This window comes from Micromonospora sp. KLBMP9576 (assembly GCF_050941805.1).
In the GTDB taxonomy this organism is placed as follows: Bacteria; Actinomycetota; Actinomycetes; order Mycobacteriales; family Micromonosporaceae; genus Micromonospora.
This window is the reverse complement of record NZ_CP194567.1, coordinates 1-111,514: the sequence shown is the minus strand read 5'-3', so window position 1 is coordinate 111,514 and position 111,514 is coordinate 1. Positions and strand designations below refer to the sequence as shown.

Genomic DNA, 111,514 nt, shown 5'->3' with positions numbered 1-111,514 from the left:
CCGGATGGCGGGGCCCCGACGCGCGCAGGTGCCGGGTCAGGCGTGTCGACCGTCGAGCGCTGCGGCGTAGTTCAGGTGTCGGTGGTGCGGTCTCGGGTCAGACGGTACGGCCCGGCCGGCGCACCTCGCGGTACTCCTCCACCACCCGGTCGTCCTGCACCGGCACGACCTGCTCGGCGACCACGCGCTGTCCGCGCGCCGGTGCCGCGACCACGGTGCGGCGGCGCGAGTTCCAGAAGTGCAGGGTTATCAGCAGCGCGGCAACGCCGGCGAGCATCAGCACCCAGCCGACGACGGCCAGGTTGAGCCAGCCGAGATCCGCTTCCACCGCGAACGCGAAGATCGCACCCAACGCGATCAGGAAAATGCTGCCACCAAAGCCCATTTCGTCGCCTCCTCGGCTGTCCACTGGCGTTTCCGTCCGCCGCGGCCATCGGTGAGGTTGCGGCATCCATCGACTTACCCAGGCGGTGTGATCGCCAATCGGGCAAGCTGTGGACATGACGGACGCTGACACCCAGGGACGGACGTTGGTGCTGCTGAGGCACGCCAGGGCCGAACTGCCCGGGGAGACGCCGGACGTACGCCGTCCGCTGTCCGCCCGGGGCCGGGCCGACGCGGCTGCGGCGGGCGGGTGGCTGGCCCGCCACGACCTGCTGCCGGACGTGGTCGTCTGCTCGGCCGCCCGGCGCACGCGCGAAACCTGGCACGACGTGGCGATGGGCATGACCGGGTCGCCGACGGAGGGCGGTTCGGCCGGTCCCGCCCCCGTCGTGCGCTACGAGGCGGACGCGTACGAGGCGGACCCGGAGGACCTGCTCACGCTGCTCCGCAGCGTGGACCCGGCCGCCCGCACGGTGCTGCTGATCGCGCACAATCCGGGCATCTCGCTGCTCTCGGCCCTGCTCGATCCGGAGCGGGCTGACCAGAACGGGATGCGCACGAGCGACGTGGTGGTGCACCGCCTCAGCGTCGACTGGCCGGAAATCGGCCCCCGAAAGGCGCCGATCAGCGACCGCCACACCGCCCGCGGCTGACCTGCCCCGCTGACCACCCGCATTCGGCCACCCTCCCGACCAAAGCGGCCAGCACCGCCGGGGACGGCTCAGCGGCGGGGCACGGGCGGAGCCGGGCCGCCCTGCGGTGACGAGCCCGGGCCACCCGCCGGCTCGACGGTGGCCCGGGCTCGAATGGTCTCGCTTCGAATGGTCTCACTTCGAATGGCCTAGCTCGGATGATGCCGGCTCGCGGATGATGCCGGCTCGCGGATGATGCCGGCTCGCGCTGCGTCCGCCGGAGTGCGGGTCGCTCAGGACGGCGGCGCCGTCGGCGGCGGTGGGTCGGGCGGCGGTGGCATCATCGCGGTCGGATGCGAGAGCCGGTTCTCCTCGACGATCAGCGTCCGCGCCCGCTTGCGACGGTCCTGCCAGAACCAGAGCGTGGTGAGCAGGACGCCCAGGCCGGCCAGGATGAAGACCCAGCCGACGGCACGTAGGTCGATCCACCAGACGTTGGCTCTGATGGCGAAGGTGAGGATCGCGCCGATCGCGATCAGGAAGATTCCGCTACCAATGCCCATGTGCGCTGCACTCCCCCGTGCGGTGGCTCTGGGCGTTCTCTGACGTGGCCTCGCGACGGTTACCCGTCACGCCGCCGGGCTACCCGGATGATGTCCCCGAATAGCCAGCGCGGCTCACGTCGGCGAATCCCCAACGGCGCTTCGCACACCGCAGAGGGCGCAGCCACCACTGTCAGTAACCGCCCCCTCCTTCCGCATGGCGTAACCCTGCGTAGCTGCCGCCACAAGGCACCCAGGGCGCACCTGCACACCAAGATTCGGAGAATCATCATCAATTCGGGCATTACGCCGCGCTACGAGGCCTCGCCGCCCCACCCCCCTCAGGCCCTTTGCTCTGCACCCACGGACGCACCGGTTACTTCTGGTAGCTGTTGCGTCCGTGGGTGCAGAGCAAAGGGGGAGAGTGGTGGGTCGGCTGGGCGGAAGGCACACCACGTGGCGTGACCGCCGTATCGCCCGCGTGTATGGGGCGGGCAGACGGGAGGCCGGGCCGCGGGCGGACGACGACGGCCGGCGGGCTGCTGCGCCCACCGGCCGTCGTGCCGATCACTGCCGGGTCGTACCCGACTCCGCCGCGCCGTGGCGCGATGCGGCCTGCCTCAGAAGGCCTCCTCCGGGAGGTCCATGATGTCCAGCTCGGTGCCCTCGATGATCCGCCGATCGGAGCCGATGCGGGGCAGCACCTCGCGGGCGAAGAACCGGGCCGCGGCCACCTTGCCGGTGTAGAACGCCTTGTCGCTGGCGGAAACCTCGCCGGCGAGGGCCTTCAGCGCCACGTCGGCCTGCTTCTGGAGCAGCCAGCCGACGACGAGGTCGCCGATCGCCAGCAGGAAACGACGGCTGCTCAGGCCGACCTTGTAGAGCGCCCGGGTGTCGCCGGCCTGCGCCTCGCCCAGCCAGCCGGTCAGCACGCCGACCATGTTCTGGATCTCGGCGAGCGCCTTGCCCAGCGCCTGCCGCTCCTCCTTGAGCTGACCGTTGCCGGCCTCGGTCGTGATGAACTCCTGGATCTCGCCGGCGACCGCCATCAGGGCCTTGCCGTTGTCCCGGACGATCTTGCGGAAGATGAGGTCCAGGCTCTGGATCGCGGTCGTGCCCTCGTAGAGGGTGTCGATCTTCGCGTCCCGGACGTACTGCTCCAGCGGGTAGTCCTGCAGGAAGCCGGAGCCGCCGAAGGTCTGCAGCGACTCGTGGCCGAGCAGCTCGTACGCCCGCTCCGAACCGACGCCCTTGACCAGCGGAAGGAGCAGGTCGTTGACCCGCTTGGCAAGCTTGGTCGCCTTCTCGTCGCCCGCCGCCTCGGCGATGGCGACCTTGTCCTGCCAGGTGGCGGTGTAGCAGACCAGGGCGCGCAGACCCTCGGCGTACGACTTCTGCAGCATCAGCGAGCGGCGTACGTCCGGGTGGTGGGTGATCGTGACGCGCGGCGCGGTCTTGTCGGCCTGCATGGTCAGGTCGGCACCCTGCACCCGGCTCTTGGCGTACTCCAAGGCGTTGAGGTAGCCGGTCGAGAGCGTGGCGATGGCCTTCGTGCCGACCATCATCCGAGCGCTCTCGATGATCATGAACATCTGCCGGATGCCCTCGTGCTTCTCGCCCAGCAGCCAGCCCTTGGCCGGTACGCCGTGCTCACCGAAGGTCACCTCGCAGGTGTTGGAGACCTTCAGGCCCATCTTGTGCTCGACGTTGGTGGCGAAGACGCCGTTGCGCTCGCCCAGCTCGCCGGTGTTCTCGTCGAAGTGGTACTTCGGCACCACGAACAGGGACAGGCCCTTGGTGCCCGGGCCGCCGACGCCCTCGACGCCGACCGGGCGGGCCAGCACGTAGTGGATGATGTTGTCGCTCAGGTCGTGCTCAGCGGACGTGATGAAGCGCTTCACGCCCTCGATGTGCCAGGAGCCGTCGGGCTGCTGGACCGCCCGGGCGCGACCGGCGCCCACATCCGAGCCGGCGTCCGGCTCGGTGAGCACCATCGTGGAGCCCCACTGCTTGTCGACGAAGAGCTTCGCCCACTTCTTCTGCTGCTCGGTGCCCTCGACCTGCAGCACGTGCGCGAAGGACGGGCCGGAGGCGTACATCCAGACGGCGGCGTTGGCACCGACGATCAGCTCGGCGAGGGACCACACGAGCGCCCGGGGGGCGTTGCTGCCGTCCAGTTCGGCCGGGAGCTCCAGCCGCCAGAACTCGGAGTTCATGTACGCCCGGTAGGACTTCTTGAAAGATTCCGGCAGTGGCGCGGTGTGCGTGGCCGGGTCGAAGACCGGCGGGTTGCGGTCGCTGTCCGTGTAGCTGGCGGCCAGATCCTCCCGGGCCAGGCGGTCGACCTCGGCGAGGATGTCGCGTGCGGTGTCGACGTCCAGGTCCGAGTAGGGAGCCTGGCTGAACGTCTGGTCCGCCCCGAAGACCTCGAAGAGGTTGAACTCGAGGTCCCGAAGGTTGCTCTTGTAGTGGGTCATGCTCGCTGGCCCCGCTTCCGGACAGGTGTTACCGATCAGTAACCCCGACTCTATTACCAGTGGGTAGGCAGCGACAAGCCGCCGGTCGGAAGTGACGGCGATTACACACTTCCGGCTCAGCTCTCGGCCGCGCCGACCTCCCAGCTCGGTACGGCCACAGTCGTGGCGCCACGCGTGCCCGTGTACTCCATCAGGACCAGGGCGATGTCGTCGTCGAGGCGACCGTGCACCCACTCGACCAGGGCGGTCTCCAGGGAGGCGAGCCCGTCGCCGACGGTGCCGTGGCCGAGCAGCCGCCAGGCCCGGTCGGCCGTCGGGAAGAACTCGCCGTCCCGACGCGCCTCGCCGAGCCCGTCGGTGAAAAGCAGCAGCCGGTCGCCGGGCTCCAGCCGCTCGACCCGGGGGCGGACCACGGGCATGAAGCCCAACGGCGGGGCGGGGGCCGGCGGTTCGAGCGGGATGACGGCGCCCCGGCGCAGCAGCAACGGCGCGGGATGGCCACAGTTGACGATGGTGAGCGTCCCGCCCCGCTCCTCGACGAGCGCGGCGGTGACGAAGTCCTCGTCGCCCACGCTCCGCGCCACCGCCCGGTCCAGGTCGGTCACGACGGCCCGCAGGTCCGCCCGCTCGTACGCCACGTGCCGGTACGAGCCCAGCACGATGCTGGCGAGCCGGACCGCGTCGAGGCCCTTGCCCCGCACGTCACCGATGATCATCCGTACCCCGTACGGGGTGTCGACCGCCTCGTACAGGTCACCGCCGATCTCGGCCGTGGCGGTGGACGAGATGTAGCGGGCCGCCACCGACAGCGTGCCGACCTGCGGACCGAGCGGGCGCAGCACGGCCTGCTGGGCGACCGAGGCCAGCCGGGACAGCTCGGCGATCCGCTCGGCCTGGCGCTGCCGTACGGCTGCGGTGGCCACCGCGACCGCGCTGCCGAGCACGATGCACCCGACGGCCACCGCGGCGGGGAGCGCCGTGCTGGCCGTGGCCCGCATCGCGAAGCCGGCCCCGAGGGCCGTGGCCGCCAGTCCCACGCCGAGCGTGTTGCGCCACGACGCCAGCGCCGCGGTCAGGAACGGGGCGACCACCATCAGCGCGATGTAGTTGGCCGGCCGGCCGTCGGCCGACTCCACGGCCGAGACGATCGCGAGCAGCGCGAAGGCCGCGCCGAGGCCGGCGCGGGATCCTGGGCTCAGCGGGCCGAGGCCCGACTGGAAGGGTCGCGTGCGTACGAGGGACAGCATGCCTGATGGACCCCGATCGGGTGAATGAGCCGGGCCCGTCGGTCCGAGGATGTTTGCCCCCGGGGATGCCCGCGCCGGGTCGATCGTGTTCCCCGGCCGGGCGCCGCCGGGCGCGGTCAGCCGAGCACCTCGTACCGGACGTCGACGTGGCCGGCGCCGAGCGAGGCGATCTCGGCGAACGCGGCGCGGGACAGGTCCAGGCAGCGGCCCTCGATGAACGGGCCGCGGTCGTTGACACGTACCGTCACGGACCTGCCGTTCGCCGGGTTGGTGACCCGCACCCTCGTGTCGAAGGGCAGGGTCTTGTGGGCGGCGGTCAGCGCGGACGGGTCGAAGTTCTCGCCGTTGGCGGTGAGCTGCCCCTCGGCGTAGAACGACGCGCCGCACGAGCCGCTGTCGACCACCGGAGCGCTGCTCTTCTTCGGCGCGGTGGGCTTCGGCGCGGTGGTCTTCGGCGCGGTGGTGCGCGGCTTGCTCCGCGACGGGGCCTGGGTGGCGCGGGTGACCGTCGGGCTGGCGGTCGCGCTCGGCGACGCGCTGGCGCTCGGCGGGCCGGCCGGCGAGCTGGCAGCGGCGCTGCTCGGCGCGTCGGTGGGCGCGAGGTCGACGGCGGCCGGCCGGGTGGTCTGCGCGCCGGAGGTGAGTTGGACGGCGCCGAAGGTGCCGCCGACGGCGAGGGCGACCCCGACCGCCGCGGTCGCCGCGATGCCGGTGGGAGAGGAGAACATGCGGGTACGGGAGTGCCTGCCAGCCACCGGCCCGGTCCTTTCGTCGTCTGAACAAACCGGGTCGGACCGTAACGAGAGAAGCACATCCGAAGTCAACGTGATCATGGTGGTATGACCGTAATTGCAGTGATACGTGTAGCCGATCATCCGACCCTGGGTGGGCCGGGTGGGCACCGGCAGCGGGCGGCTGCCGGGCGGCTCGCCCGGGCCGGGCCACGTGGCGCAGGATGGGGCGCATGCCCGCCGAGCTGAGCGCACGTCTCGCGGCGCTGGTCCGGTGGATCGATCCCGGCCCCGGCGCCACCCACCTGATCAGCGACGTCTCCGGCTGGTGGCGGGACCCGGAGGTCCTTGCCCGGCTGGGGCCGGCCCTCGTGGAGCCGTTCCGGGCGGCCCGGCCGACGGTGGTCGTCTCGCCAGCGGTCACCGGATACCTGCTCGGTCCGCTCGCCGCGACGGCGCTCGGGGTGGGTTTCGTGCCGGCCCACAAGCCGGGCGACGGCCGGCTGCCCGCCGGGCCACTCACCTGGGCGCGGAGCCCGCCGGACTTCCGGGGCCGACGGGTCGACCTGGCCGTCCGGGACCACGGCCTCGGCCCGGGCGACCGGGTGCTGGTGGTGGACGACTGGGTCGCGACCGGAGCGCAGGTCCGCGCGCTCTACGAGATCTGCGTCGCGCGGGGTGCGGAGCCGGTCGGCACGGCCACGGTCGTACTCGACTGCCCCCCGCCGGTCGCCGCCGAGTTGCGCGTCCGGGGGCTCGTGGCCGGCGGGGACCTGCGGGCTTGACCCGGGGTGGAATTGCCGCGACGGGTGGTCGGCACCGGCGGTACCGTCGGCAGGATGTGGCCTCGGATCGGTGGACTGCGCACCCTCGCCCTCGGCACCCCCGGTGAGCTGCGGGCACGGCTCAACGCCCTGGTGCTCGCCGGGGTGAAGACGGCGACCGCCGGGCTGAGCACCGAGTACGCCGCGGAGGGCGAGGAACTGGAGCACGCCGGCGAGCGGCTGGCCCTCGTCGACGACGGGGACGTGTTGGTCGGCGTCGTGCAGGTCACCGGCGTCGAGGTGGTCCGCTTCGCGGACGTGCCGTGGGACTTCGCCCGCGCGGAAGGCGAGGGCGACCGCAGCATCGAGGAGTGGCGCGAGGGTCACGCCGCCTACTGGGCGCGGGTCGGCAGCCCCGTCACCGCCGACAGCGAGGTTGTCTGCATCCGGTTCCGGTTGGTCTCCGGCGCCTACGGCGGGATCACCACCGGCGACCTCGGCACCTGAACCCCTCGGCGCGACGCGCCCGTCCGCACGCTCGGCGCGACGCGCCCGCCGAGGCCGTCAGGCGCGACGCAGCTCGGGCAGCAGGCGGGTGGCGACGTCCGCCAGGACGGCCTCGTCGCCGGCGTACCAGCTGCTGACCCGGGGCCAGTGGGTGACCACGTCGGTGAAGCCGAGGGTGGCGGCCCGACCGACCTGGTCGGCGAAGAAGTCGGCGCTGCGCAGTGAGAAGACCGGCGCGGAGTCGAGCGAGAGATAGCGGTCCAGGGTGCCCGGGTCGCGTCCGGCCGCGGCGAGCGTCTTGTCCATCAGGGTGGCGGCCTGGGCCACCCCGTCCCACCATGCCCCCAGGTCGTCCACGCTGGGGCCGGTGGTGACCCAGCCCTGGCCGAACCGGGCCGCCAGCCGCATCGACCGGGGGCCGTTGGCGGCCATCACGAACGGCACCCGGGGCGTCTGTACGCAGCCCGGGTTGTTCCGCGCGTCCACGGCGCTGAACCACTCCCCGCGCCAGGTCGTGCCGTCCTCGCGCAGGACGAGATCGAGCAGCTCGGTGAACTCGGCGAAGCGGTCCACCCGCTGGCGTGGCGGCAAGGTCTCCCCGCCCAGCACGGCCGAGTCGAAGCCGATCCCGCCGGCGCCGAGGCCGAGCAGCAACCGCCCGCCGGAGACGTCGTCGAGCGCGGTGACCTGCCGGGCGAACGCCGCCGGGTGCCGGAAGTTCGGCGAGGCGACGAGCGTGCCGAGCCGGATGCGGGAGGTCACCGTCGCGGCGGCGGTCAGCGTGGTCACGGAGTCGAACCACGGCCCGTCGACCAGGTCCCGCCAGCCCAGATGGTCGTACGTCCAGGCGTGGTCGAAGCCCCAGTCGTCCGCCTGTTGCCAGCGGCGCCGGGAGTCGGACCAGCGCTGGTCGGGGAGGATCACGATGCCAATCCGCATGCCCGCCAGCCTAGGGACGCGGGCCGGCCCCACCCGCGCAGGGCCTTGACCTGGATGCTCGCGTCAGCCGACCCGGTCGAGGAACTCCAGCGTGCGCCGCATGAGCAGACCGGCAGCCTGCTCGTCGTGGTCGACGCTGCTGCTGTCGGTGAAGAGGTGCCCGGCCCCGGGGTAGCGGAAGAGCTCCGCTCCCTCGACCTCGCGGGCCACCTGCGCCATCACCGGTACGTCCGCCCAGTCGTCGTCGGCCATCGCGTGCATCTGCAGCGGGACGCCCGGCGGCCACGGGCCGTCGAAGTTCGCGATCGGCACGACGCCGTGCAGCAGGAGCGCACCGAGGGCACCGGGACGCGTCTGGGCGAGCGACTGCGCGGGCAGGGCACCGAGGGAGAGGCCGGCGTGGACGACGCGGGCCGGCAGGGCCTCGGCGGCGGTGGTGCCGCGCCGGACGATCTCGTCGAAGCCGATCGACTCGGCGTGCGCCACGCCCTCGTCGAGGGTCGGGAAGGTCGCGCCGTCGTAGAGGTCGGGGGTGTGCACCGTGTGCCCGGCCGCCCGCCACTGCTCGGCGAACTCCAGGAAGCCCGGCGTCTGTCCCTGACAGTGGTGGAACAACAGGATCTCCGTCATCGGGTCACCGTAAGGGCGGGGTCCGACGAGAAGGCGGCCGGCCCGCCACCAGGACAGTGCGACGGCCGCCCGACGGACCGTCCGGCCGGTACGACCGCCGGGCACGACCACGCTCGCCCGCGGCGGGGCATCGGATCGGCGTGACCGGTTTCCGCAGGAGGCGGTACGCGTCCACCGGAAACGGCGCAGGAACTACCGGAGGTATGGCGATGGGCTGGCAGGATCCAGGCCGTGTCCCCGCTGCCTCTACCCGCCGACCTCACGTCCCTCGTGTTCCGCACGGACTTCACCGACCACAGCGCCTGGAAGGCCATCAGGGATGAGTTCCGCAGGTGGGGTTGCTACTACAGCGCCACCTACATCGACGATCCCACCTACAGCGGGGCGACTGTCGAGCAGTTGATCAACGCAAACGCGCCCAGAGATGCTCCGGGCTGGCGACCCCACCTGTTCGTCGCCGACGCGACCACGATGACCGACGCCGAGCGTCCCCTCCTCGCCGTCGATCTGTCGCGGGAGCCTGGACGCACCTTCCGGGTCTCCCCCCGCTGGTACGCCAGCGTCTCGGACAACCTCACAATCGCGAACCTGGACTTCGCCAACTTCGCAGATTCCGTCGACGCTTCCGGCGCGTTCCGTGGCTTCGAGCGCTCGTAGAAACTTGCCGACCCCGCTGTATCGCCGGGGTAATTCCGATGACGGCCCCTGGGCGGCCGGCAAGGATGGCGCATCGAAGGGGGTGCGACCACGGATGGCGCGCATGGATGGCACGGATCAACAGCATCGACCTGTCGCCCTGGTGACCGGTGCCGGCCGCAGTGCTGGCATCGCGGCATCAGTGGTGCTGACGCTGGCACGGACCGGCTGGGATGTCGGCTTCACCTACTGGACCCCGTACGACGAGCGGATGCCCTGGGGAGCCGATCCCGACGCCGTGGCGCAGCTCAGCAGTCAAGCCGCCGAGCACGGGGCGAGAACTGCCGCCATCGAGGTGGACCTCGGTGATTCGCGGGCGGTGGCCGGCATCTTCGATGCCGTGGAGCGAGAGTTGGGCGCGGTCGGCGCGCTCGTTCTAGCGCACTGCGAGAGCGTCAGCTCGGGCCTGCTCGATACCAGCATCGAGAGCTTCGACCGTCACTTCGCGGTCAACACCCGGGCGAACTGGCTCTTGATCCGCGAGTACGCCCAACGGTTCCAAGGGCCACACGGCACGGGACGTATCGTCAGCCTGACCAGTGACGCGACCGTTGGCAACCTTCCGTACGGGGCCAGCAAGGGCGCTCTCGACCGGATCACCCGGGCGGCTGCTCAAGAGCTGGCCCACCTCGGCGTGACCGCCAACGCCATCGATCCGGGCCCAACCGATACCGGCTGGATGACCGCAGAGATCAAGGCTGCCGTCCTGCGGTCCACGCCGCTCGGTCGCCTCGGGCGCCCACAGGACTGCGCAAACCTCGTCGCGTTCCTGTGCTCACCTGACGGGGGCTGGATCAACGGCCAACTCTTACGCAGCGACGGCGGCATCGCCTGACCAACGCTGTGCCTTGAAGACGGCCAGGCGTCGAGGGTCCTCCGAGGCCATTTATTCGGCGCAATGAGTGAGGCCCAGGTCGGGAACGTGTCCTGACCTGGGCCTCAATCGTGGAGCGGGTGACGGGAATCGAACCCGCACTGTCAGCTTGGGAAGCTGATGTTCTGCCATTGAACTACACCCGCAGGCGCCACCACTGTACCTGAGTCGTCCCGCCTCCCGCACCCACGTACCCCTCCGCCGCCAAGCAGCGCCCCGACCTTGGCACGAAACGGCCCCCGAGGGGCCGCACCTCACCAAGATCCCACCCCGCGACGAGTTGGCGCATGAGCCGCCGAACGGACCTTCCATAGCCGTTCTCAAATGCGTCGATCGGTTGTAACGTCTGCCTCACGTTTCAGCCACGGCGTGACACACCCCCTGTCGCGCCGCCAGAAAGAGGTGGGCCCATGGGACCGCGTCCCAACCTGCTGACCCGGCGTACGGCCGGTGTCGCGTCGACGACCCTCGCGCTGCTGCTCAGCACCGCCGCGGTGGGTGTCGTGCCGGCCGCGTCGGCTTTCTCCGCCGCCCCGGCCGAGGTCTGCGCCGAGCCGGCCGACGTCCACTCGGACGCCCGCGTCCGGCCGGGCGGCGGAGCCAAGCACGAGCCGAACGAGCTGACCCTCGCGGAGACCCGCGAGCGTGAGGCCGACATGGCTGCGGCGCTGCGCGAGCGGGCCCGGTTCCGCACCGGCGCCGGCGCCACCGTGACGGCCACCGCCGTCACCATCCCAGTGGTGGTGCACGTGATCCAGGAGAACAGCACCCGGACCGGCGGCAACATACCCGACTCGATGATCAACTCGCAGATCAACGTGTTGAACCAGTCCTTCGGCGGGGCGACGGGCGGCGCTGCCACCGGGTTCAGCTTCCAGCTCCAGAGCATCAACCGGGTGACGAACCCGTCCTGGTACCCCATCGTGCAGGGCTCCTCGGCGGAGCGGTCGATGAAGTCCTCGCTGCGTACGGGCGGCAAGAACACCCTGAACATCTACCTGGGCGAGCTGAGCGACGACCTGCTCGGCTGGGCGACCTTCCCGACCCGGCGCCTCAGCAGCACGGACGGCGTCGTCGTGTTGAACGAGTCGCTGCCGGGCGGCACGGCCACCAACTACAACCAGGGCGACACGGGCACCCACGAGGTCGGTCACTGGCTGAACCTCTACCACACCTTCCAGGGTGGCTGCTCCGGCTCGGGCGACAGTGTCAGCGACACCGCCGCCGAGGCATCCCCGGCCTTCGAGTGCCCGACCGGGCGGGACACCTGCACCGCCTCGGGCGTCGACCCGATCACCAACTTCATGGACTACAGCTACGACTCCTGCATGTACCAGTTCACCCCAGGGCAGGCCAGCCGCATGCTGACCGCCTGGAACGCGTACCGCGCGGCGTAGGGCCGCCGTACGACCCGACCCGGTGCCGGCCTCGTTCGACGGGGCCGGCACCGGCGTCCACGCGGTCGGGTGGCACGCGGACGGGGCCCATTCGTGGTCACGGTGCGACGCCCCGGGACGGGGACGGCCCCGGGGCGTCGCACGGCGTCAGGCGGCCGGACGGGCGACGTGGCCGCCCGCGCTTCCCGACCGGGCCTCGGACATAGCGGCAGAGCCGGCGGCGACCGAACGGGGATCCGGCACCATCACGGAGCCGGCGGCGACCGACCGGGGATCCGGCACCGCGGTGGTGTCGACGGTGGCCGCGCGGGGATCGAGCCACACCTGGACCGCGGGCCGGACGTGCCCCTCGCCGGCGCCGCGCGCGCCGCCGGGCTCGCGGCGGGCCAGCATCGCCACGTCGACGGTGAACTCGAAGACCCGCCAGTCGACCTGCGGCGCGGCCCGCTGGGTGCGGGCCAGCCGGGCAACCCGGGCCGGGTCGGTCACCGGCCGGGCGTGCCCGGCGACGTATGCCTCGTCGTCGCTCTCCTCCGGCGGGAAGGAGTGCAGCGCGTAGCGGCCGTCGCGCTCCAGGTCGCGCCGCTTGGGCGAGTCGACGACGAAGCAGAAGAGCCCCTCTTCCGTGATCACCGGGGAGACCGGGTGCACCCGGGGACCGCCGTCGGCGCGGACGGTGGCCAGGTAGCCGAAGCCAGGCCCGTACTGCTGCATGAGGAGGCGGATCCCGTCGGCGAGGCGGGGCTCGTCGACGGCGAACTCGGACCAGGAAGCCATGCGGACATTCTATCGAACAGATGTACTAAGCCGCACTCCGACACGCAGGTCACGCGCGTACCTCGCTAAGGTGTTCGGATGCTGCTCTCCGACCGCGACCTGGCCTGCGAGATCGAGGCGGGCACGCTCGCGCTGGAGCCGTTCGAGCCCACACTGGTCCAGCCGTCCAGCATCGACGTACGCCTGGACAAGCTCTTCCGGGTCTTCAACAACCACCTCTACACCCACATCGACCCCGCACAGCAGCAGGACGATCTCACGTCGATGGTCGAGGTGCCCGACGGGGAGCCGTACGTGCTGCATCCCGGCGAGTTCGTGCTGGCCTCGACGCTGGAGGTGATCTCGCTCGGCGATCAGCTCGCCGGCCGCCTCGAGGGAAAGAGCTCGCTGGGCCGGCTCGGGCTGCTCACCCACTCCACGGCGGGCTTCATCGATCCGGGCTTCTCCGGTCACGTGACCCTCGAGCTGTCCAACGTGGCCAACCTGCCGATCACCCTCTGGCCGGGCATGAAGATCGGCCAGCTCTGCATCTTCCGGCTCTCCTCGCCGGCCGAGCACCCGTACGGATCGGCCGTCTACGGCTCGCGCTACCAGGGGCAGCGCGGCCCGACCCCGAGCCGCTCCTGGCAGCACTGGCGCACCTGGCCGACGAGCTGACCCGCTCGCCCTGAGGCAGTACGGGCCCCTTGCGCGGCCGACGGCGGCGCAAGGGGCCCTCCCGACTGCTCAGCCTGGGCGGCCGTAGCTGTGGATGGGGCCGTCGTCGACCTTCTTCATCTTGATCGGCACCCCGGCGCGCGAGGCGTGCACCACCCAGCCGCCGCCGACGTACATGCCGACGTGATGCAGGTCGCTGTAGTAGAAGACCAGGTCACCCGGGCGTAGCTCGCCCCGGCTCACGGACGCGGTGGCCCGGCGCTGCTGCGCCGCGTTGTGCGGCAGGGAGACCCCGGCCTTCGCCCAGGCGGCGAGCATCAGGCCGGAGCAGTCGTACGAGTTCGGCCCCTCGGCGCCCCAGACGTAGGGCTTGCCGATCTGGGCGCAGGCGAACTTCACCGCGGTGCCGGCCGCACCGCCGGGGTAGCTGGCCGGGCAGGGGGCGGGGCGCAGCGGCCCACCACCGCCGTTGCCGTAGACCCGCAGCCGCAGCTTCTGCAACCGGTCGATCTCGGCGTTGATCTGCTTCTTCCTGGCCGCGAGCTGGGCCTCCGTGCGGGCGAGCTGGACGACCATCTCGTCCAGGGGCGCCTTCTTGCCGGCCAGCCGGTCGCGCAGCACGGTCACCTGCCGCACGTCCTGCTGCTGATGCTGGGCGAACTGGTCGAGCAGTTCGAGCTGCCCCATCACCTCGCTCGGCGAGTGGCTGCCCAGCACGGCGTTCAGCGCGGACAACCGCTCGCCCTTGTAGGCGCGCACGGCGAGCACGCCGACCTTCTCCATCGCCTGGTCGACCTGCGCCTGCAACGGCGTGATCTGGGCGGCGAGCGCGTCGGCCTGCCGCCGCCTGGCGGCCAGGTCCTGCCGGGTGGCGTTGTGCCGTTCGATGATCGGTTCGAGCTTGTTCCAGTCCTCGTCGATCTGCCGCTCGATCTCGGCGACGGTCGGTTCGGCGTGGGCCGCCGTGGCGCCGCCGGTCAGGACGACGGCGAACGCGGTGAGGGCGGCGAGGGCGGTGGTGCGGCGGTGCCAGCGTTGGCGCGGCGCAGCCGTCGTCGGGTCGGCGAGGGCCGACCGGGCGGACGGTGGCCGCGGGGCATGGTGTGCCACCGGGGTCCGTACTCCTTCTTCCGTACCGCCTACCGGGTTAGCTGACGGGTTCGGGCGGGAAGGGACGCCCTACCGCAGGGACTGCGGATTCACCCCGGGGAACCTGGGTCCCCGGCTCGCTCGGGAGCGACTCGGCGGTGTCGGCCGTCATCGCCCTGGTTGGACGGATGGTCACCGGCCCACGGAGGACCAGAGTAGAGACGACAGTCGTCGATCCACAAGCCTCCGGGCCATGACACTCCGTGCCGGTCCCGGTGCGGCGGCGCGCCGCAACCCGGGCGACGAAGATTTCCTTCCTTTTGAAGTGTGCGGTGGAAAGGTATTGACCAAAGCTGGTGAGCGGGGTGAAGGTGACCCCAACTTCGCCCGTCCGAACTGGGGGTTCGATGCACCTGTCAGCGACAACGAGGAGCAGACGCGTCCTGCTGGCCGCCGCCGTGGCTGCCGCCATGGTGACGACGCCGTTCGCGGCCACCGGCCCCGCCGCCGCCGCGCCCGCCACCGACCGGCAGCAGCAGTACGCCGCCGCGGCGGCCGAGTACGGCGTACCGGAGAGCGTCCTGCTCGGGGTCTCCTACCTGCAGTCCCGCTGGGACACCAACGCCGGCACGCCGAGCACCAGCGCCGGCTACGGCCCGATGCACCTCACCGACGCCGAGCACGTCGCCACCCTGCCCGGCGGCACCCACCACGACGAGGGCACCGAGGACCCGCGCGGCGACGACTCCCGGCCCTCCCTGGCCGGCGCGGAACAGCCGCCAGCCGACCCGCCGCCCGCCGAGGCGGCTCTGCGCACCCTCGACGCCGCCGCCGACCTCACCGGCGTCGGCGAGGAGGCACTGCGGACGGACGTCGCCGCCAACATCCGCGGCGGCGCGGCGCTGCTGGCCGCGTACCAGAAGGAGATCGGCGCCCCGGTCGGCGCCGGCACCGACCCGGCGGCCTGGTACGGCGCGGTGGCCCGGTACTCCGGCGCGGACAGCGCCGACGCCGCGGCGGCCTTCGCCAACGAGGTGTACGCCACCATCGCCACGGGCGACAGCCGGCTCACCGACGACGGGCAGCGGGTCACGCTGGCCGGCAGCGCGGTCCAGCCGCAGCGCTCCTGGCTGGACCGGCTGCGCCTGCGCAAGCTCACCCGGCCCGACGGGCTGGAGTGCCCCAGCGACATCTCCTGCGAGTGGATCCCGGCGCCGTACGAGAACTACGGCCCCACCCTGGGCGACTACGGCAACCACGACCTGGCCGACCGGCCCGCGCAGCAGAAGATCGAATACATCGTCATCCACGACACCGAGGGCTACTTCGGCCCCAGCGTCAACCTGGTCAAGGACCCCAAGCGGGTGGGCTGGCACTACACCCTGCGTTCTGTCGACGGCCACATCGCCCAGCACATCAAGACCAAGAACGTCGGCTGGCACGCCGGCAACTGGTACGTGAACTCCAAGTCGATCGGCCTCGAACACGAGGGCTTCGCGGGGCACGGCACCTGGTACACGGAGGCGATGTACCGCACCTCCGCCAAACTGGTCCGCCACCTGGCGCGGCAGTACAACATCCCGCTGGACCGCAACCACATCATCGGGCACGACAACGTCCCCGGCACCGTCGCCGCGAACGTGCGCGGCATGCACTGGGACCCGGGACCGTACTGGAACTGGTCGCACTACTTCGACCTGCTCAAGGCGCCGTTGAGGTCGACCGGCACGCACCGCACGGGGCTGGTCACCATCGACCCGGACTTCGCCACCAACCAGCCGCAGTTCACCGGCTGCAACCGGCAGCCCCCGGGCGTGCCGAACCCGCCCCCGGAGACGGCCCCCTGCCCGCTGCGCGGCTCGTCCGCGCTGGCCCTGCACAACGCGCCCAGCCAGGACGCGCCGCTGGTCAACGACATCGCGCTGCGGCCCGACGGCACCCCCAACACCATGTACGTCTCCGACCACGGCGCCCGGGTGTCGGCCGGGCAGACGTACGCGCTGGCCGAGGTGCGGGGCGACTGGACGGCCATCTGGTACCTCGGGCAGAAGGCGTGGTTCCACAACCCCGCCGGCGCCCGGACCGCCAACTGGGCCGTCGGCCTGGTCGCCACCCCGAAGGCCGGCAAGACCACGGTCCCGGTGTACGGGCGGGCGTACCCGGAGGAGGCGGCGTACCCGGCCGGCGTGCCGTACCAGCCGATCTCCCCCCTGCAGTACACCCTGTCGGCCGGCCAGCGGTACGCCGTCGGCGACGTGCTCCCCGGCGAGTACTACCGGGCCACCACGTTCGACGGCTCCGCCCCGGGTGACCGGACGGTCGTCCGCGGCGACAACCGGTACGTGCAGATCCAGTTCGGCCACCGCATCATGTACGTCAACCGCGACGACGTGAACCTGGTGCCGTCCCCGCTGGGCGCGCCCCGCTGATCCCACCGCACGACGAGGGCCCCCGGTCGATCCGACCGGGGGCCCTCTCGTTGCGCGCTGCGGGTCAGCCGGGCCTGCGGAACCCGGCCACCGGCATGGTGTTGATGCTGGAGACGTTGACCGGCTTGCTGGCCCGGGGCGCGTGCACCATCTTGTCGTTGCCGAGGTAGAGGCCGACGTGACTCAGGTCGGCGAAGAAGAAGACCAGGTCACCGGGGCGCGCCTCGGAGCGCGGGATGGCCTTGCCCTCCTTCCACTGCGCGCCCGTGAAGTGCGTCAGATGGATTCCCGCCGCCTTGTAGGCGTACTGGGTCAGGCCGGAGCAGTCGAACGAGTTCGGGCCGGTGGCACCCCAGACGTACGGGTCGCCGACCTGCGCGCAGGCGGTCCGGATCGCGGTGCGGGCCGCCTCGCTGACCACCCCGTTGATGGTCGGGCACTTCTCCGTCTTGACGGTCGTCACAGGCATCGACGCCTCGAGCTTCTTGATGTCGACGTCGATCTGCTTCTTCTTCGCCGCCAACTCGGTCTGCTGCTTCGTCTGGGTGGCGATCAGCGTGTCGAGCTTCCGCTTCTCCGCGTCGTACTTCTCGCGGACCCTGGTCACGCCCTGGAGCTGCCTGCGCTCGTTGGCGGCCAACCGGTCGAGCAGGGTCAGCTGCTCGGTGAGCGTGTCGGGCTTGGCGGTGAGCAGCAGCGCCCCGATGTCCTGGGACGGGCCGGAGATGTAGTAGCGGGCCGCGAGGTCGCCGACCCGGTCCATCGCCAGCTCGGTCTCCAGCGCCAACGGCTGGATCTTCTTCTCCAGGTCCGCCGCCTTCTTGGTGTTGGACTTCAGCTGCGCCCGCACCTTGTTGTACTGCTCGATGGTGGGCTCGAGCTGCCTCCACTTCTGGTCGATCGCGGCCTCGATCTCGTCGACCGAGGGCTCGGCGTACGCGGGCGCGGCCAGCATGCCGGCGCCCACCGCTGCCGCGGCGACCAGGGTGAGCAGACGGTGGGCGGCCCTACGCAGGCCACCCGGACGAGCAGACCGTCCCCGTGCGTGACGATGAGGGGGCGTGGTTGCCACCGGCACCGACTCCTTTTGCAACCCGGCCGCCGGGCGCCTCGCGTGAGGGAAGAGGGGCGAGACAGACGACCCACAGCGACCGGTGCCCAACATTAGGGAAGGCCAGCAGCGGAAGCAAGGCGACCAACGTCCACATCACACCTGTGCAATTCCGTCGGGCATCGGCAATTGTTGGTGGACGGCTCAGATCAATGGTTGCTGATAGCGGCGGGACAGTGACAGAAGGTCCGGCTCGCCGAACTTCTCCGCCAGCGCCGCGAACCGGGCCACCTTGTCCGCACCGAATTTCCGCACGCCGGCGGCGTACGACGCCGCGGTCAGGAACGTGGCCGGCGTCGTCTTGCTGTGGAACTTGTCGGCATACATGACCAGCTGTTCTTCCTCGGTCTCGGCCGTGTAGTCGGCCACCGGCAGCGGCAGGCGCTGCCGCAGCACATCTGCGCGGGTGAGCCCGACACCGGTGTGGTGGGAACAGAACCTGGCGAGGGACTCGGGAAGACCGAGTTCGCGTACCAACGCATGCCCCAGCACCCCGTGACGGATGTAGTTCTCCTGATCGAGTTGCCCCGCCGAGCCGTACAGGCGGTAGACGCCAATGTCGTGCAAAAGACTTCCCGCCCGCACCAGAGCCACGTCGAGAGCCGAGCGGCGCCGGTCGAGCAGTTGCTCCGCGAGGGCGCAGACGATCTGGCAGTGGCTGTGCACGAGTTCGAAGGCTTCCCCGGTCGGCGCGTACCGCTCGTGCAGCGCCCGGATCTGCTCGTCGGTCGGGATCATCACGCGATGATGATGGCCGTCGTGTCTCGCCGCCGCCATGGTCGGTCTGCTGAACGACGACGGCGGCGGCACCGGAGGGTGCCACCGCCGTCGAACGGCACAGGGGTACGCGTCAGTCGGCGACCGGCAACCGCTCGGTGTCGGTGCCGCCCGGCGTCTGCTCGGGCCGGACCGACCGGAGCAGCACGCTGGCCACGTCGACGACCTCGACCTGCTCGCCGGCGCCCTTGCCGTTCACCCCGTCGTTGAGCATCGTCGAGCAGAACGGGCAGCCGACGGCGACCGTCCTCGCCCCGGTGGCCATGGCCTCCTCGACCCGGTCCACGTTGATCCGCTTGCCGATCTTCTCCTCCATCCACATCCGGGCGCCGCCGGCGCCGCAGCAGAAGGAGCGCTCGCTGTTGCGGGGCATCTCGGTGAGCTCGCCGGCGATGGCCGTGCCCAGCACCTCGCGCGGCGGGGCGAAGACCCGGTTGTGTCGGCCCAGGTAGCAGGGGTCGTGGTAGGTGACGCCGCCGTCGACCGGCTGCACCGGGGTGAGCTTGCCGGTGGCGACCAGGTGGGCCAGGAGCTGGGTGTGGTGGACCACCTCGAACTCGCCGCCGAGCTGGCCGTACTCGTTGCCCAGGGTGTTGAAGCAGTGCGGGCAGGTGGCGACGATCTTCCGCTTGCTCTTCTCCCGGCCCTCGAACGCCTCGTTGAGGGTCTCGACGTTCTGCTGGGCGAGCATCTGGAAGACGAACTCGTTGCCGATGCGGCGGGCCGGGTCGCCGGAGCAGGTCTCGCCCTCGCCGAGGATCGCGAACTTCACGCCCGCCTCGTTGAGCAGCGTGGCGACCGCCCGGGTGGTCTTCTTGGCCCGGTCCTCGAACGCGCCGGCGCAGCCGACCCAGAAGAGGTATTCGAAGTCGTCGACCTCGCCGACCCGCGGCACCTCGAAGTCCAGGCCCTTGGTCCAGTCCTCGCGGGTGTTCTGCGGGGCGCCCCACGGGTTGCCCTTGTTCTCCAGGTTGCGCAGCATCACGCCGGCCTCCGACGGGAAGCTCGACTCGATGAGCACCTGGTAGCGGCGCATGTCGACGATGTGGTCGACGTGCTCGATGTCGACGGGGCACTGCTCGACGCAGGCACCGCAGGTGGTGCAGGACCAGAGCACGTCCGGGTCGATGATGCCGCCTTCCTCGGCGGTGCCGATCAAGGGCTTCTCGGCCTCGGCCAGCGCCAGCACGTCCAGGTGGGCGAGCTGGGCGGCGGTGGCCTTCTCCTCGCCGGTCAGGTCCTTGCCGCCGCCGGCCAGCAGGTACGGCGCCTTCGCGTACGCGTGGTCACGCAGGCTCAGCACCAACAGCTTCGGCGACAGCGGCTTGCCGGTGTTCCAGGCCGGGCACTGCGACTGGCAGCGGCCACACTCGGTGCAGGTGCTGAAGTCCAGCAGGCCCTTCCAGGTGAACTGCTCGACCTGGGCGACACCGAACTGGTCGGACTCGGGGTCGGCCTCCTCGAAGTCCAGCGGCTTGCCCTGGCTCGTCATCGGGCGCAGGGCGCCGAGGCCGGAGACGTTGGCGCCCGGGTCGCGCTTGAAGAAGATGTTGAAGAACGCCAGGAAGCGGTGCCAGGCGACGCCCATCGTGACGTTCAGGGCGATCACGATGAGCCAGGTCATCGAGATGACGATCTTGATTAGGGCGGCGACGCTGACGCCGGCGTCCCAGTCGGGCAGCAGCCCGCCGACGGCGTGGCTGAGCGGAGCGGCCCAGACGGGGTACTCGAAGTGGTCGGTGGCGACCTTGAAGCCCCGGATGACGAAGCCCATGATCAGCACCGCGAGGATGATGCCCTCGACGAAGTAGCCCTGCCACATGGTCGAGCCGGTGAACCGGGACTTGCCGCCCGGCCGGGTGGGCCGGTTGCGGAGCCGGATCGCGATCAGCACCAGGATGCTGACGATGCCGAGGATGGCGAGCCACTCGGTGACCAGGCCGTAGAGGGCCCATCCGCCCACCAGCGGCAGCCCGCCGGTCGGGGAGACGACCTCGAAGTACGCCTCCAGCACCAGCAGCGACAGCACGATGAAGCCGACCATCACGAACCAGTGCGCGGCGCCCACCACCCCCCAGCGGAGCATGCGGGTGTGCCCGGCGATCTCGGCGAGCATGGTCTTGGTGCGGGTGCCCTTGTCACCGAAGCGGGTCGGATCCGGCTGTCCCTGCCGGATGACGGCCACCATCTTCATGACCGCGCGTACCGCAAGCCACACCGCCACGGCGGTGATGGCGAACGCGAGGATCGTGGTGACGATCTGGACGCTGCCCATCGAGTTGGCCTCCCGGTCTGCTGCCTGTCGAGCGGCTCGGCGACCGGGAGCCGGATCAGGGCGCGACCGGCGAGCCGCCGCTGTCGCACCCTCGACCGGACCGGTCGATGACCTCGCTCCGCTCGGTCATGCAGTGCAGCTTACGCGCAAGGTTACTCAGCAGTAACGTGAAACATCTCGCACTCCGGCCGCGCCGCCCTGCGGACACCATAGGACGCGACCACCACGCGCGCCGGGTAGGGGCCGCGCCGAGTGACCTGGACTGCCGCCGGCCGGGCCCCACCGGCGGCGAGGCGGACGACGCCCGGGCGTCCCCGCCGCCGGGCCGGCGGCGGGGACGGCGGGACTCAGCGCCAGCGCGAGAGCAGGATCAGCGAGCCGACCATCGCGCCGAAGCCCACCGCGAGGTTCCAGTACCCCCACGCCATGACCGGGTATTCCTGCTCGGAGAGGTAGTAGACCACCAGCCACCCGATACCGAAGACGATGAGGGCGACCGCCGAGACCGGAAGCCATACCGGGCTAGGCTTGCGCGTCGCCGCCGTCGCCGTCGGACGGACGTCCGTCGGCGGGGTGTACACCTTCTTCTTGCGAACCTGAGACTTGGGCACGACGCTCTCCAGAGGGGGTTACGACCTCGTCCGGCCTGACAACCGGGCGCGGGGGCGACGGTCCATGGCCAATAATGTCCGACAGCTAGCGTAGTCCCGAAGGCCCGTTCAATCCACGAATGGGGTGAGGCCGATGCGCGCAGTGACCGAAAAAGGCGGGACTGTTCGGGTCGTCGCGGCGGCCCACGCCCCTGCGGGCTGAACCAGACACGGGAAGGAACGCGCGGTGGAGTACACGAGGGGCGCGACCTCCTGGCAGAAGGTGCTCCGGCGGGCGGTCGCCGGGCTGCTGCCGCGGCGATCCCGACAGCGACGATCGGGCTGGTCGATCGGGGTACCGCTGATCGCCGCCGCCGCCGGGCTGCTCTTCACCACCACCGCCACCACCGCTGGCGGCACCGCACTGCGTGAGGACCGCCGTCCCCAGCTCAACCAGTTGATCGAGGAACGCCGCGCCGAGGTGGCGACCAGCGAGCGACGGGCCGCCGCCCTGCGCGACGAGGTCGAGGGCCGCACCACCGCCCTGGCCAGGTCCGACGGCCCGATCAAGGAGCAGCAGGACCGGGCCGGCGCCAGCCGGGGCGACGCCGGCTTCACCGCGCTCGCGGGGCCGGGGGTGGCGGTGGAACTCGACGACGCCCCCCGACGTAACGACCAGGCCCTGCCGCCCGGAGTCACGAACGACGACCTGGTCGTCCACCAGGGGGACGTGCAGGCGGTGGTGAACGCCCTCTGGGCGGGTGGCGCCGAGGCCATGTCCATCATGAACGTCCGCGTGCTTTCGACCAGCGCGGTACGCTGCGTGGGTAACACACTGCTGCTGCACGGCAGGGTGTACTCCCCACCATTCAAGATCGTAGCAATCGGCGACCCCGCTGCCCTGCAGCGGGCCCTCGCCGACTCTCAGGGAGTCCGGTTGTTCAGGGACCTGGTCGACGACTACAAGCTCGGTTACCGGGAGTCGGTCTCCACGGTGACCGTACCCGCGTTTGAGGACTCGACGACGTTGCGCTCGGCGACGGTGCCCCGATGAACCGTGTGCCCGACGATCGGCCCGAGGAGCGCGACGGCCGCCACCGCGACCAGGACGACTGGCCGACCGCCTTCATTCCCAAGGTCGACCGGCCGGGCCGCGGCCCGGCCCGGTCCGCGCCGGGGGGCGCCTGGCCGGAGCCCACGCCGGCACCCCGCTCGCCGGCACCCCGCCCGCCCCACGGGTCGGACCCGGTCGCCGGCGGTCGCGGGCCCACCGGTCCCTCCGCCGGGCCGGGCCGCCCCGCCCGCCCGACGATCGACGCGCCGACCGCCCACATCCCGAAGATGGGCGCGTCGACCACCGGCCCGCCGGCCACGGCCTCCCCGGCCGGTCCCGGTCGCGGCGCGGATCCGGAGGCCACCGCCCTGATCCCGCCCGCCACCAGCCGCAGGCGGGACACCCCGGCCGCCCTCGTCGAGTCGACCGCCCTGATGGGCGCGGTGCCGCGTCCGCCCGTGCCGGACGAACCGGAGAGCTCCAGCGCTCCCACCGAGCAACCCCGGCCGCGTCGGGGCGAGCGGGTGGTCCAGCTCCGCCCGGAGCAGACGGGTGAGGGCTACAAGAGCGTCTACTCCGAGCTCACCCGGCCGTCGCTGGGCTCCCGGCTGCGCACCGGCATCCGGATCAGCGGCGAGGTGCTGATCACCTTCGGCCTGGTGGTGCTGCTCTTCGCCAGCTACGAGGTCTGGGGCAAGTCGGCGATCGTGGACGCCCACCAGAGCGACCTCAGCCAGCAGTTGGCGCAGGCCTGGGGTCCCGACGGCGACCCGACGGTCGCGCCGTCCGCGAGCACGTCCAGCAAGCCGAAACCGCCCGTGCCGGGCAAGCCCGTCGCGGGGCTGTACATCCCCAGGCTCGACAAGAACTGGGTGGTCGTCGAGGGCGTCACCCAGAAGGACATCCGGTACGCGCCCGGTCACTACCCCTCCAGCGCCATGCCGGGCCAGGTCGGCAACTTCTCCGTCGCCGGGCACCGCAACCGGGCCACCTTCTGGCGGCTCGACGAGCTGGCCGACGGCGACGCCATCGTGGTCGAGGGCAAGACCGACTGGCACGTCTACAAGGTGACCCAGAGCCGGATCGTCACGCCCAACCAGGTCGAGGTGGTGGCGCCCGTGCCGGGCCGGCCCGGGCAGAAGCCGACCACGTCGATGCTGACCCTGACCACCTGCAACCCGAAGTTCGACAACTACCAACGCCTGATCATCCACGCCGAGCTGACGCGCAGCCAGCCGAAGACGGCGGGTCGCCCGGCGGAACTGGGGGGCTGACCGTGTACGGCTGGATCTGGCGCAAGCTCCCCCTCGGCCTGCCCGGCAAGCTCGTCGGCAGCCTGCTGATCGCCAGCGCGATGGTGGCCCTGCTCTGGTACGTGGTCTTCCCCTGGGCCGAGCCCCTGCTGCCCTTCGACGACGTGCAGGTCACCCAGGAGTCCGGCGACCCCGGCGACGTGGTGCCGGGCGGCGGCGAAGGCGTGGGCGAGTCCGCCCCGCCCGGCGACGAGCACGACCTGCCGTACGAGACCGACCGCAACAACGCCCCTCCCTCCCCGGACGAGTGAGCCCACCGATGCGTGTCCTCGTGATCGACAACTACGACTCGTTCGTCTTCAACCTGGTGCAGTACCTCGGCCAGCTCGGCGTGGACTGCGAGGTCCGCCGCAACGACGAGGTCGACGTCGCCGAGGTGGGCCGGATCGGCGCGGCCGGGATCCTGTTGTCGCCCGGCCCCGGCAGCCCCGACCGCGCCGGCGTCTGCCTCGACGTCATCCGCGCGTACGCGGGCGAACTGCCGATCTTCGGCGTCTGCCTGGGGCACCAGGCGATCGGCGAGGCGTTCGGAGCGACCGTGGCCCGCGCCCCCGAGCTGCTGCACGGCAAGACCTCCGAGGTCAGCCACCGCGACGTCGGGGTGCTCGCCGGCCTGCCCGACCCGTTCACCGCCACCCGCTACCACTCGCTCACCGTGCTGCCCGAGACGCTGCCCGAGGAGCTGGAGGTCACCGGCTGGACGGGCTCTCAGGTGGTGATGGCGATGCGGCACCGTACGCTGCCGATCGAGGGGGTCCAGTTCCATCCGGAGTCGGTGCTGACCGAGGGTGGTCACCTGATGCTGGCCAACTGGCTGGCCACCTGCGGCCACCCGGAGGCGCTGGAGCGGGCCCCGGAGCTGGCCGCCGAGGTGGACGCCCGTCGTCGCGCCGCCTTCGCCACCGCCTGACGGGCCTTCGCCGCAGTGCGTCCCCTCAGCGGGGCCCGACGACGGGTCAGCGCCTCAGCGCGTCCTGGACCGCCGGGTCCGCCGGCGAACTGACCGCGGGCGACCTGCCTCGGACCGCGTCCCATGCCGCCTTGCCGCTGGCGAAGTAGTCCCGGACGGCCTTGCCGAAGAGCAGGGCGGGCCCGCAGCCGGAACAGCGGGCCGCCACCCCGTCGGCGTCGATGCCGAGATGGCGGCACAACGTCACCGCGCGCGGCAGGTGATAGGACTGGGTGACGACCAGGGCACGCTCGACGCCGTACACGTCACGGGCCCGGATGCAACTGTCGTAGGTGTCCAGGCCCTGGGGGTCGGCCACCACGCGACGCGGATCGACGCCGAGCCGCTGGGTCAGGTGGGCGGTCATCGCCGCCGTTTCGTCACCGGACGTCCCGCCCCCGTCGCCCGACACCAGCACCACCCGGGCCCGCCCGCTGTTCACCAGCGCGGCGGCGGTCTCCAGGCGGCCGGTGAGCCGGTCCCCGGGCTGACGCCGGTCCGCCGCCACCGCCGTGCCGAGCACGATCACGACGTCGGCGGCCGGCGCGCCGGCCTCGTCGTGCAGGTGACCGCGGGCGGCCGTCGTCGTCCACAGCCAGGGAAGGCTGGCGAGCAGCAGCACCGCCCCGCCCAGCGCCGCCGCCCGGAGCAGGCGCCGTCGCCACCGGCTCGTCGGGTCAGCCACGGTCGGCGTACCCACGCGGCGGCATCAGCGCTCGCTGAGCCGGGCCGGCGGGGTGGTCGGCTGCGGACGGCCACCGCCGCCACCAGGAGTGCTGGGCGACACGCTGGGCGTCGGGCTCGTCGAGTCGGTGGGCGTCGGTTCGGCCTGCGGCACCGTGACCACGATCGTCACGGTCTTGCCCCGCGCCAGGTTGCCACCCGCCCGCGGCGTCTGCTCGGTCACGCGGCCGGCCTCGTCCGCCGGCACCTCCCGGCCCCGCTTGACGTTGACCCGGTAGCCTGCCTCGTCCAACTCCTCCTTGGCGTCGTCCTCGCTGGAGCCGACCACGTTCGGCACCTGGCCGACGTTGCCCCGGGAGACGGTCACGACGACCTGGGTGTTCACGGCCACCTGAGAGCCCTGCGCCGGCGACACGTCCAGGACGATGCCCTCCTTCTCGGCGCTGTCCCTGGTCTCCTTCTTGACCCGGAAGCCCTCGCTCTTGAGCCGCTGCTCCACGTTTTCGAAGGTGGATCCCTCAAGGCCGGTCGGGATGGTCTTCATCTCCACGCCGCCGCAGACCTGGACGGTCACCTCCTGGTTCGGCTCCGACGTGGCGTTGGGGGCCGGGCTCTGGTTGACCACCTGACCCTTCTGGCAGGTGCCGAAGACCGGCTCACCCTCCTTGGGCACCAGGTTGGCCTGCTGGATGCGGGCGAACGCCTCCTGCTGGGTCAGGCCGGTCACCGTGGGAATCGTGACCTGCTCGTCGCCCCGCTGGCTCAGCAGGGCGGCGGCGAGGGCGATCACCGCGAGGACGCCCACCGCGGCGAACGTCGCGATCAGCCAGGACGACGCCTTGCGCCGGCGCGGATCGCCGACCCGGGCGGGCATCTGCCGGGTCTGGGGGGCCGCGGGGGCGCCCCCGTAGCCGGCGGCGGCCGGGGCGAGCTGCGCCGTCTCGTCCTGCGGCATCACCGGGGTCGCCATCACCGGGCGACCGGCGGCGGCGCGAAGCAGGTCGGCCCGCATCTCGCCGGCACTCTGGTAGCGGTTGAGCGGGTTCTTCGACAGCGCCTTGAGCACGATCGCGTCGACCGCGGGGGTGACGTCCGGGTTGATGTCGCTCGGGGTCGGAGGGGTCTCCCGCACATGCTGGTAGGCCACGCTGACGGGGCTGTCGCCGACGAAGGGCGGGTGCCCGCAGACCAGTTCGAAGAGCACGCAGCCGGCGGCGTAGACGTCGGAACGGGCGTCGACCGCCTCGCCGCGCGCCTGCTCGGGCGAGAGGTACTGCGCCGTACCGATGACCGCACTGGTCTGGGTCATCGTGGTGACGCCACTGGCGAGCGCCCGCGCGATGCCGAAGTCCATCACCTTGACCTGGCCGGTCTGGGTGAGCATCACGTTGCCGGGCTTGATGTCGCGGTGGATGATGCCGTGCCGGTGGCTGAACTCCAGGGCCGCGCACATGTCGGCGCAGATCTCCAGCGCCCGGCGCGGCTGGAGCCGCCCCTCGACGCCCAGCACCTCCTTCAGAGTCCGCCCGTTGACGAACTCCATCACGATGAACGGCAGGGTCTCGCCGGTCGGCGCGGTCTCCTCGCCGGTGTCGTAGACGGCGACGATCGCCGGGTGGTTGAGGGAGGCGGCGTTCTGCGCCTCCCGGCGGAACCGCATCTGGAAGGTGTCGTCCCGGGCGAGGTCGGTGCGGAGCATCTTGATCGCGACGTCCCGACCGAGCCGGAGGTCACGACCGCGATGCACCTCGGCCATGCCGCCGTAGCCGAGCAGCTCGCCGACCTGGTACCTGCCACCGAGCAGGCGGGCCTGCGCTGTCATCGCGTCTGTCGTCCTTCGCTCGTCGTCTCGTCGCCGCCCGTGCGGGGCGGTTCCTGTCGACGGTACGACCTCGCGGCCGGATCGTCTCGCCCGTCGGGCCGCAGCACGCCGGACGTCACCGTCGGTGCGGTGACCGCGGCCGACGTCGTGTTGTTCCGCACGTTGTAGGAAATCACGCCGGAGCAGACCAGGACCAGCACGGCGATCAGGATGGCGAGGAACACCATCCCCGGCCTGGTCCGCTGCCCGCCCGGCTGGTGCGGGGCAACGGGGTGTCCCGCGTACGGCATCGGGCGGGCCTGCGGCACGGGCGCCGCGCCCCGGGGGTACCCGGGCGGCACCGGCTGCGGGCGGGGAGCCGGCGTGGCGGGCGCGGCCGAGGTGGGACGGTACGGCGCGGTGGCCGGTCGGGGTGCCCCGACCGGGGGGCGGTGGGCCGTCATGGGCGGCTGGGGGGCGCCGGCCGGCGGGCGCTGCGGCGACATCGGCGGGCGCGGCGGCGGCACCTGGGCACGCCCCGGCGGGGCGGCCGGCGACGCCGGAGCCGCCGAGATCGGCTGGCCGGTGGCCCGAGCCTGCTGGGAGAGCTGCGCCTTCAGCTGGCGGGCCACCCCGGCCAGCGCGGCGGCGCTCGGCCAGCGGGCCGCAGGGTCCTTCGCCAGCGCCCGCTCGACCACCGTGCGGACCTGCGGCGGAATGTCGGCGGGCAGCGGCCGGGGAGTCTCCCGGACGTGCCGCATCGCGATCTCGAGGGGGTTCTCGCCCTCGAAGGGGCGTCGGCCGGCGAGGCACTGGTACGCCACCACACCGAGCGCATAGACGTCGGACGCGGGCGTGGCGACTCCGCCGGTGGCCTGCTCCGGCGAGATGTACGAGGCGGTGCCGAGCACCGAACCGGCCGCCGTGAGCTGCGCCACCAGCTCCGACCGGGCGATGCCGAAGTCGGTGAGCACCAGGGTGCCGTTGGGGCGGACCAGCAGGTTGCCGGGCTTCACGTCGCGGTGCACGATGCCCTTCACGTGCGCCGCGTGCAGCGCGTCGGCGGCCTGGGCGACGAGCGCCATCGTGCGGGCGGGGGTGAGGCGGCCGACCCGGGCGAGGGTGGCCGACAGCGCGTCGCCCTCGACGTACTCCATGACCAGGAAGGCGATCTGCTGGTCGTTGCCGAAGTCGTAGACGTCGACCACGCCGGGGTGGTTGATCGTGGCCATGGTGCGGGCCTCGCCACGGAAGCGCTCGGCGAAGTCGGGGTCGTCGAGCAGTGCGGGGAGCAGGCTCTTGACGGCGACCGTGCGGCCCAGCACCTGGTCGGTGCCGCGCCAGACGTCACCCATGCCGCCGCTGGCGATCCGCTCGTCCAGGCGGTAACGGTTGCTGAGCTGCACCCCGGGGCTGAGCATGTCAGCGGCCTCCCGGGTCGGCGATGGCGGCGCGCATGATCTGCCCGGCGATCCGGGCCGCCTCGGCGCTGCCGCCCGGCCCGGCCTGCTCCAGCACGACGCACACCGCGGAGACCGGGTTGCCGTTCTTGTCGAGGGCGAAGCCGATGAACCAGCCGTGGTCGGGCCGGTCCGGCGCGGACTGCGCGGTGCCGGTCTTGCCGCCGACCGTGTAGCCCTTGATCTCCGCGTTGCGGCCGGTGCCGTTCTTGACCACGCTGACCATCATGTCCCGCAGGTCGTTGGCGACCGGGCCGCTGACCGGCTGGCGCAGCTCCTTGGGCTTGGCCGTGTAGTGGCTGGTGGTGCGGTCCGGGGCGAGGAGCTGGCGGACCAGGTACGGCCGCATCTCGCTGCCGCCGTTGGCGACCGTTGCGGCGATCATGGCGCCCTGGAGCGGGGTCATCCGCACGTCGCGCTGCCCGATCGAGGACTGGGCCAGCGCGGCCGGGTCGGTGCCGCCGTCGGCGTTCTGCATGCTGCCGGTCCGGCTGGCCGCCACCGGGTGGCCGCCCTCCCCGAGCTGGCCGACCGTGAGGTCCTCCTGCTCGAAGCCGAACTGCCGGGCCTTCTCCTTGAGCTTCTCCGGGCCGAGCCGCACGCCGAGCTGCGCGAAGCCGGTGTTGCACGACTCCGTCACGGCCTCCATGAGGCTGACCTCGTCCTCGGGGCAGATCGACGGCGCCGCGTTGCGGATCGGCGCACCCGAGGTCGGCGGGGTGTAGCTGGACCCGGCCGGGATCATCGTCTCCTGGCCGATGCCGGCCTCCAACGCCGCGGCGGCCACCACGATCTTGAAGGTGGAGCCCGGCGGCAGCACCTCGCCGAGGGCCCGGTTCTTCAGCGGGCCGTCGGGGTCCTGCTCCAGCTTGTTGAACGCGGCCGTCGCCCCGCTGGTGCTGTGGCTGACCAGCGGGTTGGGGTCGAAGCTGGGCATCGAGACCAGCGCCTGCACCGCCCCCGTACGCGGGTCGATGGCGATCGCCGCGCCCTTGGCGGCGTCGACGCGGTTGTCCCCCAACTGCTCGTATGCCACGTCCTGGGCGCGCTTGGAGACCGTGAGCAGCACGTTGCCGCCGCCGCTCTGGTCGCCGGTGAACATGTCCTTCACCCGGTTGGCGATGAGCTGGTCGCTCGTGCCGGCCAGGAAGTCGTTCTCGAACTTCTCGATGCCGGACTCGGCGAGGTTGACCGGCTTGTAGCCCAGCACGTGCGCGTACTTCGCCCCGCCGGGGTAGCTGCGCTGGAACTTCAGCTCCCCTGAGGTCTCCTTGCTGAGCGCGAAGGCGGTCCCACCGGCCTCGATGTTGCCGCGACGGCGCTCGTACTCGGCGACCTGGACCCGGCCGTTGTAGTCGCTGGTGCGGTATTCGTCGGCCTTGTAGGCCTGGATCCAGTTCAGGTTCGCGAAGAGCAGCCCGAAAAGGACCATGACGACGATACCGACGCGGCGCAGGGGTGCGTTCACGGCCTGATCACCTCCGTGGGGGCACCGTGCAGCTGCTCCGGCGGGCCGCCGGACGGTCGGGCCGCCTTACCGCCCCCGCCGGCGACGGGCCGGCGGGCGCCGTCGGAGATCCGGAGCAGGACCGCGATGAGCAGCCAGTTCGCCATCAGCGAGGAACCGCCGGCGGAGAGGAACGGGGTGGTCTGGCCGGTCAGCGGGATGAGCTTGCTGATCCCGCCGACGATCACGAAGACCTGGAGCCCGAGGGTGAAGGCCAGGCCGCCGGCGAGCAGCTTGCCGAACGAGTCCCGGACCGCCAGCGCCGTCCGCAACCCCCGCTCGACGATGAGCAGGTAGATCACGAGCAGCGCGGAGAGGCCGAAGAGCCCGATCTCCTCGCCGATGCCCGCGAAGATGAAGTCGTTCTGCACCTCGGGCAGCAGGCCGGGCTGACCGCCACCGGGGCCCGCGCCGAAGAGGCCGCCCGTGCCGAGCGCGAGCAGCCCCTGCACGAGCTGGTAGCCGTCCTCGTACGGGTCGGCGAACGGGTCCAGCCAGATCTGCGCCCGCAGGTAGAAGTTGGCGAACGGCCCGCCGACGACGTCACCGAGCACGTACGCCAGGTAGACGCCGCCGAAGAAGAGCACCAGACCGATGAGCAGCCAACTGACCCGCTCGGTGGCGATGTAGAGCGTCACCACGAACATGCCGAAGTAGAGCAGCGAGGTGCCCAGGTCCTTCTCGAAGACGAGGACCAGGACGCTGATCAGCCAGACCACTACCACCGGGCCGAGGTCCCGCCCGCGGGGGAAGTCGATGCCCAGGAACCGGCGGCTCGCCAGCGACAGCACCTCGCGCTTGCGCACCAGGTAGTAGGCGAAGAAGACCAGCAGGGCCAACTTGGCGAACTCACCGGGCTGGATGGAGAAGCCGCCGACCCGGATCCACAGCTTCGCGCCGTTGATCTCGGAGAACCGGCTCGGCAGCACCGCCGGGATCATCACCAGCACGATGCCGGCCAGCCCCAGCGTGTATGCGTAGCGGGACACCGAGCGGTGGTCGCGCATGAGGGCGAGCAGGCCCGCGGCGAGGATGACCGAGGCGAGCGTCCAGGCGAGCTGCCGGCCGCCCGTACCGGCGAAGATGGCCAGCGTCTCCCGCTCGGCGGGGGCCGCGTCGCCCAGGTCGAGCCGGCGCAGGAAACCCACCCCGATCCCGTTGAGCAGGGCGACCGCCGGCAGCAGGGCCGGATCGGCGAAGGGTGCCAGGAACCGGATCACCAGGTGCAGGCCGAGGAACACGGCGGTGAGCGCCGCGGCCGGCATCCAGAAGTCGGCCGTGACCGTGTCGAGCACCTTCGCCTCGACCATCGCCCCGTACGCGGCCACCAGCACCATGGCGACCAGCAGCAGGGACAGTTCGGCGTTACGCCGGGAGCGGGCCAGGCGTACGCCGGACTGCTCGCCCGCGGTGGCGGGCGAGGGTGCCGGAATGGCCGCTGCGGTCACGGAACGTCCTCGGATCGAGCCGCGCCTACTCCGGCGACCGGCACGCGGCGGGATCGAGCGCCGGCGATTCGGTGTCGGAGGGCGGGGCGTCGGGGGTGGTGGACGGCATGGCCGGCGTGCCCGGCAGGCCGGTGACCGGCGCGCTCACGCTCGCGCTCGGCGTGGGCGCGACCCGGCTGGCGGCCGGTGACGGGGTGGTGACGGCCACCGCGCTCGGGCTCGGCGGGCAGACGGGCTTGAGGTTCGGGTTCATCGGGTCGTCGCTGGTCAGCTCGGCCAGCCGACGCTCGGCGTCCGGCTGACTCTTGGCCGGTATGCCCTGCTTGACCTGCTCCTGGGCGGCCAGGGTCAGGTCCTGCAACTCCGCCGGGCTGGTGGAGTGCACGCTGGACAGGTCGAGACCGGCGATCTCGCCCTGGATGCCCTGGAACACGGCGACCTGGCCGTCCTCGGTGGCGCCGACGTAGTACTGCCGCTGGGTGTAGCTCCAGCCGCCGAAGACCGCGCCGCCGACGAGTACCAGCACCGCCAGTGAGATCGCGGCGGCCCGGACCGGCCGCCGCTTCGGGCGCTCCGGCTCGTCGTCGCCGTTGGACGACGGCTCCTCCGGCGCGGGTGGCCGGGGCGCGGAGAGAGCGGACGCGCGCGCCGCCGGCGTGGACCCGTCGGCGGAGGTCGCCATGCCCCGGTCCCGGGCGGCGGCGCCGCCCACGATCGGGCTCGCCTCGACGATGTCCTGGTCGGTGGCGTCCGCGATGATCACCGTGATGTTGTCCGGGCCGCCGCCGCGCAGGGCGAGCTGCACCAGCCGCTCCACGCACTGCTGCGGGTCGGTGTATTCCCGCATGGTCTCGCCGATGGTCTCGGCGCTGACCACCCCGGAGAGGCCGTCGCTGCAGATCAGGTAGCGGTCACCGGGGAGCACCTGGCGGACGCTGTATTCCGGGTCGATGTCGCGGCCGTCGAGCGCCCGGGTGAGCAGCGAACGCTGCGGGTGGCTGCTCGCCTCCTCGGCGCTGATCCGGCCCTCGTCGACGAGCATCTGGACGTACGTGTCGTCCTTGGTGACCTGCGCGAACTCGCCGTTGCGCAGGAGATAGGCCCGCGAGTCACCGATGTGGACCATGCCCAGCTTGCTGCCGGAGAAGAGGGTCGCGGTGAGCGTGGTGCCCATCCCCTCCAGCTGGGGGTTGGCGTCCACGGTGTCGCGGAGCTGCTGGTTGGCGGTGCCCACGGCGGAACGCAACGCGTCGACGAGGGCGTCACCCGGGACGTCCTCGTCGAGCGGCGCCATGGCACCGATGACGATGTTGCTGGCGACGTCACCGGCGGCCATGCCGCCCATGCCGTCGGCGACGGCGAGAAGCCGCGGCCCGGCGTAGACGGAATCTTGATTGCCGTCTCGGATCAGACCGCGGTCGCTGTGGGCCGCATAGCGCAGGGTCAGAGTCATGGCCGTAATTCGAGAGAAGTGCGGCCGATCCGGATCGGCACGCCGAGGGGGACGGGGGTTGGTCCGGTGACCTTAGCGCGATCCAGGTAGGTGCCGTTAGTCGAGCCGAGGTCCTCGACGAACCACTGCCCTTCGCGTGGCAGGAGCCGGGCGTGCCGCGCCGAGGCGTAGTCGTCGGTGATGACGAGGGTCGAATCCTCGGCCCGGCCGATGGTGATCTGCGCTTCGCCGAGGGTGATCCGGGTCCCCGCCAGCTGACCGGCGGTGACGACGAGCTGGTGGGCGGCCCGGCCCCGCTTCGCCTTCGCCGGTTTCGCCGCCTGCCCGAGCGTCGCGCCGACCGCCCGGGGGGCGGCCACCAGCCGACCCGACCGGGCGCCCGCGAAGAGGTCCCGGCGGATGACGCCCACCACCGTGAACACGAAGATCCACAGCAGGATGAGGAACCCGAACCTGGCGACGGTGATGACGAGTTCCGGCAAGGCGGGTCAGCCGTCCACGCGGAAGGTCAGCGTCGTCGTGCCGAGCTGGATCATGTCGCCGGGGTTGAGCGCGACGGCGGAGACCCGCTGGCCGTTGACCATGGTGCCGTTGGTCGACCCGAGGTCGGTCAGCACGACCTGCCCGCCGTCGAAGTCCAGCCGGGCGTGTCGCCGCGAGATGCCGACGTCGGGCAGGCGCAGGTTGGCCTGGTCGCCGCGGCCGATCACGGTCGAGCCCATCTGGAGCGGGTAGGTGCGCCCGTCTCCGGAGACCAGCCGCACGTTGCGCCCGCCGCCGTGCCCGGCCGGCGGACCGTAGCCGCCGCCCTGGTCGTACGCGGGGTAGGCGGGCTGGCCCGAGTCGTAGCCGGGCGCCGAGACCGGGGCGACCTCGCCCCCGGTGTAGACCTCGGCGGTGACCCGGAACATACCGGTGTCCAGCCCCTCGCCGCGTTCGATCTCGACGATCACGTCGCCGTAGACCGTCCAGGCCTGCTCGCCGATGAACTCCGCCTGCGACTGGGCCAACTCCTGGGCCAGCGCGGCGGCGTACGGCGCCAGACGACTGTGGTCGTAGGGCGAGAGATCGATCACGTAGCGGTTGGGCACCAACGTGCGCCCACCGGCGAGGATCGCCTTGTGCGCCTCAGCCTCCCGCTGCATGGCGTTGAGGATCTCCACGGGGTGTACCACCCCTTTGAAGACCTTGGCGAAGGCTCCTTCGACCAGGCCTTCCAGACGCTTCTCGAAGCGTTGCAGCACGCTCACCGGCTCCTCCTCGGGTCCCGAGGACATGATGGTATCCGGCCGGCGGGCGCGCAGCTCACACGCCGCTCGGCCGTCGGATGGTGGCCCGCTCGGACGGGCCGATGTTGTCGTGCTAGTCTTTCGTCCGCCAAGAACGGTAACCGCTCCTCGGACGGTAACCGATCGACGCAACGATCACGAGCCTGGCAGGATGGCCACGACCCGCTGGAGACAGCGGAACGGGCACAGACTACAGTGTTCGTGGCAAGGCCACGGGGAAGTGGCGGAATGGCAGACGCGCACGGTTCAGGTCCGTGTGCCCGAAAGGGCGTGGGGGTTCAACTCCCCCCTTCCCCACCACATACGCAAGGGCTCCGCAGCGATGCGGGGCCCTTGCGCCGTGTCGGGGCGTACCGCACCTCACGCTATGCTCCGATGGTTTCTGCCTCCGATGGACCAGGAGTGGCGTGTGAGTGTCGCGTTCGTGACCGGGTCGGGCGGTCTGATCGGCTCCGAGGCGGTCCGGCACTTCGCCGGCCTCGGTCTCGAGGTCGTCGGCATCGACAACGACATGCGGCAGGAGTTCTTCGGCGCGGAGGCCTCCACCGCCTGGAACGTCCGGCGGCTGACCGACGAGCTGGGGTCCGCGTACTCGCACCACAGCATCGACATCCGCGACCGGGACGCGCTGGCCAAGCTGTTCGGGCGATACGCGACCGACATCGCCGTGGTGATCCACACGGCCGCCCAGCCGTCGCACGACTGGGCGGTGCGCGACCCGTTCACCGACTTCGACGTGAACGCCGGCGGCACGCTCAACGTCCTGCAGAACGTGCGCGAGCACTGCGCCGAGGCGCCGTTCATCCACTGCTCCACCAACAAGGTCTACGGCGACCGGCCGAACAGCCTGCCCCTGGTGGAGCTGGAGTCCCGCTGGGAGATCGAGCCCGGGCACCCGTACGAGCAGGGCATCCGCGAGGACATGTCCATCGACGCCTGCCTGCACTCGGTCTTCGGCGCCTCGAAGGTGGCGGCCGACGTCATGGTGCAGGAGTACGGCCGCTACTTCGACATGCGGACGGCCTGCTTCCGGGGCGGCACGCTCACCGGTCCCGCGCACTCCGCGACGGAGCTGCACGGGTTCCTCGGTTACGTGATGCGCGCAAACATGGAGCGCCGCACATACAAGATCTTCGGCTACCAGGGCAAGCAGGTACGCGACGCCATCCACAGCTCGGACGTGGTCTCCGCGTTCGAGGCGTTCTTCCGCGACCCGCGCCCGGCGGCGGTCTACAACCTCGGCGGCGGCCGGCACTCGAACACCTCCAACCGCGAGGCGTTCGCGCTGGCCGAGCAGATCACCGGGCAGGAGATGATCACCGAGTACGTCGACGCCAACCGGATCGGCGACCACAAGTGGTGGATCGGCTCGAACGAGGCGTTCCAGGCCGACTACCCCGAGTGGAAGCAGGTCTACGACGTGCCCATGATCATGCGGGAGATCCACGAGGCCAACGTGGACAAGTGGGTGCCGGGGGCATGACCGGGCAGCACAAGCGGAACGTCCTCGGGGTCCTGGTCGACGCCACCGACTACGCCGGGGCGACCGAGCAGGTGGTGGCCGCCGCGCAGGAGCGCCGCCCGCTGGCGTTGACCGCGCTGGCCGTGCACGGCGTGATGACCGGGGTGCTCGATCCGGCGCACAACGCCCGGCTGAACTCCTTCGACGTGGTCACCCCCGACGGCCAGCCGGTGCGCTGGGCGCTCAACCTGCTGCACGGCGCCGGGCTCACCGACCGGGTCTACGGTCCCACCCTGACCCTGCACGTGCTCTCCCGCTTCGCCGACGAGGGGCTGCCGGTCTACCTCTACGGCTCGACGGAGGAGACCCTGGCCAGGCTGATCCCGGCCCTGGAGCGGATGTTCCCGGCGCTGAAGATCGCCGGGGTGGAGCCGTCCAAGTTCCGGGCGGTGCAGCCGGGCGAGGACGTCGACATCGCCGACCGGATCCGGTCCAGCGGGGCCCGGCTCGTGCTGGTCGGGCTGGGCTGCCCGCGCCAGGAGGTCTTCGCGTACGCCATGCGGCCGCTACTGGACATGCCGCTGATGGCGGTCGGGGCGGCCTTCGACTACCACGCCGGGCTGCTGCGCCAGCCCCCGCCGTGGATGCAGCGGGCCGGCCTGGAGTGGTTCTGGCGCCTCGGGCTGGAACCGAAGCGGCTCTGGCGCCGCTACGTGATCCTCAACCCGGCCTACCTGACCCGCCTCGCCGGGCAGAAGACGGGCCTGTGGAAGGCCGCCCCGCCGGCTCCGGCCAGCGAACGCCCGGCCACGTTCGCCGTCTGACGCCTCCTCGGACGTCGAGAGGCCCCCTCCGGTCGCCTGGCGACCGGAGGGGGCCTCTCGCACGCTCCGTCAGAGGGTGAGGGTCCAGGTGTTGAGGTAGCCGGTGTCCCCGGCGTAGGCGTCCCGCACCCGCAGCTGCCAGGTGCCGTTCGCCGCCTCGCTCGACAGGTTCGCGGTGTAGGTGGTGTTGATGTTGTCCGCGCCGTCGAAGTAGCTGCTGTTCTTCAGCCGGTACGCAGAGCCGTCCGGGGCGATCAGGTCGATGACCAGGTCACCGCGGTAGGTGTGCACGATGTTCACCGCGACGGTGGAGGCCGACGAGGCGTTGCGGGCGCAGCCGGAGATCACGATCGGGCTGTTCACCGCGACGTTCGTGTCCGGGATCGCGAGGTCGGTGCCGTTGGTGCCGGAGCAGCCGCCACCACCGGTGCCGGTGACCGTCAACGAGTACGTCGCGGTCCTGCTGCCCGAGGTCGCGGTGCCCGTCACGGTCACCGCGTAGGTGCCGGGCGGCGTGCTCGCCGAGGTGCTGATGGTCAGCGTGGAGGAGGCACCCGAGGTGACGGTCGCCGGGCTGAACGAGGCGGTGGCCCCGGACGGCAGCCCGCTGGCCGAGAGGCTCACCGACTGGGCGGAGCCGTTGGTCGTGGCGGTGCCGACCGTGGCGGTCACCGAGCCGCCCGGCGCGGTCGAGCCGGAGGTCGGCGAGACCGAGACGGAGAAGTCGTTGGTCGGCGGCGGGGTGTCGCCGTTGACCACGTAGAGCAGCTTGTTGGGCGAGCCGGTGCCCGGGTTGGTCACCACGTTGCTGGTGGCGTTGTTCACCAGGTAGTCGCGGACCTGCTGCGGCGTCCAGGCCGGGTTGGCGCTGGCCACCAGGGCCGCGACGCCGACCACGTGCGGGGTCGCCATCGAGGTGCCGCTGATGGTGTTGGTCGAGGTGTCGTTGGTGTACCACGCCGAGGTGATCGACGAGCCGGGCGCGAAGATGTCCAGGCAGGTGCCGATGTTCGAGAACGACGACCGGGCGTCCGTGTTGGTCGTCGAGCCGACGGTGATGCCCTCGGCGGTCCGGGCGGGCGAGGTGTTGCAGGCGTTGCCGCCGGAGTCGTTGCCGGCCGCCAGGCCGTAGCTCACCCCCGAGTTGATGGAGTTGCGCACGGCGGTGTCGAGCGAGGCGTTCGCGCCGCCGCCGAGGCTCATGTTGGCCACGGCGGGCTTGACCGCGTTGGCCGTCACCCAGTCGACGCCGCCGATGACGCCGGCGTTCGTGCCGCTGCCCTGGCAGTTCAGCACCCGTACGCCGACCAGCTGGACGCCCTTGGCCACCCCGTACGCGGAGCCGCCGACCGTGCCGGCGACGTGCGTGCCGTGCCCGTTGCAGTCGTCGGCGGAGCCGCCGTCGACGGCGTCGTAGCCGGAGACGGCCCGGCCGCCGAAGTCGCTGTGGCTGAACCGGATGCCGGTGTCGATGATGTAGGCGTGCACGTTGCCGGCCGTGTTCGGGTACGTGTAGGAGCTGTTCAGCGGCAGGGCCCGCTGGTCGATGCGGTCCAGGCCCCAGGAGGGCGGGTTGGTCTGGGTGCCGGCGATGGAGACCGTGTGGTTCTGCTCGACGTAGGCCACGGCGGGATCCGCGGCGATGCGGGCGGCGGCCCTGGCGCCGACCCGGGCCTCGAAGCCGCGCAGGGCGGCGCCGTAGGTGCGGGCGACGGCTCCGCCGTGCCGGTCGGTCAGCCGCTGGGCGGTGTCACCGACGCTGGTCCGGGCGACCGTGCTGTCCTTGAAGACGACGATGTAACTGTCGGCCACGGCGGTGGCACCGCCCGCGGCGCGGATCGTGCCCACCGGTTCGGCGGCCATTGCTGGCGTGGCGGTGGCCGCCATGGCCAATGCCGCCACCCCGACGAGTACGGACCTGCGTGGAAGACCCATCTCCTACTCCCTCCGAACGGCACCGACCGTCCAACTGCCCGTGGCGAGTGGATCGATGAATGCCGATCAAGCTGAGGGTAGAGCGACGCGGAAGGATATTCAAACATGTCGAGTTCCCTATAACGCCGGGAAGATGGCCCCTAGGGGCGGCGGCTACGGGACGGCCCAGGGACCGGCCCGGATTCACGATCGTCGAAAAAGGGAAAGACTGTCCGCCATGGATAGTCATCTGACCGTGCTGCTGGCGCTGACGGCCGTCTGGCTCGCCGCCGGCTGGCTCGCGGACGGGCTGCCCCGGATGCACCGCGCCCGGGCGCTGCGCAGGCGTACCGGATGGGTGCTGGCGCTGACGCTGGCCGGCCTGGCACTGACGGCCGCCGTGCTGGGCGCGGGGCTCTCCAGCGCCGGCGCGACCGTGGCGGACCGGGCGGCGGCCGGGCTCACCCTGGCCGTCGCACCCGCGCTGGTCGTCGCGGCCTGCACGGTGCGCCGGGTACGCCGCCTGGGCGCGGGGGCCGCGGCCCTGGCCTCGACACCGGAAACCCCGGCGCCGTACGGCCTGCGCGCGTCTGCCGCACACCCCCTGATCGGCCTCCCGGTGCAGGTCACCGGGCTGGCGATCCTGCCGGCGGTGGCCGCGGCGAGCGCCCCGGAGCCGCTGTTCGGGCCTGGCGTGACCGGCCCGGCGATCACCCTGGGTGTGCTGGCTGTCGTCGCCATCGGTGTCCGTCACGCCCTGCGGCACAGCCGGCTCGTCGAGCGGGCCGCGCCGACGTCACCGCGTGCGGCCGGGGCCCTGCACGTATAGCAGTTCCAGGATCGCCCGGGTCGCCTCGAACCAGCGGTCGAGCCAGCCGGGCGGCGGGACGCTGCCCTTGGGCGGCAGCTCCATCAGCAGCCCGCGCAGCAGCGGGTGGTCGACCAGCGACTCGTTCGGCTCCGCCGACCAGCCGCCGGGCGGGAACGACGGCTCGGTCAGCGGGTTGGGGTCCAGCGAGGGCAGGGAGAGCGGCGGGCCGGCCTGCTCGGGCGGGACGCCCTGGGTGTCCCGGTCGTCGATCTCGTCGTCGGCCGACACCACCTCGGTCAGGACCGTGTCACGACGCGCCCCCCGGTACTTGCCGCCGAACCGTTCCGGTTTGCCCGGCCCGTTGGTGAGGTTCTCTGACCCGATCGTCGTCATCCGTCTCGCCTGCCTCGCTCGGTCGCCGTCCGTCGGCGGTTGTCGATCAACGCCGTACCGAGGGGTACAACGAGGCGGGCCCCGTTGGGGCGACGGGACGACCGGCCGTCTTTACGCACCGCCGGGCCCCGGCACGACGCTGCCCCCGTCCGGCACCATCGCCGGACGGGGGCAGCCCGTCAGATCACGGTCCATCAGCTCCTGTCGAACACACCGCCCCTGGTGCCGGCGACGAAGGCGTGCCAGCCACCCGGAGCGAAGACCAGGGCCGGGCCCGTCTTGTCCTTCGAGTCCCGCACACCGACCGCCCCCGTCACGTACGCCACCTCCACGCAGTTGTCACAGTTCGGCCCGCTCTTCGAGCTCTTGAACCATGTCGCCTGCGTCAGGTCCGCGGGGAACCCCTTGGTCGCCATTTCCACAACGGCTCCTCTGCCAGTTTCGCGATGTGTGCGATGGACTCCTCTGGACGCATGGCTGCCGCTCGGATGTGATCGAAGATGAAGCTGTACCTCTGCAGTTCGTCACTCTTCTCCAGGAAGAGCCCACCCGTGGCATTCTCCGCGTACACGACATCCGGATCACCGGGCTCAGGGAAGCTGAGGATCGTGAAGGTGCCGTCCATGCCGGCGTGCGCACCCACCTCGAAAGGCAGGATCTGAAGCGTCACGTTCGGCAGATCCGCCACCTCGACCAGCCGTTTGAGCTGGTCACGCATGACCTCGTCCCCGCCCACCGGACGGCTCACCACCGTCTCATCGAGCACCACCCACAGATCGACCGGATCTTCCTGGGTCAACAACGACTGACGGCCCAGACGGACACGCACCCGCTGGCGCACCTGTTCGGCCGTGAAGTCGGGCCGGGCGGCCCGGATCATCGCGCTCGCGTACTCCTCGGTCTCCAGCAGCCCGGGCACCACCTGCTGCTCGTACGCCCGCACGGAACTGGCCGCCGCCTCCAGCCCGACGTACGCCCCGACCAGGACGGTGCTGTAGGGGTGCCACCAGCCCTTCTGGCGCGCCTCCCGGGCGATCTGCACCAGCTCGTCGATCTCGGCCCCCACCACGCCGTAGATCCGCAGCATGTCCCGCACGTCGCGCGGGGTCGCCGTGGTGTGGCCGGTCTCGATCCGGGAGACCTTCGACGCCGAGCACTCCAACTGCTCGGCGACCACCTCGATGGTGATCCCGGCTGCCTCCCGCTGCCGCCGCAGCTCCGCACCGAGTCGGCGACGGCGGATGGTGGGACTACGCCGCTCACTCACGGGATCACCTCGACAGGCCGCACCCGGTCCACCTCCGCCTCGCCGTGCGCCACTGTCGTCACCCGCCAGGGGCGCGACCGTCGTACGGCGGGCATCGTTCGCGGCGTGGGGGGTGGTGCCGGTCATCGGCCGGCCGCGACGGCGAAACCGCCCCCAGTGTGCCGGGCGGACGCGAACGGCTTCAAGCGCCGCTTCGCGCGAGCCGCTCACGTATCAGCAAAAGTCAACGTGCAACTTGCATCCGGCACGTCGCTGATGCAGTCTGTCCGTATGGCTTGGGTTACTCACCGTCTTCACTCGCTTCCTCGCCGTGGTGATCCCACGGATGGCGGGACGCGTGGCGGTGGGTCCGCCCGACAGTCGACAACCAGACCTGCCCCGGGTTGATGACCCCGCCGCTGCACGCCAGTTGGCTGCGGCGGCGGGAGCGGTACCCGGAGCACCGGGTGTTGGTCGGGTGGCGGTCCGCCACCAGCGGGTACGGCCCGACCATCACCGCGCGCAGCAGCAGCCGGCCCACCTCGCCGCCGGCCATCGACGTCCCCCGCCCTGCACGCCGGCCCGTCCGCCGGCCGACTCTTTCCAGGAGCCAATGTGCTGCCCCGCTCCGGTGACGTACTGCACGTGACTCGCGCGGCGAGTATCCAGTTCCTCAGGCCCATCACGATCCGGGTCATCCGGGTCCTCGACTGGCCGACCTACGACGGCTGGATCTGGCTCGAAGGCTACGAGTTGAACGCGTCGGGGGACGCGGTCAACCGGCGGTCGATCTTCGTCCAGCGGGAGGGCCTTCGCCCCCTGCGGTCGGCTCCCGAGCCGCGCCCGCACACCGTGCGCGCCGTCCGCCGCAACGTCGCCCGCACCCCGGCCCGCGTGGGCTGACCTGCGCGATCGGCATCCGGGCGCGCCCCCATCGCCATAGAATGAGGTACGCCCACCCCGGCATGTTCCACCCCGCGCTTCCAGGACCCCGAACCTGGGATGGCCATGGTCGATCAGCCCGCCGCGCGGCGGCACCGCTCCCGTATCTCCTACGCCTTCGGACTCCTGGCGCTGGTCGGCGCCACCATCGCCCTGGTGGTGGCCCACGATCCCGCCCTCTCCGCGACCACGCGGCTCGCCACCCCGGTCCCCGCACCCGAGATCACCGTGGTGGACGAGGACCCGCCCGACGACGATTCCGACCCCTTCGGCACCCCGGACGCGCTGACCGGACCCGGCACACTGACCGGACCGGACGCGCTGACCGGACCGGATGAAACGGACGCGCTGGGTGCCGCCGGCCTTCCCGGGACGGCCGACGACGATTCCGGGACGGCCGACGAGCCCGGACCGGCCGCCGCCGGGGCCGGCGCTCCCACCGGTTCTCCGGGCCACCGGGCCGCCCGCCCCTCGCCCGACGACACCCGCCGCTCCCTCTTCTGGTCCGGCATCTTCGGCCTGGTGATCTCGCTGGCCGGGCTCGGCCTGGTCGGGACGAGACGACGCGGGTGGTGACATCGCGCGGCAGACGGGGACGCGGTGACGCGGTCAGCGGGGCGGTGACGCGGTCAGCGGGTGGCGGGCGGTTCGGCCGACGGGGTGATCCCATCCGTCGGCGCGGCGGCCTCGCGCGCCACCACCAGCGTGACCTCCGCGTCCTCGGATACGAACTCCCCCGCCTCCGGTTCGGTGCGGATCACCGTGCCGGCGGGACGGTCCGATGTCTCGTACTCCACCCGGTGGGCCAGCCCGACGTCGTCGAGGATCGCCTGCGCCGTCTCCAGCGGCAGGTTCACCACCGGCGGCATCGGCAACCGATCCGCCACGGAGGGCGTCGGCGACGCCGAGGGCGGCGAGGAGGTCGGGGCGGCCGAGGTCGCGCTGGCGGTGGTCGGCGACGCGCGGGTGACCGACGGCGAGGGCGACGGCGACGGCCCGCTCGGATCGTCGTCCGCCGAATCGAGGACCAGCCACAGCCCGACACCCAGCATGCCGAGCAGCAGCAGCACGATCACGCCCCACAGGATCGGCAGCCACCAGCGTCGCGTGCCCTGCTCCTCGGCGTACCAGTCGCCCTCCGGCTGGTCGGCGGGTTGGGCAGGGCGAACCTCCGCCCGGCCCGACCAGACCGCCGACCCGGGCCGCTCCGGCGGGCCTGAGGTGGCGCCCTCCGCCGGGGAGGTCCCGTCGCCGGGCGCCGGTCGGGCCGCCTCACCGGCGCCCGACAGACCCTGGCCGGGCAGCCGCTGCGTGCGGTCGGGTTCCGCCCCGGCCGAGGCGTCGCCCGGCGCAGGCAGCGGACGGGTCCGGTCGTCGGGTTCCCCGGCGGGCGGTTCCTGGCGGTCGTCGCTCATCGCACGTCCTCTCCCGGCCCGGGCGGGCGTCGTGGACCCTGACCGTCAACCTAGCGGTCGCGGGGGCCATCGGCCGGGATCAGCGTGCCGGACGCACCGTCACGGTGTCGGGGAAGCCGGTCCACCGGTCTCCGGCGCGTCACCGCACCAGATCGACACCTGGTCGTTCCACCGGCCCGCACCGTCGCCGGCCGGCTCCTGGCGGCCGACCTTGCCGACCTTGCCCGTGCGGTACCGCGGATAGAAGCCCTCGTCGACGAGTTCGTCCGCCGCGTCGTCGCAGTCCTCGCCCACCACGTCCGGCACCTCCGCGGCCGGCGCCGGACCGCTCACGTAGAGCGTCACGGTGCGCCCCGGCCGCACCTCGGTACCCACCTCCGGCGAGGTGCGCTCCACAGTCGTCCCCGTGCCGGCACCGAAGACGAGCCGCCAACCCAGCTTCCTCTCGCGCAGCTCGGCGCGGGCGTCCGTGAAGTCGTCGCCGACGACGGGCGGCACCGTCAGCCCGGCGGAACGGCTCGGCGCGGACGTCCGGGGGGCCGCCGGCGTGGACGCCTGCGGGGTCGTCCGGGCCGGGCCGGGCGTCGCCGTGGTGGACGTGCCCTCCGCCGCCGGCGGCGTGGTCACCGGGTCGCCCTCGCCGGCCAGGAACCATCCGCCGATCGCGCCCACGACGGCGAGCAGCACGACGGCCAACCCGCCCCGGAACAGCATCGTCGACCGGTCCGGGCCGTCGTCGCGCGCGCCCGTGTCCCCGTCCGTCATCCGTTCACCCCGCCTCGATCCCCGGCGACCGTACCGCCCCGCCGGCGCCCAGCACCATCGCGGTCGCCCTCCGGCCGACCGCCACGACTCGCCGCGCCGATGACGGGACGCTACGCTCCCCGGCATGGCCAGACGGGGCTGGGGAGGATCGATCGCGACCGCGGCCGGCGGCGCGGCCGGCGCGGGTGCCGCCCAACTGGGCTTCGGCTACGGGCTCGGCATCATCAACTGGGCGCCGGCGGATCCGGACGCCGGCTCGGCCGCCTGGGTGGCCGGCCTGATCTGGGCGACCTGGATCGCGGCCACCTCGACGGTCCTCGGCGCGGTCTGCGCGCAACGGCTACGCGACCGCGGCCCGGCACCGCACGCCGGCGGAGCCGAGGCGGTGCCGCCCGACGGGCCGCCCCGGGCCGCTCCCGCCGGCACCGCCCTGGTCTCCGTCGTGCTCGCCGTGGCCGCCGGGCTGGGCGCGCTGGTCACCGTGCTGCTGGTGGCCGTACCGGCGCGCGAGGCGGTGGCGGACAGCGGCTCACCCCGCGACGTCGCGGCGGGCTACGCCGCCCTCGGTGTGCTGGTCGGGGTGCTGAGCGCGATCTGGGCGCTGCGCTCGCGGGCCGCCGCCAACAACGTGATGGCCACCGTCGGCTGGCTCTGGCTGCTCGCCGTGATCGCCGTGGTGGACGGCGTACTGACCGGGCGGGGGCTGACCAGTGCGCAGCTCGGCATCTGGCAGCTCGGCCCCGACGACGGCCGCTACTGGATCCGCGACTACTTCTACTGGCCCGGGGCGCTGCTGTCCCTCGGTTCCGCGCTGGTGATCGGCGCCGTCGGCGCCCGCCGCGACGCCCGGCATCCCGACCACCGCGTCGGGGCGGCAGCCTCGGGCGCCGCCGGGCCGCTGCTCGTCGCGACCGCGTACTTCCTGGCGGTGCCGCGGCTGTCCGGGATCAGCCCGGAGCAGGTGTCGGCGCACCTGATCGCGCCGTACGCGGTGATCATCGGAATCGGCGGCGCCGTCGGGGTCACCGCGCTCACCCAGCGGGCCGCCCGCCGGGCCGCGTCCCGGGAGCCGGTGCGGGTGCCCCGCCAGCGCACCGGCGCAGCCGCCGAGCACCCGGCCGACCCGGCTCCGGGACCGCACGCCCACCCGGCCGACGTGCTCGACGCCGGCACCGCTGCGGCGCCGGTCGACGTGCCCTCCGCCCCCGCGCCGCCGGACGGCGCCGCGCCGGACCGGCACACCGACCCGGCGCAGAGCGTCGCGGCGGGCCGCCGGCACACCGACCCGGCGCAGAGCGCCGCTCCGGGCCGGGCCGGTGAGGCTCCGGACGATGGTGGTCCGGACGGGGACGCTCCGGACGGGGACGCTCCGGACGGGGACGCCGGCGCGGCGGGGGGCGCGACCGGGGAGTCGGCCCGCCCGGCTGCCGACGATCCGCCACGGCCCTCGCCCACCGGCCGTCGGCCCCGCTCCGGGGGCCGCAACCGCTGAGCCGCGAGCAGGTCGCGGCGGTATCCGCGTCAGTCGACGGACCAGGTGTGCACGGGTTCGTTGCCGCGTTGCAACTCGGCGTAGCGCTGCACCATGTGGTGCAGGGCGGCGCCCCGGTCCATGCCGCGCTGCCGTTCGGCCGCCCAGACCGCCTCGGTCTGCCAGACCGCGCCGTTGCGGCCCGTACGGCAGCGCTGTTCGATGATGCCGAGCAGCCGGTCGCGGTCGGCCGGGGTCACCCCGAACCGGTCGAGCCCGGCGGCGGCCGTGGGCAGCAGGACGTCCAGGACCAGCTTGGTCACCGGCACCTCGCCGAGGCGGGGCCAGTGCAGGACGGCGTCCATGCCCCGTCGGGCGGCGGCGTGGAAGTTCTCCTCGGCGGAGCTGAAGGTGAGCTGGCTCCAGATGGGCCGTTCCGCCTCCGCCAGCCCTCGGGCCAGCCCGAAGTAGAAGGCGGCGTTGGCCAGCATGTCGACCACGGTCGGGCCGGCCGGCAGCACCCGGTTCTCCACCCGCAGGTGCGGGCGGCCGTCCATGATGTCGTAGATCGGCCGGTTCCACCGGTAGACGGTGCCGTTGTGCAGGCGCAGTTCGCCCAGCTCCGGCACGCCGCCGCCGTGCAGCACCGCGACCGGGTCCTCGTCCTCGCAGATCGGCAGCAACGGCGGGAAGTAGCGGACGTTCTCCTCGAACAGGTCGAAGATCGAGGTGATCCACCGTTCGCCGAACCACACCCGGGGTCGTACGCCCTGCGCCTTCAGCTCGTCCGGCCGGGTGTCGGTGGCCTGTTCGAAGAGGGCGATCCGGGTCTCCGCCCAGAGTTGCCGGCCGTAGAGGAACGGCGAGTTGGCGCCGACGGCCACCTGCACGCCGGCGATGGCCTGGGAGGCGTTCCAGTAGTCGGCGAAGTTGTCCGGGGCGACCTGGAGGTGGAACTGGAGGCTGGTGCAGGCGGCCTCGGGCGCGATCGAGTCGGTGTGGGTCTGCAGGCGCTCGACGCCGCGGATGTCGAGCTCGATGTCCTCGCCCCGGGCGCCGACGATCTGGTCGTTGAGCACCCGGTAGCGCTCGTTGGTGGAGAGGTTGTCCTCGACGAGATGCCGCTCGGTGAGGGTGGGCAGGATCCCGACCAGCACGATCTTCGCGTCCGACTCGGCGGCCCGCTCGTCGGCCCGGGACAGGCTGCCGAGCAGGTCCCGCTCGTAGTCGGCGAACCCGTCGCCCTCGATCAGCCGGGGCGGCGCGTTCAGCTCCAGGTTGAACTGGCCCAGTTCCGTCTGGAAGAGCGGGTCGGCGATCGCGGCGAGGATCTGTTCGTTGCGCATCGCCGGCTCGGCCGACGAGTCGACCAGGTTCAGTTCGATCTCCAACCCGGTCATCGGCCGGTCGGCGTCGAAGTGGAAGTCGTCCAGCATCAGGGCGAAGACGTCCAGGCAACGCCGCACCTTCTGGCGGTAACGGACCCGGTCCTCCCGGGAGAAGGCGCCCTGCTCGACGTCCCTGCCCATGTTTCCTCCCGGCGCGAGGCGCAGTCGGACCGTGCCGGCCCGGGTAAGCGCGTGTGAACCCTCCACGTTAGGAGCGTCGGCATCGTCGGGACAGAGGCAGGCCCGGTGATCCTACGACCGGCACGACCGTACTCCGGCCGGCGGACGCGCTCCCGGCGGATCTCTACCCAGGCGGCGCGCTCCGGCACCGGGCCGGACCACACGGGGTTCGTGACAAATCGCACCCGGGCGGCGGACGCCGTGATGACCGCGTCGCAGAGGACCCCGTACGCGCCGCGGGCCCGCGCCGTGGTGCGGCGCGGGCCCGGAAGCGGTCCGGCGGATCAGGCCTGGCGGACGGCCTCGCCCTCGATCTCGATCTTGATCTTCCTGCCGACCAGCACGCCGCCGGTCTCCAGGGCCACGTTCCAGGTCAGGCCGAAGTCCTCGCGGTCGATCTCGGTGGCGGCGGAGAAGCCGAAGATGTCCTGCCCGAACGGGCTGCGCCCGACGCCCTCGAACTCGATCGCCAGCTCGACGGGGCGGGTGACGCCCTTGATCGTCAGCTCGCCCGAGAGGACGAAGTCGTTGCCGTCGCGCGACTTCACGGCCGTGCTGCGGAACTCGAGGGTCGGGAAGCTCTCGACGTCGAGGAACTCGGGGCTGCGCAGGTGCGCGTCCCGGTCGGCCTGGTTGGTGTTGATGGAGGCCGCCTGGATGGTGGCGCTGACCGAGGACCGCATCGGGTCCTCGGCGACGGTGATGGTGGCGCTCGCCTCGGCGAAGTCACCGCGCACCTTGCTGACCATCATGTGCCGGGCGGAGAAGCCCACGCGCTTGTGTGCGACGTCCAGCAGGTAGGTGCCGGCGGTCGGGATCGTGAGGCCTTCCCAGTCGCGGGTGACCGGTGCGGTGCTGCTGGTCATGGAACTGCCCTCCGTGGGGGAAGATTGTTTAGTAGCCCAACGGCTGCTGAAGCAACTATAGGCATAACAACATTCCCTGTGTCAAGGACTGCTAGGATGGTCGCGTGGACCAGAACGTTTTCGACGACCCCAGGATCACCGCCGTCGGCCTGCTCATCGAGGCGCACGCCGGGCTCTCGGCCCGGTTCGCCGCGCAGTTCGAGGAGCACGGTCTCTCACCCGTCGAGTTCGAGGTGCTGACCAGGCTGGCCCGGTCACCCGGCAACCAGTTGCGGATGACCGACCTGGCCGCGCAGACCTCGCTATCAACGAGCGGGGTCACCCGGGTGGTGGACCGGATGGAACGCGACGGGCTGCTCGCCCGCCGCGCGTGCCCCTCCGACCGGCGCAGTTCGTTCGCCGTGGTGACCGCCTCCGGCCTGCAACGGCTCGACGGGGTCCTGCCCGGGCACCTGCGGATCATCGAGCAGTGGTTCACCGGCCAGCTCGACGCGCCGGCGCTCGCCGCCCTGCTCGACGGGCTGCGCCGGGTCCGGGACGCGGTGCACCCCGGCGCCACCGCCGGAAGCACGGGCTCCGCCCCCGACCGGGACGGGTCCTGACCCGTCCCGCCGCCGTCACATGCCCAGGTCGCGAGCGATGATCATGCGCTGCACCTCGGACGTGCCCTCGCCGATCTCCAGGATCTTGGAGTCGCGCCAGAACCGGGCCACCGGATACTCGTTCATGAAGCCGTAGCCACCGTGGATCTGGGTGGCCTCGCGGGCGTTGTCCACCGCGATGGTGCTCGCGTGCAGCTTGGCGATGGCGGCCTGCCGCTTGAAGGGCTCGCCGGCGAGCATCCGCGCCGCCGCGTCGTAGTAGGCCAGGCGGGCGGTGTGCGCCTTCATCTCCATGTCGGCGATCTTGAACTGGATCGCCTGGTAGTTGCCGATCGGCTGGCCGAACGCCTGGCGTTCCCTCGCGTACCGGACCGACTCGTCGACGCAGCCCTGGGCGAGACCGACGGCCAGGGCGGCGATCGCGATACGCCCCTCGTCGAGGATCCGCAGGAACTGGGCGAAGCCCCGGCCGCGCTCACCGAGCAGGTTGGCCGCCGGCACGCGGCAGTCGTCGAAGGTCAGCTCGTGGGTGTCCGAGGCGTTCCAGCCGACCTTCGAGTAGCCCGGCGCGACGGTGAAGCCCGGGGTGCCGGAGGGCACGATGATGGTGGACAGCTCCTTGGCGCCATCCGGGCGGACGCCGGTGACCGCGGTGACGGTGACCAGCGCCGTGATGTCGGTGCCCGAGTTGGTGATGAACGCCTTCGAGCCGTTGATCACCCACTCGTCCGTGGCCTCGTCGAGCACTGCGCGGGTCTGGGTGCCACCCGCGTCCGATCCGGTGCCCGGCTCGGTCAGGCCGAAACCGGCGAGCGCCTCGCCGCTGAGCAGCCTCGGCAGCCACGTCGCCTTCTGCTCGGCCGTGCCGAAGCGGTAGATCGGCATCGCGCCCAGCGAAACCGCCGCCTCCAGGGTGATGGCGACGCTCGAATCGACCCGGGCCAGCTCCTCCAGCGCGAGGCAGAGCGCGAAGTAGTCGCCGCCCATCCCGCCGTACTCCTCGGCGAAGGGGAGGCCGAACAGGCCCATCTTGCCCATCTGCCGGATCACCTCGTACGGGAAGGTGTGCGCCTCGTAGTGCTCCGCGATGACCGGGGCGACCACCTCGCGCGCCAGCTCGCGCACGCTCTCCCGCAGCGCCTCTTGCTCCTCGGTGAGCCGGAAGTCCATGGAATCCTCCTGTGTGGATGACCGCCGGACGCTCGTGACGCCGGGGGAGATCGCTGGTGCGGCGCGGGCCCCGTGCCGGCCGGGTGGGGCCGGCGGCGGGATCAGACCGGGGTGACGCCGTGCCGGCGTCGGGAGAAGTGCCGATCCTTGGTGCGGGCGGCGGCGAACCGGCGGACCAGCTCGCCCCGCAGCTCGTGCGGCTCGACGATCGCGTCCACGACCAGCTCGCTGGCGAGCCGGACCACGTCGATGTCGCGCTCGTAGTCCGCGCGCTTCGCGGCGACGAACGCGGCCCGCTCGGCCTCGTCCTCGATCGCCGCGATCTTGTTGGCGTAGACGGCGTTGACCGCCGCCTCGGCGCCCATCACGGCGATCTTGGCGGTGGGCAGGGCGATCGTGGCGTCCGGCTCGAAGCCGGGGCCGGCCATCGCGTAGAGGCCGGCGCCGTACGCCTTGCGGACCACCACGCAGATCTTGGGTACGGTCGCCTCGGAGATCGCGGTGATCATCTTGGCGCCGTGCCGGATGATGCCCTGCTTCTCCACCACGCTGCCGACCATGAACCCGGGCACGTCGGAGAGGAACAGCAGCGGCACGTTGAACGCGTCGCAGAGCTGCACGAAGCGGGTCGCCTTGTCGGCCGAGTCGACGAAGAGCACGCCGCCCTTGAACATCGAGTTGTTGCCGACCACGCCGACGACCTCGCCGTTGAGCCGGCCGAAGCCGATGGTCAGCTCCTTGGCCCAGAGCGCCTGGATCTCGAAGAAGGAGCCGTCGTCGAGCAGGCCCTTGACGTACCGGCGCATGTCGAACGCCTGCCGCTCGCTCGCCGGCACGAGCGCCGCCAGGTCGGCCTTCTCCGGCGCCTCGACGGCGGGCGCGGCCGGTGGGGCCTGCGTCCAGTTCGCCGGCAGGTACGACAGGTAGCGACGGACCACGTCGAGCGCGTCCGCCTCGGTCTTGCAGAGGAAGTGCCCGACGCCGGACTCGGCGCAGTGCACCTTGGCGCCGCCCATCGCCTCCAGCGTGGTCTTCTCCCCGGTGACCATCTCGACCATCCGGTCGGAGCCGAGGTACATGCTGGCGTTGCCCTCGACCATGGCGACCACGTCGCAGAACGCCGGGATGTACGCCCCGCCGGCCGCGCTGGGCCCGAAGAGCGCGCAGACCTGCGGGATGGCCCCGGAGGCGCGGACCTGGTTCCAGAAGATCTTCCCGGCGCCGCGGCGGCCGGGGAAGAGGTCGACCTGGTCGGTGATCCGGGCGCCGGCCGAGTCGACCAGGTAGACCATCGGCACGCTGGTCGAGTAGGCCCGCTCGATGATCCGGATGATCTTCTCAACGGTACGCGCGCCCCAGCTGCCGGCCTTGACCGTGGAGTCGTTCGCCATCAGGCAGACCGGGCGGCCGTCGATGGTGGCGGTGCCGGTGATGACGCCGTCGGCCGGGAGGCCCTCGGCCATCGAGTTGGCGTAGAGGCCGTCCTCGACGAAGGACCCCTCGTCCACCAGGAGCGCGACCCGCTCCCGGGCGAAGAGCTTGCCCTTGGCCGCGTTCGCCGCATGGTATTTGTCCGCGCCGCCGGACCGGGCCCGCTTGTGGAGCTGCTCCAGTGCCTCACCGTCGAGCGTCACGCCGACCCCCTCGCCGTACGACCTGAACGATCGTTAGGCTAGCGCATCCGCGCCGCGGGCGGCGACTCCGGTGCGGGCCGGGCCGCAACCGGGTCACGACCCCTCCCGCAGACATTGAAAATCATGAATCGATGTGGCTACGCTCCTGACACCCGCTCCCTTCCGGATTGGAGTCAGCGATGACCTCACGGCTCAACCGGCTCGCGGTCGCGTTCGTCGCGACGGCGCTCGCCACCCTCGGCGTAACCGTCGCCAACCCGGCGCCCGCCTCCGCCGCCATGACCATCTGCTACAACACCAGCCAGGCGGGAAGCTACGCCGGCACCGCCAACCAGGCCGCCTCGATCTGGAACAACGCCACGTCGAACCTGACGCTCTCGGCGAACTGCGGCTCCAACCTGCGGATCTACCAGATCAACGGCGGCGGCTCGTACGCCGTCCGGACCAGCCTCGGCAACGGCCGGGTCTACATCGACACCCAGCAGGCCCAGCAGTACAGCCCGCTGCGGATCATGACCCACGAGATCGGGCATATCCTCGGCCTGCCCGACAACTACAACGGCAACTGCTCACTGCTGATGTCCGGCGGCAGCGCCGGCACCAGCTGCACCAACCCGTACCCGAGCACCACCGAGGCGAACCGGGTGACAAACCTCTTCGCCGGCACCCGCAGCACGGACCGCGCCAGCTCCGAAATCTTCCGCGACAGCTGGCCGAGCATGCTCACCACGGTGGGCTGACCGACCGGACACGTGGGAGGGGCCGGCACGACGCCGGCCCCTCCCCGCACGCGGTCAGCCCGGCAGCGGCGTCAGCCGGGTACGCGGCCCCGCGCGCAGCACCCCGGACGGGAGCCGCTTGCCGACCAGCTCCTCGGCCAGCTCGGCCGCCTCGATCAGGGCCGCCAGGTCGATGCCGGTGTCGACGCCCATGTCGTGCAGCATGTGCACCGCCTCCTCGGTGGCCAGGTTTCCGCTGGCCCCCGGCGCGTACGGGCAGCCGCCGAGACCGCCGACGCTGGCGTCGAACTCGGTCACCCCCAACTCCAGCGCCGTCAGCATGTTGGCCAGCGCGGTGCCCCGGGTGTTGTGGAAGTGCAGCAGCACGGGCACGTGCGCGTTGCGGTCGCGTACCGCGGTCAGCAGTTCCCGGACCCGACGCGGAGTGCCCATGCCGGTGGTGTCGCCGAAGGCCACCCGGTCGGCGCCGTCGCGGACCACCCGGTCCACGATGCCGGCCACCCGGGCCGGGTCGGTGTCCCCCTCGTAGGGGCAGCCGAAGCTGGTCGCCACGATCACCTCGGCCTGCGCGCCGGCACCGTGCAGCAGGTCGATCAGCTCGGCGATGTCGTCAAGCGACTCGTCCGTGGAGCGGTTCACGTTGCGCCGGTTGTGCGTGTCGCTGGCCGAGACCACCACCTCGATCTCGGTGAAGCCGGCGGCCAGGGCCCGCTGCGCGCCCCGGGTGTTCGGCACCAGCGCCGAGTAGCGCACCCCGTCGGCCTTCACGGCCCGCTGCCACACCTCGTCGGCGTCGGCCATCTGCGGGATCGCCTTCGGGTGCACGAACGAGACGGCCTCGATCCGCCGCACCCCGGTGCCGGAGAGGGCGTCGAGCAGCCGCACCTTGGCCTCGGTCGGGATCGGGTCCTCGTTCTGGAGCCCGTCGCGCGGCCCGACCTCACGGATCGACACCTCGGCTGGCAGTTGACTCATGGTCACCTCACTGTGACGTGGGATCGTCGGAAATGCCGACCACGCTGCGCGGCCCTCGTGGAGCGCCAGCGGGGGGCGCCGGCCGACCGGTGGTCCCCCCAGGGAACCAGACTGCCGGCATCGACCGCCAGGGCGCCGGCCCGGCTCGCCAGCAGCGGCGTGAACCCCGGCAACGAGGGGTGCATCCCGATGCGTCACGGGACCCAGGGGCGCGGCGACGCTGCTAGCCTGCCCGCCGTGGACGCTACCGAGCACGACGACCTGCGGCACGAGCTGCGACAAACACGCCATCGCGTCGCTCGGCTCGAAACAACCGTGCTGCACCTGGCCTCGCTGGCTGCCGCTGGCCTGGTCATCGTCGGCCTGTTCCTTCCCTACCTGGCCTTCGAGCAGTACGACGAGAGCATGCTGACCATCGGCTTCACGGCCGGCAGGGAGGACGCGTTCTTCGCCGTGGTCTTCATCGGTCTCCTCGTCGTCGCGGTCACGGCCCTGATCCTCCTCGTCGTGGCCGGCGAACGGGCCGGGAGCCCCGCACAGGAGCGCTTCGGGCGCATCGTCGGCTGGCTCATGCTGCTCTCGGCCGCAGGAGCGTCGCTGCTCGCGATGGCCCCCGACGAGGACCTTGACGCGGGGCCGGGCGCGTACGTGTACGCCTCGGGTGCGATCCTCACGTTCGTCATCCTCGCCGCCGAGCGGGGGCGCGACTTCTGGGTCGACGAGCGCCGCGAGAAGGTCTACCGCTGAGCAGACCCGCTCGCGCGCTGGCCCGCGCCGGTCAGCGCATCCGGCCGACGATGCCGGTGTCGTAGTCGCCGGAGAGGAACTCCTCGTTCTCCAGCAGCTCCGCGAAGAACGGGAGGTTGCACTTCGGGCCCGCGATCTCGAAACCCGCCACCGCCGCGCGGGCCCGCTCGATCGCCTCGGCCCGGGTCGCGCCGCTGACGATGAGCTTGGCCATCAGGCTGTCGTAGAACGGGGTGACGGTGTTGCCCTCGACGTAGCCCGAGTCCACCCGGACGCCCGCACCCGCCGGCTCCACCCAGGTCCTGATGACACCGGGCCCGGGCAGGAAGCGCTTCGGGTCCTCGGCGTTGATCCGCAGCTCGATGGCGTGCCCACGCGGGGCGAGCGCGTCCGGGTCGAAGGTCGGCGCCAGTCCCGACGCCACCCGCAACTGCTCCTCGACCAGGTCGACGCCGTAGACCAGCTCGGTGACCGGGTGCTCCACCTGGAGCCGCGTGTTCATCTCCAGGAAGAAGAACTCCTGCGTGGCGGGGTCAAGCAGACACTCGACAGTGCCCGCGTTGCGGTAGTTCACCGCCTCGCCGGCCCGCACGGCCGCCGCCAGGAAGCGCTCGCGCAACTCCGGGGAGACCGCCGGCGACGGGGACTCCTCGACCAGCTTCTGGTTACGGCGCTGCACCGAGCACTCCCGCTCACCGAGGGCCACCACCCGCCCGTCGGCCAGGCCGAGGATCTGCACCTCGACGTGGCGCACCCGGGGAAAGTACCGCTCGATCAGCACCGAGCCGTCGCCGAACATCCGCTCGGCGAAGGAGCGCACCTTGTCGTACTCGCTACGCAGCCCGGCCTCGTCGGTGGCGACGCCCATGCCCATGCCACCGCCGCCGGCCGCGGCCTTGACCATCACCGGGTAGCCGATCTCCGCCGCCGCCGCGACCGCCGCGTCGAGGTCGGCCGCCGGCTCGGTGGTGCCGGGCGCCACCGGCACCCCGGCCTTCGCCATCAGGTTCCGGGCGTTGATCTTGTCGCCCATCGCGGTGATCGCGTCCGCGCCGGGCCCGACCCAGACCAGCCCGCCCGCCTCGACGGTACGGGCGAAGCCGGCGTTCTCCGACAGGAAGCCGTAACCGGGGTGGATGGCCTGCGCACCTGTCGACCGGGCGGCGTCGAGAACGGCCTCGGCGTTGCGGTAGCTCTGGGCCGGGTTGGCCGGACCCACGCAGACCGCCTCGTCGGCCTCCAGCACGAACGGCAGGCCGGCGTCGACCTCGGAGTGCACCGCGATCGCGCGGATGCCGAGCCGCCTGGCGGTACGGATGATCCGGCGGGCGATCTCGCCCCGGTTGGCGACCAACAGCGACTCGATCATGTTTCCTCCCAGCGTCCGGGGTCTGGACGGGTGCCAGAGAACCACGGTCGGAAGGTTACTGACGAGTCGGCGGGGTCACGGGACGGGCCGCCGCCCGGAGCCGGATCAGGAACCGGGGTGGGCCAGGAGGGCGGCCAGGGTGGCGGCGCGCAGCAACTCGGCCCGCCGGTGCCGGTCCACCTCGCCGCCGAGGAACGGCGTCGAGTTCATCAGGCCGAAGGCGGCGTGGGCCAGTACCCGCGCCTCACCGTCGGGCATGCCCGGGTGCAACGTGGTCAGCACGGTCACCCACTGCTCGACGTAGAGCCGCTGGAGCCGGCGGATCCGGCGTCGGGGCTCGTCGGGGAGCCGATCCAGCTCGTGCAGGTGCAGGGCGATCACCGCCGGGTTGGCCAGCGCGAACTCGACGTGGAAGTCGATCAGCGACTCCAGCACCCCGCGCGGGTCGTCGGGATGACCGGTGGACCGCTCCTGGCCACCCGTGAGCAGCTCCTCGCTGACCGGGATCAGCGCCGCGACCAGCATGGCCTCCTTGCCGGCGAAGTGGTGGTAGAGCGCCGGGCCGGTGACCCCGGCGGCCGCGCCGATGTCGTCCATCGAGACGCCGTGGTAGCCCCGGGAGGCGAAGAGACCGACCGCGATCTCCAGGATCTCGTCCTTACGGGACCGGCGCCGACCCGACGCCGCGACACCGCCCGCCCTGCCCCTAGCCTGCTGTTCCACCCTCACCGGGCAAGCGTAGACCTCGACCGACCCGCCGGGGGCCCTCGGTTACCCGCCGGTCGGCTCATCTCGCGGCGGGCGGGGCGGGCCGCCTTGACCCTCGACCCGGTAGAGCCACCAGGGTCGTCGGCATGACCGCACCTCCGCTGGGCCGCGACTACCGGCTGCTCTGGTCCGCCGCCGTGTCGTCGCGGTTCGGCGACGCTCTGCGTACGCCCGCCCTGGCGCTGCTGGCCGCGACGCTGACGCGCGACCCCCGGGTGATCGCGGCGGTGACAGTGGCCGGGCAGCTCCCGCCGCTGCTGTTCGGCCTGCTCGGCGGCGTGTACGCGGACCGCTGGGACCGCCGCCGGACGATGGCGGTGGTGGACGGGCTGCGCGCCGCCGTGGTCGGTGGGCTCGCCCTCGCGGTGGCCCTGGACCGGGCCGGCGTCGCCGCGCTGGTGGCGGTGGCGTTCCTGCTCGCCGCGCTCGGCACCCTCTTCGACGCCGCCTCGTTCGCGATGCTGCCGGCGGTGGTGCCCCCGGCCGCGTTGACCCGGGCGAACGGCCGCCTACAGGCCGGCTCGGCAGTCGCGGGTGGATTCCTCGGCGCCCCCGCGGCCGGCGTGCTCTTCGCCCTCGCCGCGCCCCTGCCGTTCGCCGTGGACGCCCTCACCTTCGCCGCCGCCGCCCTCCTGACCCTCGCCCTCCACCCCCACCCCCGCCCTCTCCCCAGCTCCCCGCGATCTTGCACTTTGTGCCCGAACGAATCCGGCGAAAAGCCCCGGAGTGGGGGCCACAACTGCAAGATCGCGAAGGATGGCCGGGGGCGTGCCGCGCGGAGGGGGCGCGGGCGGGCGCGAGCGGTGTGGCGGGAGGGGGTCGAGGGGGTGCGGTGGGTACGCGGGGACGCGACGCTGTGGCGGCTGACCGTGGCGACCGCCGGGAGCAACCTCGCGATCAGCGGCCTGATGGCGGTGCTGGTGCTCTACGCGCTCGACGTGCTGCGGGTGCCGCCGGCCGGGTACGGGCTGTTCGCCGCGGCGGCGGTCCTCGGCGGGCTCGCCGGCGGGTTGTGGGCGGGCCGGCTGGCCGCCCGGCTCGGCACGGTCCCCACGCTCCGTCTCGTCCTCGCGGGCCAGGCCGTCGCGCTGACCGGGCTGGCGCTGGCCCGGCACCCGGTGCCCGGTGGGCTGGCGCTGGCGGTGTTCGCCGCCGGCACCACGGTGTGGAACGGCCTCTGGGCCTCGTACGGGCAGCGCCACGTCCCGGCCGCCCTGCTCGGCCGGGTGGGTGCCGCCCAGCGGATGGCCGGCCTGCTCACCGCGCCGATCGGCGCGGCCCTCGCCGGCCTGGCCGGCGCGGCGTACGGGGTGGCGCCGGTGGCGGTGGCGGTGGCCGGTGTCTTCGTGCTGGTCGCCCTCACGTCGTGGCGGGGGCTGGCGGCTGCCGGGCCACCGACCGGCACCGCCGAACCGTCGGCCACCGCCACGGCAGAAGTCAGGACGACGCCCCTGCGTTCCCCTCGCGACGGTTGAGGCCGGAGAGCCGCATCGCGAGGCCATGTCGGGCCGGTGGGACGGCGTTGGCCAGACGGATCAGCAGGTTGCGGGGCGCCCGGGCGGCCGGGGGCAGGGTGGCGAGCCGGGTCAGCCGGGCGGCGAAGGCGACCACCTCCTCGGCCATCGGCCGGCGGCGGGCCGCGTACCCGTCGAGCAGTCCTTCCGGGGCACCCGCCAGGACGTCGGCGAGGGTGTCGCCGACGTCGACCGCGTCCACGATGCCCAGGTTCATTCCCTGGCCGCCGGCGGGACTGTGCACGTGCCCGGCGTCTCCGGCGAGCAGCACCCGCCCGCTGCGGAAGGTGTCGGCGACCCGGTGGTGGATCCGGAACCGGGAGCCCCAGAGCACCTCGACCAACCGGTCGGGGCGACGGACCGGCCCGCGCTCGTCGAGGAGCGCCTGGAAGTAGGCGCGGTCGGGAGTGACGGGCGCCTCGGGTACGGCGGCGACCAGCCGGACGATCCCGTCGGGCAGCGGCGCCCAGACCAGCGGCCCGGAGCGGGCCAGGAAGAAGGAGACCCGGTCGCGGGGCAGCGCGCTCTCCACGCGCACGTCGGCGAGGGCGAACGACTCGCCGCCCGCCGGCCCGGAGAAGCCGATCCCGGCCCGTTCCCGCACCGCGCTGTGCATCCCGTCCGCGCCGACCAGGTAGCGGGCGCGGACCGTCGCGCCGTCCGCGAAGGTGGCAACGACGCCGGTCGCGTCCTGGGTCAGCCCCACCATCTCGTACGGTCGCAGCACCGGCACGCCGAGCGCGGCGAGCTGCCCGGCGAGCACCTCCTCGGTGACCGACTGGGAGATCATCAGCGCGTAGGCGTGCCGGGACGGCAGCGAGTCGAACGGCACGGCGAGCAGCGCCCGGTCGCGGTCGCGGACGGTGAACCCCCGCGACCGCAGCCCTCGGGCCACCAGCGGGGCGCCGGCGCCGATGCGGTCGAGCATCTCCAGGGTGTACGCGTGCACGACCGCCGCCCGAGAGGTCGTCAGCGGCCGGTCCAGCCGGTCGACCACGGCCACCCGGACCCCCCGCCCGCCCAGGGCCAGCGCGACGGTCAGACCGGTCGGGCCGGCCCCCACCACCAGTACGTCCGTGCTCGTGGGCAGCATGGCCGGCCTCCATGTCCATCAATGCCAACAAGTGTTGGCAACGCTAGGCCGCACCACGGTGGAGTGTCAACAGGTGTTGGCATACGGTGATGGATGTGACCGATGCCGCGCCGACCCGTAGCCGCCGTTCCGACGCGACCCGGGCGGCGATCCTCCGCGCTGCCCGGGAACGCTTCGCCGCCGACGGCTACGACCGCGCGACCATCCGGGCCATCGCGGCGGACGCCCGGATCGACCCGTCGATGGTGATGCGCTACTACGGCAGCAAGGAGGGGCTCTTCACGGCGGCGGCCGAGTTCGACCTGCGGCTGCCCGACCTCACCGAGGTGCCGCCCGAACGGCTCGGCGAAGTGCTGGTCCGACACTTCATCGACCGCTGGGAGAGCGACGGGACGATGGCCGCGCTGCTGCGTACGGCCGCCACCAACCCGGCGGCGGCCGAGCGGATGCGGGGCATCTTCGCCGACCAGCTCACCACGGCGGTGGCCCGGGTCGTACCGGCCCCGGCGGCGGCCCCCCGGCGCGCCGGGCTGGTCGCGAGCCAGATCCTCGGCCTGGCACTGACCCGGTACGTGCTCCGGTTGCCCCCGGTGGTCGACGCCGACCCGGCCGAACTGGTCGCCTGGGTCGCGCCGACCGTCCAGCGCTACCTGCGCGGCGCGCCCGACGCCTGACCGACCGACGCACGGCACCCAACCTTTCCCGGGTCCCCGTGCGTCTGCCTGGTGACGCGGTATGCGCGACGGCCGGCCGGAGGGAGGGCGGATGGGACCGCCGACGACCGACGACGGACGGGACGGTTACGTCACCTTCGTCGAATGCCACCAGCACCGGCTGCTGCGCGCGGCCTACCTGGTCTGCGGCAACCGGCACCAGGCCGAGGACCTGCTCCAGGAGGCGCTGCTGAAACTGGCCCTGCGCTGGCCCGCCGTGCGGCAGGGCGATCCGGCCGCGTACGTGCGGGCGATCCTCTACCGCGACGCCGTCTCCTGGTGGCGCCGACGCCGCCGGGAGTGGCTCAGCGCGTACCCGCCGGAACGGGCGACGGCCGAGGGGGACGGCGCGCTGCGGCTCGCCCTGCGCGACGCGCTCGACCACCTGCCGCCCCGGCAGCGCGCCGTGCTGGTGCTGCGCTACTTCGAGGACCTGACCGAGGTGGCCACCGCCGAGGCGCTCGGCGTCACCGTCGGCACCGTGAAGAGCCAGTGCCACGCGGCGCTACGGCGGCTCCGCGAGGTCGCGCCGGAGCTTGGTCACGACGAGGGACGGCCCGGCGACGGCCTGGTCACCGGGATGGAGGTGAACCCGTGAGGAAAGAGGAACTGCACCGGCTGCTCACCGTCGTCGCCGAGGACGTCCGGCCGGCGCACCCCGCGACGGCCGGCTGGGACCGGGCCCGCCGGGTGCGTCGCGCCCGCCGCGCCGCCGGTGCCGCCGGGCTCGCGGTCGCCCTGCTCACCGGTGGTACGGCGCTGGCCCTGCGCGCCGTCGACCCGCTGCCACCGGCGACCACCGCGACGCCGGACCGGAGCCCGGCAACCACCGCGACGCCGCGCCGAAGCGCGGTCCCGACCCCCGTGCCCGTGCAGACGGTCCCGGCCGACCTGGCCTATCCCGGAGGCCCACTGGGTCGCCTCGGCGACCCGGTCGCCGCGACCCTGTCGGCCCGCCCGGTCGGCAGGGCGCTGGCGCTCTACCAGCCAAGGGACCCGGAGACCGCCGCCGACGGGCGGATCCGGGTGCTCGGCGACGACGGCCTCGTCCGGGACCTCGACGTGGTCACCCCCGCCCCGACCCGCGACGCGGAGGGCAACGAGGCGCCGCCACTGAAGAACGGGAGTCTCTCCCCGGACGGGCGGAGGGCCGCCTTCGCCCAGACCGACGAGGTGATCGTGGTCGACCTGACCACCGCCGCCGTGCGCCGCCACCCGCTCAGGGGCTACCTGGAGCACGTCCTCTGGTCCGGCGACCGGCTGCTCGTCGGCGACAACGACACGACGTACGAAGTGGAGCCCGGTACGGGTGCCGCCCGGAAGCTGCCGGTGTCGCCCTGGGACGTGGTCGCTCCCGGCCCGGCCGCCCGGCCGGCCGCCCGGCCGGACGCCCTGTTCGAGTTGGACAGCACGCCGGCGAACGTGACACGGATCCGGTCGACCGGCGGCGTCACACAGCGCAGCAGCAGCCCGGTCGACTTCCGCGCGCTGCCACCGGGCAACCAGGTCGAAGAGTTCTACGGGCGGGGCTGGCAGCGCGGCGACCTGGTGGCCCGGGCCGGCTGGCTCGCCATCGGCACCACCAGCGGCCTGGAGGGGGTCGCGCTGTTGAACGCCGGCACGGGCGTGGTGACCCACCTGCTCAACCTGGGCCAGGGCCGCTGGAAGTCCTGCTGCGAGGTGCTCGGCTGGGACCCGGACGGAACGGTGCTGCTGCGCTACGACCCGGGCGGGCTGCTGCGCTGGCGGCCGGAGACCGGCGAGGTCACCGGCGTGGTCAAGAACCTGTACGGCGAGGTCTCCCTCGCCGCCGGCTGACCATCCCGGCCTGCCGCCGGGGCCGTCCGCTCCCCGTACTGTGGCCGCCATGACGGATGCCCTGGTCGGAGCCGGCGCTACGGCACCTATCAAGATCTTGCTGGCCGAGGATCAGGGGATGATGCGCGGGGCGCTCGCCCTCCTGCTGGACCTCGAAGAGGACATGCAGGTCGTGGCCCAGGTGGCGGAAGGCAACGAGATCGTGCCGGTCGCGCTGAAGATCCGGCCCGACGTGGCGGTGCTGGACATCGAACTGCCCGGTCGTAGCGGGCTGGACGCCGCCGACGAGCTGCGCACCGAGCTGCCCGACTGCAAGGTTCTCATCGTCACCACGTTCAGCCGGCCGGGTTACCTGCGCCGGGCGATGCAGGTCGGGGCGCGCGGGTTCCTGTCGAAGGACGGCCCGGTCGACCAGTTGGCCGCGTCGATCCGGCGGGTGCTCGACGGCGAGTCGGTGGTGGACCCCGCGCTGGCGGCTGCCGCACTCAGCGCCGGACCGAGCCCACTGACCGCCCGGGAGCGGGAGGTGCTGACGGCGGGGCAGGGCGGCGCGACGGTCGCGGACATCGCGGTGAGGCTCTGGCTGTCGGAAAGCACCGTCCGCAACTACCTGTCCTCGGCCATCGGCAAGACCGGCGCCCGCAACCGTACGGAGGCGGCCCGGTTCGCCGACGAACGCGGCTGGCTCTGAACGGGCCGCCGCACGAGCCGCCCTGCCGGTCGGTCCCCCGGGTGCCGGCAATGACATTTGTCCTGCCCGAGTCCGGACATTCTCTTCTACAGGTCCGCTGGGCAGCGCAATAGCGTTCTCGGCATGAAGAAGACACACGGGGTGGCACCGACGGTGACCTTTGCCGGCGCGGTCCGGACGTTCGGGGACGTGCAGGCGGTCGCCGGGCTGGATCTGACGATCGGGCCGGGCGAGCGGGTGGCCCTGCTGGGCCGCAACGGTGCGGGCAAGTCGACGTCGATCAGCCTGCTGCTGGGCCTCGACGAGCCGACCGCCGGCGAGGTACGGCTGTTCGGGGACGCGCCGCAGCGGGCGGTCCGCGCCGGGCGGGTCGGCGCGATGCTCCAGGACACCAAGCCCGTCCCCCGGGTAACGGTCCGTGAACTGGTGACCTTCGTGGCCAGCACGTACCCCAGGCCCATGCCGGTCGACGGGGCCCTGGGCCTCGCCGGGCTCGGTGAGCTCGCCAACCGACGGGTGGACCGGCTCTCCGGCGGTCAGGCGCAGCGGGTCAACTTCGCCGTCGCCCTCGTCGGCGACCCGGACCTGCTGGTCCTCGACGAGCCGACCGCCGCGCTCGACGTGGCGGCCCGCCGCTCGTTCTGGGAGTCGATGCACGCGTTCACCGAGCGGGGCAAGACCGTGCTCTTCTCCACCCACTACCTCGACGAGGCGGACCAGAACGCCGACCGGGTCGTCGTCATCGACCGGGGTCGGGTCATCGCCGACGGCAGCGGCGCCGACATCAAGCAGGCCGTCGGCGCCAGCCTGGTCTCCTTCGACCTCCAGGGCCAGCCGGCGCCCGAAGGCCTCGCGTCGCTGCCGGGCGTGCTCTCGGTGACGGTCGTCGACGGCCGGGTACGCCTGCGGACCGCCGACTCCGACGCGACCGTCCACGCCCTGACCCAACAGGGGCCGGTACGGGGCCTCGAAGTGACCTCCGCCGGCCTGGAGGACGCCTTCCTGGCCCTGACCTCCCCCACCGCCGTCCCCACCGCCCCGACCCAGAAGGCAGGTTCCTGATGCTCGGCCAGATCACCCCGGTCTACCAGTACGCCAGGCTGGAACTTCGCCGCACCTTCCGCGACCCCGGCTTCGTCATCTTCGGCATCGGCACGCCCCTGCTGATGTACCTGATGTTCACCAACATCGGCCCCAAGTCCGACGACGCCTCCGGCTGGGCGGTCACCGCGATGGTCGGCCTCGCCGCGTACGGTGCGTTGAGCGCCGGGCTGACGGGAGGCACGGCGGTCGCCGAGGACAAGGCGGCGGGCTGGCTCCGGCAACTGCGCGTCACCCCGCTGACCCCGGCCCAGGCTGTCGTCGGGCGGGCCGCGACCGGTTCACTGATAGTCCTGCCGACGATCACGGTGGTGCTGCTCGCCGGGGCGGTCGTCAACGGCGTACGGCTCGGGCTCGGTCAGTGGGTGGCGTTGATCCTGCTGCTGTGGGTCGGTTCGCTGCCCTTCACCATGCTCGGCCTCGCCAACGGCTACGCCTTCTCCGCCCAGACCACCAACGTGGCCAACGTGGTGACCAATCTGGCGCTCGCGTTCCTCGGCGGCCTGTGGTTCCCGGTCTCGGAGTTTCCTGGCTGGCTGGCCACCGTCGCCCGGTGGACGCCGGCACACCGGCTCGGGGAGTTGGGCTGGGACACCGTCCAGGGTGTCGTGCCGGGCTTCGACACGGTGCTGGTGCTGACCGCCTGGCTGGCGCTGTTCGGCGGGTACGCCGGCTACGCGTACCGTCGGGCCAGCCGCCGCGCCTGACGGTGCGCGATCAGGGCTGTCGCCCGACGGTGCCACCACGACGAGGCGGGAGAGGGCCGAACATGCGAACGTTCCGGTGGCCGAGCATGAACGTCGACGCCGACGAACTGCCGGAGCTGACCAGCGGGAAGGCGTTCCTCCCGTGGCTGATGCTGACCGTCGGTGCCGTCGCCGATCTCGTCCGCGGCGACGTGTCCCTGCCCTGGCTGGCCGGTGCCGGCCTGCTGACCTTCGTCGCGCTCTACGTCGCGGTGACGTTCCGGGCGTTGGGCCCCCGCCGCCACGCGAACCACACCACGCTGGGCCTGCTCGCCGCCCAGGCCGCCGTCACCTACCCGCTCGCCCTGGGCTACGGCGGCAGTTGGATCCAGTTGTTCATGCCGTTGGCCCTGGCGTGCGGTGTCGTACTTCGTGGCCAGCACCTCATCATGGCGCTGGTCGTCCTCGGTGGATCGGCCGGCGTGATCTCCGGCGAGCGGGACCACGACCCGCTGGCGGCGATGATCAACGGGTACGGGACCTTCGTCTCCGGCGTGGTGACGGCCGCGATCCTCGGTCTCGCGGCGACGACGGCGGAGCTGCGCCGTACCCGGGAGGAGCTGGCCCGGTCCGCGGTGGACCAGGAACGGTTGCGCTTCGCCCGCGACCTGCACGACCTGCTCGGCCACAGCATGTCGGTCATCGTCGTGAAGGCCGAGGCCACCCGACGGCTGATGGAGCGCAACCCGGCGCAGGCGGCGGCCCAGGCGGCCGACATCGAGACCGTCGGCCGCCAGGCCCTCACCGAGATCCGGGAAGCCGTCTCGGGCTACCGCGAGAGCAACCTGGCCACGGAACTGGACCGGGCCCGGTCGGCCCTGACCGCAGCGGGGGTGACGCAGCACGTCCAGCTCGCCGGTCCACCGCTCGATCCGGAGTCCGAGGCGGTGCTCAGCTGGGTGGTACGCGAGGCGACGACGAACGTCATCCGGCACAGCGGGGCCAGCCATGTCGAGATCGTCCTGGCGCACACCCCGCCGCAGATCCGGCTGGAGATCACGGACGACGGCGCCGGTCCGCCCCCGGCCCCTGCGGCGGGCCGGCGGGACGCGCCCGCCGGCAACGGGTTGCGGGGCCTGGCGGAGCGCCTCGCCGAGGCGGGCGGGTCGCTGCTGACCCGGCCGGGGCCGCGGGGCGGTCTCCAGGTGGTCGCCGAGCTACCGGGAACGTGACGAGCCGTCAGCCCGCCAGGCCGCCGGGCTGGTCGCCCTTCACGACGGGGGCCCGGACCAGGTTGCCCCACTCGGTCCACGAGCCGTCGTAGTTGCGCACCTGCGGGTAGCCCAGCAGGTGCCGCAGCACGAACCAGGTGTGACTCGACCGCTCGCCGATGCGGCAGTAGGCAACGATGTCGTCGTCGGGGGCGAGCCCGAGCTGGTCGGCGTAGATCGCGCGCAGCTCCTCCGCCGACTTGAACGTGCCGTCGTCGTTGGCGGCTGACTTCCACGGCTTGCTGACCGCGCCCGGGATGTGCCCACCGCGCAGCGCGCCCTCCTGCGGGTAGTCCGGCATGTGCAGCATCTCGCCGGTGTACTCGCCCGGTGACCGCACGTCGACCAGCGGGCGGCCCGCCGCCACGTGCGCCATGACCTGCTCCCGGTACGCCCGGACCGGCGCGTCGTCACGCTGGGGAACGGGGTAGTCGGCGCGGGACCGGACCGGCTTGTCGCGGGTCAGCTCACGGCCCTCGGCGACCCACTTCTGCCGCCCGCCGTCGAGCAGCCGCACGTCGGGGTGGCCGAAGAGCGAGAACACCCACAGGGCGTACGCGGCCCACCAGTTGAAGTTGTCGCCGTAGAAGACGACCGTGTCGCCCCGCCCGATGCCCTTGGCGGCGCACAGCTCGGCGAAGCTCCTCGCGTCGAGGTAGTCCCGACTCACCTGGTCGTTCAGCTCGGTGTGCCAGTCGACCTTCACCGCGCCCGGGATGTGGCCGGTGTCGTAGAGCAGCACGTCCTCGTCGCACTCGACCACGACGAGGCCCTCGTCGCCCAGGTGCGCGGCCAGCCACTCGGTGGTGACCAGCCGGCCCGGGTCCGCGTACGACTGGAGTCGGGGATCGGGATCGCTCGGCACAGACATGATCCCCAAGGTACGCCGGATCGCGGCCCACGGCCGGCCATCGGCGGCGCGTCGGCTGGGCAGTCGAGCGTGGGCGGCCGAGCGGTGCGGTCGAGCGGGGGCGTCGACGGCCGGAACCGGCGACAGTTCCGGCACGCCGGTGGACCGTCAGGCGCGGCGGTGGGCGATCCGGCCGGCGACGACCGTCACCAGGCAGGTGCCGTCGGCGTCGAGGACGGCCAGGTCGGCACGACCACCGGCGACCAGCGCCGCCGGCACCGCGGCGGGCAGCACCAGCAGGCCGCCCCGGTCCACGGCTGCCCGCAGCGCCGGATCTGTCACGTGGGCGGCCAGCACGGTGGTCACCCCCACCCGGAGCAGCGCGTGCACCCGCTCGCGGGGAAAGTCGGCGGCCGGCAGCGGCCCGTCGTGCACCAGCCCCGGCCCGAGCGTGCCCGGCCAACGGCGGAGGCGGGCCTCGGCGTACGCCCCGGTCAGCTCGGCCAGCGGGCCGACCGCGACGATCCGGTCGGCCCGGACCGCGACGGCGGCCCCGGCGGTGGGCGGTGCGTCGGGCGCGGTCCGCAGCAGCGGCGCGGTGTGCAGGGTGAGCACCGTCAGTCGGTGAACGGGCCGAGGAGCGGGCGCTTGGCGGTGACCGTGTCGCCGGAGGAGCGGCCGGTGAGCCGCCGTTTGATCCACGGGGCCAGGTGCTGCCCGGCCCAGCGCAGGTCGGCGGCGCGGGCGGCCAGCCAGGGCGTCGGCGCGGGGTGCTCCGGCACCATCAGCCACTCCTCCTCGCAGCCGACGCCCAGCGCGCCGAGCACCTGCGCGGCGACCCGCCGGTGCCCGACCTCCGAGAGGTGCAGCCGGTCGGTGCTCCAGAGCATGGGGTTGAGGTATGTGTCGTCGGCGTACAGGTCGACCAGGATCGCGCCGTGCCGCTCGGCCGTCTCGCCGACGGCCCGGTTGAGCCACTGCACACGGGGGGCGACGAGCCGCTGGCCGGGCAGCCGGGCCATCACGTCGGCGAACCGGAAGAGGACCACGTCGGCTCCCCCGGAGCGCAGCTTGCGCACCACGTCGTCGAAGCGGGTGGCCAGCGCGTCCGGGTCGAAGGTGCGGCGCAGCACGTCGTTGCCACCCGCGGCGAAACTGATCAGGTCGGGCTTCATGGCGAGCGCGGCGGGCACCTGCTCGGCCACCACGCCCGGGAAGAGCCGGCCCCGGATGGCCAGGTTCGCGTACCGGAAGTCGGGCCCCGCCTCGGCGGCCAGCCTGGTGGCCACCAGGTCGGCCCAGCCCCGGTAGCTGCCGTCCGGGTACGCGTCGTCCATGCCCTCGGTGAAGCTGTCCCCCACCGCCACGTAACTGCGCCAACGCACGTGATCATCCCTCCGACTCCGGCGTGGGGAAGGGCGCCCGCGCAACGCTTCCGGCAGAGGAAGGGGCCTTCCCGACGCGGGACAGTCTTCACCAGACTGCACCCCGTCGGGGGCACGCGCGGGCAAACGTGGCGGAGGTCATCGACCCGGATCAGGGGGCCCGGCTCGGCCCGCCGACGGCGTCCCGGCCCCGACGCGGGCGAACCGCTCGCACCGGCCGCGCGGTGCCGGCCGGCGTCCGGGCGCAGGCGGAACAGGTCGCGGCCGACCGGCCTATCAGGCGAAAGCGGTGCGGACCATCAGTCGAACCGTCCCACATCTGGGACAGTCCCGGCTGCATCCAAGATGCCGGTCAGCCGCATACGAGGCGGTTGGGGTGCATTGCGGCCTGCAATATGCGAGCCTCGACCGAGTCATCATCACGGGTCCGAATCACATGTCACCGTCAGGTGACACTCTGCCGAGCAGGGGTGACTCGGGCCAGTCCTGGGGAGAAACACTGTGTCGAACCTTGACCTGGCGCTGAAGAGTGCAATGAGCATCGACGGCGCGATCGGCGTCGCGCTCGTCGATTACCACAGCGGCATGACACTCGGCCTGGCCGGCGGCAACGGGGAGATCGATCTGAGCGTCGCCGCCGCCGGCAACACCGACGTCGTCCGCGCCAAGCTGCGCACCATCGAGATGCTCAACCTCAACGACGAGATCGAGGACATCCTCATCACGCTCGGCGCCCAGTACCACCTGATCCGCCCGTTGACCGGCCGCACCGGCAAGGGACTCTTCCTCTATCTGATGGTCAGCAAGAGCGGTGCCAACCTGGCGATGGCACGTCACCAGCTGCGCACCATCGAGAAGAGCCTGGAACTGTGAGCCTGCCCGACGACTCCGGCACGCCTCTTCCGCGCCGCACGGCGCGCGGCATGGACACCCTGCCGCCACCGCGCCGGCTACCCCCGTCGCTGGCCGGGAGCACGTCGCTGCCGTACCCGATGATCGGGCGGGAACTAGCGGAGTTGCGCCTGCAGATCCCCGGGGTGCACGGCTGCGTCCTCGGCGGGGTGGACGGCCTGCTCATCACCCACAACCTGCAGACCGACGTCGATCCGCACGACCTGGCGGCGCTCGCCGCCACCACGTACGGGCTGGGCCGGCAGGTCGGGCTCCGGCTGGGGCAGGGCGACTTCCGGCAGTCCACGGTCCGCAACACCGACGGCTACCTGAGCGTCTACGCCGTCAGCGCCCAGGCGCTGCTCGCCGTGGTCGGCGCGGACAGCGTCAACGTGGCCCGGCTGCACCTGCACGCCCCGGCGGTGGCGGAGCGGCTCGCCGCCCTGCTGGAGGAGTCCGTCCACGCCGGCCAAGGGTCCTGAGGGCAGGCCCTGGTCCGGCGGCGTGCAGGGCTGCCGGACCCGGTCGGGCGGAACGCGGGCCCGCCCCGCTCCGCCCGACCGGGTCCGGCAGGCCGTCGGCCCGGGCGCGGGCCGCGTCGACCGGTCAGGTCGCCGACGACCGCCGCCCGCCGCGCAGGCGAACGGCGAGCAGCGCCAGGGTGGCGCCGGCCAGCGCCGCCCCGGCCAGGAACGTGCCGCGCGTCGAGGTGGCCGCCTGGATCGACCCGAGCAGCAGCGGCGAGACGAACAGGCCGGCGAAGGTGGCGCTGGCCAGCAGCGCGGTGGCCTGACCGCGCCGGGCGGGCGGCGAGTGTTCGGCCACCAGCACGGTCAGCGCCGGCACGACCAGCCCCATGCCGATTCCGAACACGGCCGGCGCGACGAGCATCAGCGCCGGCGAACCAGTCAGCCCGAGGGTGACCAGCGCGACCGCGAAGACGGCGAGGGTGACCGCGAGCAGCCGCGCCTGCCCCAGGCGGGCCCGGGCCCGCGCATAGCCGAGACCGACGACGCTCATGGCCAGCGACGGGGCGGCCGTGAACAGCGCCACGGCGGCCGTCTCGGTGATGCCGACCTCGGCCAGCCGCTGCGGCAGGAACACCAGCACCCCGTACAGCAGCAGGCTGGTCACCGCCTGGAGGCCGTAGATCCCGACGAGTGGGGGGTGCTGGCGGAGCAGGTTCCACAGCGACCCCGACCGGCCCGGTGGCGCGCTGGCGCGGGCGGCGGCGCGACGGGCCGGGAGCACCCGGAGCGTGACCAGCCCCAGGGGCACCCCGACCAGGTAGACGCCGAAGGGGGCGTGCCAGGAGAGCCCGCCCAACACGCCGCCGAGCAGCGGGAAGAGCACCCCGCCGAGGCTGATCGCGGTGGACCGCCAGCCCATCGCCCGGTCGCGGGCCACCCCCGCGTAGAGGTCGAGCAGCCCGAGCGTGGTCCCCGCGAAGACCAGCGCCGCGCCGACGCCGAACAGCAGGCGGGTGGCGATCAGCAGGGGGTAGCTGTCGGTGACCAGACCCGCGCCGCCGGCGAGTCCGTACAGGACCAGCCCGAGAGCCAGGGGGGTGCGCACCCCCCATCGGTCGATGGCGCGGCCGACCAGCGGGCCGGCGAGGGCGAGGGAGAGTCCGTGCGCGGTGAGGACGAGCCCGGCGGCGGTGCCGGTGAGCCGGAGTTCGCCGCGGATCAGCTCGACCACCGGGGTCAGCACCGCGCCCGCGAGCACGGTCAGCAGGGAGCCGGCGAGCAGGACGGCAGTCGCCGCCCGGCGACCGGCGACGGGGGCGGCGGAGGCCGCGGCGACGCCCGTCACGAGCGGGTCGCCTGTTCCGCCCGCCGCCGGGCGGCGTCGGCCGCCGACGGCCGGGCCGGATTCGCCGTCACCGGCAGGGCCGGGGCCTCCGGCGTCGGACGGCGGACCGGGGCCAGGGCCACCGCCCAGGTGAGTAGTTCGTCGAGCATCGCGGCCAGGCTGCGTTCCTGGTGCGCGGCGGGGGTCGGGCGTTCCCCGGTGAAGTCGGTGGGCAGGGACAGCCCGACGGCGGTACGCACTCCGGCGACCCGGACCTCCGCCAGCACCAGGCGTAGCGCCTCGACGGCCCGCCAGCCCCCGGTCACGCCGTACCCGACGAAGCCGGCCGCCTTGTGGTGCCACTCGGCACACAGGTAGTCGATCGCGTTCTTGCAGGCGGCCGAGGTGGAGTGGTTGTACTCCGGGGTGACGAAGACGAACCCGTCGCACGGCTCGACGGCGGCGGCCCAGGCTCGGGTGTGCGGGTGGCGGTAGTCGCCGAACGCCGCCGGGACCGGCTCGTCCAGCAGGGGCAGGTTGAAGTCGGCGAGGTCGAGCATCCCGAACGCGACACCGGGGTGTCGCTCGCGGGCGAGGTGGTGCACCCAGTCGGCCACCGCCCTGCCCCGCCGTCCGGGCCGCGTCGACCCCACGACGATTCCGATCCGTGTCGGCTCCATGATGCGAGTCTTCAACCTCGACCATGGTCGAGGTCAAGCCGTTAGCATGCCGACATGGCGAGCCTCCCGCCCCACCACACCGAGCTGACCGTCGGCCAGGTCGCGGCCCGCACCGGCGTCGCCGTCACGGCCCTGCACTTCTACGAAACCAAGGGGCTGATCCACAGTCGACGCACCAGCGGCGGACAGCGCCGCTACCCCCGCGACGTGATCCGGCGGGTGTCCTTCATCCGGGTCGCCCAACGGGTCGGCATCCCGCTCCGGCTCGTCGCCGAGGCGCTGGCCGGTCTGCCGGACGGGCGTACCCCGACCCGGGAGGACTGGGCCCTGCTCTCCGTCACCTGGCAGGCCGAACTCGACCAGCGCATCGCCCAGCTCCAGCACCTGCGCGACGACCTGACCGACTGCATCGGGTGCGGCTGCCTCTCCATCGACCGCTGCCTCCTGCGCAACGCCGACGACCACCTCGGCGAGACCGGTCAGGGCCCGCGCCGCCTGCTCGGTCCGCGAGCCGTGCCGGACGACTGTTCCGGCACCTCTCCCACGCCCTCGGAGGCTGATCCGACCCGGAGCCGTCGTGTCCCGTGACACGACGGCTCCGGCGACAGGGGTCGGTCCGGGGAGCCGGGCGACGGCTCAGGGCGCGTACGCCAGCAACGCCCTGGGGCAGGCGGTGCATCATCGTGACGCCCTCCAGAGGTCATCGTGACGCGGCAGGGTTGCCGTGGACGGCAGTTTCCTGCCTCGCGTGGAAAATCAGATCGCCGGCCGCCAGTACCCGCCGTACGCTGCGCCGATGCTGCTACGCATGTCGACCCTGCTGCTCCGGACCCTGCGCGAGGCCCCGGCCGACGCGGAGGTGCCGAGCCACCGGCTCCTGCTGCGCGCCGGCTACATCCGTCGCGCCGCGCCGGGCGGCTACACCTGGCTGCCGCTGGGCAAGCTGGTGCTGGACCGGGTCACCGAGGTCATCCGGCGGGAGATGGCGGCGATCGGCGACCAGGAGGTGCACTTCCCGGCGCTGCTGCCGGCCGAGCCGTACCGCACCAGCGGCCGGTGGACGGAGTACGGCGACGACATCTTCACCCTGGCCGACCGGCGCGGCGCGGAGCACCTGCTCGCGCCCACCCACGAGGAGCTGGCCGCGCTGCTGGTCAAGGACATGTTCAGCTCGTACCGGGACTTCCCGGTGACGCTCTTCCGGATCCAGACGAAGTTCCGCGACGAGGCCCGGCCCCGCGCCGGCCTGCTGCGCGGGCGCGAGTTCCTGATGAAGGACGCCTACTCGTTCGACCTCGACGAGGCGGGCCTCGCGGCGGCGTACGCGCGGCACCGGGACGCGTACCGCCGGATCTTCGACCGGCTCGGGTTGGCACACGCGATCGTGCGCGCGACGTCCGGGGCGATGGGTGGTTCGGCGTCGGAGGAGTTCCTGGCGGCGACGCCCGTCGGCGAGGACACCTTCGTCGGCTGTGGTGCCTGCGACTACGCGGCCAACACCGAGGCGGTGACCACGCCCGCCCCACCGGCCGTCGACCCGGACCCGCAGCCGGCGGCCCAGACGCACGACACCCCCGAGACCCCGACCATCGCCAGCCTGGTCGAGCTGGCCAACGCCCGACGCCTGGGCGGGCGGGACGACTGGACGGCCGCCGACACCCTGAAGAACGTGGTGCTCGCCCTGCGCCGCCCCGGCGTGGCGGCGGCCGAGCCGCTGGTGGTCGGGCTGCCCGGCGACCGCGAGGTCGACCTGAAGCGGCTCGGTGCGGCGGTCGCCCCGGCCACCGTGGACATCTTCGACGGCTGGGACGCCCATCCCGAGCTGGTCCGGGGCTACCTCGGCCCGCAGGTCCTGGCGAAGCTCGGCATCCGCTACCTGGTCGACCCCCGGGTGGCGCCGGGCAGCGCGTGGCTGACCGGCGCCAACGAGCCGGGCCGGCACGCGACGGGGGTGGTCTGCGGCCGGGACTTCGTGCCCGACGGCACGATCGAGGCGGCCGAGGTGCGCGCCGGTGACCCCTGCCCGGCCTGCGGCGGCGGCGAGCTGACCATGCGGCGGGGCGTCGAGATCGGGCACATCTTCCAGCTCGGTCGCCGCTACACCGACGCCTTCGCCGTCGACGTGCTCGGCCCCGCCGGCAAGCCCGTCCGGCCGACGATGGGCTGCTACGGGATCGGGGTGTCCCGCGCCGTCGCGGCCATCGCCGAACAGCACCACGACGAGCGGGGGCTGCTCTGGCCGGCGGCGGTCGCGCCGTGCGACGTACACCTGGTGGCCGCCGGGAAGGGGCCGCAAGTGGCCGCGGCGCTGGAGCTCGGCGGGCGGCTCGCCGCCGCCGGCCTGCGGGTGCTCGTCGACGATCGGACGCACGTCTCCGCCGGGGTGAAGTTCACCGACGCCGAGCTGGTCGGTATCCCGCGCATCGTCGTGGTCGGCCGCCGTCTCGCCGACGGGTACGCGGAGCTGCGCGACCGGGCCTCCGGCGAACGCGTCGAGCTGCCGGTCGACGCGGTGGCGGACCGGCTCGTCGAGCGGGTACACCGGGAGCTCGGAAACCTGGTGTAGCGAACGCGTCACGGGGTACCGCAGTCTGATCGACCTGATGTGTTCTGGAGGCTCTCATGACCGGTTACCGGGTCAGCGACGTGATGACGAAGCAGGTCATCTACCTGCCCGCCGAGACCACCCTGGACGAAGCTGCCCGGGTGATGAAGGAGGCGGACATCGGCGACGTGGTGGTCACCGACGGCGCCACCCTCGCCGGCATGCTCACCGACCGGGACATCGTCGTGCGGGCGGTGGCCGAGTGCAGCGACCCGGCCACCACCACGATCGGCTCGATCGTCACCCGTGAGGTCGTGATGATCGAGCAGCACTCGACCGCGGCCGAGGCGGCGGCCCTGATGCGGGAGCGCGGCATCCGGCGGGTCCTGGTCTGCGACACCGACCGCAAGCTGGTCGGCATCGTCTCCCTCGGTGACCTCGCCATGCAGCTCGACCCCAACTCCGCGCTGGGCGAGATCAGCGAGCAGGCTCCCACGGTCTGAGGCGTCGGGAGGGGCCTTCCCGCCGTTTCCGGTGGCGCGGAAGGGTCCCTCCCGCACGGCGGTAGCCTCGGTGGCATGTCATCCATGCCGGCCAGGCTGTCCGAGATCGTCGACGAGTTCGCCGCCGCGCCCCGCGACGTGGTGCTGGAGATGCTGCTGGAATACGCCGACGTCATCCCGCCACTGCCCGTCGACGCCGCCGACCGGGAGGGCATGGAGCAGGTGCCGGAGTGCCAGACGGCGTTCTTCCTGCGCGCCCGGGTGACCCCGGACGGGACGGTGGAGACCCTCTTCGACTGCCCGCCGGAGGCGCCCACCACGCGCGCGTTCGCCGGCATCCTCGCCGAGGGGCTGGCCGGGGCGAGCGTGGACGACGTGCTCGCCGTGCCCGACGACCTCTACCAGCGGACGGGGCTGGCGCACGTGATCAGCCCGTTGCGGATACGCGGCGGCACCGCCATCCTGGCCCGGCTCAAGCGGCAGGTCCGGGAACAGATCGGCTGACCGGGGGGTTGCCAACGGGCATGGAGATCGAGATCTACGCCGACGTCGTGTGCCCCTGGTGCTACATCGGCAAGCGCCGGCTGGAGCAGGCCCTGGAGTCGTACGACGGCGAGGTGACGGTCCGCTACCGGCCGTTCCAGCTCGACCCGTCGCCGGTGCCGCAGCCGCGCCCGCTGGTCGAGGCGATGGCCGCACGCTTCGGCGGGGCGGACCAGGTCCGGCAGATGTTCGGGCAGGTGACCGAGGTGGCCTCGGCCGTCGGCCTCAAGCTCGACTTCGACCGCGCGGTCGCGGCCAACACCTTCGACGCGCACCGCCTGGTTTCCTGGGCCGAGGACCGGGGCCGGGCGGCCGAGACGGTGGATGTGCTCTACCGCGCCTACTTCACCGACGGCGTCGACGTGGGTTCCCGCGACGCGCTCGCCGCGCTCGCCGGCGAGGTGGGTCTGGACGCGGCGGAGGCGCGCGCCTTCCTCGACTCGGACGAGCGGGTGGCGGAACTAGCCGAGGAGTTGGCCGCCGCCCGGGAGATCGGGGTGACCAGCGTGCCCACCTTCGTGCTGGCCGGCCGCTACGCGGTCACCGGCGCCCAGGAGCCGGAGACGCTGCTCGCCGCCCTGGCCGAGGTGGGCCGCCGCGAGGCCGGGACCGACTGAGTCGCCGCACCCGGCGTCGACGCCTGCCGCCGGACCACCGCCGGGCGGGCGTCGACCCGGCGGACGGCATCGACGGACGTGATGTTTCACGTGCAACGGTATCGACACAGATGATTGGATCAGGCCGGCCTGGCCAGGCCCTCCAGCACGCGCGCGCCGGGCAGCGCGCCGAGCGCCGGCCCGGGCAGCGCGATCTTGCTGTGCCGTACGCCCGACCCGATGATCACATGCGGGGTGGCGATCACCCGCGCGTCGACCAGGATCGGCCACTGCTCGGGCAGGCCGATCGGGGTGATGCCGCCATACTCCATGCCGGTCAGCTCCACCGCGTCGGACATCGGCGCGAAGCTCGCCTTGCGGACGTCGAGTGCCCGGCGGGCCACCCCGTTGACGTCGACGCGGGTGGTGGCGAGCACCACGCAGGCCGCGTACCGGACGACCCCGTCGCGCTTGCCGGCCACCACCACGCAGTTGGCCGACTCGCCCAGCCCCACCTCGTACGCGGCGCAGAAGGCGGCCGTGTCGGCCAGCTCGGCATCGATCGGCGCCACCAGCACCTCGTCGACGTCCACCGGCGCCTCGGCGGGCCACTGCCCGACGGCGGCGGCGACCGGCGCGGCGAGCAGGTCGAGCCGGTCGCGGGCCGGTTCGGTCTTCAGCGTCCCCATCACGCCTGCGATCCTCGCACCCGGCGGCCCGGCCCGCCCGCTCGGCACACCACCCGATCCCGGCACCGGCAGCTTCCGCCCGCCCGGAGACCGGTCGCCGGGCGGGCGGGACGCGCCGGTCAGTTGCCGGTCAGGAAACCGTTGTCGCGCAGCATCGCGCGGTCCCGGGAGGCAGCCATCTCCTCCGCCCGCTCGACCAGGACCCGGCGCGTCTCCATCTCCTCAAGGGCGTGACGGACGGCGAGCCGGATCACCCCGTAGAGGAAGACGAACCCGGCGACGTACAGGATGACGGTGGTGACCATGGCGAACATGGCGTCACGGTAGGCCGGACATGAACGCGCGGGCCGCTCATCTTGCGCCGGTTCCCCCGTACGTGTCGGCCGGGCACGTACGGCGGGCTCACCGGAGCAGGTCGACCACCGTCACCAGCACGAAGAACCCGATGACGAGCTCGCTCACCACCCACGAATGCCCCTGGGCCCAGTCCCGCAACCGGGGCAGCACCGCCTCGGCACGACGGCCGAGCAGCAGCAACGCCAGCAGAGGCAGGCCCAACAACGTCAGGGTGAGTACGACGAACGGCAGCAGGTGCCACCAGGGCAGGCCGTGCCGGGCGGCGCTCGCCCCGACGGCGAGCATGGTGAGGTCGTCGGTCGGCATCGCCAGGAAGAGCAGCACGCCGAGCCGCAGCGCGTACCCCGGGCTGGCCCGTTGGAGGCCGCTCATCCACCCGGGGGTGCCGGTGGTGTGCCGGCGCAGGAGGACGACCACCGCCAGGACGGCCAACAGCGCCAGCACCGCCACATCGATCCAGCGGCCGAGGCTCCGGTGCCCGCCCGGGTCGGCCCCGACGTTGATGTTCACGACCCGGACGAGCAGCCAGCTCGCCGTTACCCCGCCCGCGACCACCATTCCCGCCCCGGCCAGGTAGCCCAGCGACGCGGCGCGCGGCCGGTCGGCCGAGGCGAGGAAGACCGCCGCGACCAGTTGCGTCCCGGCGACCATCACCACGGCCATCGGCAGGACGGTCAGGAAGTTCATCGCCCGTCATCCTCCCGGTCCGGCTGTCGACGCCCGGGCGAATCGGCACATCACGCCGGCCGCGCCGGAGGCGCCGCGAGGCGGTGGCACCCCACCCGCCAGCGTCGCCCGCCTGGGCGGGCCGGTCGTCAGCCGACGCGCAGTGCCGACCCGGCGGGCACCACCCGGCCGGCCAGCACGACGCCCAGCAGGGCCAACCCGCACGCCACCGCCAGTGTGCCGGCGTAACTGGCCGGTCCCGGGGCCGCGCCGGCGGCGAGCACCGAGCCGGTGAGCGCCAGCACGGTCGCCGCGAAGAGCGAATCGCCCAGTTGCAGCGAGGAGCTGTTACGCCCCTGCTCGCCGGGGGCCGACAGCTCCAGCGTGAGCACCGACAGCGAGGGGTAGAGCAGCCCCATGCCGAGGCCCGCGCCGGCCCAGCCCAGCACACCCACCCAGAGCGGCACCGCCGGCGCGACGGCGAGCGTGACCACGGCCGTGCCGGCGGCGATGCAGGTCAGACCCGCCCTCGGCAGCGTGGCCCGGGAACGCGGGACGGGCATCCGCCCCTGTAGCCAGGAGCCCGCCGACCAGGCGAGCGCGCCGGTGGTCAGGACCAGTCCGGCGGCGGTCGGCGACAGTCCGCGTTCCCGGGAGAGCATCAGCGGGATCACCACCTCCGCGCCGACGAACGCGGCCGAGGCGAGACCGCGCAGCCCGACCACCGTGGGCAGGCCCCGGCCGGCGCGCAGGAACCCGGCCGGCAGCAGCCGGGGAGCGCAGACCAGCAGCCCGACCAGCGCCGCGGCCACCAGCCAGACGGCGGTGGCACCGCGCTGCTGCCCCCCGATGTGCAACAGTGCGGCGCTCACCCCCGCCCCGCAGGCCCAGCCGATCCGGGCCACCGCCCCGGCCGCCGGCGCGCTCACCGTGGTCGCGCCGATCGCGCGCAGGCCGGGGTGGATCAGCAGCACCGCGGGGACCGCCACCACCGGCACCGCCAGGAAGACCCAGCGCCAACCGAGGTGTTCCACGACCAGGCCGGCGAGCACCGGCCCGACCAGCGACGGTACGACCCACGCCGCGGCGAACGCCGCGAAGATCCGCCGGTGCAGCGCCTCCGGGTACGCCTGCCCGACGATCACGTACAGCGCCACCGACAACAGACCCGACCCGAAGCCCTGCACGATCCGGCCGACGACCAGGGCGCCCATGCTCGTGGCGCCGCCGGCGATCGCCAGCCCCAGCACGAACCAGACGAGCCCGTGCCACATCGGGACCCGTGGCCCCCGTGAGTCGCACCAGATTCCCGAGACGACCATGGCGAGGACGCTCGCGGCGAACGGGCCGCCGAAGGCGATCCCGTAGAGGGCCAGCCCGTCCAGGCTGCGGGCGACGGTCGGCATCGCGGTGCCCACCGCCAGCGCCTCGAAGGCGAGCAACGAGATCAGCGCGACGCTACCCACTGTCATCGCCCGCAGCCGTGGCGCGAGGAGGCCCGTTTCCGCAGGAGGCACTTCGATCAGCATGGGGACAAGCCTCGGACCTCAAGCCGGATTGAAGTCAAGCGGGACCGGACCAACTTCCGCCCCCCGGACGGCATAACGGACGGCCCGTCGGGAAGCCAGGCCGCCGGAGCGGAACGTGGGAGGCGAGATGTCGTACGGCGGGAACAGCGGTAGCGGAGGGCCCGACCGGCGCCTGTCCGGTCGTACGCCTCGATGACCCTGCTGGGCCGCGCCGCCGGCCGGCTCCGTGCGCCGGTCGACGTGCCGCGCGTCGTCGAGGAGGCGTCGCGCGGTGTCGGCTCCGCCGCGGCCCGACTGGTCCGGGCCACCGGGCTGGCCCGGCGGCAGGTCTGGTCCCGGCCCGGCCGGCACCACATCGAGGTGCACGGGGTCTGCCAGGACGGCGGCGACGTCCTCGCCCGGCAGGTCGAGGCGACGCTGGAGCGGATGCCCGGCGTGCAGTGGGCCCGGGTCAACGCTCCGTCGGGCCGGGTGGTCGTCGCCGTCGGTACGCCGGAGCCGACCCTGCGGGACCTCGTCGCGGCTGTCGCCCGGGCCGAGCGCGCCTCCCCGCACGAGCCGGACCCGGACATCCCGCCGCCGCACCCGCCCGAGGAGGGGCCGCGCACGCCACGCACCCTCGGCGCGCTGGCCTCCGACGCCCTGGGCCTGACCATTTCCGCCGCCACCCGGATCCTGCCGCTCACGCCCGTGCCGGGGGAGGTCGCGGGGCTGCTCGTCGCGGTCGACCTGCACCCGAAGCTGCGCGCGCTGGCGGACCGGGGGCTGCGCGCCGACCCCCGCGCCGACCTGCTGTTCCCGCTCGCCGAAGCGGTCGTGCTGGGCCTGACGGGAAGCTGGGCCGGGCTGGTGCTCGACGGTGCCCAGCGGGTGGTGCAGTGGGGCGAGGCGCGGGCCCAGGCACACGCCTGGGCGGGGGCGGAGCACCGGCTGACCGGGCATCCGGAGCGGGCCGTGGCGCGGGTGCCGAAGGCTGACCGTCCCCGGCCGAAGCCAGCCGACCCCGTCGAGAAGTACGTCAGCCGGATGCTCAACGCGGGCGCCGCCGCAGTCGCCACGATCCCGGTCGTCGGCGCGAAGCGGGCCGCCGCGTTGGGACTCTCCACGCTGCCGAAGGCCCCCGGCAGCGGCCGGGAGGGGTACGCCGCCGAACTCGGCCGGATCCTCGCCCGGCGCGGCGTCGTCGCGATGGACCGCGCCGTGCTGCGCGAACTCGACCGGATCGACACCCTGGTGCTGGACGCCGCCGTCCTCGGCTCCGACCGGGGCGTGCTGACGGACCTGGCGCCGCTGGGCGGCGCGGACACCGGGCAGGTCGCGCAGCGCGCGTTCGCCCTCTTCGAACCGGCCGCGCCCCGGGAACTGCGGCACGCCGACGGGTGGCGACTCGGGCCGCTGGCCGCGCTGGACGTCGAGGAGCCGGTCGACACCGTGGACAGCCGGCGGCTGCGCGACGCGGGCGGATGCCTGCTCGGCCTGGCGGACGGCGACACCCTCACCGCCGTGGTGCGGGTCGAGCCGGAACCGGCACCGGGCGTCGACGCCCTGCCGGCGGCCGCCCGGCAGGCCGGCCTGCGACTGGTCGTGGCCGGCGACGACGAGCGGCGTCACGGCTTCGCCGACACCCACCTGCCCGGCCGCGACCGGCTGGCCGAGTCGGTGCGCACGCTGCAACGCGACGGGGCCGTGGTGATGGTGGTCTCCGGCGATCCCGCCGCGCTCGCCGCCGCCGACTGCGGGCTGGGGCTCTCCGCCCCCGAGGACCTGCCACCCTGGGGCGCGCACCTCCTGGTCGGCGCCGACCTGCGGGTCGCGGCGCTGCTGGTCGAGGCGGCCGGGGTGGCCCGCCGGATGACCCGGCAGAACATCGGACTGGCCGTCGCCGGCACCGGCCTCGGCGCGCTGAACGCGCTCACCGCGCCACCGGCCCGGCTGCCGGGGCGCGCCGTCACGGCCGTCAACGGGGCCGCCGCGCTGGCCTTCGCCCACGGCGTCCTGCGGGCGCACCGGCTGCCCGATCGGACGGACCGCCCCGCGCCGCCCGTCACCGCCTGGCACCTGATGCCGTCGCCGGCCGTGCTCGACCGGCTCGGTAGCGGCCCGGACGGGCTCACCACCGGCGAGGCCGAGCGCCGCCGGGGCGACGCGACCGCCGGGCCCTCGGGGGCGACGGGGCTGCTCGCCGCCTTCGTCGACGAGTTGGCCAACCCGCTCACCCCGGTGCTGGCCGCCGGGGCGGTGCTCTCCGCGACCTTCGGTTCGCTCGTCGACGCGGCCCTGGTCGGCGGCGTGGTGGGCGGGTCGGCGCTGCTCGGGGCCGTGCACCGGCACAACACGGAACGGTCGCTGGCCGAGCTGCTGGCGCGTTCGGCGGTGACCGCCCGGGTACGCCGGGACGGCGCGACCCGGGTGCTGCCGGCCGAGGACCTGGTGCCCGGGGACGTCGTGCTCCTCGAACCGGGGGACGCCGTGCCGGCGGACTGCCGGGTGCTGGAGTCCACCGGCCTGGAGACCGACGAGTCCTCGCTCACCGGCGAGTCGCTGCCGGTCGCCAAGACCGACCGGCCCGTCGTCGCGGCCGCCGTCGCCGACCGGCGGTCGATGCTCTACGAGAGCACCACCGTCGCCGCCGGCCACGGTACGGCGGTGGTCGTCGCCACCGGCGCGGACACCGAGGCCGGTCGGAGCCTGGCGATGGCCCGGCTGGCCCCGCCGTCGAGCGGCGTGGAGGCGCGGCTGGGCCGGTTGACCCGGGCGGCGATCCCGCTGGCCGCCGGCTCGGCGGTGGCGGTGGCGGGCGCGGGGCTGCTGCGGGGCGTACCGCTGGCGCAGACCGCCGCGACCGCCGCGAACCTGGCGGTCGCGTCGGTGCCCGAAGGGCTGCCGTTCCTGGTCAACGCCGCGCAGTTGGCCGCCGCGCGGCGGCTGGCGGAGCACGGCGCGCTGGTGCGCAACCCACGCACCATCGAGGCGCTCGGCCGGGTGGACGTGCTCTGCTTCGACAAGACCGGCACCCTCACCGAGGGGGAGCTGAAACTCGCCGGGGTCGGCGACGACGGCCGGTACACCCCCCTCGACCGGCTCGACGACGACCTGCGGCCCATCCTGGCGGTGGCGCTGCGCGCCACCCCGACCGCCGAGCCCGGCGACCTGGCCCAGCAGACCGACCGGGCGGTCCGCTCGGGCGCGCAGGCCGCCGGGGTGACGGAGCCGACCGGCGCCCGAGGGTGGGAGCCGGTCGGCGGGTTGCCGTTCGAGCCGTCGCGCGGCTACCACGCCACCGTCGGCCGGGCCGTGGACGGGCTGCTGCTCAGCGTGAAGGGGGCGCCGGAGTCCGTGCTGCCCCGCTGCTCCCGCCGGCGTACTGCGGGGGGACACGACGAGCCGCTCGACGACGCGGGACGCGCCGGGCTGCACGCCCTGCTCGCCGACCGGGCCGGGGCGGGGCACCGGATCCTCGCCGTGGCCGAGTGCCGGGTCGACGCCCCCGACGTCACGGACGAGCAGGTGCGGGGCCTGACCTTCGTCGGCTTCCTCGCCCTCGCCGACGGCGTACGCGAGAGCGCCGCGCCCGCCGTGCGCCGGATCCGTCAGGCCGGCGTGCACACCATCATGATCACCGGTGACCATCCGGCGACCGCCGAGGCGATCGCCGCCACCATCAGCGACCACGAGGACCAGCGGGTGGTCACCGCGGCGGAACTCGACCAGCTCGACGACGAGGCGATCGCGGCACGGCTCGCCGCCACCGACGTGGTCGCCCGGTGCACCCCCGCGCACAAGGTGCGCATCATCCAGGCGTTGCAGAAGTGCGGGCGTACCGTGGCGATGACCGGCGACGGCGCCAACGACGCCCCGGCGATCCGGCTCGCCGACGTGGGCATCGCCCTCGGCCGGCGGGGCACCCCGGCGGCCCGCGCGGCGGCCGACCTGGTGGTCACCGACGACCGGTTGGAGACCATCATCGCCACCCTCGTCGAGGGCCGGGCGATGTGGTCCTCGGTACGCCACGCGCTGAGCATCCTGGTCGGGGGGAACCTCGGCGAGATCGCGTTCAGCGTGCTGACCGCCGCGGCGACCGGCCGTTCGGCGCTGACGGGCCGGCAACTGCTGCTCGTCAACCTGCTCACCGACCTGGCGCCGGCGTTGGCGATCGCGGTCCGGCCACCGGCGGCGGACCACGCCGACGACCTGCTCCGGGAGGGCCCCGACACCTCGCTCGGCGAGACGATGACGCGGGAGATCGGGCTGCGCGCCGCCGCCACCACGCTGGGCGCCACCGCCGGCTGGACGTTGGCCCGCTACACCGGTCGGCGCCGGCGGGCCGGCACCGTGGCACTCGTCTCGCTGGTCGGCACCCAGCTCGGGCAGACGGTGCTGGCGGGCGGCACCAGCCCCAGCGTGCTGGCGTCCACCGCCGCGTCGGCCGGGGTGCTCGTGGCGGTCGTCCAGACGCCGGGGGTGAGCCAGTTCTTCGGCTGTACGCCCCTCGGCCCGGTCGCCTGGACCATCGCGACGGGCTCCGCGCTCGGCGCGACCTTCGCCAACGGGGCGCTCAGCCGACTGGTGGAGCACCTGCCCCGATCGGGCGGGCATGCCCCGACCGATCACGGGTAGGGATTTCCGCGGAGGTGGTCAGGTTGACGGCACAGCCGGAGGTCACGTTCGTCGGCACCGCCACGACGGTCCTGCGGATCGGCGGGTTCACCCTGCTGACCGACCCGAACTTCCTGCACCGGGGGCAGCGCGCGTACCTGGGCAAGGGGCTCTGGTCGCGCCGGCGCACCGACCCGGCGCTGCGGATCGCCCAGCTTCCGGCGCTGGACGCGGTGGTCCTGTCCCACCTGCACGGCGACCACTTCGACCGGGTGGCCCGCCGGGAACTCGACCGGGACCTGCCGATCGTCACCACTCCCGCCGCCGGACGCAAGCTGCGCCGCTGGGGCTTCCGGGCCGCCGACGGGCTGCCCACCTGGCACTCCCGGGAGCTGCACCGGCCCGGCGAGACGCTGCGCCTGACCTCGATGCCGGGCAGGCACGGGCCGGGCGCGCTGGACCTGCTGATGCCCGACGTGATGGGCACGATGATCGACCTGGAACGCGACGGCAGCCGCCGGTTCCGCCTCTACGTCACCGGCGACACGCTGAACCGGCCGATGCTCGCCGACATCCCCGAGCGGTACCCGGACATCGACGCGATGCTGATCCACCTCGGCGGCACCCGGATCGCCGGCATCCTGCTCACCATGGACGCGCGGCAGGGCAGCGACCTGGTCGAGCTGGTCCGGCCGAAGCTCACCGTGCCAATCCACTACGACGACTATCCGGTGTTCCGCTCACCGCTGAGCCACTTCGTCGCGGAGGCCCGGCGGCGCGGCCTGGCCGGGAGGATCCGCACCGTCGCCCGCGGCGAGACCGTCCCGCTCACCCCGCCCGGCTGAGCGCCCCGGCGGCGACGCCCGCCTCATCCCGCCGGGCGCCAGGTGGCCGCGGCGCGGCGCAGCCGGTCGTTGATCGCCCGGCCGACGCCGGCCTCGGGGACCGGCTCGGCCACGATCTCGTCGACCCCGGTGGCGTCCAGCTCGTGCAGCGCGTCGAACAACCGCGCCGCGGCCTCGGTCAGGTCACCGGCGGCGGAGAGCACCTCCACGGCCGCCCAGTCGCCCGCAGGCCGGCCCCGGAAGGCCAGGTAGCCGCGCCGCACCCCGTCGGCTGCCGGCGGCTCGCCCCCCGCCACCAGCCGCAGGGGCGTACGCGGGGCGTAGTGCGCCGCCAGCGTGCCCGGCGCGACCGGCTGCCCGGAACTGCCCGGGCGTACGGACACCGGGCCGACGGCCTCCTCCAGCGCCTCCAACGGCAGCGCGCCGAGGCGCAACACCACCGGCCGGGCCCCCCGGGCGTCGACGATCGTCGACTCGATCCCGCACCGGGTCGGCCCACCGTCGAGCACCACGTCCACGGCGGCGCCCAGGCCCCGCACCACGTGCTCGGCCCGAGTGGGACTGAGCTGGCCGAACCGGTTCGCGCTCGGCGCCGCCACCGGCACCCCGGCCTCGGCGATCAGGGCCCGCGCGTACCCGTTGTCGGGCACCCGCACCGCCATCGTCGCCAGCCCGGAGGTGACGATCGGCGGGATCGCCGCCGGCCGGTCCACGATCAACGTGAGTGGCCCCGGCCAGAACCGTTCGGCCAACGCCGCCACCGCCGCCGGCACCGTCCCGACCAGCTTCTCCAGCTCGGCCACGTCGGCGAGGTGCGTGATCAGGGGGTCGAAGCCGGGTCGCGCCTTCGCCGCGAAGATCCGGGCCGCGGCCAGCGCGTCCAGCGCGTTCGCGCCGAGCCCGTAGACGGTCTCGGTGGGGAAGGCCACCAACCCGCCGGTACGCAGGACGGAGGCGGCCTCGGCGATGCCGCTGCCGGCCGGGAGTACGCGTGGAGATCCGGTGGTCACGCCCCGACGCTAACCTGCCGGGGTGGGCGGCCGTGCGCAAGGATGGCGGCATGCTTCGTACCCCTCGGGCTCTCCTGCTGGACTTCGGCGGCGTCCTGGCCGACGCCCCGCCCCAACCGCCGGCCCCGCCGGGGCTGGTGCGGCGGCTGGCCGAGCTCGTCGACGGCGCGGTGCCGGACGAGCGGATCGCCCGGGACCTCGGCGACGGCGCGCGGGCGTACACCCGGTGGCGCGACGACGTGAGCGGGACGGGCGAGCCCGTCGAGCTGCCGCACGCCCGGGTGTGGGCCGACTTCGTGACCGGCTCCTGGCCGCGCGCGGCCCGCGACGCCGTCGAACGGGCGGCGACCCCGCTGGCGTACGCGTGGACCTGGCGCGAGCGGTGGGCGGTGCGGCCTGGCATCCCCGAGGCCCTGCGGCACGCCGTCGACGCCGGCCTGCCGCTGGCGGTGGTCAGCAACACGCTCTGCGGCGCCGCCCACCGGGACTTCCTCGCCGCCGCCGGGCTCTCCGGGCTGTTCGGGGCCGAGTTCTACAGCGACGAGGCCGGGCCCCGCAAACCGAATCCGGCGCTGGCGCACCTCGCGGCCCAGGCCATCGGGGTGCCGATCGGCGACTGCTGGTTCGTCGGCGACACCGTGCACCGCGACATCGCCTGCGCCCGGCGGGCCGGTGCCGGTGCCGCCATCCTGATGCGGTCGCCCCGCACCGACGCGGAAGCGGCGCTGCCGGGAGTCGAGCCGGACGCCCGGGTCGAGGACGGTCACGGACTTCTCGCACTGCTGCGCGAGCACGCCCCCGCGTGACCCCTCAGGCCCCGTGGCCTGGGGTCGCCGCCGGGTCGGCGGCGCGCTGGATGACCTCCTCGGCCGTCAGTGGGCTGCGGGGGTGGTGGCTCAGGCACATCGGCGCCTGCATCTTGACGAAACGGGCACCCTCGACCCCGGCGTAGAACTGCCCGGTACGCATCTTGCCGATATCCGGCACGTCGGTGCCCTTCGCCCTGGCCACGTCCCGGGCCGCCTCGATCTGCACCGGCACGGTCAGCAGGCCGAAGAACTGGGTGGCGGCGTTGCCGGGGATCTGGTTGTGCAGCGCCTTCGGCGCCTGCGTGGCGAAGACCAGGCCCAGCCCGTACTTGCGGGCCTGCGAGGTCAGCGCCAGGGTGCTCTCCGTGCAGGCGGTGAAGGCGCCGGACGGCGCCAGGGTCTGGGCCTCGTCCATCACGAACAACCCGCCCAGTGGCCGGTCGCCGGCCGGATGGCGCTTGATCCAGGTGAACAGGGCGAGCTGCAACTGGTTCACGAAGCTCGGGCGCTGGTCCTCGGGCAGCCCGACGAAGCTGATCACCGACACCCGGGCCCGCCGGCCGGGCGCCGGGGTGAGCAGCTCGCCGGGGTCGACGGGGGTGCCGACACCACCGAACAGCGGATCGTTGATCAGCGCGGCCTTGAGTAGCTGCGACATGCCGACCGCCAGCTTGGGTGCGCTGTCGAGCTGACTCACCCCGTCCGGCAGGTCGTTGAGCACCTCGGCGAACTCGCGCAGGTCGTTGGCGCCGGTGCGGGCGTAGCTGATCAGCGCCTCGCGCAGCACGGCCCGGCCGAGCCGGGCCTTGTCGGTGCCGCCGTCCACCCGGGCGTGCGGGGCGAGCGTGGCGACGGCGGCGTTCACCGCGGCGGCGAACCCGTCCGGGTCGTCGAGCACGTCGGCGAACTTCGGCAGCGGCTGGAAGGTCAGCGGCCGGCCGCTCTGCCGGCCGGGCGTCCAGATGACCACGTCTGTCCCGGTCAGGTACGCCTCGGCCCGATCCGCATCACCCGGCTCCCATCCCTGCGGCGGCGCCGGCCAGGCCTCGCCGAGGCGGGCCAGGTCGTTGTTCGGGTCGAGGACGATCGCCGAGACACCCCGCAGCGCGCACTCCTCGACCAGCCGGCGGATCAGGACGGTCTTGCCGGAGCCGGAGCCGGCGAAGATGACCGTGTGCCGCCGCAGTGACTCGAGGTCGATGCCCACCGGGTCCGGCCGCCCGGCGACGGTCCCGAGGGCCACGGCCCCCGGGTCGATCCCGGGGGCGGGCGTGCCGCCGGTGCCAGGTGCCACGGGTGTGGACGCCCGCGGCACCGAGCCGGGCGCGGGGTCGCCGGGACCCGGCGACGCCGGGACCGGTGCCCGTCCGACCACCCGCGCCGCCGGGGCCACCTGCGGCCCGGCCGGCGGCCCCGGCACGGCCGCCGGTCGCGGCTCGGGCACGGCCGCCGGTCGCGGCTCGGGCACGGCCGCCGGTCGCGACTCGGGCACGGCCGCGTCGCGCAGGGCGCCCAACGCCTCGTTCAGGCAGGTGATGGCCGAAGCTGGTCGCCGGTCGGCGAACCACGGTCGCAGCGTCTCCAGCCCGTACTGCTCGATGAGCTGCTCCAGGGCGGCCATCCGGCGGATGTCCTCGGCCGGAAAGGGCAGCGTCCGACCGCCGGCCCGGTCGAACGCCTCCAGCACCTCACGGGTACGGGCACCGGCCGACCAGGGCGCGCTGCGCAGCAGGAACAGTCGCCGCTTGGCGATCCCCTCGGTGAGCCCGGCGGTGGTGATGGCGTTGCGGATGCGGTTGAGCGCGGCGATGTGGTGCGATGCCGACACCGCCCGGAACGACCAGTGCTCCTCGTCCTCGCTCTCCTCGTCGAGGCTGTGGCGCAGCCGCGCGTGCAGGGCCGGCTTGCCGCCGGCCGGCAGCGGGTCGAGGCTGAAGGCCTCGACGGCGTTGCCCTGCTCGGCTATCCACGCGGTCAGCCCGGCTCGGAGCAGCGGTGGCACCCGGGCGTCCTCGGACTGCCGGGCAGCGGCCAGAGCGGGATCCGCCTGGGCGATCAGCTCCGCGTACCGGGTGTCGATCTTGCCGAACTCGTTTCCCTGGCCGGCGGCTGCCCGCCGGTGGACCACCGAGGCCGGGTCGGCCGCGAGGGCCTCCGGGTCGGCGGCCGATTGCAGCAGGTGGCGGAGTTCCCGCACCTCGCCGGCCGCCAGGCAGGCCCGGACGTGGGTGTCGATCCGGCGGAGCAGTTCGCGGGGCGTGAAGCCCACGACCTCCTCCACCGCCGACCGGTGGACGGGCCAGGTCGGGTAGGGCGGCTGGAAGCCCAACTCGTCGAAGATCACCGAGAACCGCTTCTCGATCAGCTCCCGCCCGACCTCGACGGTGGGGATCTCCTTGAGCGGGGCGGCCTCCCGGAACCGGTCCTGCACCGTGTCGGTGGCCTGCTCCTTGACGTTCTGCCAGGTCTGCGGCAGGCAGGACACCACGGAGAGCGATCGCCGGGTGGTTTCCCGCAACGCCATCAGCCCGCTGGCGACCTGCTCCAGCAGCAACGACGTCTGCCAGTCCGTCTCGCCCCGGACCTCCTGGTTGGTGGCCTTCACGGACTGGGCGACCATCAGGTCGATCTGGTCGACCGCGATCACCGTCGGACCGACCATGGCCAGCAGCCGCGACGCGTCCCGGACGACCTCCTGTGGGGCCCGCCGGCTGCGCCGCAGGCCCCACGCGGCCCGGGAGCCGGGGTCCTCCTCGTCGCTGGAACAGAGGAAGTCGTAGCCGACGTCCTGCATCGCGGTGGGCTCGGCGGCGTAGAGCGCGAGCGCCCGCGCCGTGTCCTGGCACTCGGTGCCGATCGGGCGGTTCGCCTTGCGGATCAGGTCGACGAACGCGTCGAGCGCGGGGCGGCTCAGTTCGGTCTCCCCGGTGACCGCCCGGCGCACCGCTCGCGGGGCGCCGACCAGGTCCGCCAGCCGGCGCAGGAAGGTACGCAGTTGCGTCGTTCCGTCGGGCATCGGCCTGGCGAAGTTCGCGAGCATCGACATCGCGGTGCTGTGCCAGAACGCGCGGGCCTCCAGCAGCTCGACCAGGAAGAAGAACCCGCCGCGCAGGTGCACCTCCTGGCGCACCGTGCCGAGCAGATGGGTCTTGCCGGTGCCCCGTTGACCCAGGATGGCGACGCCGACCGGGCTGGAGTCGGCGCTGCCGTCCGCCTCCCGGAAGCTCTCCAGCACCGTCTGCACCACATCGTGGTGCAGGCCCTCGACGTGGAACGGCGCCGGCTTCCAGACGTCGTCCGGGGTGGGGGCCCAGTTGAACCGCAGTGCGGCCAGGGCGCGCCGTTCCTCCTCGGTCATCATGACGAGATGGCGAGGAGGTGCTTGTCCTGGTTGCCGATGCTCACTGCGGCGGCCCGCTCCTCCGGCTTGAGAACCTTCTGGTTGGACTCGGGCACGAGGTGGACGTTCCGTTCCCGGTTGAGCTCGAGCAGGGCGGCGTCGACCTCCGCGCGGGACAGGTCATCGAGCGCGGAGCGCAGGTCGGCGAGCATGACGTAGTCGCCGGGCGCGGGAGCCAGCTCCCGGTACGCCTGCCGTACCAACGCGACCGGGTCGGCCTGCCGGCCCGGGGCCGGGGCCGGCGGGGTCGGGGCCGGGTCGGCCGGGCCCGGTGCGGCCACCGCCGAGGCGACGTCGGCACCGTTGGTCTGCAACCGGAACAGGTCGTCGGCGCGGATGCCGGAGTGGTCGATGAACCGGCGCAGGAAGTCCAGTGCGATGTAGAGCGTCCCGCCCGCACCACCGGCGCGCTTCGGGGGCTCCGCCCCCATTTCCTCGGCGGCCCGGCGCCATCCCGCGTCGGTCAGCGCCAGGATGATCCTCGGCTTCTCGGTGACCTCGATCAACCCTTGGGACGACAGCCGGCGGCGGTGCTCGGGCTTTATCCCGATCCCGGCGACATTTGTGAGGTAGGTCTGCTGCAGCGGGGTTGCCTTGATCATGAGGGTGATGAGAACGCACCGGTCAACGAGGGTGAGTTCCTTTTCCGACATGCGGATGCTCCTCTATGGCGCGCGTCTTCGCGCACCATGTTCACGGTGATCGTCGAAGACTCGAAGGGGTGGCCGTGCTTCCGGCAGCGGGGGCGGCCCGTGCCCGCGGCCGATTCTGCCGACGGCGCCCGGCGAACGCAAGGTCACGTATCGGCCTGCAAAAAGCCGACAGCACGATTGAGTGGATCTCCAGCGGTCCTGCTTGGACGGTGTAACTGAAACACCTGTTCGGGGCGTCAGCGGACGATCCGCCGTTCGACCGTTGCCAATTGTCGACGGCAGGGGGCAGCATGGTTGACCGGCGAGCGGGGCGTCGCCGTTCGCGCACCGGGACCTCCCACGCGCCCCTTTATCTGCGAAAACGTCACGGAGGCGACCGTGCAGTCCGAAGTGGTCCGTTACCAGGTCGACGACAAGACGGTCGCACTGATCGAGATCGAACCACCCGCCGGCTACCAGCCCGCCGGATTCGGCGACGTCGCCGGCTGGGTGCGGGAATCCGCCGCGCCGGCGGTCGCCGCCGCGAAAGAGCTGCTGGAGCAGGTGAAGACGGTCGCGCCGGACGCGGTCGAGGTGAAGTTCGGGGTCAAGGCGACCGGGACCGCGAGCTGGGTGGTCGCCAAGGCCACCGGCGAAGCCAACTTCGAGGTCACGCTCCACTGGCAGGCGGCCGGCTCCCCGGAGAGCGACGCGGGGCCGGGGCGTTGACGGACGGGATGGCCGGTGACCGCAGTCCCTGACGACAGCCCCTGGGCGGTCGCCCTCCACCGGGCGGACCCGCACGCGCCGGTCGGCACCGGCATAGTCATCGACACGAACCTCGTGCTCACCTGCCACCACGTGGCCTTCGCCGCCGACGGCACCCTCCACGCCGACCTCTCGGTCGCCTTCCCCTGCGCGCCGAAGGTCCACTACTTCGACCGGCGCGAGGTTCGTCAGTGCCTGCACGACGGTTGGCGGGCCGGGCACATCGATCTGGTCCTGCTCGAGCTCGTCGAGCCGGTGCCCGCCACCGTCGCGCCGGCGCGGCTGCGCTGCGTGGAGCCCAGGCCGCTGGTCGACCGCCCCTTCTGGGCGTACGGGCATCCGGTCGGCATAGCCGGCGGCGCCCCGGCCACCGGGACCGTCACCGAGATCGGCGGCTACGGCCGCGTCACGATCGACAGCGGCGACGGCGGCGCCCTGAGCAAGGGTTTCAGCGGCGGGGCCGTCTGGTCGCCGGAATACCAGGCGGTGGTCGGCGTCGTCGTCTCCGCCGACGGCAGGGGCAAGGGTCAGGCCGTGACGCTGCACCACGCCGACGAACAGCTCCCCGAGATGAAGCTCGGCGCCTTCTCCGCGTGGCGGGTCGAGGACGCCGACGACACCGCCCTCTCGGCCTGGGGATGGGCCCTCAGCACCGACGGCGAGGCGGGCCGGCACTGGTTACCCAGGGCCCGGGGCGTGGCGGTCGACACCGAGGGCGGTGCCCGGTTCCGCGGCCGGGCCACCGCCCTGGATCGCATCGTGGCCTGGCTCGACGCACCGGCGCCGGTCACCCGGCCACTGATCGTCACCGGCTCGCCCGGCGTCGGCAAGTCCGCTGTCCTCGGCCGGATCGTCACCACCGCCGACCGGCAGATCCGCGCGACCCTGCCCGCCGACGACGTCGCCGTACGGGCCACGCCCGGCTCGGTCTCGTGCGCCGTGCACGCCAAGGGCAAGACCACCATCGAGGTGGCGACCGAGATCGCCCGCGCGGTCGCCGTCGACCTGCCCGGCACGCCGGCCGACCTGGTGCCGGCGGTACGCGAGCAGCTCGCGCGCCGCCCCACGCACTTCGCCCTGGTCATCGACGCGCTCGACGAGGCCGCCGACCCCGACCACGCCCGGCAGGTCATCCGCGACATCCTGCGGCCGCTGGCCCGCGACTGCGGCCGGTACGGGGCCCGGGTGGTGGTCGGCACCCGGCGCTCCGACGACCACGGCGATCTGATCGCCTGCTTCGGCGAGGACGCCGAACTGATCGACCTGGACACACCGGAATACTTCGCCGAGTCCGATCTCGTCAACTATGCCCAGGCGACCCTGCGGCTGCTCGGTGCCGAACGACCGGCCAACCCCTACGCCGCCCCCACCGCCGCCGCGCCGCTGGCCCGGCGCATCGCCGCCCTGGCCAAGGGGAACTTCCTCGTCGCCGGCCTCGTCGCGCGGGCGCACGCGCTGCGCGACAACGAGCCGGTCGACCCGGCGGCGGTGTCGTTCACCGCGACCGTGGCGCACGCGCTGGACGCGTACCTCGCCGGCCTGCCGGCGACGGGCTCGACCTCCGCCCGGCTGGCCCTGACCGCCCTGGCGTACGCGGAGACACCGGGGCTGCCGCTGTCCCTGTGGCACGCCGCGGTGACGGCCCTCGGCGGAACGGTCACCGAGGCGGAACTCGGCGCCTTCGCCCGAACCTCGGCGGCGAACTTCCTCGTCGAGACGGGCGGCGGCGCGCAGCCCGCGTACCGGCTGTTCCACCAGGCCCTCAACGACGCGTTGCTGGCGGACCGCGACGCACGGGGGGCCCGCCGCGACGACCAGCGCCGGCTGGTGTCGGCCTGGATCGAGCTGGCCGGCGCGACCGGTTGGGCCGCCGCCCCCGACTACCTGCTCCGGTCGCTGCCCCAGCACGCCGCCCGGGCCGGGCTCGTCGAGCGGCTGCTCGCCGACGAGGACTACCTGTGTCACGCGCACCTGGACAGGTTGCTCACGGTCGTCGACGCGGAGCAGGAGCCGACGGCGCCGCTGCCGCGGGCGCGGGCCCGGCTGTTGCAGCGCACGCCGCTGGCCGTCGCGGCGGAACCGGCCGAGCGGGCAGCGCTCTTCTCCGTCGTCGACCGCCTCGACGGCCTGGGCAGCGGGATCGTTGCCGAGGCGGCACCGTACCGCGCGCGGTGGGCGCACACCCCGCCCCGACAGGAACGCAGCGTGCTCGACGGACACTCCCAGGCCGTCTACGACGTCGCCGCCATCGAGCTCGACGGCCGACGGTTGCTCGCCTCCGTCGGCGACGACGGCACCGTGCGGCTCTGGGATCCGCTGACGAACCAGGCCGAGCAGGTCTTCACCTGCCACGACGACACCATCCGTGGCGTGTGCGCCGTCCGGACCGGCGTCGGCGAGACGCTTGTCGCCACCGCCAGCCACGACGGCACCGTCGGCCTGTGGGATCCGCGGACCGGCCAGCGCCGGCACGAGCTGCGCGGTCACCACGACTGGGTACGCAACATCTGCGCCCTTCCGCTGCCCGGCGGCGACCTGCTGGCCTCGGCGGGCGACGACCGCACGGTACGGGTGTGGGACCCGAGCACCGGTGCCCAGCGGTACGCCCTGACCGGTCACGCCGGTTGGGTGACCGCCGTGACGTACGTGCCGGCCGCCGGCCACCACCTGCTGGCCTCCACCGGATACGACGGCGTGATCCGGATCTGGCCGCTGGACGCACCCGACCGGCCGCCGCTGATCCTCACCGGCCACGTCGGCTGGGTCACCACCCTCTGCGCGGTCCACACGCCCGACGGCACGCTGCTCGCCTCGGCGGGTTACGACGGCACGGTCCGCCTGTGGGATCCGCTGACCGGCCGGCCGGTCCGGGTCCTCGGGACCGGCGGACCGATCACCGACCTCTGCACGGTCGACGTCGAGGGTGGCTGCCTGCTGGCGTCCACGGGCGAGGACGGGCTCATCCGGTTGTGGGAGGTGCCGACCTGGGCGAGCCGACCCAGCCTGCGGGGGCACGCGGCCTGGATCCGTGCCGTCTGCGAGTTGCGGACCGCAAAGAACCGGATGCTGGCCACCGCCGGCGACGACGGGACGGTCCGGTTGTGGGACCCGGCCGGCGGCCAACCGGACACCGTCGCCGACCAGGACCGGTTCGGGCCGGTGCACGCGGTATGCGACGTGCCCGGCCAGCGGCCGGCCGTGCTGGCGTCGGGTGGTGCCGACGGCCAGGTGCGGTTCTGGGACGCCGTCACCGGTGAGCGGCTGCTGGAGTTCAAGACGCCGGGAGGCGCCGTCAACGCGATGTGCGCGGTCGTCGACGACGAGGAGCCGTTGCTCCTCACCACCCGCGACGACAACGTGATCGGTACGTGGGACGCGCGCGACGGCTCGCCGGTGCTGGAGATGACCGAACACCATGCCCCGGTCGCGGCGGTCTGCCCGGTCGTCGTCGACGGGGAGACCCTGATCGCCTCGGCCGGCGACGACCAGGCCATCCGGCTCTGGCATCCGCACACCGGTGGCGTACGGAGGGTGCTCCTCGGGCACGTGACCCGCGCCTGGGTGACGGCGCTGGCCACCGTCGCCTGTCCGGGCTTCGAGGCGCTCGCCTCGGCGGACAAGAGCGGCACGGTGATGCTCTGGGACGGCGCGGGCGGCGACACCCCGCTCTGGACCCAGCAGGGTCACCAGGATGCCGTCAACACGCTGTGCGGCGTGACGGTGGCGGGTCGGCCGGCGCTGGTGTCCGCCAGCGCGGACCACACGATCCGGATGTGGGACGCCGAGCGCGGTCAGCCGTTGCGGTGGTTCACCGGGCACTGCGGGCCGGTGACCGGGCTGAGCCTGGTGACCGTCGGCGGTCGCACCATGCTCGCCTCGACCAGCCGGGACCGTACGGTGCGGATCTGGGATCTGCTCACCGGACGGCTGGTGCGCACGATCCCCGTCTACCATCCGGCGCTCGCCTGCCGCACCGTCGGTGACACCCTGCTGGTGGGGCTGGACCAGGGCCTGCTGGCTCTCGCGATCACCGACTGATCCTGCTGTCGCTGGTCGGTTCGGCCTGCCGGCGGTGGCCGCCCGGCACCCGGCCATCCGCCTCCTGGCTCGACGATGGCCCGCACGGCGGGACCGTCCCGCACCGGCTTCGAGCCTCTCGGCCACGTGGTGCCCGTGAGTTTGTGTGACCTGGACGGGTGTTCGCCAGTCTCCACGGTGTACGAGGATGTCTCGTGAAGGCGAGGTTGTGAGCGTGGCCGATCACGCGTACCCGAACAGGACCGACATGTCGGCGGTGGTGGACGCGGCACGCCGCGGCGACCAGGCGGCGACGGACGAGCTGGTCTCGCACTATCTGCCACTGGTGTACAACATCGTGGGCCGGGCACTGAACCGGTCGGCGGATGTCGACGACGTGGTGCAGGAAACGATGTTGAGCGTCGTGCGCGGGCTGGCGGGCGTACGCGATCCGCGGCTCTTCCGGTCTTGGCTGGTGGCCGTCACCATGAACGAGGTCCGTGCCTACCAACGGCACCGGCACACCACACCCGCACCGCCGGAGGACATCGACCATCTGGTCGATCCGGGTTCCGACTTCGCGGACCTGACCCTGACCCGGCTCGGCCTGTCCGACCAGCGGCGGGAGGTCGCCCTGGCCACGCGCTGGCTGGACGACGACCACCGCCACCTGCTGTCCCTGTGGTGGCTGGTCGAGGCCGGTCATCTCTCCCGCGCCGACCTGGCCGATGCCGTGCAGCTGAACCCGCACCACGTGACCGTCCGCGTGGCCCGGATGAAGGCGCAGTTGGACACCGCCCGGCTGGTGGTGCGGGCCCTCGTCGCCCGGCCCGGCTGCGCCGGCCTGCTCGACACGGCCGCCGACTGGGATGGCCGGCCGGCGCCGGTGTGGCGCAAGCGGTTGGCGCGGCACATCCGGACCTGTCCGCACTGCCCGCACGTCACGTCGGATCTGGTTCCGGCCGAGCGGCTGCTGGCCGGCCTGGCGCTCACGCCGCTCCCGGTCGGCCTCGCCGGGCACGTCACGCGCCAGGTGCGCGCCGCCACCGATGCTGCGTGGGCCGTCGCACCGACGGGGGCGTACGCGAAGACCACCGGGGTGTTGCAGCAGGCCCGCGTCGCGGTCCTGTCCCTGCCCAAGGCCCTGGTCGGCATCATCGCGGCCGTGGCCGTGGTCGGCGGGGGAAGCCTCGCGCTCGCCGGCTACCGGGCCGGACCGGGCCAGCAGGCGACGAGCGCGAGCGGAGCGCAGCCCTCGACCGCGATCACCACCCCCGCCGCCGAGACGGCCGAATCCGCGCTCGCGTCGCCCTCCCCCTCGGCGGTCGAGGCGTCCCCGACCCCCGCCCGCTCGAGCCCCACCCCCACCAGGTCGCCGAGGACCACGACCAAGTCCCCGAGCCCGACCCCGACCAAGTCCGCCACCGGGTCCCCGAGCAAGTCCGCCAGCACGTCCACCGGCGTCTCCGCCACGGAACAGCGTCTGCTGGTGCTGCTCAACGAGCGACGCCGCGCGCTGGGGCTGCCCGAGGTCAAGCTGGGCACCACGCAGCAACGCGCCGCGGAATCCTGCGTGAAACAGAACCTGAACGCGGGCACCTTCGAGCACTGCGGCCACGAGGTCCTACACGCGTCCGGGGGAAGATCCTCACCCGAGCAGATGATCGAGGGCTGGTTCAACAGCCCTCCGCACAAGGCGGCGTTGACCTACCCCAGCTCTCGCTTCGCCGGCCCCGCAATCGTCTGGAACGGCACCCGCCAGATCTCCGCCATCAACATCGACTACTGAACCTCCCCCGCGTAGGGGTGGCGCAGGCGACGGAAGCGCCCCGGCCGGATATCCGGCCGGGGCGCGGGCGCGATGTGTGGGTCGGTGGGCAACGGCGTCTGGCCCCTGCCTCAAGAACATCAGATCAGGGCAACTTGCTCTCCGCGTCGAGCTATAAACCAAGATCCACATGCGATACCGCCGGGGATGGCCGCCTTTCTGACCGCGGTGTCGAATCGACCCTGTGCCCTGTCAAAGAACATCAGATCACGGATGTACAGTCATCCCACCTTCGTTGCTCTGCCCGCATGATGCAGGAGCGGCTGGACGGCACCGAGGATGATCTCCGCGCATTCCTCAAGGCGGACGTGCAAAAGGTCTTCATGTTTTGATCTTCAGCCGCAGAAGGTGGGAGCACCCAGCCCACACCGGCACCGACCGCCACGCCCAGCGCCACCACGACCGGTGCACCGCCCCCTGCCCCCTCCACCAGCCTGGGCGCCCCCGGCGGCGAGGGCGGCGGGCTGCCCGTGACCGGTGCCGAGACCGCCACCGCGGCCGGCATCGGCGCTGTGCTGCTGCTCCTCGGCGGCACGGGCTACCTGATCGGACGCCGACGCCGTTCCCGCTTCGTCGCATAGAGCACTCGACGCGCCCGGCCCGATGCCTCGTCGGGCCGGGCACGATCAGGCTGCCCGTGGCAAGGTACGTCACTCGACTGCTGCGGCCGGTCTGGAGAGGATCTACCGGTGACGACACCCGTGACCGGCTGGCAGCATCTCAACAGAGCCGAGTACGACCAGGTTTGGGACCGCTTCGACGAGCGCTTCAAGTTCCGGGCCAGTATGGACGCCTCGCAGTGGCCCGCCATCATCGAGCCTGCCCCGTCGCTGACCTGGGATCTCGCAATCAGCCGACACGACTTCGCTGAGCGATGGCGGTCCGGGCTGCGGCGCTTCGCGGTCGACGAAGACAGGCTCAACCGGCTGGTTATGGGCGCTCTGCAGGATTGCGTGGCCGAGGACGACTGGGTGTACGCCCTGGACTGGCAGCATCCGGCGTACCGCTGCTGGCCGCATCGCGTTGAGCGTGATTCGCGCACGGACATGTGGCCGGTAGAGGTCTTCCCGAACGGCGACTATCACATCTTCGCCAGCGGAGACCTGCGCTTCGGCACGTTCGGGCACCCCTGGGAGGCCACTCTCTGCGTGTGGGGAGCGGAGCTGATCGACGCTGTCGAGCTCCGCGACACAGGTGTGCTGGCCCGCCTGTATCGCCGTGACGGAAAGCCAGTCGACCGCCCGTAGCAGTTCACCTTCCACAAGTGCGGCGAGGCGCAAGAAGCACGGCGGTTTTCACGCACTGCGGCACCTCGTCGCCACGACGCTGATCACCAATCACGTCGAGCCGCGGGAGGTGCGGCGTCTGCTCCGGCACAGGACGTTGCGCGTCACGTTGGAGACGTACGTGCACTGGCTGCCGAAGCGAGAGAAACGGCCCAGCGGCGTCATCGGCTCGGCCCTGAGCGCCGCGGCGGAACCTGCCAACAGTGCGACCATCCGGCCGCAAGATCAAGAATGACCTACGCTCGGCATGCGCCCGTTGATCTTGCGATGAGGAATCGCCTGATCAGAGGCGATATTGGTGGAGCCCAGGGGACTCGAACCCCTAACCCCTGCCTTGCAAAGGCAGTGCTCTGCCAGTTGAGCTAGGGCCCCCGGGGCGGACGTGTTGCCGCCGGTGTCGGGAGGAAGATCAGCGCAGGTCGGGCGAGGTGGTCGCCTCGTGCCACAGGGCGCGCTCGTCGTTGGAGGCCTTGACCTTCCTGGCCACCACGGCTGCCACCCCGACGACACCGGCCAGGATGAGAAGCTTCTTGAACATGGGGCCTACCCCTCGTGCTCGACTGCCGTCGGACGACTGTGCGGTGGGGCTAGCTGGAATCGAACCAGCGACCTCAGAGTTATCAGCTCTGCGCTCTAACCGACTGAGCTATAGCCCCGTGTAGCGACGAGCAAGGTTAACCCATCCGTTCGTCCGGCCCCAAATCGGGGGTCGGCCGGGTCATCCGGGCCGTCGCCGCCACTCCGAACCTACCGGAGGCCGCGCGGCCGACCCAGTCGATTACGGCGCTCTCCCCGGCATCCGGAGCGCCCTCCGGGTGGCGGTGCGACGTGGCCGGGGCCCGGAAACAGACCCGGAGCGGACGGAAGCCGGGGCACCGCGTTCGGCGGTGCCCCGGCTTCCGGGGTGGTTCAGTCGCGCTCTGCGAGCGTCAGCTCGATGCCGCCGACCAGGTCGGCGCAGACGTTGTAGACGAACGCCCCGAGCGTGGCGAGCGCCGTGAACAGCACGACGTTGACCAGGCCGATCAGCGCCGAGCTGAGGATCACGCCCTTGGCGGTGATCTGGAAGCCGTTGGCGCTCTGGCCACCGCCGGCGCTGACCAGGTCGGTCAGGCTGTCGTTGACGCTGGTGAACACGCCCATCGCGTCGAGGGCCAGGTAGAGCACCGAGGTGGCCACCACCACGACGATGAAGAGCACCACCGAGACCGCGAACGCGAACTTCATGACCGACCAGGGGTCGATCCGCTTGAGGTTCAGCCGGGCCCGGCGGGGCCCGCGCGACGCGGCGGAACTGACCGACGTACGCGCGGCGCGTACCGCGTCACCGACGCGTGCCGCCCCGACGGCGGAGGCGCCGCTGACGCCCGGCGGCAGCCCGCCCCCGTTGGCCGGGCGACCCAGGCCGCCGGGACCGGCACCGTCCGGCTGCGGCTTCGCGGCACCGGTGACGCGGGGCTGGGTGCCGGTGGCGCCCGTGACCCGCGGCTGTGTCCCGGTCATGCCGGTCGGGTGGCCGGCACCGACCTTCAGCGGCTGTGTCGTCGTCGGTGCGGCGGCGGCCGGCTTGGCGGTGGGGGTCGGCTTGTCGGCCCCCACCGCTTCGCTCTTGGCAGCGGCGTCCCCGTCCTCGGAGGGCTTGTCCGGAGGCGGTGTCATTCCGGGAGCCCGGGTGAATTTCGGGGCAGGCGCGTCGGCGGGGACGGTTGCCCGGCCCACGGCCGCGCGGCCGGTCGCTGGTGTGCCACTCTTCGCGGCCTCCTCGTCGACCGGGGTGGCCGAGGGTCCCGTGTTCCCCGACTTCGCCTGTGTCTCCGTCATTCAACTAGTCCTGTTCGTCAGGCTCGTCGGCATTGCGAGCAATCGCCACGATAGTCACGCCGTCCGGAAGGTCCATCAGCTTGACCCCCATTGTGTTCCGGTCACGTGTACGGCGTACAGGCTTCACCGGAGTCCGGATGACACCACCGTTGCTGGTGATCGCGAACAACTCGTCGTCCTGGTCGATCACCACCGCGCCGACCAGACCACCGCGCCGCTCGGTGATCTTCGCGGTCAGCACGCCCTTACCTCCCCGGCCCTGCACGGGGTATTCCTCGATCGGGGTGCGTTTCGCGAACCCTCCGTTCGTGGCCACGAGGACGTCCAGGCCCTCGCGGACCACCTCCATGGCCAGCAGGACGTCGTCCTCGCTGAAGCGCATCCCGATCACGCCCGAGGTCGCCCGCCCCATCGGGCGCAGCGCCTCGTCGCTCGCGTTGAACCGGATCGCCTGGGCGTTCTTCGACACCAGCAGCAGGTCGTCGGAGGGGGCGACGAGCGCCGCCCCGACCAGCTCGTCCTCGTCGCGCAGGTTGATCGCGATGATGCCGCCGGACCGGGGGGAGTCGAACTCCTCAAGCCGAGTCTTCTTCACCAGGCCGTTCTTCGTGGCAAGTACCAGGTAGGGGGCCACCTGGTAGTTCGGAATCTCGATGATCTGCGCGATCTGCTCGTCGGGCTGGAACGCGAGCAGGTTGGCCACGTGCTGGCCCTTGGCCACCCTACTGGCCTCGGGAAGCTCGTACGCCTTGGCCCGATAGACGCGGCCCTTGTTGGTGAAGAAGAGCATCCAGTCGTGCGTCGAGCATACGAAGAAGTGGCTGACGATGTCGTCCTGCCGGAGAGTCGCCCCGCTGACACCCTTGCCGCCGCGCCGCTGGGACCGGTAGAGATCCACCTTGGTCCGCTTGGCGTAGCCCGTACGGGTGATGGTCACCACCACGTCCTCGCGGGCGATGAGGTCCTCCATGGAGACCTCGCCCTCGAACGGCATGATCTTGGTGCGGCGCTCGTCGCCCCACTTGGCGATGATCTCGCCCAGCTCCTCGGAGACGATCCTGCGCTGCCGCTCCGGCTTGGCGAGGATGTCCTTGAGGTCGGCGATCTCCACCTCCAGCTTGCCGAGGTCGTCGAGGATCCGCTGCCGCTCCAGGGCGGCGAGCCGGCGCAGCTGCATGTCGAGGATCGCGGTCGCCTGGATCTCGTCGATCTCGAGCAGCCGGATCAGGCCCTGCCGGGCGTCCTCCACCGTGGGCGAGCGCCGGATCAGGGCGATCACCTCGTCGAGGGCGTCCAACGCCTTGGACAGCCCGCGCAGGATGTGCGCCCGCTCCTCGGCCTTGCGCAGTCGGAACGCCGTCCGCCGGCGGATCACGTCGATCTGGTGCTCGACGTAGTAGCGGATGAACTGGGCCAGGTTGAGCGTGCGCGGCACCCCGTCGACCAGCGCCAGCATGTTGGCGCCGAAGGTCTCCTGGAGCTGGGTGTGCTTGTAGAGGTTGTTCAGGACCACCTTGGCGACCGCGTCGCGCTTGAGCACGAGCACGATCCGCATGCCGGTACGCCCGGAGGACTCGTCCCGGATGTCGGCGATGCCGGCGAGCTTGCCCTCCTTGATCAGCTCGGCGATCCGCTCGGCGAGGTTGTCCGGGTTGACCTGGTAGGGCAGCTCGCTGACCACCAGGCAGGGGCGGCCCCGCTTGTCCTCCTCGACCTCCACCACGGCGCGCATCCGGATCGAACCGCGCCCGGTGCGGTACGCGTCCTGGATCGCCTGGGTGCCCACGATCAGGCCGTAGGTCGGGAAGTCCGGCCCCTTGACGATCCCCATCAGGGCGTCGAGGGTGGTGGCCTCGTCCTCCTCCGGGTGCTCCAGGCACCACTGCACGGCCGCGCCGATCTCGCGCAGGTTGTGCGGCGGGATCTTGGTGGCCATGCCGACCGCGATACCCTCGGAGCCGTTGACCAGCAGGTTGGGAATCCGCGACGGCAGGATGGTGGGCTCCTTGGCCCGGCCGTCGTAGTTGTCCTGGAGGTCGACGGTGTCCTCGTCGATGTCCCGCAGCATCTCCATCGCCAGCGGGTCGAGCTTGCACTCGGTGTATCTCATCGCGGCGGCGGGGTCGTTGCCGGGCGAGCCGAAGTTGCCGTTGCCGTCGACCAGCGGGTAGCGCAGCGACCAGGGCTGCGCCATCCGGACCAGCGCGTCGTAGATCGCCGAGTCGCCGTGCGGGTGGAACTGGCCCATCACGTCGCCGACCACGCGGGAGCACTTGACGTAGCCCCGGTCCGGCCGGTAGCCGGAGTCGAACATGGCGTAGAGGATCTTGCGGTGGACCGGCTTCAGCCCGTCCCGGACGTCCGGCAGCGCCCGCCCGACGATGACGCTCATCGCGTAGTCGAGGTAGGAGCGCTGCATCTCCACCTCGAGCCCGACCGGTTCGACGCGGTCGTGCGCGACGACGGCGGCGAGGGTCTCGGGGGCCTCGGGGGCCTCGGGCTCGTTCGGTGTGGACTCGGGAATATCGGTCACTGTTAACCCTTATCAGACTCAGAGTCGTTTTCGTGCTGTGGATAACGGCTGTGGATACCGGCCATGCTGTGGATAACTCTGTGGATCGGCGGCCCGACCGGTGGACGACCGGCCGGCCCGCCGAGGCCCGTCAGATGTCCAGGAACCGGACGTCCTTGGCGTTGCGCTGGATGAACGAGCGGCGCGCCTCCACGTCCTCACCCATCAGCACGGTGAACAACTCGTCGGCGGTGGCCGCGTCGTCGAGCGTGACCTGACGCAGCGTACGCGTCGCCGGGTTCATCGTGGTCTCCCACAGTTCGGGGTAGTTCATCTCGCCGAGGCCCTTGAAGCGCTGGATGTCGTCCGGCTTCGCGTTCGGCTTCTTCTGCTGACGCAGCGCGATCAGGCCGTCCCGCTCGCGGTCCGAGTACGCGTACTGCGCGTCATCGCCCTTCTTGTTCCACTTGATCTTGTAGAGCGGCGGGGCGGCCAGGTAGACGTGCCCCAGCTCGACCAGCGGACGCATGAAGCGGAAGAGCAGCGTGAGCAGCAGCGTCTGGATGTGCTGGCCGTCCACGTCGGCGTCGGCCATCAGCACCGTCTTGTGGTAGCGCAGCTTCTCGATGTCGAAGTCGTCGTGGATGCCGGTGCCCAGCGCGGTGATCAGCGCCTGGACCTCGTTGTTCTTGAGCACCCGGTCGATCCGGGCCTTCTCCACGTTGAGGATCTTGCCTCGGATCGGCAGGATCGCCTGGGTCCGCGGGTCGCGACCCTGCTTGGCCGAGCCGCCGGCCGAGTCGCCCTCGACGATGAAGACCTCGGACTCACGCGGGTCGGTCGACTGGCAGTCGGCCAGCTTGCCCGGCATGGAGCCCGACTCCAGCAGCGACTTGCGCCGGGCCAGCTTGCGCGCCTGCTGCGCGGCGATCCGGGCCCGGGCGGCCTGGGACGCCTTCTGGATGATGATCTTCGCTTCGGCCGGGTTGCGGTCGAACCAGTCGACCAGCCACTCGTTGCAGACCCGCTGCACGAAGCTCTTGACGGGGGTGTTGCCCAGCTTCGTCTTGGTCTGGCCCTCGAACTGCGGGTTGGCCAGCTTGACCGAGATGATCGCGGCCAGGCCCTCGCGGATGTCCTCGCCGGAAAGCTTCTCGTCGCCCTTGAGCAGCTTCTTGTCGGCGCCGTAGCGGTTGACGACGGTCGTCAACGCGGCCCGGAAGCCCTCCTCGTGGGTGCCGCCCTCGTGGGTGTTGATCGTGTTGGCGAAGGTGTAGACCGACTCGCCGTACGACTCGTTCCACTGCATGGCGATCTCGACCGACATGCCCTCCTCCTCGGCCCCGAACTCGACCACCGTCTTGTGCATCGGGGACTTGGAGGCGTTGAGGTGCCGGACGAAGTCGGCGATGCCGCCCCGGTAGCAGAAGGTGACCTCGCGCGGCTTGCCCTCCTCGTCCTCCGCCACCCGCTCGTCGAGCAGGTGGATGGTGAGGCCACGGTTGAGGAAGGCCATCTCCTGGATGCGCCGGTAGATGGTCTGGAAGTCGAAATCGACGGTCTCGAAGACCTCCGGGTCGGGCCAGAAGGAGACCGCGGAGCCCGTCCGGTCGGTCGTCTCGCCCTTCTCAAGGGTGCCCGGCTTGGAGTTGTGGTATTGCTGGCGCCAGACGAACCCCGACTTGTGGATCTCCACCGCCATCCGGGAGGAGAGCGCGTTCACCACGGAGACGCCGACGCCGTGCAGGCCGCCGGAGACCGCGTACGACTTGCCGTCGAACTTGCCGCCCGCGTGCAGCACGGTCAGCGCCACCTCGACACCCGGCTTCTTCAGCTTCGGGTGCAGGTCGACCGGGAAGCCCCGGCCGTTGTCGGTGACCTGGACCCCGCCGTCGGCCAGCAGCACCACGTCGATGGTGTCGCAGTGGCCGGCCAGCGCCTCGTCCACCGCGTTGTCGACGACCTCCCACACGAGGTGGTGCAGGCCGCGTTCGCCGGTCGACCCGATGTACATACCGGGGCGCTTCCGGACCGCCTCCAGCCCCTCGAGAACGGTGATCGACCCGGCGTCGTAATCCTGCTTGTCCTGCGCTGCCACCCTCGGCCACTTTCTCGCGCCGTACGCGCCTGGTGGCGCGTCGGGCGCGGGTTCGGCGGACAGGACGCGACGTCGACGCGCGGACCGACCCCGGACAGGACTTCCGGGGTACGGGTCGAACGCGCCGGTCGCCGCGGTTGCCCGCGGATCGCGATCGGCTCGACCCGAGGTGGACAATGATGGCGGGCCCCGCTCCGGGCCCCGTGTCTCGTCGCTCCGCACCGGGTCTTCGTCTCGGGGTCAATCTTACTGTGCGCGGACGACAGAAACACCACTCGGCACCCTTGCGGGCCGGCTGAGACCGACGTAGCCGGCCGAACCGCGCCGCCCGCGACTCCCCCTACACGCAAGGGGGCGATCGAGGGCGGCGCCGCCCGACGATCGGTGTCGGTCGGCCGGTCGGAAACACCACCCGCCGCGCCGACCGTCCGGCCTTGATCTTTTCCGGCCGGAACCGGACGATCGAGCCGATACGAACTACCCGTGCTCTCGGAGAGGTGACACAAGATGGGGCTGGACAACGTCGCGGTGCAGTGGCCGCGGACCGGCCGCTTCTACGATCCGGTCGCACCGGCCGAGTTCGTCGACTTCGGCGACATCGTCGACATGCCCCGCATCTCGGCGCCCACCGCGGCGCTCGCCGAGCTGATCGCCAAGACCGGCACCGTGCGGGCTACCGCCTACACGGAGCTGGTGGACCTGCTGCTCGGCCTGGAGGGTGTGCTCTACGCCACCGACGCGGCCGCCGAGGACGAGGACCCGGTGATCGACCCCGACGGCTGCGCCTGGGTCGCCGGCGGCATCGAGCGGTTCGTGACGGGCCACCGCCCGCACGGCGAGGCGATCACCTTCGACTCGGTGAGCCAGGTGCTGCGGTCGCTGCTCGCCGACGGGCGGCTGGCCGAGCAGCAGTTGCGCTGGCTCGACAACCGGCTGGAGGCGCTGCGCGACGAGAGCGGGGAGCCGCCGCAGTGGAACTTCACCTGCGCCGAACTGGCCGTGCTCGCCGCCTTCTACCGCCGCTGCGCCGACCGCGGCTTCGCCGTCTACGCCGACGCCTGAGTCCCCCAAGGCTGGCGGTACGTTTGGGCCACCGACGGAAAGGCTGGGCGATGAGCGAGGACAAGCCGACTTCGAAGGCCCCCGGTGAGGGCGGACGCCTGATGGCCTGGGCCTTCCGGCGCCTCGCGGGCCCACCCGAGGTGCAGGGCGCCGTGCAGGGCGGCTCGGTCCAGGCCCGCGAGGCGTGGAAGCAGGACCTGGAACGACGCAAGCAGTGGAGCCGCGAGCAGCGCGAACGCAAGCGCGCCGAGCGGGAGGCCCGGCGCGGCGGGCAGTGACCGTCAGCCGTAGGTGTCCCGGGGGCCGCGCCCCCGGACCCGGCGCGGGCCCTTCGACCAGGACGGCGCGGCGGGCCCGTGGATGTGCAGCTTGCGCACCACGTTGTGACCCACCTCGCTGGCGATCTGCTTCAGCAGCGAGCCGGCCAGCAGCCGCAACTGGGTGGCCCACGCCGTCGAGCGGGCCTCCACGGTCAGCTCGCCGTCCTCCAGCTTGACCGGCCGGCTGTGCTGGGCCACCTCCGCGCCGACCACCCGCTCCCAGGCGCCGAACACCGTCGCCTCGGCGGCCGGCTGCTGCCAGCCGCGCGCCTTGACGAGCCGGTTCAACACCGCGCCGAGCAGCTGCGGATCGCGCGGGTCCGGCCCCGGGCCGGAGTAACCCCGCAGGCGCCGCTGCTGGCCGCCCTCGCCGTCGCCGCCACCGGGGCCACGTCGGCGGGTGCGGGCCGCGGACTCCCGGCGGGCCCTCGCCGCGTCCAGCACCGCCCGGGCCAGCTCCGGTCCGGCCGCGGCACCGCTCCCCGCCGCTCCGTCGGCCGCCGCACCGTCACCGGCCGCCGCACCGTCATTGGCTGCGGCGCCGGAGTCCCCGCCCCTCGCCCCGGCCCCTCGTCGCGGGCCGAGTCGGGCCGGCGGAAGCTGCTCATCCGGCACGGCGCACCGCCCCTGAGCCCACGTCGTACCGGGCGCCGCGCAGGGACGCTGGCACGTCCTCGTCGACCGCGCACGTCACCAGCACCTGGCTCGCCCCGCCGACCAGCTCCGCCAGCCGCTCCCGCCGCCCGGCGTCCAACTCGGCGAAGACGTCGTCGAGCACCAGCACCGGTTCGATGCCGTCGGAGCGCAACAGGTCGTAACCGGCCAGCCGCAGAGCCAGGGCGTACGACCAGCACTCGCCGTGGCTGGCGTACCCCTTCGCGGGCAGCGGGCCCAGCGTCAACGCGAGCTCGTCGCGGTGCGGGCCGACCAGGGTGGTGCCCCGCTCGACCTCGGCGGTACGGGAGTCGGCCAGCGCGGCGGTCAACGCCGCCGCCAGCGCCTCCCGGTCGGTGGTGGGCTCCGCCAGCTCCACCGACGGCCGGTACGCGATCCCGGCGGCCCCCCGGCCCGCCGCCACCGCGTCGTACGCCTTCGTCACGTGCGGCCCCAGCGCGGCGACCAGCTCGAGGCGACCGGCGAGCAGTTCCGCGCCGTGTCGGGCCAGGTGCGTGTCCCAGACCGCCAGGGTCGACAGGTCCCCGCCCCGCGACCCGCCCGTCTTGCGGGCCAGGTACGCGGTGCGCAGCAACGCGTTGCGCTGCTTCACCACCCGCTCGTAGTCGGCCCGTACCCCGGCGAACCGGGGCTGGCGGCTGACCAGCAGGTCGTCGAGGTAGCGCCGCCGCTCGCCCGGGTCGCCCCGGATGAGTTCCAGGTCCTCCGGGGCGAACAGCACGAGCCGCAGCGCGCCGAGCACGTCCCGCGCGCGACGGGCCGGCGACCGTCCGAGCCGCGCCCGGTTGGCCTTGCCCGGGACGATCTCCAACTCGATCAGCAGCTCCCGCCCCTCGTGCACGACCACGCAGCGGATCACGGCCGAGGAGGCACCCATCCGGACGAGGGGGGCGTCCGTGGCGACCCGGTGCGAATCCAGGGTCGCCACGTAGCCCAGCGCCTCGACCAGGTTCGTCTTGCCGACGCCGTTGGCGCCGGTCAGCACGTTCGCCCCCGGCTCCAGGTCCACGCCGACCCGCTCGTACGAGCGGAAGTCGACCAGTTCGAGCCGGCGAACGTACACGGGTGCGTGTATTCCGGTCAGCGCTTGTGGACGGCGTGCCCGCCGAACTGCTGACGCAGGGCGGCGACGGCCTTCATGGCCGGCGAGTCGTCCTGCCGGGAGGCGAAGCGGGCAAAGAGCGAGGCGGTGATCACGTTCAGCGGCACGGCCAGCCGGACCGCCTCGTCGACCGTCCACCGGCCCTCGCCGGTGTCCTCCGTGTAGCCGCTCAGCTCCGCCAGCTCCGGGTCCTCGTCGAGGGCCCGGTCGAGCAGGTCGAGCAGCCACGAGCGGACCACGGTGCCCTCACGCCAGGACTTGAACACCCCCGGCACGTTGGTCACCAGCTCCGACTTGGCCATCAGCTCGTAGCCCTCGGCGTACGCGTGCATCAGGCCGTACTCGATGCCGTTGTGCACCATCTTGGCGTAGTGCCCGGCACCGACCGGCCCGGCGTGCACGAAGCCGAACTCGCCCTCCGGCTTGAGCGACTCGAAGATCGGCATGAGCCGGTCGACGTGCTCCTGGGCGCCGCCGACCATCAGCGCGTAGCCGTTCTGCCGGCCCCAGACGCCACCCGAGACACCGGCGTCGAGGTAGCCGATGCCGCGCTCGTTCAGCCGCTCGGCGCGGGGCGCGTCGTCGCTGAACCGGGAGTTGCCGCCGTCGATGATGATGTCGTCCGCGCCGAGGAAGCCCGCGAGCTCGTCGATGGTCGCGTCGGTGACGCCGGCGGGGACCATCACCCAGATCGCGCGGGGCGACTCCAGCTTCTCCGCCAGCTCCGCCAGGGTCGCGACGTCACTCAGCTCCGCGTTGTGGTCGAAGCCGACCACCTCGTGGCCGGCAGCGCGCAACCGCTCGCGCATGTTGCCGCCCATCCGGCCGAGCCCTACCAGGCCGAGCTGCATGTGTTCCTACCTCCGTGCGTCAGGGTCTTCTCGGGTGCGATCAGCGCGAGACGCGGATCGGCATGATGAGGTACCGGTACCCGGGGATGACCTCGCCATCCTCGCCGGCGGGTGAGATCACCGCGGGCTTGAAGGCGTCGACGAACGAGAGCACGGCAAACTGGGCACCCAGGTTGGTGAGGCCGTCGATCAGGTACTGGGGGTTGAAGCCGACGGTCAGCGGGTCACCCGTGAAGGTGGCCTCCATCGCCTCGCTGGCCCGTGCCTCCTCGGTGCCGCCGGCCTCGACCACCAGACCGTCGGTGCTGAAGCTGAGCAGCACCGGGGTCGTGCGCTCGGCGACCAGGGCGACGCGCTTGACGACCTCGATCAGGGTGCTGACCGCCACCCGGGCCTCGGCGTTGTGGGTGGCCGGGAAGAGCGAGCGCACCGGCGGGTAGTTCGCCCCGTCGAGCAGCCGGCTGGTGGTGCGCCGGGTGCCACCGGCGAAGCCGATCATCCCCTCGCCGGCCTTGCCCTGGGAGAGCGCCATCGTGACCTGGCCACCGATCGGGCCCAGGGCCTTGGCCGTGTCGTTGAGGGTGCGGGCCGGCACGAGGGCGTTGATGCTCACCTCGGGGTCGTCCGGGTTCCACTGCATCTCGCGCAGGGCCAGCCGGTAGCGGTCGGTCGCGAGCATGGCCAGCGTGCCACCGGAGAGCTCGATGCGTACGCCGGTCATCATCGGCAGCGTCTCGTCGCGGCCCGCGGCGATGGCGACTTGGGCGACCGCCGAGGCGAAGGCGGCGGCGTCGACGGTGCCGGTGCTCTCCGGCATGTCCGGCAGAGCCGGGTAGTCCTCGACCGGCATGGTCGGCAGGGTGAAGCGGGCGCTGCCGCAGACCAGTTCCAGGTGGGAACCGACGGCGGCGATGTCGACCGGTTTGGCGGGCAACGCCTTGGTGATCTCGGCCAGCAGTCGCCCCGAGACCAGGGCGGCGCCGTCGGCGTCGCCCTGCACCTCGACGGTGACCTGGCTGGAAACCTCGTAGTCGAAGCCGGAGACCTGCAGGTTGCCGTCGGTGACCCGCAGCATGGCGCCGGCGAGCACCGGTACGGACGGCCGGTTGGGCAGGCTCTTCGCGGTCCAGGCCACGGCCTCAGCGAGCGCGTCGCGCTCCACTCGGAACTTCATCAATGCCTCCGCGTCGACGTCAGCAACAACTCTCTCATGCCGACCGCTGCCCACCGACCCGCCTGTCCGTGCGGGTACCCATCGCACCTTAGGGCGCGCGGGCATCGGCTGTGCGTCCGACCCCGTGGATCCAGGTGCCCGGGCGACCGCCGACGGCAGCATCTGGCCCCATCCACAGAAAGCCCAACGGTGATGATTGGTTTTTGTTCTCTTAGAAGAGATAACCCGTCATCTTCGTAGCACCTGTGCAAACTGTGGAAAACCCGCGTTTGGGCAGCTCAGCCACGTTATCCACCGGTGGGTTACCTGTGGATGACGTGGGGTATAACCCCGGGGTTGGTCCACAGGCCCTCGGCGGCCCCCAGGTTGTCCACCGCCGTCCACCGGTTATCCACAGGTTGTCCACCTACTTTCTCCCCAGCGCTGTGGATAGCCGAAGGCCGTTCAGGTGGCGTCATCCCCAGAACCTTCAACAGGTTTCCCACAGGCCCACCGTCGGCTGTGGACAACCGGACCGGTCGTCCACAGCCATCCACAGGCGTCCACAGGCTTGTCCCCAGGGTTTTTCCACAACCTGTGGGTAACCGGGGCGTGGGCGGACGGTAGTTGTCCACAGGCTGTGGACGAAGGGATGTGGACAACGATCGGGTCGCCGGCCGGAAACGGGTCGGCCGCTGTGGCGCACGCCATGCCGACAGCCGCGCGCGGAGCACGAAAAAGCGCCCGGCCGGTGGTCCGGCCGGGCGCGTCGGGCACCCCTGTCCGCCACGGTCGGCGGCGTACGACTCAGGTGTTCTGCTTGATCCGGTTGGTCAGCTCCGCGATCTGGTTGTAGAGCGAGCGGCGCTCGGCCATCTGCTGGCGGATCTTGCGGTCGGCGTGCATGACCGTGGTGTGGTCGCGCCCGCCGAAGGCCTGCCCGATCCGGGGCAGCGAGAGGTCGGTCAGCTCCCGGCACAGGTACATGGCGACCTGGCGGGCGTTGACCAGCACCCGGGAGCGGGAGTGACCCCGCAGGTCCTCCAGGCTCACCCCGAAGTAGTCGGCGGTGGAGACCATGATCTGGTCCGCGGTGATCTCCGGCCCGGTGCCGTCCGGAATGAAGTCCCGCAGCACCTCCTCCGCCAGCGACAACTCGACCGTGGACCGGGTCAGGCTGGCGAACGCCGTCACCCGGATCAGCGCGCCCTCCAACTCCCGGATCGAGTTCGACACCCGGGAGGCGATGAACTCCAGCACGTCCGGCGGGGCGTAGAGCCGCTCCTGCGCCGCCTTCTTCTGCAGGATCGCGATCCGGGTCTCCAGGTCGGGCGGCTGGATGTCGGCCAGCAGCCCCCACTCGAAGCGGGTACGCAGCCGGTCCTCCAGGGTCGCGAGCTGCTTCGGGGACCGGTCGGAGGTGATCACGATCTGCTTGTTGGCGTTGTGCAGGGTGTTGAAGGTGTGGAAGAACTCCTCCTGCGTGCGCTCGCGGTTCTCCAGGAACTGGATGTCGTCGATCAGCAGGATGTCGACGTCGCGGTAGCGCCGCTGGAACGCGCTGGTCTTGTCGTCGCGTAGGGAGTTGATGAAGTCGTTGGTGAATTCCTCGGTCGAGACGTACCGGACCGAGCGCGCGTTGCCCAGTGTCGTGGCGTAGTGCCCGATGGCGTGCAGCAGGTGCGTCTTGCCCAGCCCCGAGCTGCCGTAGATGAACAGCGGGTTGTACGCCTTCGCCGGCGACTCCGCGACCGCGACGCTCGCCGCGTGGGCGAAGCGGTTGGACGAGCCGATGACGAACGTCTCGAACATGTACTTCGGGTTGAGCCGGTTGCCGCCGCCGTCCGCACCGGGCGGCCGACGGTCGTCGCGGCCACCGGGCCGGTGATCCCCGCCACCGCGCCCCGGCCCGCTGTCGGTGCCGGTGTCGCGGGGCAGGGCCCGGATCACGTGCTGGTCCCGGGGGGACGCGGCGTCCTCGCGGTAACGGGGCTCGTAGCCCCGGGTGTCGGTGCCCGGCTGGTCCAGCCGGGCGGCCCGCTCGTCGTAGCCGCGCTGGTCGAGCGGCTGCCGGCCCCGCACCGGGCGGTCGGCGCGCGGCGGCTCGGCGAAGGCCGTGCTGAACAGGGCCTCCTGCCCGTCGCGATCGCCCGGCCGGTGCCCGTCGTCGCCCGGCGACGCGTCGTGCTGCTGTCGCCGCTGCGGGTGGGCCTGCTCGGGGATGAGCGGCGACTGCCCGGCGTCGAGCGCCGCGTCGTCGCGCTGCCCGGCCGGGCCGTCGTAGCCCGCAGGAACGTCCGGGTAGCCGAGCGGCCCAGCGTCGTGCTCGACCGGCCCGGCCTCGGGGCCGCTGCGGTAGACGGTGCCCGCCGGGCGGCCGGAGCCGCCCTCGGGCGCACGCACGGTCACCGCCACCTGGATCGGCCGGCCCAGTCGGCGGGTGAGCGCCTCCGTGATCGCCGGGCGCAGCCGGGACTCGATGACGTCCCGGGTGAAGGCGTCCGGAACGGAGAGCAGCGCGGTGTCCTCGACGATGGCCCGCAGGCGGGTCAGCCGGAGGTAGGCCCGCTGCTGCGCGGAGATGATCTCGTCGGCGAGTTCGTCGGTCGTCGCCGCCCACATCGCGGCAAGGTCGGTCGTACCGGTCAC

Annotated in this window: 103 protein-coding genes, 4 tRNA genes, 1 pseudogene and 1 riboswitch; of the genes and pseudogenes, 48 read left to right on the top strand and 60 right to left on the bottom strand. The window is 72.5% G+C overall.

Translation table 11 applies throughout. The features are described from left to right. Positions 1 to 97: 97 nt before the first annotated feature. Positions 98 to 385, bottom strand: a complete 288-nt coding sequence (locus tag ACQ452_RS00540; protein WP_433393912.1) for a DUF6458 family protein — start codon at positions 383 to 385, stop codon at positions 98 to 100. Positions 386 to 500: 115 nt separating this feature from the next. On the opposite strand from ACQ452_RS00540, the gene ACQ452_RS00535 reads away from it, so the two are divergent. Next, positions 501 to 1,037, top strand: coding sequence for a SixA phosphatase family protein (locus tag ACQ452_RS00535; protein ID WP_433389050.1), 537 nt, complete (start codon positions 501 to 503; stop codon positions 1,035 to 1,037). Positions 1,038 to 1,309: 272 nt separating this feature from the next. On the opposite strand, the gene ACQ452_RS00530 is transcribed toward ACQ452_RS00535, so the two are convergent. From ACQ452_RS00530 to ACQ452_RS00515, 4 genes are all read right to left on the bottom strand, one after another. Beyond that, on the bottom strand, positions 1,310 to 1,579 hold the full coding sequence (locus ACQ452_RS00530) for a DUF6458 family protein (protein ID WP_250792029.1): 270 nt from the start codon (positions 1,577 to 1,579) through the stop codon (positions 1,310 to 1,312). A gap of 599 nt (positions 1,580 to 2,178) precedes the next feature. Then, entirely contained in the window at positions 2,179 to 4,035 is a 1,857-nt protein-coding gene (locus tag ACQ452_RS00525) for an acyl-CoA dehydrogenase (RefSeq protein ID WP_433389049.1), read from the bottom strand. 116 nt (positions 4,036 to 4,151) lie between these two features. Continuing rightward, positions 4,152 to 5,282 carry a PP2C family protein-serine/threonine phosphatase gene (locus tag ACQ452_RS00520; protein ID WP_433389048.1) on the bottom strand — a complete coding sequence of 377 codons (1,131 nt, stop codon included), beginning with the start codon at positions 5,280 to 5,282 and terminating at the stop codon, positions 4,152 to 4,154. A 116-nt stretch (positions 5,283 to 5,398) separates the two neighbouring features. Beyond that, positions 5,399 to 6,037, bottom strand: coding sequence for a septal ring lytic transglycosylase RlpA family protein (locus ACQ452_RS00515; protein ID WP_433389047.1), 639 nt, complete (start codon positions 6,035 to 6,037; stop codon positions 5,399 to 5,401). Between the two features lie 209 nt (positions 6,038 to 6,246). Here ACQ452_RS00515 and ACQ452_RS00510 point away from each other — a divergent pair, with 209 nt between their 5' ends. Both ACQ452_RS00510 and ACQ452_RS00505 read left to right on the top strand, forming a co-directional pair. Next, the gene (locus tag ACQ452_RS00510; RefSeq protein ID WP_433389046.1) at positions 6,247 to 6,798 is read left to right on the top strand and encodes a phosphoribosyltransferase; all 552 of its coding nucleotides are present in this window, start codon (positions 6,247 to 6,249) and stop codon (positions 6,796 to 6,798) included. A gap of 54 nt (positions 6,799 to 6,852) precedes the next feature. Next, positions 6,853 to 7,284, top strand: coding sequence for an ASCH domain-containing protein (locus ACQ452_RS00505; protein ID WP_433389045.1), 432 nt, complete (start codon positions 6,853 to 6,855; stop codon positions 7,282 to 7,284). Positions 7,285 to 7,341: 57 nt separating this feature from the next. Here ACQ452_RS00505 and ACQ452_RS00500 read toward each other — a convergent pair whose 3' ends face one another. Both ACQ452_RS00500 and ACQ452_RS00495 read right to left on the bottom strand, forming a co-directional pair. Continuing rightward, entirely contained in the window at positions 7,342 to 8,223 is an 882-nt protein-coding gene (locus ACQ452_RS00500) for an LLM class flavin-dependent oxidoreductase (protein WP_433389044.1), read from the bottom strand. Positions 8,224 to 8,286: 63 nt separating this feature from the next. After that, positions 8,287 to 8,853, bottom strand: a complete 567-nt coding sequence (locus ACQ452_RS00495) for a dienelactone hydrolase family protein (protein ID WP_433389043.1) — start codon at positions 8,851 to 8,853, stop codon at positions 8,287 to 8,289. Between the two features lie 231 nt (positions 8,854 to 9,084). Between ACQ452_RS00495 and ACQ452_RS00490 the strand changes: the two genes are divergently transcribed. Further along, a complete protein-coding gene (locus ACQ452_RS00490; protein WP_433389042.1) occupies positions 9,085 to 9,510 on the top strand; it encodes a DUF6924 domain-containing protein in 426 nt (141 codons plus the stop codon). 103 nt (positions 9,511 to 9,613) lie between these two features. Next, positions 9,614 to 10,384: an SDR family oxidoreductase gene (locus ACQ452_RS00485; protein ID WP_433389041.1), complete on the top strand. Its 771-nt coding sequence runs from the start codon at positions 9,614 to 9,616 to the stop codon at positions 10,382 to 10,384. 111 nt (positions 10,385 to 10,495) lie between these two features. On the opposite strand, the gene ACQ452_RS00480 is transcribed toward ACQ452_RS00485, so the two are convergent. Then, positions 10,496 to 10,569, bottom strand: a tRNA-Gly gene (locus ACQ452_RS00480). 264 nt (positions 10,570 to 10,833) lie between these two features. On the opposite strand from ACQ452_RS00480, the gene ACQ452_RS00475 reads away from it, so the two are divergent. Beyond that, positions 10,834 to 11,820 carry a zinc metalloprotease gene (locus ACQ452_RS00475; RefSeq protein WP_433389040.1) on the top strand — a complete coding sequence of 329 codons (987 nt, stop codon included), beginning with the start codon at positions 10,834 to 10,836 and terminating at the stop codon, positions 11,818 to 11,820. Positions 11,821 to 11,967: 147 nt separating this feature from the next. On the opposite strand, the gene ACQ452_RS00470 is transcribed toward ACQ452_RS00475, so the two are convergent. Next, positions 11,968 to 12,597, bottom strand: coding sequence for a pyridoxamine 5'-phosphate oxidase family protein (locus ACQ452_RS00470; RefSeq protein WP_433389039.1), 630 nt, complete (start codon positions 12,595 to 12,597; stop codon positions 11,968 to 11,970). 78 nt (positions 12,598 to 12,675) lie between these two features. Here ACQ452_RS00470 and dcd point away from each other — a divergent pair, with 78 nt between their 5' ends. After that, positions 12,676 to 13,254: a dCTP deaminase gene (dcd, locus tag ACQ452_RS00465; RefSeq protein ID WP_433389038.1), complete on the top strand. Its 579-nt coding sequence runs from the start codon at positions 12,676 to 12,678 to the stop codon at positions 13,252 to 13,254. Between the two features lie 69 nt (positions 13,255 to 13,323). Here dcd and ACQ452_RS00460 read toward each other — a convergent pair whose 3' ends face one another. Further along, a complete protein-coding gene (locus tag ACQ452_RS00460; protein WP_433389037.1) occupies positions 13,324 to 14,364 on the bottom strand; it encodes an NlpC/P60 family protein in 1,041 nt (346 codons plus the stop codon). Positions 14,365 to 14,376: 12 nt separating this feature from the next. Further along, positions 14,377 to 14,511: riboswitch (cyclic di-AMP (ydaO/yuaA leader) on the bottom strand. Positions 14,512 to 14,750: 239 nt separating this feature from the next. Between ACQ452_RS00460 and ACQ452_RS00455 the strand changes: the two genes are divergently transcribed. After that, positions 14,751 to 16,772: an N-acetylmuramoyl-L-alanine amidase gene (locus ACQ452_RS00455; RefSeq protein ID WP_433389036.1), complete on the top strand. Its 2,022-nt coding sequence runs from the start codon at positions 14,751 to 14,753 to the stop codon at positions 16,770 to 16,772. Positions 16,773 to 16,836: 64 nt separating this feature from the next. Here ACQ452_RS00455 and ACQ452_RS00450 read toward each other — a convergent pair whose 3' ends face one another. The 4 genes from ACQ452_RS00450 to ACQ452_RS00435 all read right to left on the bottom strand — a co-directional run bounded on the left by ACQ452_RS00450 (position 16,837) and on the right by ACQ452_RS00435 (position 21,546). Next, the gene (locus ACQ452_RS00450) at positions 16,837 to 17,850 is read right to left on the bottom strand and encodes an NlpC/P60 family protein (protein WP_433389035.1); all 1,014 of its coding nucleotides are present in this window, start codon (positions 17,848 to 17,850) and stop codon (positions 16,837 to 16,839) included. A gap of 177 nt (positions 17,851 to 18,027) precedes the next feature. Then, a complete protein-coding gene (locus ACQ452_RS00445; protein WP_433394489.1) occupies positions 18,028 to 18,621 on the bottom strand; it encodes an HDIG domain-containing metalloprotein in 594 nt (197 codons plus the stop codon). Between the two features lie 112 nt (positions 18,622 to 18,733). Next, the gene (locus tag ACQ452_RS00440) at positions 18,734 to 20,935 is read right to left on the bottom strand and encodes a (Fe-S)-binding protein (protein ID WP_433389034.1); all 2,202 of its coding nucleotides are present in this window, start codon (positions 20,933 to 20,935) and stop codon (positions 18,734 to 18,736) included. A gap of 347 nt (positions 20,936 to 21,282) precedes the next feature. Further along, entirely contained in the window at positions 21,283 to 21,546 is a 264-nt protein-coding gene (locus ACQ452_RS00435) for a cell division protein CrgA (RefSeq protein WP_433389033.1), read from the bottom strand. A gap of 226 nt (positions 21,547 to 21,772) precedes the next feature. Here ACQ452_RS00435 and ACQ452_RS00430 point away from each other — a divergent pair, with 226 nt between their 5' ends. From ACQ452_RS00430 to ACQ452_RS00415, 4 genes are read left to right on the top strand one after another with little or no spacing between them, the layout of a single operon-like run. Beyond that, entirely contained in the window at positions 21,773 to 22,579 is an 807-nt protein-coding gene (locus ACQ452_RS00430) for a DUF881 domain-containing protein (protein ID WP_433389032.1), read from the top strand. Next, the gene (locus ACQ452_RS00425) at positions 22,576 to 23,853 is read left to right on the top strand and encodes a class E sortase (protein ID WP_433389031.1); all 1,278 of its coding nucleotides are present in this window, start codon (positions 22,576 to 22,578) and stop codon (positions 23,851 to 23,853) included. The genes ACQ452_RS00430 and ACQ452_RS00425 overlap by 4 nt, the downstream gene beginning before the upstream one ends. A gap of 2 nt (positions 23,854 to 23,855) precedes the next feature. After that, a complete protein-coding gene (locus tag ACQ452_RS00420) occupies positions 23,856 to 24,143 on the top strand; it encodes a hypothetical protein (protein WP_433389030.1) in 288 nt (95 codons plus the stop codon). A gap of 8 nt (positions 24,144 to 24,151) precedes the next feature. After that, positions 24,152 to 24,802: an aminodeoxychorismate/anthranilate synthase component II gene (locus tag ACQ452_RS00415; RefSeq protein ID WP_433389029.1), complete on the top strand. Its 651-nt coding sequence runs from the start codon at positions 24,152 to 24,154 to the stop codon at positions 24,800 to 24,802. Positions 24,803 to 24,848: 46 nt separating this feature from the next. On the opposite strand, the gene ACQ452_RS00410 is transcribed toward ACQ452_RS00415, so the two are convergent. From ACQ452_RS00410 to ACQ452_RS00375, 8 genes are read right to left on the bottom strand one after another with little or no spacing between them, the layout of a single operon-like run. Then, positions 24,849 to 25,526, bottom strand: a complete 678-nt coding sequence (locus tag ACQ452_RS00410; RefSeq protein ID WP_433389028.1) for a SanA/YdcF family protein — start codon at positions 25,524 to 25,526, stop codon at positions 24,849 to 24,851. A gap of 24 nt (positions 25,527 to 25,550) precedes the next feature. Next, complete coding sequence (pknB, locus tag ACQ452_RS00405; RefSeq protein ID WP_433389027.1) at positions 25,551 to 27,347, bottom strand: Stk1 family PASTA domain-containing Ser/Thr kinase; 1,797 nt, start codon at positions 27,345 to 27,347, stop codon at positions 25,551 to 25,553. Beyond that, a complete protein-coding gene (locus tag ACQ452_RS00400; RefSeq protein ID WP_433389026.1) occupies positions 27,344 to 28,747 on the bottom strand; it encodes a serine/threonine-protein kinase in 1,404 nt (467 codons plus the stop codon). The genes pknB and ACQ452_RS00400 overlap by 4 nt, the downstream gene beginning before the upstream one ends. Position 28,748: 1 nt before the next feature. Beyond that, the gene (locus ACQ452_RS00395; RefSeq protein ID WP_433389025.1) at positions 28,749 to 30,254 is read right to left on the bottom strand and encodes a peptidoglycan D,D-transpeptidase FtsI family protein; all 1,506 of its coding nucleotides are present in this window, start codon (positions 30,252 to 30,254) and stop codon (positions 28,749 to 28,751) included. Next, a complete protein-coding gene (locus tag ACQ452_RS00390; protein ID WP_433389024.1) occupies positions 30,251 to 31,741 on the bottom strand; it encodes an FtsW/RodA/SpoVE family cell cycle protein in 1,491 nt (496 codons plus the stop codon). The genes ACQ452_RS00395 and ACQ452_RS00390 overlap by 4 nt, the downstream gene beginning before the upstream one ends. A 25-nt stretch (positions 31,742 to 31,766) precedes the next feature. Beyond that, positions 31,767 to 33,194: a BofC C-terminal domain-containing protein gene (locus ACQ452_RS00385; RefSeq protein WP_433389023.1), complete on the bottom strand. Its 1,428-nt coding sequence runs from the start codon at positions 33,192 to 33,194 to the stop codon at positions 31,767 to 31,769. Beyond that, positions 33,191 to 33,676 carry an FHA domain-containing protein FhaB/FipA gene (locus ACQ452_RS00380; protein ID WP_433389022.1) on the bottom strand — a complete coding sequence of 162 codons (486 nt, stop codon included), beginning with the start codon at positions 33,674 to 33,676 and terminating at the stop codon, positions 33,191 to 33,193. Before ACQ452_RS00380 ends, ACQ452_RS00385 begins: the two co-directional genes overlap by 4 nt. Positions 33,677 to 33,682: 6 nt before the next feature. After that, positions 33,683 to 34,471, bottom strand: a complete 789-nt coding sequence (locus tag ACQ452_RS00375; RefSeq protein WP_433389021.1) for an FhaA domain-containing protein — start codon at positions 34,469 to 34,471, stop codon at positions 33,683 to 33,685. A 226-nt stretch (positions 34,472 to 34,697) separates the two neighbouring features. Here ACQ452_RS00375 and ACQ452_RS00370 point away from each other — a divergent pair. The 3 genes from ACQ452_RS00370 to ACQ452_RS00360 all read left to right on the top strand — a co-directional run bounded on the left by ACQ452_RS00370 (position 34,698) and on the right by ACQ452_RS00360 (position 36,769). After that, a tRNA-Leu gene (locus ACQ452_RS00370) sits at positions 34,698 to 34,783 on the top strand. A gap of 67 nt (positions 34,784 to 34,850) precedes the next feature. Next, complete coding sequence (locus ACQ452_RS00365; RefSeq protein ID WP_433389020.1) at positions 34,851 to 35,966, top strand: NAD-dependent epimerase/dehydratase family protein; 1,116 nt, start codon at positions 34,851 to 34,853, stop codon at positions 35,964 to 35,966. Beyond that, complete coding sequence (locus ACQ452_RS00360; protein ID WP_433389019.1) at positions 35,963 to 36,769, top strand: WecB/TagA/CpsF family glycosyltransferase; 807 nt, start codon at positions 35,963 to 35,965, stop codon at positions 36,767 to 36,769. The genes ACQ452_RS00365 and ACQ452_RS00360 overlap by 4 nt, the downstream gene beginning before the upstream one ends. A gap of 69 nt (positions 36,770 to 36,838) precedes the next feature. On the opposite strand, the gene ACQ452_RS00355 is transcribed toward ACQ452_RS00360, so the two are convergent. Continuing rightward, the gene (locus ACQ452_RS00355; RefSeq protein ID WP_433389018.1) at positions 36,839 to 38,704 is read right to left on the bottom strand and encodes a S8 family peptidase; all 1,866 of its coding nucleotides are present in this window, start codon (positions 38,702 to 38,704) and stop codon (positions 36,839 to 36,841) included. A gap of 217 nt (positions 38,705 to 38,921) precedes the next feature. Here ACQ452_RS00355 and ACQ452_RS00350 point away from each other — a divergent pair, with 217 nt between their 5' ends. Beyond that, entirely contained in the window at positions 38,922 to 39,512 is a 591-nt protein-coding gene (locus ACQ452_RS00350; protein WP_433389017.1) for a hypothetical protein, read from the top strand. On the opposite strand, the gene ACQ452_RS00345 is transcribed toward ACQ452_RS00350, so the two are convergent. The 4 genes from ACQ452_RS00345 to ACQ452_RS00330 form a co-directional block, all read right to left on the bottom strand. Then, positions 39,480 to 39,887 (bottom strand): hypothetical protein, encoded by a 408-nt coding sequence (locus ACQ452_RS00345; RefSeq protein WP_433389016.1) that lies wholly within the window; start codon positions 39,885 to 39,887, stop codon positions 39,480 to 39,482. The two genes, ACQ452_RS00350 and ACQ452_RS00345, sit on opposite strands and share 33 nt — an antisense overlap. Before the next feature lie 194 nt (positions 39,888 to 40,081). Beyond that, positions 40,082 to 40,303, bottom strand: coding sequence for a DUF397 domain-containing protein (locus ACQ452_RS00340; protein WP_433389015.1), 222 nt, complete (start codon positions 40,301 to 40,303; stop codon positions 40,082 to 40,084). Beyond that, positions 40,273 to 41,154 carry a helix-turn-helix domain-containing protein gene (locus ACQ452_RS00335; protein ID WP_433389014.1) on the bottom strand — a complete coding sequence of 294 codons (882 nt, stop codon included), beginning with the start codon at positions 41,152 to 41,154 and terminating at the stop codon, positions 40,273 to 40,275. The genes ACQ452_RS00340 and ACQ452_RS00335 overlap by 31 nt, the downstream gene beginning before the upstream one ends. Before the next feature lie 280 nt (positions 41,155 to 41,434). Beyond that, on the bottom strand, positions 41,435 to 41,689 hold the full coding sequence (locus ACQ452_RS00330; RefSeq protein ID WP_433389012.1) for a hypothetical protein: 255 nt from the start codon (positions 41,687 to 41,689) through the stop codon (positions 41,435 to 41,437). A gap of 59 nt (positions 41,690 to 41,748) precedes the next feature. Between ACQ452_RS00330 and ACQ452_RS00325 the strand changes: the two genes are divergently transcribed. After that, positions 41,749 to 42,036, top strand: a complete 288-nt coding sequence (locus ACQ452_RS00325; RefSeq protein WP_433389011.1) for a hypothetical protein — start codon at positions 41,749 to 41,751, stop codon at positions 42,034 to 42,036. Positions 42,037 to 42,135: 99 nt separating this feature from the next. Continuing rightward, entirely contained in the window at positions 42,136 to 42,651 is a 516-nt protein-coding gene (locus ACQ452_RS00320) for a hypothetical protein (RefSeq protein WP_433389009.1), read from the top strand. A 53-nt stretch (positions 42,652 to 42,704) separates the two neighbouring features. On the opposite strand, the gene ACQ452_RS00315 is transcribed toward ACQ452_RS00320, so the two are convergent. Beyond that, positions 42,705 to 43,490 (bottom strand): PASTA domain-containing protein, encoded by a 786-nt coding sequence (locus ACQ452_RS00315; RefSeq protein ID WP_433389007.1) that lies wholly within the window; start codon positions 43,488 to 43,490, stop codon positions 42,705 to 42,707. A gap of 99 nt (positions 43,491 to 43,589) precedes the next feature. Beyond that, positions 43,590 to 44,255 (bottom strand): PASTA domain-containing protein, encoded by a 666-nt coding sequence (locus ACQ452_RS00310; protein WP_433389005.1) that lies wholly within the window; start codon positions 44,253 to 44,255, stop codon positions 43,590 to 43,592. A 124-nt stretch (positions 44,256 to 44,379) separates the two neighbouring features. Between ACQ452_RS00310 and ACQ452_RS00305 the strand changes: the two genes are divergently transcribed. Continuing rightward, on the top strand, positions 44,380 to 45,747 hold the full coding sequence (locus tag ACQ452_RS00305; protein ID WP_433389004.1) for a hypothetical protein: 1,368 nt from the start codon (positions 44,380 to 44,382) through the stop codon (positions 45,745 to 45,747). Positions 45,748 to 45,776: 29 nt separating this feature from the next. Here ACQ452_RS00305 and ACQ452_RS00300 read toward each other — a convergent pair whose 3' ends face one another. Then, the gene (locus ACQ452_RS00300) at positions 45,777 to 47,255 is read right to left on the bottom strand and encodes a glutamate--cysteine ligase (RefSeq protein WP_433389002.1); all 1,479 of its coding nucleotides are present in this window, start codon (positions 47,253 to 47,255) and stop codon (positions 45,777 to 45,779) included. Positions 47,256 to 47,578: 323 nt separating this feature from the next. Then, entirely contained in the window at positions 47,579 to 48,160 is a 582-nt protein-coding gene (locus tag ACQ452_RS00295; RefSeq protein ID WP_433389000.1) for a YceI family protein, read from the bottom strand. 104 nt (positions 48,161 to 48,264) lie between these two features. Between ACQ452_RS00295 and ACQ452_RS00290 the strand changes: the two genes are divergently transcribed. Further along, complete coding sequence (locus ACQ452_RS00290; RefSeq protein WP_433388998.1) at positions 48,265 to 48,762, top strand: MarR family winged helix-turn-helix transcriptional regulator; 498 nt, start codon at positions 48,265 to 48,267, stop codon at positions 48,760 to 48,762. A gap of 15 nt (positions 48,763 to 48,777) precedes the next feature. Here the strand turns inward: ACQ452_RS00290 and ACQ452_RS00285 are convergent, their stop codons facing one another. Both ACQ452_RS00285 and ACQ452_RS00280 read right to left on the bottom strand, forming a co-directional pair. After that, positions 48,778 to 49,932: an acyl-CoA dehydrogenase family protein gene (locus ACQ452_RS00285; RefSeq protein ID WP_433388996.1), complete on the bottom strand. Its 1,155-nt coding sequence runs from the start codon at positions 49,930 to 49,932 to the stop codon at positions 48,778 to 48,780. Between the two features lie 101 nt (positions 49,933 to 50,033). Next, positions 50,034 to 51,566: an acyl-CoA carboxylase subunit beta gene (locus tag ACQ452_RS00280; RefSeq protein ID WP_433388994.1), complete on the bottom strand. Its 1,533-nt coding sequence runs from the start codon at positions 51,564 to 51,566 to the stop codon at positions 50,034 to 50,036. Between the two features lie 179 nt (positions 51,567 to 51,745). Between ACQ452_RS00280 and ACQ452_RS00275 the strand changes: the two genes are divergently transcribed. Continuing rightward, positions 51,746 to 52,306: a snapalysin family zinc-dependent metalloprotease gene (locus ACQ452_RS00275; protein WP_433388992.1), complete on the top strand. Its 561-nt coding sequence runs from the start codon at positions 51,746 to 51,748 to the stop codon at positions 52,304 to 52,306. 54 nt (positions 52,307 to 52,360) lie between these two features. Here ACQ452_RS00275 and ACQ452_RS00270 read toward each other — a convergent pair whose 3' ends face one another. Next, positions 52,361 to 53,272, bottom strand: a complete 912-nt coding sequence (locus ACQ452_RS00270; RefSeq protein ID WP_433394487.1) for a hydroxymethylglutaryl-CoA lyase — start codon at positions 53,270 to 53,272, stop codon at positions 52,361 to 52,363. A 246-nt stretch (positions 53,273 to 53,518) separates the two neighbouring features. Between ACQ452_RS00270 and ACQ452_RS00265 the strand changes: the two genes are divergently transcribed. Continuing rightward, a complete protein-coding gene (locus tag ACQ452_RS00265) occupies positions 53,519 to 54,028 on the top strand; it encodes a hypothetical protein (protein ID WP_433388990.1) in 510 nt (169 codons plus the stop codon). A 31-nt stretch (positions 54,029 to 54,059) separates the two neighbouring features. On the opposite strand, the gene ACQ452_RS00260 is transcribed toward ACQ452_RS00265, so the two are convergent. Continuing rightward, on the bottom strand, positions 54,060 to 55,397 hold the full coding sequence (locus ACQ452_RS00260; RefSeq protein WP_433388988.1) for an acetyl-CoA carboxylase biotin carboxylase subunit: 1,338 nt from the start codon (positions 55,395 to 55,397) through the stop codon (positions 54,060 to 54,062). Between the two features lie 105 nt (positions 55,398 to 55,502). Then, complete coding sequence (locus ACQ452_RS00255) at positions 55,503 to 56,126, bottom strand: TetR/AcrR family transcriptional regulator (RefSeq protein WP_433388987.1); 624 nt, start codon at positions 56,124 to 56,126, stop codon at positions 55,503 to 55,505. Positions 56,127 to 56,251: 125 nt separating this feature from the next. Here ACQ452_RS00255 and ACQ452_RS00250 point away from each other — a divergent pair, with 125 nt between their 5' ends. Further along, a complete protein-coding gene (locus ACQ452_RS00250; RefSeq protein ID WP_433388985.1) occupies positions 56,252 to 57,640 on the top strand; it encodes an MFS transporter in 1,389 nt (462 codons plus the stop codon). Here the strand turns inward: ACQ452_RS00250 and ACQ452_RS00245 are convergent. Beyond that, positions 57,603 to 58,772, bottom strand: coding sequence for an FAD-dependent oxidoreductase (locus ACQ452_RS00245; protein ID WP_433388983.1), 1,170 nt, complete (start codon positions 58,770 to 58,772; stop codon positions 57,603 to 57,605). The two genes, ACQ452_RS00250 and ACQ452_RS00245, sit on opposite strands and share 38 nt — an antisense overlap. Positions 58,773 to 58,861: 89 nt before the next feature. Here ACQ452_RS00245 and ACQ452_RS00240 point away from each other — a divergent pair, with 89 nt between their 5' ends. The 7 genes from ACQ452_RS00240 to ACQ452_RS00210 all read left to right on the top strand — a co-directional run bounded on the left by ACQ452_RS00240 (position 58,862) and on the right by ACQ452_RS00210 (position 65,013). After that, the gene (locus ACQ452_RS00240) at positions 58,862 to 59,446 is read left to right on the top strand and encodes a TetR family transcriptional regulator (protein WP_433388982.1); all 585 of its coding nucleotides are present in this window, start codon (positions 58,862 to 58,864) and stop codon (positions 59,444 to 59,446) included. Between the two features lie 91 nt (positions 59,447 to 59,537). Beyond that, on the top strand, positions 59,538 to 60,083 hold the full coding sequence (locus tag ACQ452_RS00235; RefSeq protein ID WP_433388980.1) for a SigE family RNA polymerase sigma factor: 546 nt from the start codon (positions 59,538 to 59,540) through the stop codon (positions 60,081 to 60,083). Beyond that, on the top strand, positions 60,080 to 61,303 hold the full coding sequence (locus ACQ452_RS00230) for a hypothetical protein (RefSeq protein WP_433388979.1): 1,224 nt from the start codon (positions 60,080 to 60,082) through the stop codon (positions 61,301 to 61,303). Before ACQ452_RS00235 ends, ACQ452_RS00230 begins: the two co-directional genes overlap by 4 nt. Positions 61,304 to 61,352: 49 nt before the next feature. Further along, the gene (locus tag ACQ452_RS00225; RefSeq protein ID WP_433388978.1) at positions 61,353 to 61,994 is read left to right on the top strand and encodes a response regulator transcription factor; all 642 of its coding nucleotides are present in this window, start codon (positions 61,353 to 61,355) and stop codon (positions 61,992 to 61,994) included. Positions 61,995 to 62,117: 123 nt separating this feature from the next. Next, positions 62,118 to 63,056, top strand: a complete 939-nt coding sequence (locus ACQ452_RS00220; protein ID WP_433388977.1) for an ABC transporter ATP-binding protein — start codon at positions 62,118 to 62,120, stop codon at positions 63,054 to 63,056. Further along, positions 63,056 to 63,802: an ABC transporter permease gene (locus ACQ452_RS00215; protein ID WP_433388976.1), complete on the top strand. Its 747-nt coding sequence runs from the start codon at positions 63,056 to 63,058 to the stop codon at positions 63,800 to 63,802. Before ACQ452_RS00220 ends, ACQ452_RS00215 begins: the two co-directional genes overlap by 1 nt. A 62-nt stretch (positions 63,803 to 63,864) precedes the next feature. Continuing rightward, positions 63,865 to 65,013, top strand: a complete 1,149-nt coding sequence (locus tag ACQ452_RS00210) for a sensor histidine kinase (RefSeq protein WP_433388974.1) — start codon at positions 63,865 to 63,867, stop codon at positions 65,011 to 65,013. 7 nt (positions 65,014 to 65,020) lie between these two features. On the opposite strand, the gene ACQ452_RS00205 is transcribed toward ACQ452_RS00210, so the two are convergent. The 3 genes from ACQ452_RS00205 to ACQ452_RS00195 form a co-directional block, all read right to left on the bottom strand. Then, on the bottom strand, positions 65,021 to 65,923 hold the full coding sequence (locus ACQ452_RS00205; protein ID WP_433388972.1) for a sulfurtransferase: 903 nt from the start codon (positions 65,921 to 65,923) through the stop codon (positions 65,021 to 65,023). 147 nt (positions 65,924 to 66,070) lie between these two features. Beyond that, complete coding sequence (locus ACQ452_RS00200; protein WP_433388970.1) at positions 66,071 to 66,517, bottom strand: imidazolonepropionase-like domain-containing protein; 447 nt, start codon at positions 66,515 to 66,517, stop codon at positions 66,071 to 66,073. Between the two features lie 2 nt (positions 66,518 to 66,519). Further along, the gene (locus ACQ452_RS00195; RefSeq protein WP_433388968.1) at positions 66,520 to 67,287 is read right to left on the bottom strand and encodes an SGNH/GDSL hydrolase family protein; all 768 of its coding nucleotides are present in this window, start codon (positions 67,285 to 67,287) and stop codon (positions 66,520 to 66,522) included. 501 nt (positions 67,288 to 67,788) lie between these two features. Here ACQ452_RS00195 and ACQ452_RS00190 point away from each other — a divergent pair. Both ACQ452_RS00190 and ACQ452_RS00185 read left to right on the top strand, forming a co-directional pair. Then, on the top strand, positions 67,789 to 68,160 hold the full coding sequence (locus ACQ452_RS00190) for a hypothetical protein (RefSeq protein WP_433388966.1): 372 nt from the start codon (positions 67,789 to 67,791) through the stop codon (positions 68,158 to 68,160). After that, the gene (locus ACQ452_RS00185; protein ID WP_433388964.1) at positions 68,157 to 68,660 is read left to right on the top strand and encodes a roadblock/LC7 domain-containing protein; all 504 of its coding nucleotides are present in this window, start codon (positions 68,157 to 68,159) and stop codon (positions 68,658 to 68,660) included. Before ACQ452_RS00190 ends, ACQ452_RS00185 begins: the two co-directional genes overlap by 4 nt. 124 nt (positions 68,661 to 68,784) lie before the next feature. Here the strand turns inward: ACQ452_RS00185 and ACQ452_RS00180 are convergent, their stop codons facing one another. Both ACQ452_RS00180 and ACQ452_RS00175 read right to left on the bottom strand, forming a co-directional pair. After that, a complete protein-coding gene (locus tag ACQ452_RS00180; RefSeq protein ID WP_433388963.1) occupies positions 68,785 to 69,993 on the bottom strand; it encodes an MFS transporter in 1,209 nt (402 codons plus the stop codon). Beyond that, positions 69,990 to 70,652, bottom strand: a complete 663-nt coding sequence (locus ACQ452_RS00175; protein ID WP_433388961.1) for an NADPH-dependent FMN reductase — start codon at positions 70,650 to 70,652, stop codon at positions 69,990 to 69,992. Before ACQ452_RS00175 ends, ACQ452_RS00180 begins: the two co-directional genes overlap by 4 nt. A gap of 54 nt (positions 70,653 to 70,706) precedes the next feature. Between ACQ452_RS00175 and soxR the strand changes: the two genes are divergently transcribed. From soxR to ACQ452_RS00150, 5 genes are all read left to right on the top strand, one after another. After that, entirely contained in the window at positions 70,707 to 71,240 is a 534-nt protein-coding gene (gene soxR / locus ACQ452_RS00170; RefSeq protein ID WP_433388959.1) for a redox-sensitive transcriptional activator SoxR, read from the top strand. Positions 71,241 to 71,448: 208 nt separating this feature from the next. Further along, on the top strand, positions 71,449 to 73,218 hold the full coding sequence (locus tag ACQ452_RS00165) for a proline--tRNA ligase (protein WP_433388957.1): 1,770 nt from the start codon (positions 71,449 to 71,451) through the stop codon (positions 73,216 to 73,218). A gap of 56 nt (positions 73,219 to 73,274) precedes the next feature. Beyond that, entirely contained in the window at positions 73,275 to 73,700 is a 426-nt protein-coding gene (locus ACQ452_RS00160) for a CBS domain-containing protein (RefSeq protein WP_433388955.1), read from the top strand. 75 nt (positions 73,701 to 73,775) lie between these two features. Then, positions 73,776 to 74,204 carry a SufE family protein gene (locus ACQ452_RS00155; protein ID WP_433388953.1) on the top strand — a complete coding sequence of 143 codons (429 nt, stop codon included), beginning with the start codon at positions 73,776 to 73,778 and terminating at the stop codon, positions 74,202 to 74,204. A 20-nt stretch (positions 74,205 to 74,224) separates the two neighbouring features. After that, positions 74,225 to 74,860 (top strand): DsbA family oxidoreductase, encoded by a 636-nt coding sequence (locus ACQ452_RS00150; protein WP_433388951.1) that lies wholly within the window; start codon positions 74,225 to 74,227, stop codon positions 74,858 to 74,860. Positions 74,861 to 74,979: 119 nt separating this feature from the next. Here ACQ452_RS00150 and ACQ452_RS00145 read toward each other — a convergent pair whose 3' ends face one another. The 4 genes from ACQ452_RS00145 to ACQ452_RS00130 form a co-directional block, all read right to left on the bottom strand. Next, entirely contained in the window at positions 74,980 to 75,528 is a 549-nt protein-coding gene (locus tag ACQ452_RS00145) for a YbaK/EbsC family protein (protein WP_433394485.1), read from the bottom strand. Between the two features lie 119 nt (positions 75,529 to 75,647). Next, positions 75,648 to 75,842 (bottom strand): hypothetical protein, encoded by a 195-nt coding sequence (locus ACQ452_RS00140; protein ID WP_433388949.1) that lies wholly within the window; start codon positions 75,840 to 75,842, stop codon positions 75,648 to 75,650. A gap of 88 nt (positions 75,843 to 75,930) precedes the next feature. Continuing rightward, positions 75,931 to 76,572, bottom strand: coding sequence for a GAP family protein (locus tag ACQ452_RS00135; RefSeq protein ID WP_433388947.1), 642 nt, complete (start codon positions 76,570 to 76,572; stop codon positions 75,931 to 75,933). Positions 76,573 to 76,700: 128 nt separating this feature from the next. Beyond that, positions 76,701 to 78,023 (bottom strand): MFS transporter, encoded by a 1,323-nt coding sequence (locus ACQ452_RS00130; protein WP_433388945.1) that lies wholly within the window; start codon positions 78,021 to 78,023, stop codon positions 76,701 to 76,703. Positions 78,024 to 78,272: 249 nt separating this feature from the next. On the opposite strand from ACQ452_RS00130, the gene ACQ452_RS00125 reads away from it, so the two are divergent. Continuing rightward, positions 78,273 to 82,697: an HAD-IC family P-type ATPase gene (locus ACQ452_RS00125; protein ID WP_433388943.1), complete on the top strand. Its 4,425-nt coding sequence runs from the start codon at positions 78,273 to 78,275 to the stop codon at positions 82,695 to 82,697. Between the two features lie 14 nt (positions 82,698 to 82,711). Further along, positions 82,712 to 83,521, top strand: a complete 810-nt coding sequence (locus tag ACQ452_RS00120) for an MBL fold metallo-hydrolase (RefSeq protein WP_433388941.1) — start codon at positions 82,712 to 82,714, stop codon at positions 83,519 to 83,521. 23 nt (positions 83,522 to 83,544) lie between these two features. On the opposite strand, the gene ACQ452_RS00115 is transcribed toward ACQ452_RS00120, so the two are convergent. Further along, on the bottom strand, positions 83,545 to 84,531 hold the full coding sequence (locus ACQ452_RS00115; protein WP_433388939.1) for an L-threonylcarbamoyladenylate synthase: 987 nt from the start codon (positions 84,529 to 84,531) through the stop codon (positions 83,545 to 83,547). A gap of 50 nt (positions 84,532 to 84,581) precedes the next feature. On the opposite strand from ACQ452_RS00115, the gene ACQ452_RS00110 reads away from it, so the two are divergent. Next, a complete protein-coding gene (locus ACQ452_RS00110; RefSeq protein WP_433388937.1) occupies positions 84,582 to 85,337 on the top strand; it encodes an HAD family hydrolase in 756 nt (251 codons plus the stop codon). A 4-nt stretch (positions 85,338 to 85,341) separates the two neighbouring features. On the opposite strand, the gene ACQ452_RS00105 is transcribed toward ACQ452_RS00110, so the two are convergent. Beyond that, on the bottom strand, positions 85,342 to 88,701 hold the full coding sequence (locus ACQ452_RS00105; protein WP_433388935.1) for a helicase HerA domain-containing protein: 3,360 nt from the start codon (positions 88,699 to 88,701) through the stop codon (positions 85,342 to 85,344). Continuing rightward, the gene (locus tag ACQ452_RS00100; RefSeq protein WP_433388934.1) at positions 88,698 to 89,393 is read right to left on the bottom strand and encodes a hypothetical protein; all 696 of its coding nucleotides are present in this window, start codon (positions 89,391 to 89,393) and stop codon (positions 88,698 to 88,700) included. The genes ACQ452_RS00105 and ACQ452_RS00100 overlap by 4 nt, the downstream gene beginning before the upstream one ends. Before the next feature lie 378 nt (positions 89,394 to 89,771). Between ACQ452_RS00100 and ACQ452_RS00095 the strand changes: the two genes are divergently transcribed. The 6 genes and pseudogenes from ACQ452_RS00095 to ACQ452_RS00070 all read left to right on the top strand — a co-directional run bounded on the left by ACQ452_RS00095 (position 89,772) and on the right by ACQ452_RS00070 (position 97,506). After that, positions 89,772 to 90,101, top strand: coding sequence for a CU044_2847 family protein (locus ACQ452_RS00095; RefSeq protein WP_433388933.1), 330 nt, complete (start codon positions 89,772 to 89,774; stop codon positions 90,099 to 90,101). A 15-nt stretch (positions 90,102 to 90,116) separates the two neighbouring features. Continuing rightward, the gene (locus ACQ452_RS00090; RefSeq protein WP_433388931.1) at positions 90,117 to 94,178 is read left to right on the top strand and encodes a trypsin-like peptidase domain-containing protein; all 4,062 of its coding nucleotides are present in this window, start codon (positions 90,117 to 90,119) and stop codon (positions 94,176 to 94,178) included. 214 nt (positions 94,179 to 94,392) lie between these two features. Next, positions 94,393 to 95,946, top strand: coding sequence for a sigma-70 family RNA polymerase sigma factor (locus ACQ452_RS00085; RefSeq protein WP_433388929.1), 1,554 nt, complete (start codon positions 94,393 to 94,395; stop codon positions 95,944 to 95,946). A gap of 404 nt (positions 95,947 to 96,350) precedes the next feature. Then, positions 96,351 to 96,566, top strand: a pseudogene (locus ACQ452_RS00080) (LPXTG cell wall anchor domain-containing protein); the annotation flags it as partial. Between the two features lie 108 nt (positions 96,567 to 96,674). Further along, positions 96,675 to 97,232 (top strand): DUF2716 domain-containing protein, encoded by a 558-nt coding sequence (locus tag ACQ452_RS00075; protein ID WP_433388928.1) that lies wholly within the window; start codon positions 96,675 to 96,677, stop codon positions 97,230 to 97,232. Next, a complete protein-coding gene (locus ACQ452_RS00070; RefSeq protein WP_433388926.1) occupies positions 97,204 to 97,506 on the top strand; it encodes a tyrosine-type recombinase/integrase in 303 nt (100 codons plus the stop codon). The genes ACQ452_RS00075 and ACQ452_RS00070 overlap by 29 nt, the downstream gene beginning before the upstream one ends. Before the next feature lie 61 nt (positions 97,507 to 97,567). Here the strand turns inward: ACQ452_RS00070 and ACQ452_RS00065 are convergent. The 6 genes from ACQ452_RS00065 to gyrB all read right to left on the bottom strand — a co-directional run bounded on the left by ACQ452_RS00065 (position 97,568) and on the right by gyrB (position 103,702). Then, a tRNA-Ala gene (locus ACQ452_RS00065) sits at positions 97,568 to 97,643 on the bottom strand. Between the two features lie 37 nt (positions 97,644 to 97,680). Next, on the bottom strand, positions 97,681 to 97,809 hold the full coding sequence (locus tag ACQ452_RS00060) for a DLW-39 family protein (protein WP_433388924.1): 129 nt from the start codon (positions 97,807 to 97,809) through the stop codon (positions 97,681 to 97,683). Between the two features lie 44 nt (positions 97,810 to 97,853). Beyond that, a tRNA-Ile gene (locus ACQ452_RS00055) sits at positions 97,854 to 97,927 on the bottom strand. Between the two features lie 253 nt (positions 97,928 to 98,180). Continuing rightward, positions 98,181 to 99,092, bottom strand: coding sequence for a DUF3566 domain-containing protein (locus ACQ452_RS00050; protein ID WP_433388922.1), 912 nt, complete (start codon positions 99,090 to 99,092; stop codon positions 98,181 to 98,183). Between the two features lie 4 nt (positions 99,093 to 99,096). After that, the gene (gene gyrA, locus ACQ452_RS00045; protein WP_433388920.1) at positions 99,097 to 101,625 is read right to left on the bottom strand and encodes a DNA gyrase subunit A; all 2,529 of its coding nucleotides are present in this window, start codon (positions 101,623 to 101,625) and stop codon (positions 99,097 to 99,099) included. Between the two features lie 130 nt (positions 101,626 to 101,755). Next, the gene (gene gyrB, locus ACQ452_RS00040; RefSeq protein ID WP_433388918.1) at positions 101,756 to 103,702 is read right to left on the bottom strand and encodes a DNA topoisomerase (ATP-hydrolyzing) subunit B; all 1,947 of its coding nucleotides are present in this window, start codon (positions 103,700 to 103,702) and stop codon (positions 101,756 to 101,758) included. A gap of 507 nt (positions 103,703 to 104,209) precedes the next feature. Here gyrB and ACQ452_RS00035 point away from each other — a divergent pair. Both ACQ452_RS00035 and ACQ452_RS00030 read left to right on the top strand, forming a co-directional pair. Further along, entirely contained in the window at positions 104,210 to 104,764 is a 555-nt protein-coding gene (locus ACQ452_RS00035; RefSeq protein ID WP_433388916.1) for a hypothetical protein, read from the top strand. Between the two features lie 50 nt (positions 104,765 to 104,814). Continuing rightward, the gene (locus ACQ452_RS00030) at positions 104,815 to 105,042 is read left to right on the top strand and encodes a hypothetical protein (protein ID WP_433388914.1); all 228 of its coding nucleotides are present in this window, start codon (positions 104,815 to 104,817) and stop codon (positions 105,040 to 105,042) included. A gap of 3 nt (positions 105,043 to 105,045) precedes the next feature. On the opposite strand, the gene ACQ452_RS00025 is transcribed toward ACQ452_RS00030, so the two are convergent. The 5 genes from ACQ452_RS00025 to dnaA all read right to left on the bottom strand — a co-directional run bounded on the left by ACQ452_RS00025 (position 105,046) and on the right by dnaA (position 111,448). After that, a complete protein-coding gene (locus ACQ452_RS00025; protein ID WP_433388912.1) occupies positions 105,046 to 105,699 on the bottom strand; it encodes a DUF721 domain-containing protein in 654 nt (217 codons plus the stop codon). Next, the gene (gene recF / locus ACQ452_RS00020) at positions 105,689 to 106,822 is read right to left on the bottom strand and encodes a DNA replication/repair protein RecF (protein ID WP_433388911.1); all 1,134 of its coding nucleotides are present in this window, start codon (positions 106,820 to 106,822) and stop codon (positions 105,689 to 105,691) included. Before recF ends, ACQ452_RS00025 begins: the two co-directional genes overlap by 11 nt. Positions 106,823 to 106,839: 17 nt before the next feature. Further along, complete coding sequence (gene gnd / locus ACQ452_RS00015; protein WP_433388909.1) at positions 106,840 to 107,712, bottom strand: phosphogluconate dehydrogenase (NAD(+)-dependent, decarboxylating); 873 nt, start codon at positions 107,710 to 107,712, stop codon at positions 106,840 to 106,842. Between the two features lie 40 nt (positions 107,713 to 107,752). Beyond that, positions 107,753 to 108,886 (bottom strand): DNA polymerase III subunit beta, encoded by a 1,134-nt coding sequence (gene dnaN, locus ACQ452_RS00010; RefSeq protein ID WP_433388907.1) that lies wholly within the window; start codon positions 108,884 to 108,886, stop codon positions 107,753 to 107,755. A gap of 786 nt (positions 108,887 to 109,672) precedes the next feature. Continuing rightward, positions 109,673 to 111,448, bottom strand: a complete 1,776-nt coding sequence (gene dnaA, locus ACQ452_RS00005) for a chromosomal replication initiator protein DnaA (protein ID WP_433394483.1) — start codon at positions 111,446 to 111,448, stop codon at positions 109,673 to 109,675. Positions 111,449 to 111,514 lie beyond the last annotated feature (66 nt).

What these genes read in the sequence shown, in the direction of transcription:
- ACQ452_RS00540 (WP_433393912.1), bottom strand. Translation starts at nt 385, where the DNA reads ATGGGCTTTGGTGGCAGCATTTTCCTGATCGCGTTGGGTGCGATCTTC.
- ACQ452_RS00535 (WP_433389050.1), top strand. Translation starts at nt 501, where the DNA reads ATGACGGACGCTGACACCCAGGGACGGACGTTGGTGCTGCTGAGGCAC.
- ACQ452_RS00530 (WP_250792029.1), bottom strand. Translation starts at nt 1,579, where the DNA reads ATGGGCATTGGTAGCGGAATCTTCCTGATCGCGATCGGCGCGATCCTC.
- ACQ452_RS00525 (WP_433389049.1), bottom strand. Translation starts at nt 4,035, where the DNA reads ATGACCCACTACAAGAGCAACCTTCGGGACCTCGAGTTCAACCTCTTC.
- ACQ452_RS00520 (WP_433389048.1), bottom strand. Translation starts at nt 5,282, where the DNA reads ATGCTGTCCCTCGTACGCACGCGACCCTTCCAGTCGGGCCTCGGCCCG.
- ACQ452_RS00510 (WP_433389046.1), top strand. Translation starts at nt 6,247, where the DNA reads ATGCCCGCCGAGCTGAGCGCACGTCTCGCGGCGCTGGTCCGGTGGATC.
- ACQ452_RS00505 (WP_433389045.1), top strand. Translation starts at nt 6,853, where the DNA reads ATGTGGCCTCGGATCGGTGGACTGCGCACCCTCGCCCTCGGCACCCCC.
- ACQ452_RS00500 (WP_433389044.1), bottom strand. Translation starts at nt 8,223, where the DNA reads ATGCGGATTGGCATCGTGATCCTCCCCGACCAGCGCTGGTCCGACTCC.
- ACQ452_RS00495 (WP_433389043.1), bottom strand. Translation starts at nt 8,853, where the DNA reads ATGACGGAGATCCTGTTGTTCCACCACTGTCAGGGACAGACGCCGGGC.
- ACQ452_RS00485 (WP_433389041.1), top strand. Translation starts at nt 9,614, where the DNA reads ATGGATGGCACGGATCAACAGCATCGACCTGTCGCCCTGGTGACCGGT.
- ACQ452_RS00475 (WP_433389040.1), top strand. Translation starts at nt 10,834, where the DNA reads ATGGGACCGCGTCCCAACCTGCTGACCCGGCGTACGGCCGGTGTCGCG.
- ACQ452_RS00470 (WP_433389039.1), bottom strand. Translation starts at nt 12,597, where the DNA reads ATGGCTTCCTGGTCCGAGTTCGCCGTCGACGAGCCCCGCCTCGCCGAC.
- dcd (WP_433389038.1), top strand. Translation starts at nt 12,676, where the DNA reads ATGCTGCTCTCCGACCGCGACCTGGCCTGCGAGATCGAGGCGGGCACG.
- ACQ452_RS00455 (WP_433389036.1), top strand. Translation starts at nt 14,751, where the DNA reads ATGCACCTGTCAGCGACAACGAGGAGCAGACGCGTCCTGCTGGCCGCC.
- ACQ452_RS00445 (WP_433394489.1), bottom strand. Translation starts at nt 18,621, where the DNA reads ATGATCCCGACCGACGAGCAGATCCGGGCGCTGCACGAGCGGTACGCG.
- ACQ452_RS00440 (WP_433389034.1), bottom strand. Translation starts at nt 20,935, where the DNA reads ATGGGCAGCGTCCAGATCGTCACCACGATCCTCGCGTTCGCCATCACC.
- ACQ452_RS00425 (WP_433389031.1), top strand. Translation starts at nt 22,576, where the DNA reads ATGAACCGTGTGCCCGACGATCGGCCCGAGGAGCGCGACGGCCGCCAC.
- ACQ452_RS00415 (WP_433389029.1), top strand. Translation starts at nt 24,152, where the DNA reads ATGCGTGTCCTCGTGATCGACAACTACGACTCGTTCGTCTTCAACCTG.
- pknB (WP_433389027.1), bottom strand. Translation starts at nt 27,347, where the DNA reads ATGACAGCGCAGGCCCGCCTGCTCGGTGGCAGGTACCAGGTCGGCGAG.
- ACQ452_RS00400 (WP_433389026.1), bottom strand. Translation starts at nt 28,747, where the DNA reads ATGCTCAGCCCCGGGGTGCAGCTCAGCAACCGTTACCGCCTGGACGAG.
- ACQ452_RS00385 (WP_433389023.1), bottom strand. Translation starts at nt 33,194, where the DNA reads ATGACTCTGACCCTGCGCTATGCGGCCCACAGCGACCGCGGTCTGATC.
- ACQ452_RS00375 (WP_433389021.1), bottom strand. Translation starts at nt 34,471, where the DNA reads ATGTCCTCGGGACCCGAGGAGGAGCCGGTGAGCGTGCTGCAACGCTTC.
- ACQ452_RS00365 (WP_433389020.1), top strand. Translation starts at nt 34,851, where the DNA reads ATGCTCCGATGGTTTCTGCCTCCGATGGACCAGGAGTGGCGTGTGAGT.
- ACQ452_RS00360 (WP_433389019.1), top strand. Translation starts at nt 35,963, where the DNA reads ATGACCGGGCAGCACAAGCGGAACGTCCTCGGGGTCCTGGTCGACGCC.
- ACQ452_RS00355 (WP_433389018.1), bottom strand. Translation starts at nt 38,704, where the DNA reads ATGGGTCTTCCACGCAGGTCCGTACTCGTCGGGGTGGCGGCATTGGCC.
- ACQ452_RS00350 (WP_433389017.1), top strand. Translation starts at nt 38,922, where the DNA reads ATGGATAGTCATCTGACCGTGCTGCTGGCGCTGACGGCCGTCTGGCTC.
- ACQ452_RS00345 (WP_433389016.1), bottom strand. Translation starts at nt 39,887, where the DNA reads ATGACGACGATCGGGTCAGAGAACCTCACCAACGGGCCGGGCAAACCG.
- ACQ452_RS00340 (WP_433389015.1), bottom strand. Translation starts at nt 40,303, where the DNA reads ATGGCGACCAAGGGGTTCCCCGCGGACCTGACGCAGGCGACATGGTTC.
- ACQ452_RS00330 (WP_433389012.1), bottom strand. Translation starts at nt 41,689, where the DNA reads ATGGCCGGCGGCGAGGTGGGCCGGCTGCTGCTGCGCGCGGTGATGGTC.
- ACQ452_RS00320 (WP_433389009.1), top strand. Translation starts at nt 42,136, where the DNA reads ATGGCCATGGTCGATCAGCCCGCCGCGCGGCGGCACCGCTCCCGTATC.
- ACQ452_RS00315 (WP_433389007.1), bottom strand. Translation starts at nt 43,490, where the DNA reads ATGAGCGACGACCGCCAGGAACCGCCCGCCGGGGAACCCGACGACCGG.
- ACQ452_RS00310 (WP_433389005.1), bottom strand. Translation starts at nt 44,255, where the DNA reads ATGACGGACGGGGACACGGGCGCGCGCGACGACGGCCCGGACCGGTCG.
- ACQ452_RS00305 (WP_433389004.1), top strand. Translation starts at nt 44,380, where the DNA reads ATGGCCAGACGGGGCTGGGGAGGATCGATCGCGACCGCGGCCGGCGGC.
- ACQ452_RS00300 (WP_433389002.1), bottom strand. Translation starts at nt 47,255, where the DNA reads ATGGGCAGGGACGTCGAGCAGGGCGCCTTCTCCCGGGAGGACCGGGTC.
- ACQ452_RS00295 (WP_433389000.1), bottom strand. Translation starts at nt 48,160, where the DNA reads ATGACCAGCAGCACCGCACCGGTCACCCGCGACTGGGAAGGCCTCACG.
- ACQ452_RS00285 (WP_433388996.1), bottom strand. Translation starts at nt 49,932, where the DNA reads ATGGACTTCCGGCTCACCGAGGAGCAAGAGGCGCTGCGGGAGAGCGTG.
- ACQ452_RS00275 (WP_433388992.1), top strand. Translation starts at nt 51,746, where the DNA reads ATGACCTCACGGCTCAACCGGCTCGCGGTCGCGTTCGTCGCGACGGCG.
- ACQ452_RS00260 (WP_433388988.1), bottom strand. Translation starts at nt 55,397, where the DNA reads ATGATCGAGTCGCTGTTGGTCGCCAACCGGGGCGAGATCGCCCGCCGG.
- ACQ452_RS00250 (WP_433388985.1), top strand. Translation starts at nt 56,252, where the DNA reads ATGACCGCACCTCCGCTGGGCCGCGACTACCGGCTGCTCTGGTCCGCC.
- ACQ452_RS00245 (WP_433388983.1), bottom strand. Translation starts at nt 58,772, where the DNA reads ATGCTGCCCACGAGCACGGACGTACTGGTGGTGGGGGCCGGCCCGACC.
- ACQ452_RS00240 (WP_433388982.1), top strand. Translation starts at nt 58,862, where the DNA reads ATGGATGTGACCGATGCCGCGCCGACCCGTAGCCGCCGTTCCGACGCG.
- ACQ452_RS00235 (WP_433388980.1), top strand. Translation starts at nt 59,538, where the DNA reads ATGGGACCGCCGACGACCGACGACGGACGGGACGGTTACGTCACCTTC.
- ACQ452_RS00225 (WP_433388978.1), top strand. Translation starts at nt 61,353, where the DNA reads ATGACGGATGCCCTGGTCGGAGCCGGCGCTACGGCACCTATCAAGATC.
- ACQ452_RS00220 (WP_433388977.1), top strand. Translation starts at nt 62,118, where the DNA reads ATGAAGAAGACACACGGGGTGGCACCGACGGTGACCTTTGCCGGCGCG.
- ACQ452_RS00215 (WP_433388976.1), top strand. Translation starts at nt 63,056, where the DNA reads ATGCTCGGCCAGATCACCCCGGTCTACCAGTACGCCAGGCTGGAACTT.
- ACQ452_RS00210 (WP_433388974.1), top strand. Translation starts at nt 63,865, where the DNA reads ATGCGAACGTTCCGGTGGCCGAGCATGAACGTCGACGCCGACGAACTG.
- ACQ452_RS00205 (WP_433388972.1), bottom strand. Translation starts at nt 65,923, where the DNA reads ATGTCTGTGCCGAGCGATCCCGATCCCCGACTCCAGTCGTACGCGGAC.
- ACQ452_RS00175 (WP_433388961.1), bottom strand. Translation starts at nt 70,652, where the DNA reads ATGGAGCCGACACGGATCGGAATCGTCGTGGGGTCGACGCGGCCCGGA.
- soxR (WP_433388959.1), top strand. Translation starts at nt 70,707, where the DNA reads ATGGCGAGCCTCCCGCCCCACCACACCGAGCTGACCGTCGGCCAGGTC.
- ACQ452_RS00165 (WP_433388957.1), top strand. Translation starts at nt 71,449, where the DNA reads ATGCTGCTACGCATGTCGACCCTGCTGCTCCGGACCCTGCGCGAGGCC.
- ACQ452_RS00160 (WP_433388955.1), top strand. Translation starts at nt 73,275, where the DNA reads ATGACCGGTTACCGGGTCAGCGACGTGATGACGAAGCAGGTCATCTAC.
- ACQ452_RS00155 (WP_433388953.1), top strand. Translation starts at nt 73,776, where the DNA reads ATGTCATCCATGCCGGCCAGGCTGTCCGAGATCGTCGACGAGTTCGCC.
- ACQ452_RS00150 (WP_433388951.1), top strand. Translation starts at nt 74,225, where the DNA reads ATGGAGATCGAGATCTACGCCGACGTCGTGTGCCCCTGGTGCTACATC.
- ACQ452_RS00145 (WP_433394485.1), bottom strand. Translation starts at nt 75,528, where the DNA reads ATGGGGACGCTGAAGACCGAACCGGCCCGCGACCGGCTCGACCTGCTC.
- ACQ452_RS00140 (WP_433388949.1), bottom strand. Translation starts at nt 75,842, where the DNA reads ATGTTCGCCATGGTCACCACCGTCATCCTGTACGTCGCCGGGTTCGTC.
- ACQ452_RS00135 (WP_433388947.1), bottom strand. Translation starts at nt 76,572, where the DNA reads ATGAACTTCCTGACCGTCCTGCCGATGGCCGTGGTGATGGTCGCCGGG.
- ACQ452_RS00130 (WP_433388945.1), bottom strand. Translation starts at nt 78,023, where the DNA reads ATGACAGTGGGTAGCGTCGCGCTGATCTCGTTGCTCGCCTTCGAGGCG.
- ACQ452_RS00125 (WP_433388943.1), top strand. Translation starts at nt 78,273, where the DNA reads ATGACCCTGCTGGGCCGCGCCGCCGGCCGGCTCCGTGCGCCGGTCGAC.
- ACQ452_RS00110 (WP_433388937.1), top strand. Translation starts at nt 84,582, where the DNA reads ATGCTTCGTACCCCTCGGGCTCTCCTGCTGGACTTCGGCGGCGTCCTG.
- ACQ452_RS00105 (WP_433388935.1), bottom strand. Translation starts at nt 88,701, where the DNA reads ATGATGACCGAGGAGGAACGGCGCGCCCTGGCCGCACTGCGGTTCAAC.
- ACQ452_RS00100 (WP_433388934.1), bottom strand. Translation starts at nt 89,393, where the DNA reads ATGTCGGAAAAGGAACTCACCCTCGTTGACCGGTGCGTTCTCATCACC.
- ACQ452_RS00060 (WP_433388924.1), bottom strand. Translation starts at nt 97,809, where the DNA reads ATGTTCAAGAAGCTTCTCATCCTGGCCGGTGTCGTCGGGGTGGCAGCC.
- ACQ452_RS00050 (WP_433388922.1), bottom strand. Translation starts at nt 99,092, where the DNA reads ATGACGGAGACACAGGCGAAGTCGGGGAACACGGGACCCTCGGCCACC.
- ACQ452_RS00035 (WP_433388916.1), top strand. Translation starts at nt 104,210, where the DNA reads ATGGGGCTGGACAACGTCGCGGTGCAGTGGCCGCGGACCGGCCGCTTC.
- ACQ452_RS00030 (WP_433388914.1), top strand. Translation starts at nt 104,815, where the DNA reads ATGAGCGAGGACAAGCCGACTTCGAAGGCCCCCGGTGAGGGCGGACGC.
- gnd (WP_433388909.1), bottom strand. Translation starts at nt 107,712, where the DNA reads ATGCAGCTCGGCCTGGTAGGGCTCGGCCGGATGGGCGGCAACATGCGC.
- dnaN (WP_433388907.1), bottom strand. Translation starts at nt 108,886, where the DNA reads ATGAAGTTCCGAGTGGAGCGCGACGCGCTCGCTGAGGCCGTGGCCTGG.